Below are 115,343 nucleotides of genomic sequence, written 5' to 3'. Positions count from 1 at the left end.
ACAGTTGTTCATGAAGAACTGGGTGATCTATTGCAAGCAGCCTTTTTACGGTCCGGCACAAGTAGTGGAATATCTGGGCAGATATACTCATAAAGTGGCCATCAGCAATCATAGGTTGACCGATGTGGGCAAAGACGGAGTCAGCTTCTCTGCCAAGGACTACAGGAAAGGAGGCAAAAAGCACATCGTGCCTTTAAAATCGGCAGAATTTAATAGAAGATTTGCCATGCATATATTGCCCAAAGGATTTACTAGTATAAGGCATTTTGGTATTCTTTCAGGCGGATGCAAAAAGGAATACAAAGTCATCGTAGATTCACAAATCGGTAAACTTAAGCTGCTCATCCTCGAGTTTAAAGGCACATGCTTGGGCATCTGACCTACATGTAAAAAAAGAAAGATACAGACGGTGGCCGTCTTTGACAAAAGAGGCCCCCCAAGCCACTGGCACAAAAAATAACATGAATACTAAAAACTCAAACGGCTGTGAACGTGGTGGGAAAACTATGCTCTAAAATCAGTTTTTTCATGTCTGCTAAAATCAAAATGATCTAGTTTGAGATCTGGAAAAATCCGATTTGATTATACTGCCAGCTTAGAAGTGGCCGCTTTTGAGCATTGAAACTCACCCCCAATGCTTCAATTTACCCATAAGGGGCTTGCAGTTCTTGCCAGCCTCTGATTCGCTCAACCTAGCATTCATGTTGGGTCGTACCGACCACACGAATGCTTAGTTGTTTTACCCACGTTTATTATTTCTTTACTATTTTAAACCTTTTCCACTTATTTTGATGATCCTTCAATGCAAGAATGTATATGCTCGGGTTTAGGTTTTTCACATCAATTTTACTACTTGTTCCTGCAGGAATTATCTTGTGAAATAATGTCTTTCCAGAAAAATCTCTTACAAAGACTGATAGTTCTTGATCCGCTTCATTGTTTTGGATATGTAAATAATCTTGTACTGGATTGGGAAATATCTTAATAATTTCGTTGTTAACATTACTATTAGAAGTAATAATTCCGTCAGAAAAGATGTATTGAGAACGTGATAAATCCGTAATTGCATGTAATCTAAATGACACTGGAGCTTGATTTAAAGTTGGTTCTTCAATGATAAACTGATCTGCACTAATATCTACAGAGTCTATTATAATGAAATCTTCAGAATTATCGCTTCTACTAATAACTGTATATTTCGCTATTTCTGAATTATTAGTCCAGGTTAAATTTATTATATTAGGTTGATAGGATATTTCTATCTGTAGATTAGAGGGTGCGTTAATTTTCTCAAAAATGAGAGTGTCAGAATAATTACTTCTCCCTATTTCGCTAAAAGCATGAAGTCTAAATTTATAAGTGCCCTCAGTTAAGAGGCTATTGTTTATTAAAGTTGTTGTTTCATTGCTACCAATAGAATCTAAGGAAATAAAGTTATTTGAAGAGTCTTTCAATAGTTCAATTGTATAACTCTCTTCAAATGAGGATTTATCATCCCAAGAGAATACGATATTGTCCCCCTGTTTTTCATATTTAAGTCCCTCAGGACGATTTAAAATTATTTTCTCCACAATTATTTCCTGTGATCTAGATGAATCTTTTAACGCTTCAAGTTTGAAGGTGTAAATTTTTTCAGATTCTATTCCTTCAGTAATAATGTACTGGTTTATATAACTATCTAATGAATCAAGGATCTCAAAATCACTACCATTACTACTTTGACTCACAATGGTGCTTTCAGCTATCTCGGAATTGTTCATCCAAGAAAGATTAAATGAATTAGGATTAAAAGAAATAGCTGCTTGGAGATTTGAGGGAGATTTAATGAATGGAATTGCTAGCGTGTCAGAAAGATTACTTCTACCGTATTGATTGAATGCATGTATTCTGAAATTGTAGAGTCCTTCATTTAATGAGCTTTTTATTTGGTAATTAGTGGAGTTAGCAGCTATAGAATCAAATGAAATGAAGTTTTTACTGGAATCAATACTTTGTTGAATAACATAACCGTGTTCAAATGAGGATTTATCTTCCCAACTAAATGTTGAATCTTGACTGGAATAGTTAAATTTGATTGGACGGTCTAGTAAAATTACTTCATTTACAATACCTACCGACTCTTCGATATCATTTTTGGCAGTTAATTTATAATTATAAGAGCTCTCTGGTGATACAACAGAATCAATATGAAATGTAGCATTAGCGTTAAGGGTTTTAAATAATTCCAAGTTACTAGAATTAGTAGACTTATATAATTGATAGGAATTTTCAATATTAGAATTATCTATCCACTCAATCTCTACTCTTAAGGGCTCATTTAATACTTTTAGCGTGGGAAATGTTCCTTTAATAAAATAGAAAGATTGCTCTGTAGAAAAGTTGGAGCCAATAAATGCTCCATCAATACTTTGAACTCCCCAATAAATATTTCCTTCACTATTTAATTCTAATTTTCTAGATCGGTCAATTGTGTTACCTGTCTTGAATATTTTCCTAAAACCGCTATTTATACTGGCAGTTGGTGAAATTAAATTCTGACTTAAAGAATTATCACTAACGTATAGGCTGTAATCTAAAGTTTCGTTATTGCTTTGGTTGTCACTTCCAGCATTCCATGAAAATAATGCTGAGGTAACTGAGCGTTCATATTCAAAATTAGTAGGAGGAAGAGGTTTTGTATTATTTGTGTATATGTTATTACCTCTCGAATTTTCATAAATAATGGGTTTCGTAAACCGATTGAGAGATACTAAGTCTTTATCTCCATCATTATTAAGATCAGCAAAAATTGTAAAGTCAAGGTATTGCTGTTCTATCCCTATATTTTCTACCTCAATAAAATCAGAACCTGTATTCTGAAAAAGCTTAGTTACTGCAATTGGATTTGTGGATCCACCACCTCTACCACTTATAAAGATATCTTGGTCTCCATCATTGTCATAATCTACCAATGATATTCCTGCGGGGAAGTTTTCTGTAACATTTGGGAAATTATAATCGGCAGCTAATGTACTATTTATAAATACCCCTTCATTATTTAGGTAGATACTCATCCTATACCCATCATTTCCACCACCTGTAGATATAATATCTAAATCCCCATCATTGTTTATGTCTATCCATTTAGATGTTCCATTGAATACTTTATAGAAATCACCTCCAAGTTTGGAAAATGTTTCGTTACCATTATTAATTAGTACATCAGTCACGTTTTCAGTTGAAAAATCCTCCGCAAAACCAGCAATTAGAAGGTCATAATAACCGTCATTATTAAAATCAGCCCAGTCCATGCTTGCCTGCCCTGTAGGTGTAATTCCGTGATTTGCTAAATTAGTGAAGGTATTATCACCGTTATTCTTATATAAGCGAGTGTAAATTTCTCCTGAAAGATCAGTATCTTCACCCGTAATTAAAAAGTCAAGAAAACCATCGTTATTAAAATCTATACAAGATAAACTTGGATTAGAAACATTGTAATCGTTTGTATAGAAAGCTGTATCAACGGCTGTTTCGCTTATATTTAATATACAGATAAAATTCTCAAATGTATCCCACTCAAAACCGCTGGCAAGAATATCTAACTTATCATCATTATTAAAATCTCCCCAAATCGCTTGAACTCTTACATTTTCAAGTAAAGTATGACTTAATTGAAAGGTTCCATTTATATTTTTATAGATAGATAGATTTTCAATTCCCGAATCTTCATGAGCTACTAATAGGTCAAGGTCGTTATCATTGTCATAATCACCAAGATCTATATAATTTGCATTTGGAATGTTGAAATTTATATCTTCATTAAATTCTTGGGCTTTGAGTATTGTTGAAGTACATATTAGAAAAAATAGAACTAGAAATTTACAATGGGTGATCTTTATCATGGTCAAAGTAGAGTAAGTAATTATTTGATATTCAGTAAATACGAAGTTAGTTTTTAAAACTAATAATTAATCATGTCTTTGAGTCTTATGCTTTATTTTCAAATTCAGTATATAGGAGGAGAAGGTTGACGATAAATAACCTTTTTCTATTATATGCTGAACCATATTGTGGGTAACGCTTAACTAAAATGAGTATGCGCCCAAGTTGCTAGAAGCACCAAAGCTAGCAGCTTGCAATGTCCATTCAAAGTACTCAGTACGCATATTCATTTCAATGTTTGTTAGAGATTGTTTAGTCATGCTATTCTTTTAAAATAGTCATTGTTCCAACTTTGGATTCACTTGAAATCTTAAGTAAATAGAGACCAATACTAAACTTGCGTAGGTCAATTTCTTTTTTTCTGTTAGTTAAAATTTTGTCAGCAAATAGCAAGATTCCGTTTATATCATAAATTGCTAGATCGTAAGCAATAGAAGTTTCATTGGGTTGGATAATTACATAATCTGTTGTGGGATTAGGATATACCGCAAAATTGTCTTGTATAAAATCTTTATCTAGTCCAAGTACTTGCATTACTTCAACCATTAAATCAAAAGGCTCACTGGAATCCGTCCCATCATTGACGGTAATTGGCACATTAATTACTCCAACAAATCCATTGTCAGGAGTAATTACATTATTGGATTGCGTATAGTTGTCACCTTCGCCAATTTCCAAAGAAAAATCAGTTGGGAATTTATTATCTGGATCTTGAACGATAAGGTCATTAATATCAATAGTCAAATTTGTTTCTTCTGGAGTACTATATGTAACATTTGAACCTGTAATCACTGGTGGATCATTCACAGGAGTTACTTCAATAGCTATTTCTGCTATTTCACTATCATCTGTTCCATCGTTAACCAAAACGGGAACAGAAAGCATCCCATTAAAATCTAATTCGGGAGTAATTTCATTGTTTGTAAATGTATAGTTGGCACCTTCTAAAACCGTCAATGTAAAGTCAGAAGGAAACTCATTATCCGGATCATCTATTTCTAAATCCTGTATTTCAATGAGTAAACTCGTTTCTTCGGGAGTGGCTAAGGACGAAGAAGTGCCACTTATAACTGGAGGAAAATTGATGTGAAATAATTCTTCATCCACAAAAGACGATCCTTCGAATGCATTATCAATAGATTGGACACTCCAAAAATAATCTCCAGGGTCTAGTTCATAATTGAAGTTAAATGAATTGCTACTTCCTGAGTTTCCTCTCTTTACAAGCTTTCTTTTCCCATCGCTTAGCGAAGAAGGATTTACTAATGTATCTGATTCGCTACGAACAAAGAGAGCATAAGTTAAAGCATCTTGAGGTGTGCTGTTATCGGATGCTAAATCCCATGATAATACAACTGCATCATTTTCAATTTGAGAAGTTAATCCACTTGGGGGTATAGGTTTGATATTAGCATTGCTTGCCTGAATTTCATTGGAATTTTCATTTACATAAATACCAGAATATATAGTGAAATCATTTCTTTGACCACTGATAAAAATATCTAAATCTCCATCAGAATCATAGTCAGCAAAGGCTGCTGCACTTTGCCCGGCCTCATCAAATGATGATTCAAGGTCAAATCCGCTTCCATTGTTAGAATAGAGTTGTGCAATTTTATCAGTTGCTGAGACAGTATTTCCTGTTATAAAGATATCCAAATCACCGTCATTATCAGAATCTCCCCACAAAACTGTTCCTTCGATTACATTTGGAAGCGAGCCTTCAAAAACTATATCAAATGATGATCCATTATTTTGGTAAATTGCTGTGAACGAAGTATTTGAATTTGTAAAACCAGCTACGAGAAAATCCAGATCTCCATCATTATCGTAATCACCAAAATCCAGTGAGCTCTCGGATAAGCCTTTAAATGAGTCTTCAAATACTAATGAAAATGTTGTTCCTGTGTTTTCATATAGCTCTGAAACCTTAGGTCCAGTACTAGTAAATCCGGATAGCATTACGTCCAGATCTCCATCTCCGTCAAAATCTACCCAAGAAGCAATTCCAAATGAAACACCAGTTAGGCTAGTCTCTACTTCGGTGAATGTTCCATTTTCATTATTATAAATCTTAGTCACTGATCCGCTTTCACCGTCTTGACCCGAGATCAAAAGGTCAAGATCTCCATCTGCATCATAATCCCCCCATTCAACTGATCCTCTATCAATACCATGTAATGAAACAGCTCCATTTAGAATCAATTCTCCTTCGATATTGTCATATAGTCTAGTGAGAAGTCCGTCTGTACCGGAACCAGCTAAAAGCAAATCTAGGTCACCATCATTATCATAATCACCCCAGTCTGAGGCTCCTTCAAATATGTTTGGCAAATCAGTGTTTAGAAGCTCAAAAGTCGAACCAGTGTTTATAAACAACCGTGTTGTAGCAGTGGCATCAATATCGTTTCCGGTTTGAATGAAATCTAGGTTGCCATCGTTGTTAATATCCCCCCAAGAAATACTTCCACTTCGTAATCCGTTTTGAAATGTTTCTTCAAGTGTAAATGATTGGCTAAAAGCGTTTATAGTCACTGTTAAAATCAGGCTTGCAAATAAAAGTCTCCTCATGTTTTGGCTATATGTGTACAAAAAATAATCTCTAACGTTAAGCATATGGCTTGGTGGTGGTTTTCGAAGTGCTTCTCTCCGTAACCACAGCAATGTTACTTAAATGAACTATTTTTTCTTTTATTGATTCCCCCGCCATAAGCTATTTTATCAATACTTACACTTCCAGCAAACAACATGGAAATTAGGTTTTGGATGTATCTGAACTGATATGATAAATATAACAAAAATATTTTAGACTCCCAGAGCTCAAAAAGCTAATGAAAAGTAAGCCCTCAGCATATTTCTTGCTTCTAGAACCTAATACCAAATTCTTTCCAAATGTCCTGTTTTCAATTAAGAATGACCCCTAGCAAGTTTAATTCATGAATTAGAACTCCGCCTTTTTGGTATCCTCTTTGCCAACAAGGGCTAGGTGGCTTTAAAGGTATTAAAGGGAATTCGGGTTCTTGGTGCCAAACAGAGATCCCTTGGAGAGCTTGCAAAAATGCTTTAAAAGTATTCTTCAAAATGCTGTTCTATATACTCTCTTCCATTTCAATAAGTAAGAGAGATATCGTCAAAATATACTTCTCCGCTTGTATCAGATGAGAATACTAAAAAGACTAGTAGACTTTTCGTGCTAGCATCTACCTTATCCAGTTTAATACTGTATTCTGTCCAATCGAAAACTCCAGTAATATCTTCCGTGGATTCTGTGGTTACAAACTGCTCCATATTTCCACTGGCATCATCACCTCTTAATACAACTGCAACTCCTTCACCACTCAAGTTCCCTTTTATTCTTACACTGAGTGTAACGCTCTTACCAGTTGGTAGATCATCATAAATGGCCTGAACCCAATAGGCAAATTCACTTGCATCAGCAGTTTGTGTTGATATACTTATTGATTTGTTTCCAGAAAATGATTAATCTTCTGTCCAAATGAAATTAAAATTGTCTGGATTGCCGGTATTTGACGTCCAACCATCTGGAGAAGTTGAGCCCTTCTCAAGATTACCATTTACAATTAATTGCCCTGACTCAATTTCATCTTCACTACAACCTACCATTGAAAAAATTACAAAGGCCAGACAGGTAAGAAACAAAGGATTCATTTTTTGTGAGTTCATAAGCTCGAATTTAAAGGTGAATTTAGTCATCGAATGTAGGTTGATAGAGACAATGATATGTTAAAGTTGATATTTTTAGCTTTTTATAACACTAAACTATGGGTTTTAACGGTTAATAAAAATCAAACTATTTCATTCTTGACTGCTATGGTTATATTTCTTTGCAGAAAAACAACAAAACACGTGCCAAAGCATACTAATTCACATACTTTCCTGGTTTCCTTATCAATGCTAACGGTATTACTAAGTACCCCTTCTACTTCACGATATCCAAGCTTACAACTTTTGTAGTTCTTCTTTCTTAGTAGAGAGGAGAGCTACATCATCTCCTTTGTAAAGCTGATGCTGTCTCCCTAATCAAGCCCCATGCTCTTTCTAAGTGACCTTTAGTCAATTCAGCATGCCCACCTACCAATCTTAGTGAATACTTCCCATTTAGTTTAGTATGGGTGATAAATATTTTACCAGTGGCATTAACATTTTTCAACAACTGCTCATTGAACTGATTTAATCCCTCCTCGCTCATTTTCCCATTATTAAATCGGAAGCATAAAAGATTAACTGGAACTGGAGCCAACATTTCAAAATTATCCGTTTGTTTAATTTCGCTTTCTAATTCCTGTGCCCATTTAATATGATGGTCAATTATTGACCTTAATTTTTCAGCTCCAAATTCTCTTAAAACAAACCATAACTTCAATGCTCTAAACCTTCGGCCTAGTTGGATGTGCCAATCCCTATAATTATTAACCTCCTCATCCGCATCTGTTTTCAAGTATTCTGGAGTGATACTATAGGTTTGTTTGAGTAAATCAGGTTCTTTTACATAATATAAGCTGCAATCAAAATTAACAAACATCCATTTATGCGGATTAAAAACCATGCTATCTGCTAGTTCAAGCCCTTTACTCATCCATCGATGTTGAGGGCAAATCAATGCTGCACCGGAATAGGCGGCATCTACATGAAACCATATATGATATTTCTTCGCGATTTCCCCAATCTTCTCTAATGGATCCACAGCGGTAGTCCCGGTAGTGCCTAAAGCACCCAATACAAATAATGGTTCGTAGCCAGAATCAATATCATTCTGAATTTTCTCCTCTAGCTTTTCAGGAATCATAGCAAAATGCTCATCCACGGGAATTTTGACTAAATTTTTATAACCAAAACCCGCGATTTTCACATTTTTATCTATGGAGCTATGCGCCTGTTCCGAAGCATAAACTCTATATTTTGGCATTCTGAAAAAGCCTTTTTCATTGATTTGAAAATTACTGGCTTTTTCCCGTGCTGTGATTAATGCATTGAAAGTTCCGGTAGAGGCTGTATCCTGAATAGAACCTGTCCAGTCTTTGGATAAACCCAACAGATCACGCATCCATTCCATCATACGGTCTTCCAGTTCGGTTGCGGCAGGAGAAGTGAGCCATACCATGCCCTGAGTACCCAAAACAGACATAATCATTTCACCCAGGATTGATGGCTTGCTTTTAGAGGCTGGGAAATAAGCAAGAAAATTGGGGCTTTCCCAGTGCGTAATCCCGGGCATGATTTTGTCCTCAAAATCTTTAAAAATTGCTGTAAAGTCTTCAGGATTTTCAGGAAACAGGAGGGGTAGTTTCGCTTTTATATCACCGGGCTTTGAATTTGATAAAACAGGGTAATCCTCTACATTTTGCAGGTAATCTGCCATCCAATCCACCATGGAATGTGCATGCTTTCTAAATTCTTCTATATCCATTAAATACTTGCTTAAACCTTATTTTCAAATATACGGGTAAATTAATTATGCAATAAGTCTCAAGGGTATATAAATAAAAAAGTCTCTCCAATTTTAACATCAGAGAGACTTTTGATAAGAAGTGATAATTTAATATTATTTCTTCTTTTTGTATTTTTGGTTGAACTTCTCCACACGGCCTGCAGTATCCAAGAAAATTTTCTTTCCTGTATAAAAAGGGTGAGAAGCTGAACTAACTTCGATTTTAACTACCGGATATTCTTTCCCATCGTCCATTTTGATGGTTTCTTCAGAGGACATTGTTGACCTCGTTAAGAATTTCACGTCTGCTTGAGTATCCCAGAAAACAACATCTTTGTATTCTGGATGAGTATCTTTTTTCATAACTAGTAAATTAAATTATTGATTTCCAACCAATTCTTTTAAAAGGAATGCAAAAATAAGGGAAGGATTTGTTCTTTCCAAACCTCTTCCTGTTTATCCGTGATATATTTTTGGTTAACTTGCAGGCGCTAATTTGTTCACTATGAGATTCCTATTTGTTTTTTGTTTTTCTTTATCTGTTTTCAATGCTTTCTCTCAAGCCGTCAATGCTCCGTTAAATCGTGACTATTATCACCTAATAGAAAGACTGGAAGTAAGAAACGGAACATTTTCAGAAAGCTTCCATGCTTCCATGAAGCCTTTTAACAGAAAAGAAATTGCCCAATTTTTAGATGGCTTAAATACCAATAATTTAAACCGGAAAGATAAGTTCAACTACAATTATTTGAAAAATGACAGTTGGGAATGGGTCGATAGTGCAGACTATAAAAATGAAAAAGGCCTTCTTGGATATATTTACAAGACAAAACCCGATTTTTTAAATGTGCATGAAAATGAATTTGATTTACATGTCAACCCTGTTCTTGGTCTTTCTTTGGGCCAAGAAAGCCTAAGCGATAATAGACTTTTTACCAACACCAGAGGGCTAGAAGTTAGGGGTTTAATTAATAATAAGTTAGGCTTTTACACTTTTGTAGGTGAAAATCAAGTGGTTTTTCCCACTTATGTTAATGACTACATTAGCGATTTTAGCGCGGTTCCGAACGAGGGTTTTTGGAAACCCTATGGTGATAATAATGAAGGGGTCGATTTTTTCACAGCACGTGGCTATATTTCCTTTCAAGCAACCAAAAACATTAACTTACAATTTGGTCATGACCGCTTTTTTATAGGCAATGGGGAGCGTTCACTTATTTTAAGTGATTTTTCCCCAAGCTATTTATTCTTAAAAGCTGAAACCAACATTTGGAAATTGAATTACACCAATCTCTTCGGACTACAAACAGCAGATGTTGTGCTGCGAGGCAATCAATTATCGGGTACTCAAAACAAGTATCCCCGAAAGTTTATGTCGCTTCATCATTTAAGTTATAACATTACCGACAATATCAATATTGGTATCTTCGAGGCTATCATGTCTGGAGACTCCTCGGTTGCACAAAATCCAATTGATCCCATGTATTTTAATCCTATCATCTTCTATCGTGCCTTAGAACAGCAAGATGGTAGTTCGGGAAATGCCTTAGTTGGTATGGATTTCAGAGCTTTATTCTTGAAGCGATTTAGCCTTTATGGACAGTTAGTATTAGATGAGTTCTTGATCGAAAATTTGAGACAAGGGGGCTGGTGGGCCAATAAATGGGCGGTTCAAACCGGGATGAAGTATTTCAACGCTTTCGAAATCCCTAATTTGGACTTACAAGCTGAATATAATGTAGCTCGCCCTTTTATGTATGCTCATGATTCCAATTTCACAAATTATGCAAACTATAAACAATCTTTAGCCCATCCTTTAGGAGCCAATTTCGAAGAATGGGTAGCAACATTACGCTATCAAATTACCCCAAGAATACATTTCCAGGCCAAAGCAGTTCTGGCAGAATTTGGCACGGACACAACGGAAAACAACCATTTCGGAGGAGATATTTTTAAGGCCAATAATGCTCGATACAGCCATATCAATCCTGATACCGGACGCAGATGGCAGTTTGGGCATACTATAGGACAAGGGGAAAGCAATAATTTAAAGTTTATTAAAATGACATTAAGTGTAATGCCGTATCATAATCTATTTCTTGATTTGAATTACAGTATAAGAAATCAGCAAAGTGAGTTTGGCAATAATAGCAGTGAGAATAGATTTTATGGAATAGATTTACGATGGAATATCCCCAAGCGTGAAAATCTGTTTTAAAGCGTCAAAGCCCGTAAAAACATAAGGTTCTATTTTACTTAATAATTCCAACTTTCCAACCCTTTTGCGTTTTTGGTTGTCTTTGATTTAGAAGGTTTTGGTTGAAATTGAAATCTTTCTGTGGATGGCTGGTTACCGTTCATAGTTTTATGGTTGTAGGCGAAAAGGGTAGCATTGCTGCCCTTTTCTATTTTACAACAATTATACTATTCTTTATGATACCAAACATTGCTTTTTGGTCTATTGGCTCTTTCTTCTTTGCTACTTCTTTTAAAAATCCCTTTATCAAAATATACTTTATAGGAGAAAGAGGGTAGGAAAGGGAAAAAGCTTCTTTGATATAATTTTAAAGGCTCATCTGAATAGTCCAATTGTCCCAAACTAAAATCCGTATTCCCATCAACATGGTAATAATTAAAATATGGGTTTTGACGACTATAAGCATTGTAAATTGAGAAAGTCCAAGTAGCTCTGTTGCCTCTTTTAGTTAATTTATGATAGTTAAAGCCTAAATCTAAACGGTGGAAATCCCGCATTCTGCCGGAATTTCTTTCTCCATAAATTAAGGTCTCTCTTTCAATCTCCGGATTAAATGGGTCCGGAGAATTACGAAGCCCAACCGCCGGAGTAAAAGGAAGACCTGTTTGATAAGTCCAATTAGCAGAAAAATCCCATTTATCATTCATTTTTGTACTCAGGTTTACATTGAATATATGAGGTCTGTCATATTCAAAAACATAAGCATTGCCATTATTAATTTCAGGAAACTGATATTCTGTTTTAGATAAAGTATAAGAAGCAAAACCTGTCCATCTTCCTTTTGACTTTTTTAGCATCGTTTCCCAACCCATGCTTTCACCTTTTCCTCCACTTGTGATTTTGTTTTTCCAATTGGAATCACCTAATACGGCTGCTACTCCTTCTTTGTAAGTAGTCAGCTTATTCAACTCTTTATAGTAAATAGCGCTCTCCATTTGCCAATTACTTTGCTGGAAATTTGCTTTATAGCCTAAAGAATATTGAGTAGATCTGGAAGCTGGTGCCTCTTCATCGGCTGGAATCCAAATCTCATTTGCGCCAATGTCTCCGGTTGTGTAAAGCAAATGTGCGTATTGGTTTGCAGCGGTAAATCGAGCTAATAACCATTGGTTAGAGCTAATGCCAACTGCTAACTGCCCTCGCTGGACAAAATCAAAATCTGAATACCTATCATTTTGATAATAGTTGAATCTTCCTCCAACTTTTAATGAACTATTTTCCCAGAAATCTATGTGTTCGTCAAAATAAAGTGCCCCTTCTAAAACGGGAATTATTTGATTTTCTGTAAGTATATTCTGTGCATTAGTATTGTTGGGTTGATGGGTTTTATAAGAAACTTGTGCGCCAAAATGCGTGGTTAAGGAATTACTATTAAAATATTTCCAGTCTGATTGCAAGCGGTTATCCATCAAAGAAGACTGGAAGCGATTATCAAAAGTCGGTTCTTTATTATCTTCATCTTCAAAATAAAAACTGTTGTTTTTGAGTCGATAACGAACTACTGACAAGCTGTTTTCGCCTACTAATCGTGCATTGGGTTTATATTTCCATTGCAATGCACCCAACCAATTCCCCCAAACAGTTTGTAGCCGACTTTTACCTACTGTATTGGGAATAGTGGAAGCAGATTCAGCCCATAAATTTAAATAGTCATCGCCTTGATAAAAATTAGCTGATAAGGTATGCTTATCATTTAAATTATAAGTGAATTTTCCATTGAAATCATGAAAGCCATAGGCAAAAGTAAAATCATTGCCCTCAGAAAGTGTTGTTCCTAATGCCATCAATCCGTCAATCATTGTTTTTCTTGCACTCAGCATATAAGTTGCTTTTTTATTGAGCGCTGGTCCTTCCACCATTAAGCTTGTTGCCATAGGACCGATACTGAAATTCCCTTTAAATTCTTCAGCATTTCCTTCATATTGAGAAAGACTGATGATAGAAGATAATTTTCCTCCATATCGAGCAGGAAAACCATCTTTGTAAATTTCCATTGAATTAATCATGTCAGGATTGAAAACAGAATAGAAACCTCCTAAATGATTAACATAAATCAGCGGTATATTGTCGATCATGTATAAGTTTTCACCTGGACTTCCGCCACGAACAATCAACTGACTACTTCCTTCATTCTGGGCAGTAATTCCAGGAAATAATTGCACTGCTTTTAAGACATCTGGAGCTGCACCTATAGTGGGAATATTGGTAAAGTCCTTTGATTTAAGCTGGGTCATGGGCTGGAAAACATCTCTAACTCCCATTACTTTGACTTCTTTTAAATTCCCATCCATTTGAAGATCAACGAATATACTCTGGCTGTTTTCATTAACTTCAAGTACTGGGCTTTTGTAGCCTGCATAAGAAATTCTAAGAGAGTCATTAAGCTTTGCATTTAAGGCAAAATAGCCATTATGGTCGGTAATGACTCCTTTTTTTGTTTTGACATTGATAATATGCGCACCAATTAATTTCTCTTTGCCAGTTGCATCCCTCACATATCCTGAAACATTTACTTCTTGAGAGAAAGCATGCTCAAAACTGAATAACACAAATAAACTCAAGCAAAAGGTCGTAATCCTAATCATTGGTTGAAATAATTTTCGGTTCCGGAAGGATAGATAGTGTCTGTTTTTATATAAGAATAGCCTGCATTAATCCCATAAGCCCCATCAATATTATCAAAATTGGAAATAGCGGTTTGGTTTCCTGAACCTATAATGGGGTATCGACTATTTTCATATTGATAATTTTGCTTCATGAATTCATAATATGCTTCATTAAGTGTCCATAATTCAACCACTAAGGGGTAATTTTCTCCAACCCATACACCGTTTACATTAGTTTCACCAGCCTGATAATTCATAAAAACCTCTTGACTATTTCCGGTCATTAATTCATTAGTGAATAACGGAAACGGAACTCCTTCATTCAATAAAATGGGGTCTTCAATTTTGAAGATTTCAAATCTATTGTCGTCAATCTCTTCAATTTCAAAGTCATATTTTTTTTCCAAAAGTCGAATATTAACATAAAAATAGTTCTTTGCGGCATTATTAGGAACTTCTATCTTAATAGCTGGGTGAGTCACTCCTTCATCATCCACACCCGCCACATCAATATGTTCTATACTTAAAATGGGTTGAGGTGGGGGTATCATTTGATTGAAACTTGTTTTGAGTACTCCTGAAGCATCAAATAACTCAAAGTTATACTCTTTAGCTGTTTCAATCTGTTGATTTAATTTATAGGTGGCTGAGTTTTCATCATAACTCAACTCAAAAGTTTCATTTTCAACCATCAGTTGAATCAATGCATCTTCAACTGGCGGATTTCCCTCACCATTTACGGAAGTGGTTTTGGTTATTTCTACTTCTATGCTGTCCCCTGCAATCATGATATTATTAATGACCCAGTGATCATTAAATTCCGCGAAATCATCTTCCAATAATTTGGTGCAGCTTGAAATTCCAATTATTAAAATCAGAAAGACACTTAATAATATATTTCTCATAATTTAAAACTTTATACTTAAGCCATATCTAAAATTAGCGGGAGATCTGTAATTATATTCCACATAAACACCCCAGTGTTTATAAAGATGGTAAGCTAAGCCAGCTCCAATGTCATACTCAAAAAAGTTTTCTCTTTGGCGTAATGCATCATTAGGAACCGGAGAATATCTACCGCCTAACTTTGCATTGATATATAAATCTAACCGAAAACGATGTCCCTCAGAGAGCAAAATTTGTAAAGGGTGGATATTGGTTTGAAAACCATAATGAAATGCTCTATTTTCTAGGCCTGCGGTATATGGTTCATTATTGAAAGGGTTGATTCTTGTGACAAGGTAATAATCTGAGTGGGTAGATAAATAAGAGCCTACTTCAAGAAATTTAGTAATTCCTCTATTATATTCTATTTGAAAATAATGTATTTTTTGAAATCCTACATAGTTAAAATAACTATGTGAAGCTTTAATATTAGTTCTTCCTTCCAATCCATTTTGAGCCAAGGAATTGTTAACGCAAAGGGCAAGAAAGGCAATAACTATTAAGGTTGAATAGAGCTTTTGGTTCATTATATAAAATAAACCTCAAAGCTATATGATTTATTGTAGGAAATTGTAGGAAATAGAAAAAAATCATATCGAAAATGGTCTTCCGACATGATTTTATATTTTTACCATTCCAGTGGAACTTCCATCAGCAACATTTCTGCATCTGCATTGGCTTTAATCGTTACTTCTTCCAAATTTATTAAGCCAATGCCGTCTCTCTTTTTTAGCTTTTCGTCCTCGATTTCTACTTCACCTTCTAATAAGAATAGAAAAAGGCCATTACCTTTTTTCTTCATCTCATATTTCTTCTCAAAGCCTTCCTCAAAATCAGCTAAATGAAACCAAGCGTCTTGCTGAATCCAAGTGTCTACCTCCTCTACATTAGGCGAAACAACCATTTGAAAATTATTTTTTCTTTCTTCCATCGGATAGCTTACTTGACCATATCTTGGCTCTACATTTTTCTTATTAGGAAACACCCAGATTTGTAAAAATTCAGTACCAATATCATTGTTAGGATTAAATTCTGAATGCGTCACTCCTGTTCCTGCTGACATCACCTGTACATCTCCCTGCTTAATAGTCGATTGGGTTCCCATACTGTCCTCATGCGCCAAATCTCCGTTTAAAGGAATAGAGATTATTTCCATATTATCATGTGGATGTTTTGGAAAACCTGTTCCACTCGTGATCTTATCATCGTTTAAAACTCTCAATGCGCCAAAATGAATTCGATCAGGATTGTAGTAAGATGCAAAACTAAAAGTATGATGAGTATCTAACCAGCCATGATTAGCATGGCCTCTTGATTCTGCTTTATATATTATTTTTTCCATAATTTTAAATTGTATGTATATACATGTAATTACGGGCTACACAAAAACTTGTGTCATTATTGATGAAAATAATTTTTTATTTATCATGAATTTTAGATTGGCAAATGCACTTATAATATAATCTTACTTTTCATGATTTTGAAACTATACCAATTATTTAAAAGAAGTCGTAATGAGCACCTTTGTGAAAGAAAATAAAATCACAATTACAATATATCGGAACTAACATCCTCAATATAAAAATGAAAGATCTCTTCAAGACTAAAAACAAGTGATCAATGGGTACTTTAGTAAATCGGCCAGTAAAAAGAGGGCTTCGAGAGCTTTAAATTTTTTGCATCGATACCAGTATAATTAACATCCAACATTAATAAAAAGAGACCAAATATCACTTTTTCAAAATCCACTTGCCAAAACAATATTATTTATTAAAATTATTTTATAAATTAATGACTTAGAAAAAAACCATAAACAATGAATATGTACTTAAAATCAATTGTAATTGTAGCCTTATTGGCTGTTGTAGCATGTAGCCCCGAAAAGAAAGATAAAGAAGAAAGTAATTCTGAAGCTTTTGAAAAAGCTCAAGAAGAAGTAAAAGAGAAAATCTCTGGTGTAGTAAAGGAAATGCCTGCACCTTCGGAGATTCCATTTTTATTAATGGAGACAGGAGCAAGCCTTGATGAGAGTCTGATCCATAATGTCAAAAATGTAAGTAACTATAGCAGTAACAATAATGAGGCTGCTGTAAACTTAGGCGTTTACTCCACTGATATAGCCTATTTGAGTGCATATGAAAAATCACAAAAAGCACTAAACTATATCACTGAAATTAGACCTTTAGCAGATCAATTATCCTTATCGGGTTCATTCGATCCTAAAACGGTAGAAAGATTTGAAAGCAATTTATCCAATACAGACTCATTGGCCATGATAGTAAATGAGGCCATTAATAATGCTGATGATCACTTAAGAAAAACAGATCGACCAAAAGTTGCTGCACTATTGCTAGCCGGCTCTTTTATTGAAGGTTTATACATTGCTACGGCATTAGTTGAAAATTATCCTAAAGATTTACCTGACAATGCACGAAAATTAATTTTAATCCCATTAGTTGATGTCATCATTAAGCAGGAAGAACCACTAATTGATTTGATCGAGCTATTGGAAAGTGTTGAGCAGGACGAATATATTAAAACACTTGTTGCTGATCTAAAAGTATTGAAAGAAGAATACAAAAAACTAAATGTACAGCAATTGATGGATGAGGGGAAAGGTTCTGAATTGTTGGAAGATGAAACTTTAGACAACATAACAAATCAAATGGGTAAAATCAGAGATGATGTAACCGGATGAAATTAAAATAGACATAAATACTAAAGAGGGTACGAGAGCATGTTGAATTGCAGTCTCTGCCCTTTTTTTCTGCAAAAAAACCAAGTCAATCCCCACTGTATTTCAAACTAAGCCATGAGTGAAAATTTATTAAGAGCCTTATTGGAATTATTCGCAATAGTTGCAAAAAAAGGTACTGTAACAGAAGATGAACGGAATAACGTAAGAAGTTTCTTATCAGAAAATCTATCTGAAGAATCCGCAGAACGTCATCTGAAAATGTTTGATGAATTTACTGAGGCTTCATTCAGTGACAGTAACGAAAAAATTGATAAAATATGCCATAAAATAAATGAGGAATTCACTTATCCTCAAAAAATCATTCTCGCTTTGCAACTCATAGAACTTATTTTAGCAGATGGGGAAATAGCCGAAGAAGAGACTCAGATTTTAGACCGGGTAGCCGAAAAAACTAAACTCCCACTTGAAATCATTGCCTATATTCAATCTTTTGCGCTGGCAAAAAACATCGAGGATTTTGAATCCGACAAATTCCTAATTGTTGCAGAAGATGATGCTAAAGTGCCGGAATCGACTTATTATATACAGGAAAATCACTTAGATGGCTTCCTATCAGTTTTAAAATTATCTGGTACAGAAATGTATTTTGTGAAGTACATTGGCAATGCTCAATTGAACATGAACGGCATTCCGCTTAGAAAAAATACCATCACCCTGTTTCCTTCAGGAAGCACTATTAAGGGTGAAAAATCTCAAACCGTGTTTTATAGCGATGTTGCAAGTCATTATAAAACTGACGATAACACTCCCAATATTTCTTTCTTAGCTGAAGATATCAGCTTTACTTTTCCAAATGGCCATATTGGCTTAAATAAGGTAAATATCGCTGAAGAAACGGGAAGATTAGTAGGCCTAATGGGTGCCTCAGGTTCAGGAAAATCCACTTTGCTCAATGTTTTAAATGGAAACGAAAGGCCTTCCAAAGGAAAAGTAGAAATCAATGGCATAAATATTCATGATAACCCTATTGCAATCAAGGGAACCATTGGTTATGTTCCCCAAGATGATTTACTGATTGAGGAACTAACTGTTTATGCAAATCTTTTTTATGCGGCTAAGCTATGTTTTGATGACAAAACATCCGGAGAAATAGAAGACTTGGTTTCGAGAACTTTAGCTTCCTTAGGATTATCAGAAACAAAACATCTAAAAGTGGGCTCTCCACTTGACAAAACCATAAGTGGCGGACAAAGAAAAAGATTAAATATTGGTTTGGAACTTCTAAGAGAGCCATCAGTACTTTTTGTAGATGAACCTACTTCAGGCCTCTCTTCAAGAGATTCAGAAAACATTATGGACCTTCTCAAAGAGTTGAGCTTAAAGGGAAAAATGGTTTTTGTGGTTATACATCAACCATCATCGGATATATTTAGGATGTTTGATAAATTAGTGATTCTGGATGTCGGGGGCTTCCAAATTTATTATGGAAATCCAGTGGAAGCGGTACTGTATTTCAAAAATCAAATTGATACGATAGATAAAGATCAAGCCGCTTGCATTGAGTGTGGAAATGTAAATCCCGAGCAAATCTTCAATATAATTGAAACCAAAGTGGTGAATGAATATGGAAAAGCCACGGATGAAAGAAAAATAAGCCCTAAAAAATGGTTTAGCTTATTTGAAAAGCAATTATTAATTCCCAAAATGAAGGATCCTGATCCTTTACCCAAACCTGAATTACAAATTCCTAGTTGGCTTAAACAAATAAGTCTTTTTTTTAAAAGAGACTTTAAGTCAAAGCTTGCCAACCGTCAGTACCTACTAATCAATTTATTGGAAGCTCCCATTCTAGCTATATTGCTTGCATATATTATTCGCTTCTACCCAGAAAATGAAAAGAATCAGTATCTTTTTGTCGACAATCTTAATATTCCAGCCTTCTTCTTCATGAGTATTATTGTTGCACTTTTTATGGGGCTTACTGTGAGTGCCGAGGAAATCATTAAAGACAGGAAAATATTGAAAAGAGAGTCCTTTCTGCATTTGAGCAGGAGCAGTTATCTCTTTTCTAAAATTGGAATTCTATTTTTATTTTCAGCCGTTCAAACTTTTACTTATGTCATAATAGGCGATTTAATTCTTGAGATTGACGGCATGAGCCTTACGTATTGGGCGATCTTATTTTCAACAGCCTGCTTTGCTAATATGCTAGGGCTAAATATTTCTTCAGCTTTTAATTCCGCCATCACCATTTATATTCTAATTCCCATTTTATTAATTCCTCAATTGATTTTAAGTGGGGTTGTAGTAAAATTTGACAACCTGAACCCACAAATTACAACTCCTGATAAAGTTCCATTGGTTGGTGAATTAATGGCTTCCAGATGGGCTTTTGAAGCCTCCATGGTTGCTCAATTCAAATCCAATGAGTATGCAGCGCCATTTTTTGAGCTTGACCAACAAATGGCTCAATCGGAATATAAAACAGTATATTACATCCCAAGATTAAAATCTAAACTAAACTTCCTGAGTCAGAATTTAGATGATAACAACTCACAAGAATTTAGTGAAGCAATTGAAATCTTAAAAAGGGAAATCGGTTTGGAACTGGAAATTGTAGGAAAGGACAAGTTTGATGCCTATCATAAATTGTCAGTGGACAAATTTGACAAATGGACAGCTGAAAAAACTCAGGGCTTTTTAAATACCTTAAGTAGGTTTTATAATAATTTCTTCAATGAGGCCAATGCTAAAAAAGAAAAAGCAATCTATATGCTCACTTCCAATCCCGAACGAAAAGCTCGTTTCGAATACCTTCGAGATAATTACTACAATAAGACGGTTGCCAACTTAGTTAAAAATACTAATGACCCTGATAGGATAATTGAATATGATGGTAAATTAATTCAAAAAATCTATCCGGTTTACATGGAACCTCAGCCAGATCATGCTTTGGATTTCAGAACGCAATTCTACGCTGGCGAAAAATATTTTGCAGGATATATTTTTAATACGCTGCAATTTAATTTGGCAATTATATGGCTGATGAGCATTATACTTTACTTAACACTTTATTATGATGTCCTAAGAAAAATAGTCACTTTTAAGAAGCTCTTTTAAACAAATACTTTGATTATAGATTGAAACTGTAAGAATTTTTCAAATATCTTGAAGCAATTTTAAATAGGTCAAAACGAATTTCTAATATTGACAGAATAAATACTCATGAAAAATATCATATTCATTTCCGCATTAATACTCTGTTTTGCTTGTCAGTCAAAGGAAAAATCCGATGAACAAAATGAGAATCAGCAACCAGAAACTCGGGAAGTCCCTGTTTTCAAGCCTGAAAATTCTGACGCTAAAGCTGTTGAGCTAGCCGATAAAGTTCTAAAAACTCATGGGGGGCAAGAAAATTGGGATAACACCCGCTACATTGCTTGGAATTTCTTAGGCGCTAGAGATTTAATATGGGATAAATATACCGGAAATGTAAGAATAGATTTTCCAGGACAACAATCTACTTATCTAATCAATATTAATGAAGATACTGGTCGCGTAAAAATTGGTGACAGAGAGCTCATCAAAAGTGATTCTTTGGAGAAGTATATAGAAAGAGGAAAGCAGATCTGGGTCAATGATTCCTATTGGTTGGTTTTTCCATTCAAGTTTAAGGACCCAGGCGTTCAATTAAAATATCATGGTAAGGACAGCACCTTAAGTGGGAAAGATGCCGAAGTCATTAGCTTAACTTTTGAAGACGTTGGTTTTACTCCTCAAAACAAATATAAAGCCTATATCGATCCACAGAGCCATTTAATTCTACAGTGGGATTTTTATAGGAACGCTGCTGATAGTGCTGCAAGTTTTAGCAATGAGTGGACAGGCTATCAAAATTATGGGGAAATTCAATTGTCTTCAGGTAGGGGAGAAAGGACTTTAGGAAATATTAGGGTTGCTCAAGAATGGGACGATGAGGTTTTTGAGGAATTTTAATTTATAAGTTTTGACAAATTAAAAAACCCACAATAGCAGTCCATTGTGGGTTTTTAGTTATAATTCTATAAGCTAATTATCCTTTCAAAATAGCTCTGCTTATTACTAGTTTTTGAATTTCAGATGTTCCTTCCCCAATAGTACAAAGCTTAGAATCTCTATAGTATTTTTCTACTGGGTAATCTTTAGTGTAACCATAACCACCAAAAATTTGAACTGCCTCAACTGAGTTTCTTACCGCTACTTCTGAAGCGTAATATTTAGCCATCGCAGATTCTTTATTAACGCTTTTCCCTTTATTTTTCAAATCTGCCGCTTGGAAGGTCAATAATTTCGCGCCTTCTAATTCCGTTGCCATGTCTGCTAATTTGAATGCTATTCCTTGAAAGCTTGAAATCGGCTGATTAAATTGATGTCTTTCTTTGCTATAAGCCAAAGCCGCTTCATAGGCGCCTTCTGCTATTCCTAAGGAAAGTGCAGCAATGGAAATTCTTCCTCCGTCCAGTACTTTCATCGCTTGAATAAAGCCCTGTCCAACTTCTCCTAAGATATTATCTTTATGTACACGGCAATCTTCAAAAATCATTTCTGCTGTTTCCGAAAGTCGCATTCCTAATTTATTCTCTTTTCTACCACCTTTAAATCCTTCCGAGCCTCTTTCTACAACAAAAGCAGTCATACCGTGTGAATCTCCCGTTTTCCCTGTTCTCACGATTACCACGGCAACATCACCGGAAATACCATGGGTTATCCAGTTTTTAGCACCATTGATTACCCAATAATCTCCGTCTTGCACAGCAGTAGTTTTCATATTCCCGGCATCAGAACCGGTGTTCGGCTCTGTTAAGCCCCAAGCACCAATCCACTCGGCAGTAGCCAGTTTTGGCAACCACCGCTTCTTCTGCTCATCATTCGCAAACTGCATGATATGACCTGTACAAAGAGAATTATGTGCCGCCATAGAAAGTCCTATTGAAGGGTCTACTTTAGCTAATTCCATAATGGCTGTTACGTATTCTTCATAACCAAAACCTGCGCCACCGTATTCTTGAGGAACGAGAACACCCATTAAGCCTAGGCCTCCTAATTTTTTCATCACATCAACAGGGAAATGTTGTTCTTCATCCCATTGGTCACGATGCGGGGTAATTTCTTTAGCTCCAAAATCACGCACCATTTGCGCAATCATTTCCTGGTTTTCATTCAATCCAAAATCCATAAATATTGTGTTAGTCGTTTCCTGAAATAAGTGCAAATATAGCTTAAAATAGCTTAACTACCCAACTAACATTCGTTAGGGGGAAAAGGTTGGGTTTAATGGCAAATTATGTGGATAAAGGAAAACTAGAATTAATAAATAAGCCTCCATCTGAAGGCCCATCTCCAACCCAATTCGTAATTTTTGATTCCTGCTAATTTCAAAATATCCTTCCAATCCTTTTTTGAAAATGCTCTCCACACTGAAAGACAAGCATCATTTTGCACCATAGTCGATTTGCTAAAAAAATGGGTAATCCATTTAATGGAATAATAGGCGAAAGAGTGGCGATGCAAATCATTGATAATCACTTTCTCTGATTGTGCTTGAAACTGTATTAAGAGATTGACCAATTCTTTTTGAGGAAAATGGTGAAGAAAAAGTGTACAGCAAATCACATCAAACTTTCTGTTTTTAAAGTCTTCTAAAAAAATGTTTTCCGCATGAAATGCGATTTCAGGATAGCCTTCGCAATGCTTTTGGGCATAAGCAACCACATTAGGATTGGCATCAAACCCATGCAGTCGAATTTTAATATTCTGAGTTCGGCACCATTTGGCTATTTTCAATAATATCTCTCCGCTTCCACAACCTAAATCCGCTATTTGCCATTCTCTATCGGGATGTTTTCTGAGCGTCTCTTTTACAGCACTTAAGGTAATAGCATTTCCGCCCAGCCAATGATTGATAATATCCAATTCTTTAAGCGCCCGATAAAGGGCAGGGCTATCATCGGATAAGTCATCCATGATTTCTTCTTCTTCCGACCGATAGGATAAATCAACTTTTGTCATTTTTCTACACGCTCCAATAGCATACTTTCCATCGTTAGGCCTGGTCCAAAGGCAAAGCTTAACACTTTATCTCTAGGTTGAATTTTATTCCACATTTCCTGCAAAACAAAGAGTACTGTCGGAGAAGACATATTGCCAAACTCCTTCAAAACCTTATAAGCAGATTCATTAATTTCCTTGGGTAGCTCTAGGCCTTTTTCCACTGCTTCCAAAATCCTCTTTCCACCTGGATGAATAGCAAACTGATTAATATCCTTTAGCGTTAGTTGCAATTTTTCCATCAATTCCACACCTAATCTAGCAATATTTTGGGCAATTACCTCCGGGACATAACTGCTTAATTTCATTTCAAAACCTAAGTTTCCAATATTCCAAGCCATCTCTTGTTCTGAATCGCCTTCCACAACGCTTTTAAAAGCTTTCATTTGCAATGCTTGCTCGGTTTTTTCATTACTGACTACCACTGCTGAAGCCCCATCTCCAAAAAGTGTATTGGCTAATAAATTGTCTTCTGAAAAATCAGATTGAAAATGAATGGTGCACAACTCCACACAAACGATCAAAACTTTAGCATTCTGTTCTGAGCGACAGATGTGATGGGCGGTCTTGAGGGCATTAAACGCAGCAAAACAGCCCATGAACTGTATAGACGTTCGTTCAATACCTGAATTCAATCCTGATTTCTTAATCAATTGGATATCCAAACCCGGAGCAAACATGCCGGTGCAACTGACTGTTACTAAATGTGTGAAATCTTTGGGATCATATTGCTGAAAAATGCTTTCAAGACTTTTTTGAGCTAACGGCAACGCATGCTGCTCAAATAATTTCATACGATCAGCTGTGCTCGGCAGTAATTTTCCATTATTCAATTGCGGATAAAATTTCCAATCTCTATCATCTGCAAATTGATAGTCAGAAATAACTGTATGTCTCTTTTCAATACCTGACATTCTAAAAATGGCCCGTAACTTACGGCTGTTTTCCTCATTCAAATGCATAGCTTTTTGCATAAAGCCGGCTATATCATTTTGGGAAATACTAATCTGCGGATTGGCAGGAGAAATCAGGTTAATGTATGGCATATATTATTCTTGAATGACTATATTAAGCAAAAATTTTCGATTTTGTTTATGAAATAGTCATAAACAAAAACATGTCAACATAATTTGAAAAACAGAAACAAGATTTCATGTTCCTGTGGATTGATAAACATTAACAACTCCAAGGCTTCTCTCGAATTTTTGAGAAAGGCTGGCTATTAAAAAACATTTAAGTACGTATGAAAAAAGCTATTCATATCCTTCAGCATCTAAGGATTCCTTTTTCCTTCTTTCTATTGCCTGTTTACATTTTTGCTTTAGGAATAAGTCCAAATTTAGGAGAAGATAGAATTATTCTAACTTTTGTGATTTTGCATTTTTTCATTTACCCCGCCAGTAATGCCTACAATTCTTATTTCGACAAAGACGAAGATAGTATAGGCTTAATGAAAAAGCCTCCTCCTGTTTCTATTGGCTTATATTATACAAGTTTGATTTTCGATTTTATAGGAATTGCCTTGGCTTGGCTCATCAGCATGGAATTTGCGTTATTGGTTTTTGTCTATGGTTTGGCTTCAAAGGCATACAGTCACCCCGGAATCCGTCTAAAGAAGTATCCTTGGGTAGGATGGTTAGTGGCTGGTTTTTTTCAAGGCGTTTTTACTTTTTATATGTCATATGTCGGTATCAATGATTTTGGATGGGAAATTGCCTTGAAATGGAAAGTGATATTACCTGGCTTATTAACTTCTGCTTTTTTATGGGGCTCCTATCCCATGACTCAAATTTACCAACATAAAGAAGATGGGAAGAGGGGCGACAATACGCTTTCCATAGTATTGGGCATTAAAGGAACCTTTCTGTTTACCTTGGTTACTTTTCTTCTAGCTACTCTGGGATTTGAATATTACTTTTTGAATTACCATAATGAAAAAATGGGTATTGCCTTTTTGCTTTTTATGGCGCCTACAGTCATCTATTTTCTAATCTGGTTTGCTTTGGTTCATAGAAATGAAAAATATGCAAATTTTGGTTGGACTATGGGTTTAAATTTAATTTCTGCTCTTTGCTTGAATGCTTTCTTTGTATATTTCTTTTTGCAGATAAGTCATATAGGGCAGTTGAATTTGTGATTTGAAAAATTATAAACTCAAATAAAATGAATATTAAGTACCTTAATTCGAAAACACCACAACCCCTAATTGTAAATTAAGCCCTATAAAAGCTCCGATTTCGCCTTGAGTGAACTCAAGACCAGGTTCAAATGCTAAATCAATATTAAATTTTTTAAAGAATATCCTTTGTATTCCATATGCTAACTGTACATCCAACACTGCCGGCCCTTGTGGAAATGCTTGTGCATTAGTTAGAAAAAAAGAGGTATGATAAAAGCTGGCCGAAAGTCCTAAGTAATTTGCCGCATTAAAATTTACATTTTTACCTTTTATAGCTCTCATTCCCAGATTATGATACAATCGAGGTTGCATTTTTATTTGGGGTGTTAAAAGATAATAATTATCCACTCCGTAGAAAGTTCGAGAGAATGAACCTCCTCCAAAAGCACCAAGCAGACTTATGCTGTTATATAAAGAAATATTCTGATTTAATTTCTTCTCATATGATAGGCCTACAAGTGACGGCAACCCGGTTTCAATTTTTATCAAATGATCAGAAACGCTTACTTGCTCTCCTTTGTTTAATGAATTTGGCTTATCCTGTGATTTTGATTGAGTAAAGGTAAAAACTAAAATAGCGATAATGCCTAATGCTTTCTTCATTTTTAAATAGAGTTAATAGTTTAAGTATAAGTTCATCCTGTGAACTTTAAAATTAAGAAATTAGTACATAAAAATAAATCGACTATGAAAATTTCTAAACCTATGGTGCTAAATCCGTATAACTTAACATACCAAAAATCTAAAAACATTATTATATGAACATATTAGTAATAGGTGCCAACGGAAAAATTGGCCAGAAAATAGTTAATAAAATTCATAGCAACTCACCTCACGATGCCATAGCCATGGTAAGAAAAGAATCTCAAAGAGAGCAATTTGAGAAAAAAGGAATCAAGACGGTTTTAGGTGACTTGGAGGAAGACTTCAGTCATGCCTATGAAGGAAATAATGCCATTGTTTTCACGGCAGGAAGTGGTGGACACACTGGGGATGATAAAACAAAAGCGATTGATCAGCAAGGTGCTATTAAAGCAATTGATTTAGCTGTACAGCATAAATTTGATCGCTTTATGATGGTAAGTGCTTTTGGTGCCGATTTTAGTCCATCAGAATGGCCAGAAAACATGGGAGCCTATTACCATGCAAAGTCAGCAGCTGATGACTATTTACAACAGACCGGTTTGAATTACACAATTCTTAAACCAGGCATGTTAACTGATGACGAACCCAAAGGCAAAGTAGATTATGGTGAAAGAACGGACGAAAGAAGAGGCTCAATACCAAGATGGGATGTTGCAGATGTAGTGGTTAAGTCCCTAGAAGCTGAAAAAACCTACAGAAAATCCTTAGAATTACTTTCTGGAACGTACCGTATTGAGGAAGCAATCGAAAAAATGTAATCTTTGATTATGACTTTTCCAAAGTATCAAGCTTTGGAAAAGTTTTTACTTTCTATTCAATAGCTCTTCATAAATCAAACTATGTATAGCTCCCTTTAACTCAATACCTCATGTAAAACTCGAAGAGATTTAATTTCCTTGAACGAATGACTGTGAATTTGATAGAACTGAATCAACACATTTAGTAATTGTTGTCTTTGTTCTGCTGTAATTTTTAAATCATAAGTTAGGTCATTATCTAAAAGTTCTTCCAGTTTGAGCATTTCATCTGGTCGTAATTTAATTTGATGATATTGAGAAAGTTCATCCATTATCTCCACAGCTCCAGAAGGTTTGAACCCCAAATATGAAGACAGCTGCGCTAAAAACTGTAAGTGAAAATTCACATAGCTTTCCTCTTTCTGGTCAAAATATGTGAAACTATCATGTATAAATCCAAACATCATCGGGTTTTCATCTTCCTCTCCTCGCAAAATATGATTCAGAAATTCCGCCAAGAATAAACCGATTGAGGATTTTATAATTTCATAAGGAATTGTCCGGTAGGGTGGGTTCACTTTTATTTCCGACATACGGTTAATGCTACTATTTGATTTTTTGTAAACCACTAAGTCCAATAATGTCAAAGGCTGGAAAATCGCCATTTTATGTTTGGCTTTAGCTTTTCGTACCCCATTTTCGATATACGATTGAATCCCAAATTTTTCGGTGTAGATCTGGATGATCAAGGAGCTCTCCCCGTATTTTACATGCCCTAATACTATGCCTTTGGTTTTGTGAAGCATGGCTTAAGGCGTTACCGCAAATTTGGTTTGAAAAGTTTCAGTTCCATCTGCATTAATAGAAAAAACTAAATAGACTCCACTTTTGGCTCTGAATCCACTATAATTGTCTAAATCCCATGAGAAGGTACCTCCGTTTGCTTTCCCTTTATGAATGAGGTTTCCAGCAATATCCGTAATCATAACTTCATTGTTGTAGGCCAATCCACGAATGCTGACTGTACTATTAACTGATAGCCGGACGGGATTTGGGAAAACCTCCACATTAGAATGGTTGGCTCCTGCTCGAGTTGCATCTGTTCTGTAAGAAAGAAATTGATTGGAAGAGGTAATGAATAGCTCACCATTTAGAGGGTTGACTACCATTTGCTGTATATTGGTATTTATAATGGGGCTGTTCGACCTCCTGAGGTGAACAATATTTCGCTCAATATTTTCGTCAAAAAGCCACAAGCCATCTCGTGTACTCATCCATTTCCTGTTGCCACCATCGACTACCACATGATTAACAGGAATTCCATCAAAAAGGAAAAAGCCTTCAAAAATAGGCTGAGATGCATCCACATTGTCACCGTCCAGCACTCCTTGAAAACGATTGAAAAATGCAACACCACTTTCAGTGGCAATCCACAGCTGTCCATTTAAATCCATTGCTAAGTCCTTAATTCGGTTATTGGGTAAATTCCCATTTCCCAAAACAGTAGTAAGTCTTCTTTCTAGTCCACTTTCGGGATTGAAAACAAACACACCAGAAGTGGTCGCGATGTAATGGTCGCCATTGGGCACGATTAAATAATCACTTACTGTTGTACTAGCTGGTAAATTAATTTCTACCAAGTTCTCTGTTTCGGGATTGAAAACTGCATAAAGATTATTTTCGGTCTTCACTAAAGCCCAATAGCTAGCTTGAGGGCTTTCGGCTAGACTAACCCAGTCTGAAATTAAAGAAATATCAATGTCAAGTGCTACAATATCTTCAGTGTCCCAGCTAAAAAGTCCATCTTCTTTACTGAGGAAAATTCCATTTCCAGAAAGCAAATCCAGTGCAACGTCTTGAAAAAAAGCTAAATGATTACCACCAACATCCTTTTTGATATAAGTCCAACTCCCATTTTCAAAATAGGAAAACCCAGGGGTAGTTTCTGCTAAATGAACTGTATATTGTTCTAATTGATGAAGACTTTGAGTTCTGCCTTTGGGCCCTTGAGGAATTAGACGTTCTTGAGCACCATCTTGAAAGCGAATTAAGCCTAAAACTTCATCTGCCAAGAAGAATTGATTTTCAACAAATACAAAATCATGAATCTGCACAGCTTCATTTACACTAAAATCTAATACAAAAGTGTTTTCCCTCCATCGAAAAAGCTCGGATCCCGATGATAAATATAGGCTTTCATTAATAGAGTTTAGTTTCTCAATTGGACTTCCCAATCCGAAAACTGACTGCCAGCTTCCATTCTGTCGTTGGTAAATACTATCGTTCGTCCCTAATGCAAACAAATCCTCTTGATAAAAAGCGGTGCTTTGGATAGCTACTTCTCCGTTTAAATACTCTCTTTCCCAGTTTTGAAAATCTTTTAAATTGAGATTACTCCGTAAATCTCCAATCAAGAATCCATTTTCAGTACTTAGATAAAGCTTTTCTCCATCGCTACTAATTCCATTAATAACAGTAGTTTCTCCATTTTCCCCTAAATCTAAAAAAGCATCAATTAATTCGTTTTCCTCAGCATTATATAACACCACTCCGAAATCTGTAGCTAAATAAACAATTTCCTCTACTTGTACAGCTCCATTGATTCTTTTACTGCCCCTAAGTTCTGACTCAAAAAGTTCATTGAAAGTTGTGATGGAAAGCTCCTTATCCAATACATCCATCAAACCATCGTCATAGGCTATGAGTAAAACATCGTCAATTTTCTTCAGCATGCTAATGTTAAGGCTACTTAATCCATCAGTGGCGCTTAAGGTATTGAGACTTCCATCTTCTTGATCGAAATAAAATATACCGTTCGTGCTAGCACAGAAAACTTTCCCATCGAAAATCGACACATTTTTTCCTGTAGAATAATCTGCATGATTTCTCCAGCTACCCATGGGTATGTCTTGTGCCACGGGACAGAAACCAAATAATAAAAAAAATGAAAATGAAAGTGCTTTCAGCATAGCTCTTTAGGTGCAGTGAATATTGTTTTCAAATATAATAACTGAAAATTAAGATGTTGTGGTATTTTGATTAGTAGTTATTTAAAAACCTAACTAATGAACTAGGAGCCATGGAAACACTTCCGGCATCTAGGCTCATATTTATCTTTTTCCCCCAGCATGACTTTCTGTTTTTCATCACTCAGGCGATAAGAATAAGAGGCTATTCCTCCGCATTTTACGCAAATAGCGTGGACTTTTGTGACATATTCTGCGGTAGCCATTAATTCGGGTATCGATCCAAAAGCTTTACCGCTAAAATCCATATCTAAACCTGCAATGATTACCCGTTTACCCTGATTTGCGAGAGCATTAACTACATTTACTATCTCCGAGTCAAAAAATTGGGCTTCATCAATTCCTACTACTTCTGAATTACCGGAAAATAATAAGATGTCTTCTGCGAAATCCACGGGAGTAGATCGGATTGCAGTTTTGTTATGAGAAACAACTTCTGTTTCATCGTAACGCTTGTCGATTTTCGGTTTGAAAATCTCCACTCTCTGCTTGGCGATTAGCGCCCGATTTAATCTACGTATTAACTCCTCAGTTTTTCCGCTGAACATAGAACCACAAATCAGTTCTATCCATCCTTTGCCTTTTCCTCCTTCTTCTCTCCCTATATGTGGCTCTACAAACATTTCTCAATAATACATTTATATGCTTAAAACCTGTCAGGTTTCTCCTTTTTTCGAAGTATAAACTTATTTACTATATTTCTACACTTGATTACATGAAACCTGACAAGTTTGATTAACCAAATCTTTCAATCTGAATATTCCATGTGAGGAAACTTATTTCGCTCTGCCACTTTTATCTTAATATCACCCACTACAACTGCTTGGCATGCTAATCTTTCATTATTCTTTAATCTATTCTGGTTTCGAAATCTTTCCTCTGCGGACGTCAACTGGCCCAAATTTTCCATTCCTTGCTCCACTATCATTTTGCAAGTGGTGCACCTACCTTTTTTTCCACAGGCATGCATCCAATCAATAAAGTTTTCGTGTATAATCTCTAATGCTCTTTTTTCTGTGCTATTAGTGATTATCTTGCGTTCATAAAGGTTAGAAATCTCAATTTCAGGCATAAGAATAAATTGCAAAAAAAGTAAAATAAATAATGGAGAGCAAATTAAATCATCAGGCAATTGATGCTTATAGCAAAGCATTAGCAAAACAACTTTGTCAAACTTTCTTCAGCAATTCATCTCATATTAGCGGAAAAGAGATTTTAGAACTGAGCCCCAACAAGCAGATCAATTTAATGGTGCTCAAAAATCTTTTCAAAAAATGGAAAAAAGAGAATGCAAAGTTGCAAAGTCCTTACTTCGATTACCATAGCGATGAGGTAAAAAAAGCCATGAAGGACTTCATGAATACGCTCTCCCGTCATATCTATGTTAAAAAAGAACATTTCGAACCCTTATTAAAGGAGTCCATCAAAGATAGTGTTTTACTAGCTTTTTCCCCCTATGATTTTTATTCTAAGGAAATTAACCAGAGAGATGATAGTCGATTACGCCTATCGGATCTGAAAGATTTAAAAAAGTATATTAAGTTCAACGATTTTCTTTTAGATGGCTTAATTGAGAATTTCGAATCGCATAAAGAGCAGGTAGTTTTCAATGATACTGCATTTGAAATGTTTAATGAAGTCTGCAGCAATGCTGATGAACAACCTGCTGATATTCAACCCCTTTTGTCTGAGTTTTCCAAAACTTTGCCGCTTTCAATTGCCGATGTTTACTTAGAGGAAGAAAAAGAACATCCTGGTATGCTAAATGAAAAACTGCAAAGCAAGGAGAAGCAAAGCCTGGCAGATACGCTCGCGAAAAGCGGTAGAAAAAGCATGATGAAAATGCTGACTCTCAATCAGCGGTTTATGTTTGTGAACGAATTGTTTGATGGCAAGCAAAATCTGTTCCTCTCTGCTGTAGAGCAAATTGACAATATGGAAAACCATAAAGAAGCATCATCCCATATTAAAAAATCATTCGCTGATAAATATAATTGGGATATGGAAACTGAGGAAGTGCAAGAGTTTATGGAACTAGTGGAAAAGCGATTTGGAAGGTAATAAGTCTGGTGCATTCTTTTAAACTTCATTTTTTTTCAAAACATTCTGTGTTACTTTTGCATTATATTTAATAAATCTAAATAAAATGAAGCGCGCGATTTACCTATTCATGTCAACATTTGTCTTCTTTTCTTGCAGTTCACAGGAACAGGTCACAAACAAAGAGGTCGTAGAAAACTATAGCAACATTGTCTACGCGAATTATCAGGATGTACATACGCATGCAATTGCACTAAGAAAAGTAATCATAAGTTTCCTTGAAAACCCAACCGAATCAGGGTTTGCAAAAAGCAAAGAAGCATGGATTTTAGCGAGAAAAAGTTATGGCCAATCCGAAGCCTTCCGTTTTTATGGTGGACCGATAGATGGAGAAAACGGTCCGGAAGGACAAATAAATGCATGGCCATTAGATGAAGCATATATAGACTACGTTGCTGCTGAAAATACCAATGTTAATATCATCAATAGCCCAGAAAAATTTCCCGAGATAACGACAGCATTCATTGCCTCTATGAACGAAAAAGGGAGTGAAACTAATGTTAGCTCTGGTTACCATGCAATTGAATTCTTACTCTGGGGCCAGGATCTAAGTGATGGCCCAGGGGCCGGTCAACGGACGTATCTAGATTATATAGAAGGAGAGAAAGGAAGTGCAAAAAATGCTGATAGGAGAAAAAAATATCTGCTTGAAACAGTGAATTTACTGATCAAAGACTTGAATTCAGTCATGGCAGCATGGGAGCCAAACCAACAAAATTACCGTGCTAAATTTGTAGCAAACCCAGATCAATCTATAGAAAAAATTGTATCTGGTCTTGGCAAACTAAGTAAAGGAGAATTAGCAGGAGAACGAATGTTTGTGGCTTACGACTTACGATCCAAAGAAGATGAGCATTCTTGTTTTAGTGATAATACCCATAATGATATTGTGGCTAATGCTAAAGGCATTGAAAACGTCTTCTTAGGAAAATATCAGTCTTTTACAGTGGAAAATAATATATCAGGCCCGAGCATATTTGATGTGTTAAAACAAAAAGACCAAGTATTGGCAGATGAATTGAAAAAAACGATTGCCACAGGAATAGCTGAAAGTAAAAAGATTGAAGCTCCATTCGATCAGCAAATAAAAGAGGAGAGCGGGAGGGCGCAAATTGCCAAGACCATAGGCTTATTTCGAAAGCAAGGAGATCTGTTAGCCGCAACTGCTAGCAAATTTGGATTCCAGTTTGACCCTGAAGCAATATAAACCCGAGCTGTAGATGAGTTACAATGCATACTTTCTAGCGCTTCTTATAGCCGCGATTATTTTGAATGCTTGCGGCAGTAAAAGCACCTATCAAGCAGTAAGCGAAACAGCAATGTATCCGGGTGGACGAGCAACAACCGATGATTTCTCTGTAAATGCTTTCGGTCATGCCGCACCCAATATTTCAAGTGATCAGCAAATGCAGTTCGTGACCGGCAATGCATTTTTCAAAAGAAACTGGGTAACAGCTCCATCCTCAACGACTGACCTAGATGGACTAGGAGCCCTTTTCAATGCCAAATCATGTTCAAGCTGTCATTTTTTGGATGGCAAGGGAGAACCTGGCTTTGAGAAAGGCCAATCGTCCGCTCTACTTTTTAGATTAAGTGTACCAACTGAGGGCGGAAAAACAAAACCAGAACCTAATTACGGCAATCAATTTAACCACCTTGCTATTTTAGGAGAGAAAGAAGAGGGTCAAGTAGAAATCAACTATGAAGAAATTATAGGGGCTTATCCTGATGGAGAAAGATACTCTCTACGAAAACCTTTGTATACATTCACCCAGTTGAATTATGGATCCATGCAGCAGGATGTATTGGTTTCTCCACGAGTAGCGCCACATATTATCGGATTAGGTTTATTGGAAGCCATTGCTGCAGATGACATACTTGCGCTAGCAGATCCGCAGGATCATAACAGTGACGGGGTTTCTGGGCGGCCTAATTATGTTAAAAATGTGTTGACGGACAGCCTCCAGTTAGGCAGATTTGGCTGGAAAGCTAATGAACCAAATGTAAGACAGCAGGTTGCTGCAGCTTTCCAGGGAGATATGGGGTTAAGTAGTTCTCTATTTCCAGCAGAAAATGAAACCTCGAATCAAGGAAAACTGATTCAGGCTGAGAACGGTGGTAATCCTGAGGTATCCGATGATATTTTAGATCGCGTGACGCTATATTCACAGGTTTTGGCAGTTCCGAAGAGGAGAGAACCGAACAGCGAAAAAGTAATGCAAGGAGCTCAGCTATTTTCCGAAATTGGCTGCAGTAGTTGCCATAACCCCTCATTTACAACTGCTCAGCATAATGATATCCCTGAATTTAGTAAACAGAAGATTTACCCATATACGGATTTATTGGTACACGATATGGGAGAAGAACTAGCAGATCATAGGCCAGATGGTGATGCAAGTGGAGTTGAATGGAGGACAGCTCCTCTGTGGGGTATTGGATTAGTAAAAACTGTTAACGGACATACTACTTTACTCCACGATGGCAGAGCAAGAAATGTAGAAGAAGCCATTCTTTGGCACGGAGGGGAAGCTGAAAAAACGAAAACTGAGTTTAAAAATTTATCGAAAATTGAAAGGGAAAATTTAATCTCTTTTGTTAATTCCTTATAAGATGAAAAATATAATCGTTATTTATTTCGGGCTAACAGTGCTACTCTTTGGTTGCAGTGACACTAAGGAAAAAACAGATTTCGACAAAGGTCCAATGCTTAAAAATATTGCCTTTAACTTGGCAATCCCCGCCTACGAAAAAAGTCTTGCCAGCTTTGAAAACCTGCAACATGAATTAGTTGCTTCCAGAAATAAAACTGATACTGCTCGTATCAATATCTTGCGAAATTCTTGGAAAACAGCTGCAATAAATTGGGCTAAAACCGCGCCCTATCGTTTTGGACCAGTAGATGAGTTGCTAATTAAAAACAGCTTTTACTACTTTCCGGTGGATACCACAAAACTGTCAAAGCAAGTATCCAACTTTGATGGAAACCGAGACCATATCCAATCGCTAGGAAGTAATAGCCAAGGATTAGGGGCTTTAGAATTTCTACTTTTTACAGAAGATTCAGTTGATCAGAAAACTAAAATCGCCTTTATGGAAATGCTCTGTAATCGCTTAGTGGAATTGAATCAGCAGGTACTAAAAAAATGGAGAGATCAATATGCAAAAGAATTTGCCCAAAACACAGGAAGCGAATTAATGTCGAGTATAACCAAGCTTGCTAATCAGTGGATTGAAGTAGTAGATTATATAAAGGGAGATGAAATTGGAAGACCCGCAGGAAAAACTGTGGGTATTGAAAGGAACATCTTTAATCTTCAAGCTCCATATAGCAAAATCTCCTCAGAATTAATCGAGTCAAAGTTGGAAGCATTACAAGAATCATTTAATGGGGGAACCAAAGAAGGTGTTGATGATTATCTAAATTCTTTGAGTATCAAGATGTCAGATAATATACAATTAGACGTAAAGATCAACCAACAGATTAATAGCCTAAAAGCTAATCTAGAAGGAGAAAAAAAACCATTATCAGAACTCATACTTGAAGAATCAAAAAAAGTTGATCTGTTATATCTTGAATCTCTTAATCTAAGTATCATACTCAAAACAGATTTGATGAGTCAACTAGGATTGGTGACCACTTTTAGTGATTCCGATGGAGATTAATTAACGGGTCAATACCTGCATCCTGTGGGCATCTAGCTTAATCAATACGAATAGCAAAATAGTAAAAGACCAAAGTGAAGAGCCTCCATAGCTAAAAAATGGAAGTGGAATACCCGCGACAGGAAAAAGTCCTATGGTCATGCCTATATTAATTCCAAAGTGAAAAAAGAATATCCCCGCTACTGCATAGCCATAAATTCTTGCAAAATTTGATTTCTGCCTTTCTGCAATAAAAACGACTCTGATCATTAGCACCAAAAAAAGTACTATCAAAACAAAACTTCCCGCCCAGCCATGTTCTTCACCAATAGTGCAGAAAATAAAATCTGTACTTTGCTCCGGGACGAAGTCGAACTTAGTTTGGGTTCCTTCGAGAAAACCTTTCCCAAATGTACCACCAGAGCCAATGGCTATTTTTGATTGGGTAACATTCCAGCCATAGCCTAAAGGATCTGCATCAGGGTTAACCAAAGCCTTTAATCTATTTTGTTGATGGGGTTTGAGCACATCTGAAATAACATAATCAACACTTTGTATTACGCCAATAACAATGATAGCCATCAAAATTGTCACTCCAATATTCTTTAATCGCTTATTATTGATGACAACAATAATAGTAGCTAAAACTATGACCCCAATAGTTAAATACAATTGATCAACAAGCAAGGTCAAAATGAAAATGATAGCAACCGACAGCCCGGTGATCACATAAAAAGAAGGAAGTCCCTCTCTATAGTAAACAATAATAAAGCTAATAAACACCATTGCAGTTCCTGCATCACCTTGCAGTACAATTAAACTCATGGGCACCAAGACCAACAATGAGGATTTAATCTGTTCATTGAATTTGTCGAGGCGTACATTCTTAGCGCTAAAATACTTGGCCACTGCCAAAGCGGTAGCAAATTTCGTGAATTCAGAGGGTTGGAGTCGAACGGGGCCAAAAACAAACCAGGATTGATTTCCAGCTATTTCCTTTCCGAAAAATAAAACTAGTACCAGAAGCACCAAAAAACCCGCATATATATAATAAGCGAAACTATCAAAGAATTTATAATCCAGAATCATTATCGCTATAATAATCACAAGCGATCCGGCAATCCATGCTAGTTGTTTTCCTGAATTTAGATCAAAACTGAAAATATTTTGGCTCTGTTCTGCATCATAAACTACTGCATAAATATTTAGCCATCCTAAGATAACCAATATGAAAAACACCGCTATCAGCAACCAATCGACCCTATTCCATAAACTATCCTGCCTTCTCATAAATTATTTAAATATGCTTTGGTCATCACGTAATTTTCCACCCAAGCTCTATTAGAAGCGACTTCACCTTTAATGTATTTTTCAATAAGTAAACCTGTTATTGCTGCAGCAACTCCTCCGCCCCAACCTGCATTTTCAACATAAACCGAAATGGCAATTTTTGGATTCTCTTTGGGTGCAAAAGCCATAAAAGCGGAGTGGTCAAAGCTATTCTTATTTTGTACAGTACCTGTCTTTCCTGCAATTTGTATGTCTTTTACCCTAGCTACTCTAGCGGTTCCATCCACAATTTCGCCCATCGCATCTACGACCGTTTTAAAATGAACAGAATCAATACCAGTATTCTGCCTGTCATATTGAATGTTGTAGTAAGAATCTGAGGTTTCAATACCTTTTACCATATGTGGTTGGATGTAATACCCTCTATTAGCTAAAATGGAAGCTAGATTGGCTACTTGTAAAGGAGTTGTCAACAATTCTCCTTCTCCAATACTTAAAGAGAAAATAGTATAGAAATTCCAATGATCTTTCTGATAATATCGGTCATAGTAGGTAGGGCCTGGAACCATACCGGGACTTTCGTTTGGAATATCGATGCCTAATCTTCTACCAAATCCCAAGTCACTTAAATAGTTGTTCCAAGTAGTTAGCCCCACTCTCGCATCCTTGTTCATCCCCTCTACCTTTCCCTGTTGGATGATCTTTCTAAAAGTATGATAAAAGTAAGGATTACAGGAATACTTGATAGCACCATGTAAATCTTCATTGGTATGAGACCCGTGACAATTGATAGTCCCTCTGTTACATACCGTTCTTGTAGATGGTGTAATCACTCCCTCTTGTAAAGCAATTAAGGATTGTACTAATTTAAATACCGAACCCGGTCGATACTGAGCCATAATTGGCCTGTTGAAAAGCGGTTTTAGCGTATCTTTATTTAGCTCTCCAAAGTTCTTACTATAGTTTCTTCCCGCTAACATGTTGGGGTCATAAGAAGGGCTATTTACAAACGCCAAAATTTCACCTGTTGACGGTTCAATAGCCACTATACTCCCCACTTTATCGTCCATCAAATACTCTGCATATTTCTGAAGATCCAAATCGATAGTGGATACTAAATTATTTCCCGGAACGGAAAGTGTATCAAATTTCCCATCATTAAAAGACCCTTTTTCAATTCCTCTTACATTTACTAATTTATATTTTACCCCTCTTTTTCCTCTCAATTCTTCCTCATATGCGGCCTCAATACCAGAAATTCCTATAAAATCCCCTTGTTTGTAATAGTTAGTAGTATCTCTTTCTAACTGTCTTTTGCTTACTTCACCGATATATCCCAGTCCATTAGCTAGGATAGGCTCCGGATATTTTCTAACCGTTCGCGCCACAGGATAAAACCCTTGATATTCAACCAAACGAGTTTGAATCTTGGCAAATTCCTCATTACTTAATTGCGGATAAAAAAGAGATTGTTTTATGTACGAATATTCTTTTGCTTTTTGGATTTTCGACTGAAACTCTTCTCTTGTAATGTTCAACAGATCGCAAAAAGTAGTGGTGTCTTGAACCTCCACCTCTTTTGGGACAACCATTATATCATAGACAGGCGTGTTGTGCACAATAATTTGCCTATTTCTATCTAAGATCAATCCTCTATAAGGATATTGCACCACCTTGTTGATCACATTGTTTTCAGCCGCCATTTTGTAACGACTATCCATCACTTGAATGGAGAATAACTTCAATAAGAATATTAATCCAACTACTATGATTAAAATTTGAATGATGTATTTCCTATTCTCTATCATGAAAACCTTCCTTTTGAATAAAAAAGATATTGTAGGATTACTAACACCAATGCAGTTAATAAAGTGCTCAATAACACCTTCGAAATCACATAAAAAAACATGTGAAAGCCACCTGCTTCAATAAAAAAGACCACTGCTAAATGCAAAAACATTAAAGGTAATGCATAAGCCAAAAACCATGACAGACTTAAGTCTTTAATGGCGGGACTATCTACATTTTCATATCCTCCTCTCGGGGTAATCGCATTTAACCAAATTGGCCTTAAAAAGGCAATTAGAGTCATGGCTGCCATATGGGTTCCCAGACTGTTGTAAAAGACATCTATAATAAACCCTGTGAAAAAGCCAATTAGTAAAATGTAATTTCTGGATATTCCTAACGGTAGTAATAGCAAGAATCCAACATATACAAAACAGAATGCGCGATTATACAACACAAAATTTTGTGCAAACAATATTTGAGATGCTACGAACAGCACCCAGATCAAAATTTGTTTTACATTATTGCTACTGTTCATATTCTGATTGTAATTCTTGTTCCAACGAATCTTTCTCTTGCATCAATTTATTTCCAATTACATACACGTAATCCAAACTGAAGAAATCCGCAGATAGCGACACTTCAATATCATAAAAAGTTGATTCTTCATCTATTTCAACATTTTTGACCTTTCCTAATTTAACTCCTTGTGGAAAAATGGAATCATAGCCAGAGCTTACCACTTGCATCCCTTCTTGTACTTTAATGTGTCGCGGAACATATTCTAATGAGATTTCAGTAGGGTCTTCACCGGACCATTTTGCCGTACATAGAGTCTCTGTATCATCAATTAGCACAGATATTAGCAAACTGCTATGTAAAGCAGAATAAGCAGTAGAAAAATTAGTTGATACACTTTTAATTTTTCCGACTAGACCTTGAGGATTAATCACACCCATTCCTTCCTCCACGCCTTCTTCACTTCCAATGTTTAGGGTAAAATAGTTTCTAAAACGATGGACAGAATTATTAACAACTTTTCCTGTTACAAATTTATATTGCCCTGAAAGCTCAAATGGTATATTTACTTCTGCAGTATCTAGAAAAATACTATCCCCCGCTAGCCGGTTACGCAATAGTTCATTTTCTTGAACTAGGTTTTTATTCACTTTCGCTAGCTGAAAATAATCTTGTACCGCTTGTTTATTTTCATAAACATTTCCTGCTATGGCACTTGAACTATTGAAATATGACGCGCTTATATAATCATTATGATTAACGACAAGCCAGCCACTGATGACTTCCAATAATAAAAAGATAAAGAAAGCCCTATATTGATAAATAAATTGAAATAGCCTACGCATTTACCTTTTGGATTACAGGCAAAAAAATAAATTGCTTTAAAAAGGAAAAAGGAATGCCTTTCGTAGGATTCCCTTTTCCAAAAATATTTTGTATCAAATAATTCATTTAACTCATTAAAACGGCTTTGTAATGATTCAAATTTTTCAAAGCCAAACCAGTACCACGAACTACCGCTCTCAATGGATCATCAGCAACATGAATCGGTAACTTCGTTTTAAGTGCTAATCTTTTATCGAGCCCTCTTAATAAAGCACCTCCTCCAGTTAAATGAATTCCATTATCATAAATATCTGCCGACAACTCGGGCGGGGAAATCTCCAGCGCTTTAAGCACCGCCTCCTCTATTTTTGATACCGATTTATCAATTGCAAAAGCAATTTCTGAATAAGAAACTTTAATAACTTTCGGAATACCCGTCATCAAGTCTCGCCCTCTGATTTCATAATCTTCAGGTCCGTCATCTAGTTCTGTTAAAGCAGCTCCTACTTCTATTTTAATTTTCTCAGCAGAACGCTCCCCAATCAAAAGATTGTGTTGCCTTCTCATATAATCCAAAATGTCTTTTGTGAATGTATCACCTGCTACTCGAATGGATTGATCACATACAATTCCGGAAAGTGCTATAACGGCAATCTCGGTTGTTCCACCTCCAATATCAACAACCATTGATCCCACCGGCTGTTCTATATCTACACCAATCCCGATGCTAGCAGCAATAGGTTCGTGAATCATATAAACCTCTTTAGCGCCTGCATGCTCAGCTGAATCTCGAACGGCTCTTTTTTCCACCTCTGTAATACCGGAAGGAATACAAATCACCATTCTGTGAGAAGATGGCATGAAACTCCTTTTCCCTCCATCAATCATTTTTATCATCCCACGAATCATATGCTCCGCAGCATGGAAGTCAGCAATTACCCCATCTTTTAAAGGCCGAATGGTCTTTATATTTTCGTGAGTTTTTTCATGCATTTGCATGGCTTGGCGCCCTATGGCCAACACTTTGTTAGTAGCTTTATCAATGGCAATGATGGAAGGCTCGTCCACCACTATTTTGTCTTTATGAATAATTAAGGTATTGGCTGTACCTAAATCTATGGCTATGTCACTTGAAAAGAAATCAAATATCCCCATGGATGTTTTTGTATAATATATTTAAAAATTAACGCTTTGGAAATTTACAAATTACTTTGATAAATTAAGCAGTTCAACGAAAATATTTCGGGATTTATCTAAAGATTAATATCCTAATGTTTGAAATGTCTAATTCCTGTAGTGACCATTCTCATCCCATGCGTATCACAGTAGTCAATGCTGTCTTGATCTTTGATAGATCCACCGGGTTGGATAACAGCTGTGATACCGGCCTGATCTGCAATTTCTACACAATCAGGAAACGGGAAAAACGCATCAGAAGCCATAACCGCTCCATTTAAATCAAAGCCAAAAATCTTAGCCTTTTCAATTGCTTGCTTTAAGGCATCTACTCGTGAAGTTTGACCAACTCCACTTGCCAGCAATTGGCCATTATTTGCTAATACAATAGTATTCGATTTGGTATGCTTACAAATTTTTGAGGCAAATAGTAGTGCTTTTTCTTCTTCGGCAGTTGGTGCTGCTTTAGTCACTACTTTCAAATCTGATCGGCTATCAGTCTGCAAATCTCTGTCCTGTTCAATTACTCCATTTAGTAAACTTTTAAACTGCTTTTTGGTGGCCAGATTCGTTTTCTTTTTCAATAATATTCTGTTCTTTTTCCCTTTAAGTACTTCCAAAGCTTCTGCAGTAAAATCAGGTGCAATTAGAATTTCAAAAAACAGCGAATGCATTTCTTCGGCAGCTTCTTTATCTACAACTTCATTCGTAATCAAAACACCGCCAAAGGCCGAAAGTGTGTCAGCAGCAAATGCTTTTTGATAAGCTTCTTTTACTGTATTTCCCAAAGCCATTCCGCAGGCATTAGTATGTTTTAATATGGCAAAAGCAGTTTCGTTTTCAAATTCTTCAATCAATGAAACTGCCGCGTCTACATCCACAAGATTATTATACGATAGTTCCTTTCCATTCAATTGATCAAAAAGTTCCTCTAAATCTCCAAAAAAAACTCCCTTTTGATGAGGGTTTTCACCATAACGTAAAGTCTTGTTTTCGGATATGCTCTGCTTAAAACCTGCAATAGCATCATCTCCATTAAAATAATTGAAAATGGCAGTATCATAGTGAGAAGACACATTAAATGCATGCGAGGCAAAGGATTTTCTGTCCTGTAAATCAGTGCTACCGTCTTTCTCTGCCAAGACGTTTTCCAAGTCTGCATACTGATTTTGAGAGGCTACAATCACAACATCCTTGAAGTTTTTAGCGGCTGCTCTAATCAAGGAAATCCCACCTATATCAATCTTTTCAATTATGTCTTGCTCGCTAGCACCTGAAGCAACCGTTTGCTCAAAAGGGTATAAATCAACAATTACTAAATCTATTTCAGGAATATCATACTCTTGCAGTTGCGCTTTATCTGATTCTAATTCTCGTCTACTGAGTATTCCTCCAAAAACTTTAGGGTGCAGTGTCTTGACTCTTCCCCCCAAAATTGAAGGGTAGCTAGTTAAATCTTCCACCGCGGTAACCTCAGCACCTTGGTCTTCAATAAACTTTTGTGTACCTCCTGTGCTGTAGATTTTAACCCCTTTATCTTTTAATATTTGAATGATCGGCTCTAGATTGTCTTTATGAAAAACTGAAATGAGTGCAGATTGGATTTTTTTTACTGACATTTTGCTGAAAATTAGTTTTGTTGCAAAACTAATTGATTTAAGCCGAAAAATTTATAAAATAATGCATTAACCTGAGTTGGTTACGTTTATAATATACTGAGTGCTTATATATTGCGGCTTTTAGATAAAACTTCCTTGAAGGGAGGATCGAACCGTAGAATTAGTAGCCTATTTTGAAATAACTTTGTCCGTTAAAGAATAAATATTTTTTAAGAATATCTTCATTTTACTAATCTTTCAGCCTTATAATGTGTTACTGACAAAAGCAATCTAAAATTTAACTCTTAATTTATAAAGCAATTTGAATGTCATTCTTTAATCAAATCGTAAATAAAATATTTCCTAAAGAGAAAAAAAATGTGATCCTCTCAAATGAGGTTTTAAAAAGAAGCCAACAGGAGTTTAATTCATATGAAGATTGGCTTTCCTCAGATGTCAGCAATGAAATATTGGATAAGATATTCAGGGCATACCACTTAAAAAAAACAGACATTAAAAATCCAATCCCGGTTGCCCTATTCCAAAGTGAGAAAGCCAATGGCTTTGCAATCGCCAATTGCAGCAGCTTATTAGATTCAGATTATAAAATGCTATTAGAACATTTTAAAAAACAGGTTTTATCACTTGGTTATAGGCAATCAGGTTCCAATAGAAAAGTGACAGCCGAGCAGGATAGAGTTTTAACTAAAGAAATGTACTATTTAAAACCACCCATTCAAATGGAGCCCCCCATTGACCAAAGATTTGGAAATATTAGTTTGGAATTGATCCTTCACGATGAAAAACCTCACTTTTTAAAAATAATGGCGAGTGTTTATTCGGACAGATTGTATTCTGAACCAGAAAACTTTTCTGATCTGGTTGAGAAGCTTTTTAGCAAGGAATAATAACCTCTTTAGTGCTTTTCCAAAAACTCCTCAATAACTTTAGGAAAATGCTGATGTTCTAATTGCTGAACTTTGGCAGACAATTGCTTTGCGCCCATCTGTGGAGATATACTGCATTTAGCTTGAAAAATTATTTCTCCCTCATCATAGTTTTCATTGACCAAGTGAATGGTAATGCCACTTTCTTCCTCTTTATTTAGGATTACAGCTTCATGCACAAAATGACCATACATTCCTTTACCTCCATATTTTGGTAAAAGTGCCGGATGAATGTTAATAATTCTATCTGGGTATTCCGCTATTATTTCTGGAGCAATTTTTAATAGAAATCCTGCAAGGACAATAAAATCAACCTTATTTGTTTTCAAATACCGAAGAATATATTCAGGATTTTCAAAGTCCGTTTTTGAAAAATATCTTGAAGGAACATTCGCTTTTTCAGCTCTTTCGATGGCTCCAGCATTTTCATTGTTTGTAATGACACAAGACACATTAATAATCTTATGATTTTTAAAATACTGAATAATTTTTTCTGCATTGCTTCCAGAACCAGAAGCCAAAACAGCTATGTTTTTAGGATCGGTCATGATTTAACCAATTCCTTCCTTCTCAAAATAGTTTCCACAAATTTCTTTTCATTTTCTGTTTTGAATACTTTAAAAGGGAGATAAACAAATTGCGCTTTGGATAACACAAGAGTAAATGCATTTTTCCCTACTTTGGCTGATTTAATTTGATCCCATTTGATGGGCATACCTTGTTTGGTATTTAATTTAATGAGAATTTGTTGGGAGCTGATTTCATAAGAAAGCCTTTCAAATAATATTTTGTATTGATCTAATTGCGTTACCCCGGCAAACTGAATTAACCAAAAAAGGAAATATAACAATAAGGCTATGAATGATCCTATAAACCACCAGATATTGGGAATCCATGCGTAACCAGAACATATGGCAAGGGCAATTAAAAACACCCACCATTGTTCCTTCACAATATTTTTCAAGCCTGTTTTAATGTATGTGCCGTTATCCAGCTTATATTTTTTTGTTTTAACTAGCATTGCTGCAATTCTATTTTCTTAAATAAATTTTAACCTCCCGTTGATTGGGTCTGCAAATATATCTCATTTTTATGGTTTCAGGAAACTGCTTTCAAACTGATGTCTAAACTTTTATAAGAATGCGTTAAAGCACCTACTGAAATGAAGTTTACACCAGTCTCGGCAATAGGGACTATAGTATCCTCTGTTATTCCTCCTGAAGCCTCCGTTTCACATTGATTACCAATTATTTGGACGGCTTCTTTCATCATTTCTACGGACATATTATCTAACATGATAACGTCCACGCCTCCAACGGAAAGCGCCTCTTTTACCTCTTTAATATTCCTGGTCTCTACTTCAATTCTCAAATCAAGGCCTTTGTACTTTAAGTACTGTCTTGTTGAGTTTACTGAAGCTGTTATTCCTCCAGCAAAATCATTGTGGTTGTCCTTGAGCATTACCATATCAAAAAGGCCGAAGCGATGGTTTTGCCCTCCGCCTATTTTTACCGCCCATTTTTCTGCAATCCTAAAATTTGGGGTAGTTTTCCGGGTATCAAGAAGCTTTGTGGAAGTGTGAGCAATTAACTGATTTAAATTATGAGTATAAGTAGCAATCCCGCTCATTCTTTGCAGACAGTTTAAAACTAGTCGCTCTGCAGTCAAAATGGAAGAGGCTTCACCACTAACTTTCATCCCAATATCCCCCTTTTTTACACGCTCTCCATCCTTTTTGAAAATGTCCAGTGTTAAATCTGGATCAACAGCCTTAAAAATGTGTCTTGCCATTTCAACTCCTGCTAGAACACCATCATCTTTAATAATGAGCTGAGCAGTATTTTGGGTTCCTTTGGGAATAGATGCTAATGATGAATGGTCTCCTTCACGGATATCTTCCTCTAAAGCGCTTTTTATAAATTGGTTAATATTCTCTTCGGTTAAATATTGATAGGCCAAGATTCTTGTGTTTAGTTATTAAGGCAAAGGTAAGGTCATCAAGTTATTAATAACATAATGACTAGCTTTAATTTTAAATGTAAGCTTAAAAAAGCTACCCCTTTCAAAGTAGCTTTGTGGAGCATATCGGTGGTCGCCCGTCCCGAAGAAAGCCAGGAAACCGATGACCTTCCCGTTGCACGGCATCGGGACGCCCCGGCCAGCTGATGAACCAATGCCTCTGCTCTATTTTGTAATTAGATCTTCAAAATATTTCCTGCTCTTCTTTTTTTAATCTCAAATTCACGCTCGACCGCTGAACCCCTGCTTTCATAACACTCCGTATAAACCAATTCCCATTGCTTACATCTTGCCGTATATTTTCCTCCTCTTCCTGAATTATGCTCATCGAATCTTCTATCCAGATTATCCGAATGTCCTACATAATACCTATCACACTTTTCTGAATAAAGGATATAGACAAAATATTTCATGACAATTTTAGGGTTGGTTGAAAAAAGAAAAGCTACTTCTATCGAAGTAGCTTTGTGGAGCATATCGGAGTCGAACCGATGACCTCTACGCTGCCAGCGTAGCGCTCTAGCCAGCTGAGCTAATGCCCCATTCTGTAAAAAGTGGCTCAACGGTAGTGAGCTACCATTTAAGGCTTGCAAAGCTAGACAAAAAATCCATTTCTAAAAATACCTACGCGCTTTCCTGAATTTCTTTTTATAGTAATCAGTATAAATATTAGCTTCCACAACACCTACACTTGAAGAAGCATGTATAAATCGCACATCATCTTTAGCCCGAACTTCTGTTATTAATCCGGCATGAGTAATTTTTCTCCTTCTTTTGCCCATTGCAAAAAAGACCACATCGCCCTCTTCAAGTTGTCTGAATTTCACTTTCTTCCCAACCTTAGCTTGGTCTCTTGAAACTCTTGGAATATTAACATCTCCTGCCTTAAAACTAACATATAATAAACCGGAGCAATCCATTCCTGACCTATTTACTCCTCCCCATTTGTAGGGTGTTCCCGTGTACGAACGGGCGGTTTGGATTATAATATCCAATCGCCTCTCTCTAACTTTTCTTTTCTTGCTTGCCGCACATCCTGATAGGAAAACTACAATCAATAATAATAAAATCAGCTGGTTGGAATATATTTTCCTAAATTTGTGTTGAAGCATAATTCAAGATCAGAAATCAATTAATTCATGGATACGGTTACAAATCAAAGCATTTTTGAGGAATTGGTCAGCATTGTAGGTGCAAAAAATGCCTTTTTGCAAGATGAGGACAAATACAAATATTCTCACGATCATACTGAGGACTATTCTTTCATGCCGGATGTGGTATTAAAACCTTCAACTGCTAAAGAAATCAGTGCCATTATGAAAAAATGTAATGAGCATTTGATCCCTGTAACTCCCAGAGGAGGTGGTACGGGGCTCAGTGGGGGCGCCCTCCCGACCAAAAAAGGGGTGGTTATCAGCATGGAAAAGTTCAATAAAATATTATCCATTGATGAATTAAATTTACAAGCTACGGTTGAGCCCGGAGTTATAACGGAAGTTTTTCAAAATGCTGTTAAAGAAAAAGGATTATTTTATCCTCCTGACCCATCTAGTAAAGGCACTTGCTTTTTAGGTGGGAATTTGGCTGAAAATGCAGGAGGACCCAAAGCTGTGAAATATGGCGTAACCCGAGACTATGTTTTAAATATGGAGGTCGTTTTACCTAATGGGGAGATCATTTGGACAGCCGCTAATGTATTGAAAAATAGTACTGGATATAACCTAACTCAATTAATGTGTGGAAGTGAAGGCACATTAGGAATCATTACTAAAATAGTTTTCAAATTACGTCCTTATCCAAAAAAGGATGTCACTTTATTAGCTCCATTTACCAGTAATGAAGAGGCCTGCAGAGCTATTGCGGCTATTTTCAAAGCTGGTGTGGCTCCTTCTGGAATGGAGTTTATGGAAAGAGATGCCATTGTGAAAACTCAAGCTTACATTCAAAACGAAATGGGTGAAACGGTGAGTGTTGATTTGCCCGAGCATGTAAAAGCTCACTTACTAATTGAGCTAGACGGGAATGACGAGGAAGTTATGATGAATGAAGCCGAAGTCATATTAAACGTATTGGAAGAATTTGATACTGGAGGAGAAGTGCTGTTTGCCGATACTCAAGCCCAAAAGGATGAACTGTGGAAATTAAGAAGAAATGTAAGCCCTGCGGTAAATGCTTATTCACTCACAAAAGCGGAGGATGTAGTAGTCCCCAGAGGAAATCTACCTGCCTTGATTGTTTTTATAAAAAATGTAGGTGAAAAATATGGCTTCAATTCAGTTTGCTATGGTCATGCCGGAGACGGAAACCTACACATCAATATTATGAAAGAAAACTTGAGCGATAACTACTGGAATAACGAAGTAAACGAAGGGATTGGTGAAATCTTTGAAGAAGTAGTTCGCTTAGGAGGCACTCTTTCTGGTGAACATGGAATTGGTATCGCCAAAAGACCATATATGCAAATGGCAATGGGCGATGTGAAATTAGATTTGATGCGAGGTATTAAAAATGTATTTGACCCAAATAATATTTTAAACCCAGAAAAAATATTTTAAGATTTTTTAAACAAGATGAGCATTTATCCGTTTTGCGATAGTATTACTTTTAATATTGCGTGTAAAAAAACAAGTGGTGGATAATTTACTTTCTTCTATTAAAATCGAACTTAACCCTCATTTATTCCAAAAAGATCCTGATTCATCAGAATTAGGGAGAAAAATCCTTTCCCAGTCTTTAGAAATGATAGATGATATGGGATTGGAGAGTTTTACTTTCGGCAAGCTGGCCAAAGCATTATGCACCACGGAAAGCTCTATCTATCGCTATTTCGAAAGCAAGCACAAACTTTTATTGTATTTCTATAATTGGTATTGGAGCTGGATTGACCTCCAACTCGCTTTTCAAACAAATAACCTCACAAGTCCGGATTCAAAATTAAGAAGGGCAGTAGAAGTTATTTGTAAACCTGATGAGGAAGATAAAAGCATTAGCGCTCTTAATTTTCAGCAATTGATCAACATTGTAATATCAGAATCTTCAAAGGCATATTTAACCAAGGAAGTGGATAAAGAAAACCAATTTGGACTCTTTCTAACTTTTAAAAAGGTTTCTAAGAGATTGGCAGACATAATGATTGAAATAAATCCAGACTTTAGCTATGCCAATACGCTTGCATCTACCAGTATTGTTGGAATTTTACATCAGCAGTATTTTGCATTACATATGCCCTCTCTATCTGACATACAGTATGACAGAGACGAACTTTCATATGTTTTTTATCAGATTATTCTTAAAAACTTGAAGAATTAAAAATGGCAGACAACTTTAAAGTACACCCATTTAAAAGGTTTCTAAACCTATTGCAGCCTGAAAAGAGCCTGGTTTTTACCATCTACATTTATGCTATTTTCGCAGGTTTAATTAGTCTTTCACTTCCCCTAGGAATTCAGGCCATTATAAACCTAATTATGGGTGGCCAGGTCAGCACTTCATGGATAATTTTGGTCTTTTTAGTGATCTTAGGGATCATTATTAATGGCATATTGCAAGTTCGGCAATTGACGATAAATGAAGTTCTGCAGCAGAAAATATTTACCCGGGCATCCTTTGAATTTGCCTATAGGATTCCAAGATTCAAAATTGATGAAGTCCGTCAAGAATATTTGCCGGAGTTAATCAACCGCTTTTTCGACACTATGTCTGTGCAAAAAGGTTTAGCAAAAATCCTAATTGATTTTTCAACGGCTTTCTTCCAGATTATATTTGGGTTAGCATTAATTTCGTTTTATCACCCTTTCTTCATTATATTTTCCTTTTTCTTAATCATTCTTATATTCTTAATCGTGCGTTTGACTGGACCTAAAGGTCTTAAAACGAGTTTAAAAGAATCAAATTACAAATACCAAACAGCACATTGGCTTGAGGAATTGGCCAGAAATGTAGAAAGTTTCAAAATGGCGGGTGACTCTTCTCTTCCTTTAGAGAAAAACAATTCTAATACCCAAAATTATGTGAATGCACGAAGGTCTCATTTCAACGTTATCATCAATCAATTCTCATTAATGATTGGTTTCAAAGCCGTTGTAGCTGCGGGGCTTTTATTGATTGGAGGTATCTTAGTGATTGAGCAACAGATGAACATTGGACAATTTGTTGCTGCAGAGATTATAGTAATCTTAATAATTAATTCCGTTGAAAAGATCATCTTTACTATAGAATCCGTTTACGATGTTTTAACAGCAGTGGAAAAATTAGCGGTGGTCACTGATAAACCATTAGAGGAGTTTATTTCTGGGGTTCAACCTCTAAACAACGCAGAGGGAATGCATATCAAGTTGCGAGACATAAAATTGCAAGAGCACGATTCTGAGCATATTTTCTTAAATAAAGTTAATCTTGATATTAATTCCGGAGAAAAAATAGGGATTTCAGGCACCGCCAATGCTGGGAAGTCCATTTTAATCCAGTTAATCTCTGGTTGGTACGGCAATTACAAAGGCAATATCATGTTTAATGGGACTGCTTTAAGGGACCTCAATATTTCGGAAGTAAGAAGACATATTGGGGACTGTATGAATTCGGGAGGAATTTTTCTTGGCACCATAGAAGAAAATATTAGTATTGGCTCTCCGCTAAGTAGCCTTCAAGAAATTCAGAAAGCCGCAGAAATCACTGGTTTAGACAAGTATATGGAAACTGAGCCGGAAGGCTATCAGAAGATGGTTTTCCCTGGAGACCGAACTTTCCCAAAACAAATAAAGCAACAAATTCTGTGGACTAGAGGCATTTTAGGACAGAAAACATTAATTCTTTGGGAAGACGTCTTCGGAATGATGTCTCAAGAGGAAAAGCATAAGTTCACAGATTTTCTCTGCACTAAAGACAATCCAAGAACTGTGCTTATGATCAGCAATGATATCAGAGTGTTGGAAAAATGCGATCGAGTGATCGGGATGGACAAAGGCGAGATCGTTCACGATATAGCTGGTCAAGAGGTCAAAAATCATAAATGGTTTGAAAAAATAGTTTTAAATAAAGATGCTTAATATAAGTCCATATTCCATAAAAGATAAAGTAGATACCAAAAGGTACTCTACCTTTAGCATGTTCAAAGAAATACGTGCGGATAAAATATTGAAGCGCTTGCTCCTTATTTTCTTCTTACTTGTTTTAGGTGTCGCTTTCCTGCCCTGGACTCAAAACATTCGAGGAAACGGACAAGTAACGGCTCTTTCTCCGATGCACCGTCCTCAAGATTTGAATTCAATGATTGATGGGAGAATTGAAGAGTGGTATGTACAAGAAGGTGATTACGTAGCTAAAGGAGATACTATCATATTCATCCGAGAAATAAAAGATGAGTATTTTGATCCTCAACTACTCGAAAGAACTCAAGAACAGATTTCTGCTAAAAGGCAAGCGCTAGGGTTTTATCAAGAAAAAATAGAGGCACTTCAAAGCCAAATTAAGGCCATAGAAGAAAATAGAGGACTGAAACTTAGTCAGGCAAAAAACTATTTGCGTCAAGCAGAATTAAAAATCCAAGCCGACAGCATTGATTATGAAGCTGCTCAAACAAATTTGAGTATTGCTGATAAGCAATTGGGTCGTCAAAGAGAGCTCTATGATGAAGGTTTGAAATCTTTAACTGACTTGGAAATGAGGACGAATAAATACCAGGAATCCTTAGCCAAAAAGATCAGTATGGAAAGTAAGTTACTGAGCAGTAGAAACCAATATCTCAATGCCAAAATTGAATTGAATTCGGTCTATAACGAGTATACTGATAAATTACAGAAAGCACGCTCAGATTTATTTAGTACCAGATCAACCTTGCAAGATGCCCAGGCAGAAGTAGTTAAAATGGAAAACCAATTGACCAATTATCAAGTTCGATTTGGTTTTTATTATGTAACTGCACCTCAAGATGGATATATTACAAGAGCAGTCAGCACAGGTATAGGAGAGAACATTAAAGCGGGTGAATCTTTAGTCTCTATAATGCCTGCCAACATTGACTATGCTGTAGAAATGTACATCATGCCGAGAGACCTACCTCTCTTTAATGTGGGTAATGAGGTCAGATTGATATTTGACGGCTGGCCTTCAATCGTATTTTCTGGTTGGCCTATAATTACCTATGGTACATTTGGTGGAGAAGTTGTAGCTATTGATCGGTTCATCAGCCCTAATGGGAAATACAGAATCTTGATTGCTCAAGATCCTGATGAACCAGAATGGCCAGACGCGCTTAGAGTTGGTGGTGGTACAAACGGATTAGCCTTGTTAGATATCGTACCTGTTTGGTATGAAATATGGAGGCAGATTAATGGATTTCCGCCAAATTTCTATACGCCTGAAAATACCGGCACCTCCAGTGAAAAAAACAAACTTGACGGAAAAGCTAAGAAATGATGTTTAGTGTAAAACATATTTTAATCACATTCCTTTGCCTGATCACAATTCTGCATTCAGCGCAAGCGCAGGAAACGCTTAATCAAGAAAAACTAAGTGAACAAGATTTCTTACAGCTGGTAATGCAAAATCATCCTTTAATTCAACAGGCCGAAAACCTAAAACAAATGGGAGACTTTGCGGTAATGGCGGCCAGAGGAAATTTTGACCCGGAACTTTTCTCCAAGAACAAACAAAAATACTACGACCAAAAGAATTACTATCAATATAGTGAATCTGGAATTAGCTTAGCGACTAGAACAGGTATTACCTTCCAGGGAGGATATGATTATACGGCTGGAGAATTTCTAAGCAACGAATCTACTCTGCCAAATGCTGGATTGTGGTATGCGGGCGTAAGCGTTCCTGTTTTGCAGGGTCTCTTTATTGATGATAGAAGAGCAGCCTTGCAAAAAGCCTTTGTAGATAGAAGGGCATTTGAAAATGAAGCGCAGCTTCTCTTGATAGACATTTTGTTAGAAGCAAGTAATTATTATTGGCACTTCGCCAAATTTCAATATCAAAAAAACGTAATTGAAGAAGCTATTGAATTAGCGCAAGATAATTTTGAGAATTATAAAATATCTTTTGAGCAAGGAGACAAACCAGCGGTAGATACTTTAGAAGCCTCAATCCAATTGCAAAACCTCACAATTCAAAACCAGCAATTGGAAGTAGATTTAGCCAATGCAAAATTAAATCTGTTTACATTTCTTTGGGGCAACAATCAACCCATTGTGGAAACAGATATAAAAGCTTCGGATATTAACAGTATTTCCCAAAATAAAATCGACAGTCTAAGAGCTAGTCTGCCCATATTCATACAGGAGCATCCAGCTATTAGAGAAAGTGAATATAAAATTCAAAATCTACAAATTGACAATAGACTAAAACGGGAAAAACTAAAACCAAAACTAAATCTAGAATACAACCTATTACAAGATCCAGCGGGTGATATTAGTGAAATCCAAAATCTGGACAATTACAATTGGGGTTTAAGTTTCAGCATGCCTTTACTTTTAAGACAGCCAAGAGGCGAACTGCGCATGAATGAAATCAAATTGGAAAACACTAATTTCGAGCTTCAGCAAAAGCAATTATCTATTCGTAATAAAGCGAGACAATATGAAAATACTTTCGAAAATATTGCTCAACAGCTTGAAACCTATCAAAATGTGGTTTCTCAATATGAAGGATTACTAGAAGCAGAACTACGGAAGTTCGAAATTGGGGAAAGCAGTATTTTCCTCATCAACTATAGACAAATGAGTTTAGTCAATGCGCGCATGAAATACATAGAGCTTCAAGCTAAATACAGATTGTATTATCGCCAATGGTTGCACAGCTTAGGAGCAAAGCCTGAGCTATGGGTTTCCAATTGATCAGTAAAAATAACAGTATAATTAATCGGTTATTAAACGTTTAATTCAACGGAATATCTTTTTCTTGTAGCTTAAAGGAGCCTCTACCAGGCTTCTATTGAATTACTAATTCCTTAGCTTGATGAAAATCAGAATGCATATAAAATACCCTTAGGTACTTCAAAAGGTTCTTAGCCGACATAAATACGTGGTCTCAAAAAAATGAAGCAATTGAATTCTAAACTTAAACATATTGGTTTGGCTGACATATGGATCTATACATTGTCGGTATATAATCAAAATAATCTTTGCCCAAGTAGAATTAATAATTTAAACATTGAAGCATTTCTAATTCCGTTCATCCAAGGCACTCCAATTTGAGCCTTTACTCCATTTATTACTCCTGCAAGTGCAATATTTTTTTTCTTATCATTGCAAACTATCTGCCTTGGAGAAAAGCATCTTCGTCCTTCGGATCCAATCTCTACTTATTTACATTATTTGGTCTAATCCGAATGTCTTGACTATTATTAAGAATTTCAAATCTCTCATTTGACATCAAATCCAATTGGAAAACATGTTTGCCGTAATTCATTGCATTTTTTTCTAATTTACTGAGAAAGTAGTGAGAAAAGTCTGCATTTGAAAAATTCCTTAGCTCATCATTATTGATCCTTATATTATCTATCCATATACCATACTTCTCAGGGTCTTTCCACTCCTCAAACTGACTGATAGTCGGAGTATTTTTTTCATATCTTCTCTTACTAAATTTTACTATTTGCATTTCCTGCCGTTTTGACGACATTTTTAAGTAAATATCATGTAATCTTTTCTTTTCTTCTTCTGTGAAACTTATATTAAGTGAAGAATTCCCGTTTTCAGTTTTTATTATATATTTTTTGATGATTTGGTCAAAAGCGACTTGCAAGTCCGGATCGCTATCAGTTCCTTGTTTTGATACCGTCTTATTTTCAGTGGAAACTGTTTTTTGAGCAATAGAATTGTTGCTGAATAACAGGATAGCCAAAGCTAAGATAGGTATTATTAATATTTGCTTTATTAAAATTCGCGGTTTTGAATAGTTCTTGGTCATCATAATTAATCTTTTTTTGGTTTTTAAATAGTTAAATGAGCTCGATAATGGATTATTCATTTTTGGATTATTAGCCAACACTATATGTTCTAATATCAATTCAGCATACTGAGCTGTATTATTAGCCTTATTTAAAACTTCCCTGTCGGCTAGAAATTCATGATTCAGACCAATCGCATTTCTATAAAAATATAAAAAAGGGTTACACCAAAAGAAAGCTATTATTAACTCTATAAGGAGGATGTCTAGCGTATGCTTTTGTTTGATATGTGCTCGCTCATGTTCAAATATTTCATTTTTTATCCCTTGACCATGATCTTTCTGATTTACAAAAATGTAATTCCAATAACTATAAGGAGCTTGTTCTCCACTAACTACTATAAGCTTAATGTCTTTTAGAGATTTCGCTTTAGCGCCTACAATCTTGTTGATCATAACACAGTTTAGTATCAAAAAGCGTGATATGAGCACTATTGAAACAATCAAATAAAGTGAAAATAGCGCTTTAACTATTGATTGATATTTCTCAGAAGTTGAAGTGGTCATAATTCCTTCATTACCAACGTATTCAATGTTTGTGCTTACCGTTCCTTCTGCTTTTTGCAACAAATTGATTTGGCTTTCTAAATTTATAGTAGGTATGGACATTGAAGCCACTAAACTGAAAAGTAAGTATAGCCTGTTAAATTTGTGCATCCTCTCGTTTTGAAGGAGCATCATATAGACTGAAATAAACAATCCAGAGCACAAAGTAAATTGAATCAGATAATTAATCATCTTTCTTTTGTTTCATTTCTAAATCAATGATATTCCTTAATTTTTCCAGCTCTTCATAGCTCATTTTTCTGGTACTTGTAAAAAATGAGGCAAACTTGAGAGCAGAATCATCAAAATAATTTTTAACCATATTGCCTAGGCGATTTGAGAAATAATCTGCCTTACTAATCAATGCATAATATTGTCTGGAATTTCCAAATAAATTATATCCCACAAAGCCTTTTTGTTGCATTCGCTTCAACAAAGTAGCGATTGTTGACTTCGCAGGTTTTGGATCAGGATGATGATCAATTAAATCCTTCATGAACACTTTTTCATGCATCCATATTAAGTCCATTAATTTCTCCTCTGTTTCTGACAGCTTCATGTTCTATGTTTTAGTACCTTGTTCTACAAACATAGAACATATTTTGTAGAAAGCAAAGTTTTTTAGCTTTTTTGTGCCAATTAGTGAGCTAACCAGTCCAATTATGGCATTCGGTTGTCCTATTAACTACCTGCAACTTGTTAACTCCACAGCAGTCACTTTTAAAAATATTTTCATGTTCAATATTCCGTTTTAATCATTATCTTCTATCGAATAATTATTAACTATCTTCGCAGCATGTGCGGCATAACAGGAGTATTTGCATTTAATGAAATTGGCAGGTTCAACCTTCCCAATATTTCCATAGCTACGGAAACCTTAGAACATCGTGGGCCAGATTTTCAGAAAGTCTTTGTTGGGGATTTTGTGGCTTTAGGCCATAGGCGATTATCTATTATTGATCTAAATCCCAATGCTAACCAACCCATGTCTGCTCATGATGGCCGCTACCAATTGGTTTTTAATGGTGAAATTTATAATTACAAAAGCCTTAGACAAGATTTGATTTCTAAGGGAGTAGAATTTGAAACAGAGTCTGATACTGAAGTACTTTTGCAATTGCTGATTCATGAAGGGAAAGATGCGTTAAACCAATTGCACGGATTCTTCGCTTTTGCTTTTTATGATCAGCAAAAAGAAGAAATGTTGGTTGCTCGTGATCGATATGGCATTAAACCATTCTACTACTTTGAAGATGAAGACCGCTTTATATTTAGCAGTGAAGTCAAAGCTATTCTGAAATTTGGAATCGACAGAAATATTGACACGAACTCGCTCTATACTTATCTGCAATTGAATTATTTACCTGCCCCTATGAGTATGGTGAAAGGGGTTAAAAAATTAATGCCTGGGCAATACGCGCTTATCAAAAAGAAGTCAGTGGAAATCAATTCTTATTATGAATTGAAAACTACATTCGAGCACCAATTTCAAGGCACTTACGAAGAGGCTCAAATTCAACTTAAGGCTTTGATGGAAAAGTCGGTGGAAAGAAGATTGGTGGCGGATGTTCCATTAGGCACTTTTTTGAGTGGCGGAGTTGATTCATCTATCATTTCAGCCATTGCCTCTAAAAGAGTAGAGGGCTTGCATACATTTTCCATTGGCTATAAAGGGCATTCATTTTTTGATGAAACCGAATATGCCAATGCCGTAGCCCAACATATAGGGTCCAAGCATCAAGTTTTTTCTTTAAGCTTAGATGATTTATATGGCTATTTACCCAAAATGCTTAAAAGCTTCTCCGAGCCTTTTGCCGATAGTTCTGCCTTGCCCGTTTATGCTTTAAGTCAACTGACCAAAGAAAATCTGACTGTTGCTCTTTCAGGAGATGGGGCAGATGAACTCTTTGCAGGCTACAATAAGCATGCTGCACTGTATAAACTTTGGCATCCGGGCGCAAAGGAAAAATTGGTTAGTACAATGTCTCCAGCTTGGAATGTACTACCCAAGTCACGAAATAACCCCGTAGGAAATTTAGTTCGGCAATTGAAGAAATTTGCGGACGCTTCAAAACTGGATATACAATCACAATATTGGATATTGGCTAGTTTACAATCAGTTCGAAAAACAACAGACTTACTATCCAATTCAGTACTAGAAGATATTGACTTTGAAGCTTTTGATCTTTGGAAGGATACTTTGCTTTCAACACTAACCTCTAAGTCGATTAACCAATCTTTACAGTTAGACCAAGAATTGGTGTTGCAAGGCGATATGCTACAGAAAGTAGATTTGATGAGCATGCAACACGCTTTGGAAGTTCGTGTTCCTTTTCTTGATCATGAGTTAGTAGCTTTTGCCAATAGCCTACCCGAAACTTTCAAAACTAATGGCAAAAGAAAGAAAATGATTTTACAAGATACTTTCCGTGATATATTGCCGGAAAAGATTTACAATCGCCCAAAACATGGCTTTGAGGTGCCACTTTTGGATTGGCTACGAAAAGATTTAAAATCAGAGATCAACGAAAAATGGCTCAGTAAAGAATTAATTGAGTCACAAGAAGTATTTGATTGGGACGGTATTCAAGCTTTAAAGAAAAAACTCTTTTCGAGCAATCCTGAAGATAGTCACGCACATGTTTGGGCGCTGATTGTTTTTCAAGAATGGTGGGATGGGTATATGAATTAATTTCTATCACTAGCTCGAGGAATGACTTTTCGCTAAAGCGAAAAATCTTTTTTGTTCTTTGTTTCTTTTGTGGTCCGCAAAGGTTAAGATTTCTTAATGAGTAAATGCAATAGTACATCATGATCCCAACTAGTCTTCCCTCTTATTTAATATTCCGCCATTTTCGTTTAACTTTGTTTTTTTAGAGAAAACTGATTATAAATTCAATGTCTGAAAAGATAAGAGCATTTAAAGCACAGATATCATCTGCAACGGCCAAAACTCAGGAAGAGCTGGAGGCTTATAGATTAAAATTCATTAGTCGTAAAAGCGTTTTAGGGGATCTATTCGCTGACATGAAAAATATTGCTCCTGAAGACCGAAAAGCTTACGGTCAGGAAGTGAATGAAGTAAAACAACTGGCCGAAGAAAAGTTTAAAGAACTGATTGCTGGATTGGAAAGCAACGATTCAGGAACTAGGTCTTCTGCCCCAATTGATTTGACTTTGCCACCCAATGTTAATTTGGGTACTGTTCACCCATTGACTTATGTACACAATCGAATAGTAGAGATTTTTCAAAAAATCGGCTTTAATGTAGCAGATGGTCCAGAAATAGAGGACGATTTCCATAATTTCACAGCCTTAAACTTTCCTGAGAATCACCCAGCTCGTGAAATGCAGGATACTTTCTTTATTGAAAGCAATCCGGATATTGCATTAAGGACTCACACTTCATCTGTTCAAATCAGGGTGATGGAAAATCAAAAACCACCTTTCAGAACCTTAGCGCCAGGTCGTGTTTATAGAAACGAGGCCATCTCTGCTCGTGCACATTGCTTTTTCCATCAGGTGGAAGGATTCTTCGTAGACAAAAATGTGGGTTTGGTGGATTTAAAGCAAACCCTATATTATTTCGCCAAAGAGCTGTTCGGGCAAGACACTAAAGTAAGATTCCGTCCATCCTATTTCCCTTTTACGGAACCAAGTGCAGAAATGGATATTTCTTGTAATATCTGTAAGGGAAAAGGCTGCAATATTTGTAAATATTCTGGCTGGGTGGAAATTCTCGGTTCTGGAATGATAGACCCTAATGTGTTGGAAAATTGCGGAATTGATTCTGAAGAATATACTGGCTTCGCTTTCGGGATGGGAATTGAAAGAATTGCCATGTTGAAATTTCAAGTAAATGATTTAAGGCTTTACTCCGAAAATGACGTTCGCTTTTTAAATCAGTTTAAGCATTTGAGTTAAGCTTCAGACCTTTTCTGGAAAAAAGACCATTCTAGTTCTAAATATCAAAGCATTATGAAATTAAACGAAATCAAATCAATTGGCATAGTAGGGGCAGGAACCATGGGTTCCGGAATTGCACAAATGAGTGCTATGGCCGGCTATAAAACCACAATATTTGATATTCAAGAAACTGCGTTAGAAAAAGCAAAAACTGCCGTTACTAAAAACCTCGATAAGGGGATTGAAAAAGGTAAGGTCTCAGAAGATCAAAAAGATGCTTGCTTAGCGAACATCAGTTTTATTTCTGATTTAGAACAGCTGAAAGCTGATGTCATTATTGAAGCCATTGTAGAAAAACTGCCGGTAAAAATTGACCTTTTCAGTAAATTGGAAAAGATCAATTTAGAAAGTACTATTTTAGCCACAAATACTTCTTCCATTCCCATTACGCAAATTGGCGCTGGCTTGCAAAATCCTGAAAGATTAGTTGGGATGCATTTTTTCAATCCTGCTCACATAATGAAATTAGTGGAAATCATTTCTGGAGCCTCAACACATCCAGAAATTGCTGCAACTACTAAAGCCCTAGCTGAAAAAATGGGCAAAAAGGCCGTGATGGCAAAAGATTCGCCCGGTTTCATCGTTAATCGAGTAGCGCGCAATTTTTATGTGGAATCATTGAAGATAGCGGAAGAAAATGTGGCTGATTTTGAACAAATAGACAGATTAGTGGAAAGTTCGGGATTTAAAATGGGTCCTTTTCGGTTAATGGATTTGATTGGTGTAGATACTAATTTTTCAGTGACCAAATCTATGTTTGAGTCTTTTTATTACGACAGTAAATTCAGACCAAGCAGAATACAACAACAAAAAGTGGATGCCGGCCATCACGGAAGAAAAAGCGGCAAAGGATTTTATGATTACAATTAAGAGATTTTCATTTGTTCTATTATTACCTTTTTTACTGTTTTTAAGCTGTGGAGAAGAGAATCCTGAAGTATTTGTAGATGAACTTCCTTTACCAGATCCTTTTCAATTATCCCTCAATCTGGATTTAGTCAGCTATCAAAGTCTGCAGTTTGAGAAAAATGTGATTTTACCCGATGTTGGCCTAAACGGAGTGATTGTAGTCAAAAGAGCAGAAAATGACTATGCTGCTTTTGAAAGAACATGTCCTTACGAACCAGAAAAAGATTGCTCAATAGTGTCCATGAATGCTGGTCAACAATATCTGGAATGCGAATGCGGAAATTCATTCTATAATTTAAGTGGGTATCCTACCAATAGCCCTTCTCCCAGAAAATTGAGAGAATATTATACTAGTTTATCTGGACGGAATTTATATATTGATAATACTATTGTTAGAAGTGAGAACAGGTAAAAACTTTTGTTTCCTAACATGTATAAGCCTATTCTAGAAAGTACGTACTACTTCCATTTTGGGGAGAGCCTCTTGGCTCCTTTTTTTAACTCAATCTATAATTCCAAAATCAATTCTTTCCATTAATTTTAAGCTATGGAAAAAATGAACTGGCTAAAATTACTAAACCCAAATCGCTTAGAACAAAGCACCAATACCAATCAATCTTCTGCACGCTCATTTTTCGAGCAGGATTATGATAGAATTATTTTTTCTCATCCCTTCCGGAGATTGCAGGATAAAACCCAGGTGGTTCCGTTACCCGAGGAAGATTTTGTTCATACTCGGCTGACGCACAGCTTGGAAGTAAGTAGTGTGGGCCGTTCATTGGGCAAAAAAGTAGGCGAATCAATAGTCGAAAAATACGCTGAATTGCAAGAGTCCGGCTTTTCATCTTTTGATTTCGGAGCGATAGTTGCAGCCGCTTCTTTAGCTCACGACATAGGAAACCCACCATTCGGTCATTCAGGGGAAGATGCCATCTCCGCTTTCTTCAAAAATACTCAACTTGGAAAATGGATACAATCACAAGTGTCTGTTGAAGAGTGGGAAGATTTAACGCATTTTGAAGGCAATGCTCAAGGGTTCCGCTTATTCCACAGGCCCGATAATAGGGGGATAAAATTGACTTATAGCACTTTAGCCGCCTTTAGTAAATATCCTAGAACTGCCCATTTGTTTGAAAAAGATAACAGTAGAAAAAGTCAGAAGAAATATGGCTTTTTTCAAACGGAAAAGCACTATTTCGAAGAATTAGCGAATGAATTAGGATTGATTCGCCTTTCAAATGAAATGAGTTGGGTTCGCCATCCTCTAACCTTTTTAGTAGAAGCCGCTGATGACATTTGCTATCATGTTATTGATTTGGAAGACGGCTGCCGTTTGGGTTGGGTTTCGTATGAGCAAGCACGTGATTTGTTAGCTAATGTGCTAGGTGAATCCTACTTGCCTGAAAAACTTGAAAAAACAAAGGGCAAAAACGAGAAGATTGCTTACTTAAGAGCGCTATGCATAAACAAACTTATTAATGAATGTGCTGAAGTATTCATAGCAAATGAAGAAGACATTTTGACTGGAAAATTCGACTCCTCATTGATGAGCCAGGTGCCTTCTAAAAGAGTTTTACGTGATATTATCGAAGTCTCGGTTCAGAAAATTTATCGTTCCCATTTAGTTTTACAGACAGAAGTTGTTGGGCATCGTGTTTTGGAGGGCTTGTTAGAAGAATTTTTGGGAGCGGCCATTGCACAAAAAGGAATAGAAGAATCTAGCAAGAAAGATCTAACTGTTTTTAGATTATTGCCCGAAACCTATCAGGAATTAATTACCGATACAGCCAGTCTTTATGAAATCAGTCTAATTTGCATTGATTACATCAGTGGAATGACGGATCGATATGCAATAAATCTTTATAGGAAATTAAAAGGAATCAGTTTGCCAGGAATGAAGTAAGTTGCTAACTTACTTTTCCAAGGTGTAAAATAAATCTAAGCTTTCCGCAGCATTTTCATTTACAAAATAATCCGCCACTGTGATTGATTTCACAAGGGCGTTTTCTGCCTGATCGAGCTTATTTCTATTGAGTCTGTTCAAAAACTCATAAGGAAACCTTAGTAATGGCGCTGGTAATCGATATTGCAAATTCAAAATGTCGAATCGGGTAATCTTCTGGACTGATTGTCTGTTCTTCTCATGATAATCCATTACCTTATCATTTCCTGCAATGCCGTTAGCTTCCACTTTTGAAAAAATCGTTTGGCAGAGTGATACTAACTCATGAGCAAAGTATTCGCGAACATGCCAGGGATTTCTGGTCAAAGTCATTTTCTTATTGGGTGTTGAAATGATCGCTTTTCCCCCAGGCTTTAATACTCTGTAGATTTCTTTCAAGAAGCTTTCATCATCTTTTATATGCTCAATTACCTGAAATGAAACCACAGTATCAAAGGAATTATCCTTAATTCCTGTCAAAGGCGGAATATGCATGGATTTGAAATCAGCCTGAGGATATTTTTCCTGCAATTCGTCTGTTAAGCTTTTATACTTATCAATGCCGGTATAATGATCAGCTGAATTCACCAGAATCTCCAAACCTCTTCCTGTCCCACATCCTATTTCTAATAACCTGCCTTCAACCTGCGGCTGAGCATAAACATAGGCAGACAAAAGTCGCTGATGAATAGGGTTATCGGATGCAATAGAGTCGGAGGTTATCTCCGTTGTTGAAACGTTGGCCATGATTTATTGCTTAGCTGACTTTTAAAGCTTTTTTGATACTCTCAAAAAATGTTGGTTGTTGCTTTTCCTCTTGATGCTCCGGAAATATTGTGTCATGAAAAGCAATATCTTCTTTCTCCTTCTTGGTATAAAAAGTCGCAGAAAACATTTTTCTTTCTTCTTTATCAGGACAGTCTAAGGGCTTGGTATACCCATAGTAGGAAGTGTCTTTCACTTCAAAAATTACTGCCCGGTTAAATCTACATGAAACCGCTTTTTTACATTTGGAAACACAATCGTTCCACATTTCCAATGCCCCGTTCCATTCGGGTTTCCACCTAGGAGTTAAGTAAAGCTGAAGATTAAGCCTTCTTTGTACATCTTTTTCTGGATGAATGTTAAAATCTACATGTACATCTTCAAAAGAACCTTTCTTTCCTTTTTGAATTCCCACTCCAAAACCGTCATTAGTGATAAAAGCATTTTTGATTCCAGTTACCTTTTCGATAAGTTCCAAAAATTTAGGCTGGGCAATTTCTTCCTTCAAGAGATTAAATAATCGAGGATATTCCTCAAATTTATCTCCCTCAAGCTTATTTTCATGCTTATCCTTTTTAGGCTTATTGAAAAGATCATCTTCTGGAAAGAAGTTATGAAGTTTTTCAGCTACCTCTGTTGACAAAAAGTCATCTAGGATAAGGTGGTGGAATGGTTTGGAAGATTCAAACTCTTCCCTGTACTGGTCGATTTGTTCTTGACTAAAATGCTTACTTTGAATAAGTTCCATAAAGGAATTTAGAATTTCGTGGCGCAAATATACACTTCAAATGTAGTTTGCTAACATAAAAAGTAAAATATTTCACTGTTAATTTTTCAGTTTTCCTTACATATTTCGACTAACGAGCCCAAATGTAAGTGCAATCAAATGAGTAAACCCTTTTTTACTTTAAAAAGTGCCAAAATCTCATATTATTATTTCAGTCATTTTCGTCTGAAAGTAGGAAATAGCATTGGAGTTTTACTTTTATAGTCTTCGTATTTTTTACCAAAATGTGCTATCAATCTCCTTTCCTCATAATGAATACCAATGAAGAGGTAAAAGGAGATGCAAATAGCATGTAACAAATTAGTATAAGTTGGGCTAAAAACTACAAAACCTACGATTCCTAAAATCAATGCGGTGTAAAGTGGATGGCGCATTCTACCATAAATACCGTGAGTGATTAGCTTTTGATTTGTTTCAGATTTAATTCCTAAGAATTCTGAAAAGCTAATCGGCTTAAAGGCCAACTTCGCTAATAAAAACCCAAACGTGGCAATAATCAAACCAATTGCCTTACTACTTTGGTCCTTTGGAAATAAAAATTCCGGTTGAATTGTGCTCCCTAATAAAAAAATAAATAGTACAGCAAAAACTGAAATTACATTATACAGCCTGCGATAAGAACGTGGCCTTAAATTCACCTTCTCCTTAACTAGAGAAGACGCCAAAACTGAATGGGCAATTCCAAAAATTAACCATGCAATTACTACCTGTAAATATTCCCAATATTGAATCATAGGTCCAAATTATCCAGTTACCCAGTTTACTTTGTCATTCATTGGGTTTCTTTTTCCTTCTGGCCAAAAGCCTTCTTTAGGCATGCCAACATATAAAAAGCCCATTAACTTGTCTTCTTCTTCTAATCCTAATGCGTTTTTTGCTTCTTTCATATAAGTGATTCCTCCTGAACCCCAATAACAACCTACACCATATGCACTAGCTGTTAATTGCATATTTTGTACAGCAGAAGCAACAGCAGAAATTTCTTCTTCAACTGGAATGCTTTGTTTTTCATCTCTTTTCATACCAATGGCTATTACATGCGATGCCATCAATGGTTTATTTCTAAGGGTCTCCATTTTAGCCTGATCAAAGCTCCCTTTTGCTTTAGATACTTGTTGATAAATATCAGATTGAAATTTACCTAACTGGTCCAAGCCTTTATCAGTAAAAACTATAAACCTCCATGGTTCCGTATGTTTATGGTTAGGTGCCCAATTCGCGTTTTCTAACATTTGCTCAATAATAAGATCATTCACTTTTTCACCGGAATATTGTGCTGGATAAATAGATCTTCTGGACCTTATTAATTCGTTAAATTCTTCTATATTAATAATTTTCTTCATTATCTTTTTTGCAAATTTAACCTAGATTTGGAAAAAGGGTTACAGCTATGTATTTTTATTGATATTCATTTTTTGTTATGACAAAAATAATTTCATTTATTTCACGAAAGGGCGGTACGGGAAAAACCACTAGCGCTATTCATTTTGCCACTATGTTACACAGTTTGGGACATTCTTTGGCAATGTTGGAGACAGACACCAATTACACGCTCAATACCTTGAGAAAAATGGAACTTTACAAAACAGGAGCAAAAGAATCTGCTGTTTTTCCAATTATCGCTTCTGAGGACCACAAGGCCTTGGAAGATATAAAAGAACTACAGAATCGAAAGCTGGATTTTATAATAATAGATAGTGCCGGGAAAACTACAGATGAGCACATTAAAAAACTAAGTTTAAGTAGTGACTTAGTGATTGTCCCGACAAGTTTGACACCTAATGATTTGTTAGTAACTTATCAAACTGTGGAAGACATTAAATATGCTCTAAAAGAAAATGAAAAATTAAAAATATTGGTATTGCCCAACAGAGTTCACTCAGCCACAAAAATTGATACCGTTAAGGACGCTCTTTCGGAATTAGATGCTGAAATTTTGGAAGTAAAAGTTCCGGCAAAGAATATTTTTGCTAATTTCAGTACCATTTTAGCAGAAAAAGAGTTTTTACCTATCACAAAAGCGATACTTTCACATCTTTAATAATAATGACTATGGCTAAGAAAAAAGATACATTGAAAGACCTAAATGAATTTATGAAAAACCAGGCTCCCGGTTCTGGCGATGAGAGCAAAGATTATTTATCTAAAAAACCGACTCAATTGGCCGAGGTGGAAGCTTTAAAATCTGAAATCAAAAAACTGGACAATTTGCCCGAAGGAGCATTACACGAGGATGAGGTTGCTAAATTCATTTTGAAAGCTGCCAAAATTCATGGTTTATCATCTAGACAAGTGCTATACAAGGTTTGTGAAAAAGTATTGGCGCAACAAGATGAAAAAGAAGGGTCGGACATATTATTAGAAAACCTGATTGTATATCTACAACATCAGGATTTAATATTAGAAAAACTTAGATAATCAGAAATTCTTATTTCCCTTAGCATTTGTTCCTTACTATGGAATGAAAACCACTCAAAACAAGGCGCACAATCTTAACTAATCTATCACGCTATATAAAATCATGCACAGTTTCGATTAGCGAATTATTGAATTAGACCAAATTAGATTATAATTCTTTTAATTGAAAATCACGTTTGTTTTTGCCATGTAATAAGCTCTACAACTTACATAAAATTAGACTTTTCTAATCCTATTCACGTCCTTTTTCTATAGGTAATAGAACAAAAGCAATTCAATATCTGTTTTATTTCACGTTAGAATTGTTTAAATTGAATAAAACTCATATTCAAAAATTAGCAATAAACTTAACAGATATGAAGAATCTAATATTAATTATCTCGGCATTTTTTTTAAGTTATACTGCAAACTCACAATTATCAGGGGACAGCTGGAAACAAACTAAGTCCAAAGGGACTGGCGAAGTCACGGTTACTTACAACTATTCTGGCAAATTCATCTTCCAAAATAATGGTGAATTAGATGGCTTATGCATTAAAATTTGGAATGAATTCGTGGAATATGTTGAAAGCACACATAAAGTAAACTTAGATGTGAATGTTCATCAACCTCAAGATGCTGTTGATTTCTCCGAATTCTACCAAAGTGTTGAAAACGGAAGCGGGGGAGTCTTTGGACTGGCCGATGTCACGATTACACAGTCCCGTAAGAAGGAAGTGCAATTCAGCCCCTCTTTCTTTTCTAACGTATCTATATTGCTGACTAATAAATCCGTTCCAGATCTAAAGAGCTTTAGTAATATTTCCAGTGAATTTTCTGGCAAAACCCTAATTGTTCAAAAAGGTACTACCCATGAAAAAAGAGCTCATGAATTAAAAGCTGGATCATTCCCTCAATTAAAAATTGAATCTGTTAATTCCTTTAAGGAATGTTATGAAAGAGTAAATCAAAATAGTAATTATTTTACTTATCTGGATTTTTCCTCTTACTTAACCGCAATTGAAGAAGTCAGTAATATCAAGAGGCACGTTGCGGGAGATAAGACAGGAGAGGAGTTTGGTTTCATTATGCCGATAAATAGCGACTGGGAGCCTATATTAGCAGAATTCTTTAATAAAGATGGTGGGTTTACAAGTAGCACGGAGTATAAAAAAATAGTAGCTGAATCGCTCGGTACTCACGTAGTGGCAATGCTGAATTCAATTAATCAAGAGTAAACTAACTTCTGGTAGCGGCAATAGTAGCAATGGAAATTTCAGCACCCGCTCTTATTAATGGTTGACTACTCGCTTGAAGTGTTGCCCCAGTGGTAACTACATCATCAACCAGTAAGATATTCTTGTCACGCAAACTCCTGTTCGGGTTAAGAAGTTGAAAGCTTGATTCAACATTATCAAACCTTTCCAATCGGTCCTTTTTGGTTTGACTTTTTTTATTGACTGCCTTTACAATAAGGGGCTCAAACGGGATGTTTAAAGCTAAACTCATCCCCTCTGCAATAAGATCGCTTTGATTATACCCTCTTTTTCTTTGTTTTTTGTAGTGAATGGGCACTGTGGTTATTAAATCCCATTCTCCAAAAAAGTATTGAGATAATTCTTTCCCATAATATTCTCCCAACAAAAGGCCTATCGCCTCGTTTCCTTCATACTTAAGTTGATGTAGAAGTTCTTGAATTGCGGTATCTTTTTGAAACCAAGTGTAACTCATAACATAATGTAGATTAGGAATTTCAAAAAATCGTCTATGAAGTTGATTTGGCTGATCACGATGCAAATTCGTTCTGTTCAGGTTTGAAAGACAATGACTACAAACCAGATTCTCGGACTTCGATAAAGTTAAATTGCAGAGGGTGCAATAATTAGGGAAAAATAATGACAAAAAATCTGATACAATTAAGGTAAAGTTTTGGTTTCCTAAGTTCACAACGGCTAACTTTGCGGGTTAAATAATTTTTTAATCTGATAGTAGAATTAATTTATGAAATCAACATTAAAAACACAAGTTTGAATTTAATGCTGTGGGAAGTTAGTTTTTTATCAAATGTTAGTCTTCAATAGTTACGGGCCGGCTTATAAGCAACAGAAGTAATAATATATATGAATAAAGTAGAAGAATTCAACGAATATCGCGCAAAAATGAACGATAAAATCGTGGGGAGCAATAACAAAATCCTTAAGCGTATATTCAACCTTGACACAAATGCTTTTGCAGAAGGTAGTGTAGACAAAAAAACTAAAGAAATGATTGGATTATCTTCTTCGATGGTTTTGCGTTGTGATGACTGCGTGCGCTATCACTTAGGAAAATGCTTTGAATTAGGTGTTACGGAAGATCAAGTTTTTGAAGTTTTTTCAATCGCTAATTTAATTGGCGGAACTATCGTGATTCCTCATTTGAGAAGAGCGGTAGAATATTGGGAATATTTGAAAGAAACCGCTGATGATTAAAAAAGACCTTGATCTTGAAAGAAAGTGGCAAGCACTACGATTGTCTTTGAAAGATGCTGTTGGAAGAAAACCAAAAGACATGAATGCCATCCTCTTTTTAGTTGGGGTTCAAGAGTTGGGAAAAGGTCCTCATAATTTCAGTAAGGAGGAAAAACAAGACTTAATGCATATTGCCATTTGTAAAGTATTAAGTCTTTCTGGCTTTTATGAATTGGAAGGAGTAGATAACAACGGATGGCCACATTGGAAGTTAATCAAAAATCTTCCACATTTTGACTTATTAGAACAGGAAAAATTGCTTAAAATGCATGTAATTGAGTACTTTGAACAAGAAATCGGATTAGAATTTTAACTTGAAAAGTTTTTAATGAATATCATCTCTTATAATGTGAATGGAATTAGGGCTGCAGAAAGAAAAGGATTGAGCGAATGGCTCCAAGTAGAACAGCCCGATGTTTTTTGTATACAAGAATTAAAAGCTAATCAAGATCAAATCGATGTTTCCGTTTTCGAAAACCTAGGCTACCATATATATTGGCATTCAGCAGAAAAAAAGGGTTATAGCGGTGTAGGTATTTTTACAAAGGTAAAACCGAAAAACGTGGAAATTGGTTGCGGGATGCCCGAATACGATAGAGAAGGTAGAGTGATTCGTGCAGATTTTGAAGGGTTTTCTGTTATCTGCACCTATATGCCTAGTGGCTCAAGTGGGGACACTCGCCAAGATTTTAAAATGAAATGGTTGTCCGATTTCAGAAACTACATTCAAGAGCTAAAAAAGGACTATCCCAATCTATTAATTTGTGGTGACTACAATATATGCCATCAAGCTATAGACATTCATGATCCGGTACGAAATAAAAACAGCTCCGGATTTTTACCTGAGGAAAGAGAATGGATGACCGAATTCTTGAGCGATGGCTTTATCGATACATTTAGATATTTAAACAAAGAAGCTGATCAATACAGTTGGTGGAGTTATCGGGCTGCAGCAAGAGAAAGAAATAAGGGTTGGAGAATTGATTATCATATGCTCTCTGACAATTTACAGGATAGAATAAAGTCAGTAGACATTTTGCAAGACGTAAAACACTCTGATCACTGCCCGATCAAAATTGAATTGGATGTATCATGAAATTGATAATATATTGGAAATCATTGTCATAAAATTACCGTTAATACTGAAGTGACTCAAAACAGCAACATAGCGGATATATTACTAAAGCTAAAGGCCTATAAACGCAAATACTATTTGAATAAAATAGTAAAGGGCCTGATAATCAGTATTGCTATTTTTCTTGTTGCGCTCTTGATAAGCAGTTGGTTGGAATATAGTTTCCAGATGAGCCGATTGGCAAGAACTATTATTTTTAGTCTCTCTTTTGTACTCATAGCTTTCTTTTCTGTCCGTTACCTTTTAATTCCAATCTATCATCTCCTACGAAATGGAGAACACTTGAGTGATACTGATGCTGCCAGGCAAATAGGAAAATATTTTCCCGAGATAAGCGATAAACTACTGAACATCATACAGTTAAGCAGCTTATCTTCTTCTGATAACAGTCTAATTTCAGCAAGTATAGAACAGAAGTCCGGCAAAATTGCTTTACTGAATTTCAAGGAAAGCATCAATATAAAAAGCTCCAACTCTGCTTACCTTCCTTATCTAATAATACCAACTATTATTATTGGATTAATTCTCATGTTTTCTCCTAATATGATTACAGAAGGAAGCTACCGCGTATTAAAATTTAATGAAGAATTTATAGTAGAAGCACCATTTTCTTTTATCCTAGAAAATGATGATTTACGAAGTTTTAAAGGAGATAATTATACTTTAAAAGCTAAATTACAAGGGAATGAACTACCACAGAATCTTTTCATAAACAAAGATGGTATAAAGAAAAAATTTGAAAGGCTTTCAAACAATGAGTACTTATATACCATCAAGAATGTCCAGAAAAGTTTAAATTTTAAGTTGGAAGCAGCGGGGTTCAATTCCAAAGATTACAAACTAACTGTGTACGAAAAACCTAGAATTCAGGAAATGAATATCACCCTGAACTATCCAGATTATATCGGGACCAAAACAGAAAGAATTAATAATTCAGGAAATCTAATCATCCCCGAGGGAACGGAAGCACAATGGCTAATAAAAAGCAAATCCAGTGATCAAATTTATTATACTACTAAAAAAGACAGTTCCCAGTTCAATAAAATTAGAAGTAATGCTTTTAATCTATCGAAAAAATTGATAAAAAATTCTAGCTATCAATTGAACTTAATCAACATAGAAGCAGCCTATAGCCAGAAAATCAACTACTCAATTGAAGTAATCAAAGATAAATATCCAGAAATCAACCTAAGTCCCATTAACGATAGCACCTACTTCAATCAAGTAGCTTTGGCAGGTGAAATAAGCGATGATTACGGATTTTCACAGTTGAGAATCATCTATCAAAAGTTTAAAGATGGTGAACTGCTTGACAAAGGCCTTATCCCGTTAGCCTTTGACAGAAAAATACTAAATCAAAAATACTTTAAGGTCTGGGAAATTGATTCTTTATTAACAGAGAAAGAGATGAGAATTGAATATTTCGTTGAAGTTGCAGATAATGACGGAGTAAATGGTGCAAAATTCTCAAAAAGTGCAACCTATCAATTTCAATTACCAGATGCAGATAAGATTGAGGAAGAAATTAAAAAAACGCGTCAAGAAACTGAAAATCAGATAGATAAAAACATCGATGCTGCCAAACGTACAAATCTTAAACTTGAGGAATTAGAAGAAATTCTTAAAACAAAACGAACATTAGATTGGCAAGATAAAAAGTTAATAGAAGAAATCTTTCAAGACCGAGAAAACCGAAGAAAAGAATTAGAGAAAATTAAGAACGAATTAGAAAAGAATCAAGCCAAAAGAGACCGATTTAATAAGCAAGATGAACAACTGCGTGAGAAATCCGAACAGCTTGAAAACTTAATGGAAGAGATGCTTCAAGATGAAAATGAAGAACTCATGGAAAAAATCAAATCACTTCTAGAAGAGCAAAATCAATCGGATGATTTTAGGGAATCGGTTGAAGACCTTAAGAAGCAACAGAAAAACAAGCTTAAGGAAATGGAAAGATTGATGGAACTCTTCAAAAGAATGGAAATTCAATATGATATGAAGGAAGTAGGGGAGAAGTTTAAAGATTTAGAAGAAGAACAAAAGGCATTATCAGAAGAGAATAAACCACAAGAAAGCAAGATTGATAATGAAAATCAAGAAAGGAAGTTTCAAACAGAACAAAAGCAGGCAGAAGCATTAAATAAACAAAAAGAATTAAATGAAGAGTTTGAAGATTTACAAGAAGAGTTAAGAGATATTGAACAGCGCAATCAGTCACTAAAGCAACCTAATGCACTGCAAGACACTAAAGAGCAAGAAAGTGAAATAGACCTAAGCCAACAGAACAGCCAACAAAAGATCCAAGAAAACGATAAAAATGGGGCTAGTGAACAACAGAAAAAGGCCTCAGAGGAAATGAAGAAGATGTCTGAAATGCTGTCTTCAATGCAGATGGGTATGGAAATGGAGATGTTGCAAGAAAACATCGATGATTTAAAAAATATTGTTGATAATCTTTTGAAGCTTTCATTTCGACAAGAAACCCTTATGAATGACTTTAAAGCAGTTAACCCTAGCGACCCGAGGTTCATTACATTATCAGAGAAGCAACTGGCTATGCAAGATGATGCTAAAATCGTAGAGGACAGCCTTTCTAGTTTAGCAGAAAGAGTTTTTCAACTAAAAAACTTTATATATAAAGAGCTTGACCAAATGAATGAGTCTATGGAGGCAAGCGTTAAAGCTTTAAGAGAAAGGGAAAATAGCAGAGCGATTGGTGAACAGCAATTTGCCATGACTGCTATGAACAATCTCGCCTTAATGCTGGACGATGTATTAGAACAAATGCAAATGCAGATGCAATCTGCGATGGGAATGGGCCAAGAATCGCAAGGCAATCAGCAAAGCCCTAGTTTATCACAAATGCAAGAATCCTTGAATCAAAAAACACAAGAATTGAGCAAGGGTCAAAAAAGCGGAAGGCAGTTTTCAGAACAATTAGGCCAATTAGCCGGAGAACAAGCTAAAATCAGGAAAATGATGGAAGCGCTTGAAAAAAAACTGAGCGGCCAAGAAGGTAAGGAAGACGGTGGCAATAGCGGTAGCATTTCCGAAGAGATGGAGAAAATCGAGGAAGACTTAGTAAATAAACGATTAAATCGACAACTTTTAGAAAGGCAACAAAAAATAGTTACCCGACTTCTAGAATCAGAGAAAGCTAAGGACGAACAAGAGGAAAAGGACGAACGCAAAGGAGAGACTGCAACAGAGTATGAAAGGGAAAGAATTCCCAACGCATTTGAAGATTACATTAAAGAAAAGCAAAGAGAAATTGAGCAGCTAAGAAACGTGCCACCTAATTTCACTCCATATTACAAGAATGAAATAAATAAATATTATAACCGATTAAAATCTAAAGAAAACCTAATACAATGAGCGACATCAGTATAAGTATTCCATCTCTCAGCGAAAACATCAGAATAGTTGAGAGCTTTATTGACAATGCAAAAGAGAAATTTGACCTAGATGATGACATTTATGGCAACATCATGATTGCTGTTACGGAATCCGTCAATAATGCTATTATTCATGGAAACCAAGGCAATAAGGACAAAAACGTATTTCTATCATTAACTATGGAAGAGAACACCATCGTATTTAATGTTTCAGATGAAGGTAAAGGCTTTGACTATAACGCACTTCCTGATCCGACTGCGCCAGAAAACATTGACAAACCAGGCGGTAGAGGAATATTCTTAATGAAAGCACTAAGCGATGAATTAAGTTTTGAAGAAGAAGGCAAGAAAGTAAAACTAAGCTTCTACATCAATTAATGACAAATATTTACTTCTTTAAGGAAGATTACAATATAGATTTAAGAACATTACAAAAGCATAAAAAATGGCTTAATAATGTCGCTAAATCCTATGAGCACAAGATTTCTGAGCTTAATTATATCTTTTGTTCCGATGAATATTTACTTAAAATCAATCTGGAATATCTAAACCACGATACTTATACTGACATTATTACATTTGATCTAAATGATTATTCAGAAGAACAAAACACTGTAGAAGCAGATATATTCATCAGTATGGAGCGAATAAAAGCAAATAGTGCGAGTTTCAAAACAAAGGAAGAAATTGAATTGGCCAGAGTAATGGCACATGGTCTATTGCATATTATAGGATTTAAGGACAAAACCGAGGAGCAGAAAAAAGAAATGAGAATTGCAGAAAACAAAGCAATTGAATTATTATCAGTCAAAAGATGTTCCACGTGGAACATTTGACACAATAAAGAATAACTACTGTTCCACGTGGAACAGTTCAGAATTAATAAAATCAAAATCAGGTGTTCCACGTGGAACACAGAATATAATCTAGTTATGTTTCAAGATTACGACTTAATAGTAGTAGGAGGTGGGCACGCAGGCTGCGAAGCTGCAGCCGCAGCGGCAAATATGGGTTCAAAAGTCCTGTTAGCCACAATGAATATGAATACGATTGCACAAATGTCTTGCAATCCAGCAGTTGGTGGTGTGGCTAAAGGACAAATAGTTAGGGAAATTGATGCTTTAGGCGGCTATTCGGGTATCATAGCAGACAAATCTATGATCCAGTTCAGAATGCTTAATAAATCCAAAGGCCCAGCAATGTGGAGTCCAAGAACACAAAATGATCGAATGCGTTTTGCGGAAGAATGGCGATTGCAGTTGGAAAAAATCCCCACACTTGATTTCTGGCAAGAAATGGTTGCTGGAATAATAGTGGAAAACAATAAGGTTGTAGGTATTGAAACCAGCATGGGTCTAAAAATAAAAGCAGAAGCAGTAGTACTAACTAATGGAACCTTCCTAAATGGTTTAATTCATATTGGAGAAAAGCAATTCGGTGGTGGTAGATCAGCAGAAAGAGCATCTAAAGGAATAACTGAACAATTAGAAGAACTAGGTTTTGAGTCGGGACGAATGAAGACAGGGACCCCTCCAAGAGTAGATGGCAGAACAATTGATTACAGTATAATAGAAGAACAAAAAGGAGACGAATTCCCAGAAAAATTCTCATTTTCTAATCAAACGCAAAGGCTAACAAACCAAAGAAGCTGCCACATAACCTATACAAACCCACTGGTTCACGAAATCCTCGAAAAAGGCTTTGAACGATCTCCAATGTTTAATGGAAGAATTCAAGGCTTAGGACCTAGATACTGCCCTTCTATTGAGGATAAAATCAACCGTTTTGCAGAAAGAAATAGACACCAAATTTTTGTGGAGCCCGAAGGCTGGGATACAGTAGAAGTCTATGTAAATGGATTCTCAACTTCCTTGCCAGAAGATATCCAATACAAGGCAATTAGAGAAATTGAAGGCTTTAAGGATGTTAAAATGTTTCGACCTGGATACGCTATAGAATATGACTTCTTTCCTCCAACACAACTGAAAACTACCTTAGAAACCAAATTAGTAGACAATCTATATTTTGCTGGACAAATTAATGGAACTACTGGATACGAAGAAGCAGCTTGTCAAGGCTTGATGGCTGGTATTAATGCCCATCTAAAAATAAATGAGAAGGAGCCCTTTATCTTATCTAGATCGGAAGCATATATAGGCGTACTGATAGATGACTTAATAAATAAAGGTACAGAAGAACCTTATAGAATGTTCACATCCAGGGCTGAACATAGGATCTTATTAAGACAGGATAATGCAGATACCCGCTTGACTCCCTTGGGACACAAAATTGGATTAGCATCTGATGAACGACTAAAACAGGTAGAAGAAAAACAAGACCATATTGACTCCTTTATTAACAATCTAAAAACTCATAAGGTCAAACCTAATATTGTTAATGACAGATTAGGTGAGATCAACTCTGCTCCTATAAAAGAAAAAACTAATGCATACAGTATTCTTAAAAGACCAGAAATTAGCTTCAAGGAACTTCAGCATATTGAAGATGATTTGAATCAAATGATAAACGGCTTCACCCAAGATGTGATTGAAGCGTCAGAAATTCATATAAAGTATGAAAGCTATATTGAAAAGGAAAATCAAATGATTGAGAAAATGAAAAATCTTGAAGATTTAAAAATCAAAGATTCTTTAGATTTTAATCAGATTCCAGCTTTGTCGGCTGAAGCCAAAGAAAAGCTAAGGAAAGTCAGACCACAGACCTTAGGACAAGCCTCAAGAATAAGCGGTGTTACTCCTGCAGATATTTCAATACTAATGGTTTACTTAGGACGATAGATATGTACGAAAAGCTTGACGAATGCCCAGTTTGTGGCGCTTCTAATTTACGAAACCATAAAGTAATTAAAGATCATTCTGTTAGTAAGGAAAGCTTTAATATAATGATATGCGAGAATTGTAATTTTCAATTTACAAATCCAAGACCAAGTGAAAACGATATAGGAAAATACTATCAATCTGAGGATTATATCTCTCATTCGGATAAAGCAAATTCACCGATTAACCTTCTGTATAAATTGGCCAGAAAATATGCATTAGCCTCTAAAAGAAAGTTAATTAATTCAATAGCAAAACAGAAAAAAGGTAGAATATTAGATTATGGCTGTGGTACGGGTTATTTTCTAGAAACCATGAAAGCTAATGGATGGAAAACCTATGGAATTGAACCTAATGATATTGCACGGACTATTGCTAATAAAAAAACGGCAGTCCATAACAATATCCAAAATCTGAACCTTAAAAATAGAAAGTTTGACGTTATCACCTTATGGCATGTTTTGGAACATATCCATGACATAAACAATACAATTAAAACGCTTAAAACAATTCTTAAAGAGAAAGGTAAGATTGTTGTTGCAGTACCAAATATTGAAAGTTACGAGAATTCAGTCTTTGACGAAGAATGGGCAGCTTATGACGTACCAAGACACTTGTACCACTTCAGCCAGGAAACAATGAAGACCTTGATGTTGAAACACGGCCTCAAGGTGAAAAAAGTCTATCCCATGAAACTGGATGCATACTACATAAGTTTACTTAGCAATAAATATAAATATAATAAAAATAAGTTCATCAATTCTATTATAACTGGCTATAAATCAAATACTTACGCAACAAATCATAACAATAATTTCTCAAGTCTTATTTACGTTATCAAAAAATGATTAAAAAAGTAGCATCCCTTTTAACACTAATTATCGTTTACGCATGCGCAACAGTACAAGGACCCACAGGCGGTGATAAAGACGAGGTACCTCCCAAGTTGTATCAATCAAATCCTGCAAATCAGTCAATTAAATTTAAGGGCCAAGAAATAAAACTGTTTTTTAGTGAGTGGATGAAGCTTGAACAACTTGATAAAGAACTAATTATAACTCCTAGAGAAGATATCAAATATGAAGCAAGCTTAAAAAAACAAGAACTCACTATAGAATTAGAGGAACCACTGCAAGACTCTACCACTTACACCTTCAATTTCAGAAAGGCATTAAAAGATATCACTGAGGGTAACCTATGGCAAAATCCTGTAATCGCCTTTAGTACTGGACCTTACCTTGATTCTTTGCAAATATCCGGGACTGTTACCAAACTTAAAGACAATACAGTAAAAGAAGGCTACATTGTTGGTTTATACACCACTGCTTATGATACTGCTAACTTGAGACAGGGCAAACCGGTATATTTTACCACAACAGATAAGAATGGACAGTATCAAATGAAGAATCTCAGAAACGGTAAATATAGATTATATACTTTTCAAGATAACAACGATGATTTACTAAATAATTCTCAAAATGAAGCCTTTGGTTTTCACACTGAAATCATCGACTTATATGACAGCATAGGAACAATTGATGTTAATACTTACAAAAGAAATGAAGATACTTTACGGTTAAAAAAGTACAGTCCGGTTGGCAAAGACTTCATCATTCAATACAATAAAGGCTTGGTCAATTACCAACTAACTAATCCGAGCGATAGTAATCAATATATTTACACCAATAACATAGAAAATTCAAAATATCTAAAAGTATACAAAGAAAACTTTCCACAGCTCAATTTTGATACGGATTCTACATTGTTAATGGTCAAGGCGACTGACTCTATCGGTTCACAGATAACAGATTCTGTATATTTCAGGCTGAGAGAAAGTAGGTTGACAAATGATACTATAAAGATCATTGATAAACCTAAAGCTGAACTAATCTCTGGAAAACAAGAATTTCTACTAACTCTTTCAAAACCAGTAAATCAGATCATCTATGATTCTATACAATTAAGAATCGATAGCATTCCTATATATACCTTCAGTCCAGAAGACATCGAACAAAACTTCAGTAAAAAACAGATTAAAATAACAACAACAATCGTACAAAGTACAATTGATAATATCATTGATAGTCTATCTGTCAAACATCAAAAATTATTGGCAACTGATTCCCTAAAGGATGATTCACCAGATACAACCATCGTATCAGACACTAACACAAAAAAAGAAGCCATGTCAAGAGATCTCTCAAGAAGAACATCTAATATAGGCGAAAGGCAAGTCAATACTTCTCCAAGCACCTCTGGAAAATTACAACTTTACTTCGGAAAATCAGCCTTCAGGGGTATTGAGAACGATTCCAGTCAGCAAACCGAAGTTTCACTATCTTTCAAGAAAATCGAAGACCATGGGACTATTACAGGAAAAATTATTAATCCTGGTTTTCCCTTTGTTGTCCAATTACTCAATGATAAATATGAAGTCATTGACACCTTAGTTAATCAACATGACTATAAATTCAATTATGTTAAACCTGGAAAATACAGATTAAGGCTTCTGAAAGACATCAATAACAACCAAGTTTGGGATGCAGGTAATGTTTACACATTAGAGAAACCAGAAGAATATATTTTTTTTAATGAAGAAATAACTGTAAAAGCAAACTGGGAAATAATAGACAAAGACTTTGATTTAAGTGTGGATAAGCAAGTGGATAGTAGTGTAAAAAATTAGGGTTTATACACATAACTTAACAAGCATAAATAAGATAGAGGATAAAGTGAATAAGTTAAGATGATAAGTATGAAAAACTGAAACATATCTACAACTTAATCCACAGATTTATTTCACACAGTAGAATACAATTTTTTATTAACATAAATCCAGTTTAATGTTAAGTATTTAATTTTCAAATAAATAGAAGTGGATATCTTCAAATCTTATCTACATATTCTATACAAAGAAGAAAAGATTTAATTAAATTAAGTATTTATCAACATATCAACACGATTAACAATAGATAATAGTTTATATATAATTAAATAATATAATATTACGTGTGTGGAAAAACACATCAGGTTAAAACTTGAAGAAATATGAAATATTGGATCTTCTCATTTTTTTTATTGACTAGCATAATAAGTTATGGACAATCAAACCAAAAGATCGGTTTGGCTAATGCATATTATCAAGAAGGTGAATATGACAAAGCAATTTCAATATATCGAGAGCTGGCAAAAGCACCGCAAAATCTATCTTTTATTCATACTAACTATATTGAGATATTATATGCAAAACAATACAATGATGAAGCCGAAAAGTATTTGAAATCTATTAACAAGATTTTTCCGGCAAATATTAATTATCAAGTTGATTTTGTGGATTTCTACATTACTATAAATGATAGCTCAAAAGCTGAAAAAATTTACCAGCAAATTGAATCGAGAGTCTTAGATAACCTTGGAAACTTAAGATCAGCAGCTCAATATTTTATTAACAAGCAACACAGAGAATATGCCGAACGGCTTTATTTGTCAGCTCGTGAAATAATGCGAGATCCAAATGCATTTGCGATTCAGCTGGCTACATTGTATAGATATACCAACCAAAAAGATAAAATGGTTACTGAGTATTTAAAGTATGCCAATGAAAGGCCAGGGAATTTACGATACGTGAAAAATATGCTGCAACTCTCACTTACAGAGAAAGATGAACTTCATGATTTTGTAGAAAAAATAATGGAGGAGTTACAAAGCAGTAAAGAAAAGGATATGTATTCCGATCTTCTTATTTGGGCAAATTTACAATTAGAAAATTTTTATGGTGCATTTATGCAGGCCAGAGCTATTGATAAAAGAAATCAATTGGAAGGAGAGAATAGTTTGGAAATAGGCGAACTGGCATATCAAAATGAGGATTACGATATAGCTGAAATGATTTTTTCTTATGTGGTGGATAATTTCCCAAATTCTATGAACTACATAAGAGCAAAGCAATTAAAAATTAAAACACAAGAAATAAGAATAAAGAATCACTTTCCCATTGATACAGCCTCAATTCGAAACCTGGTTGTTTCATACAAAAACCTTGTAAATGAGATTGGCCTTTCTCATTATACATTGGAAGCCTACAGACAACAAGCTTTGCTACATGCTTTTTACTTGAATGAACATGATAAGGCAATTAATATGCTTCAAAATGTTATAGATTTCCCAAATGCAGAAAAAGATATTGTAGCCATCGCTAAACTGAATTTGGGTGATATTTATATTATTAAAGAACAGCCATGGGAATCTGTCCTTTTATACTATCAAGTGGAAAAAAGCCATAAAAATGAAAATTTGGGCGAAAATGCAAAATTGAAAAACGCCAAACTATCTTTTTATAAAGGTGAATTTGAATTGGCACAGGAACATTTAGATATTTTAAAAAATGCCACCCGAAGAGAAATCGCTAATGATGCAATGGACCTAAGTATTCTAATAAAAAACAATACTATTTTGGATAGTACGCAAAAGGCGCTTCGCGCCTATGCAGATGTCGATTTATTGCTTTATCAAAATAAGTATTTAAAGGCACAAAGAGCTCTGGATAGTTTAATAGAAGAATATGAAGAACATCCGATTCTTGATGAGTTGCTTTGGCTAAAAGCCAAAAGGGATAAGGAAATAGGGAACTATGCCGATGCGATAAGTTTGTTGGAGAGAATTGCTACAGATATGCCATATGATATATTAACAGATGATGCACTATTCGAAATGGGACTGATTTATGAAGAACTTATTCAAGACCAAAATAAAGCCAAGGAATATTATCAACAATTATTAACAGAGTATCCCGGTAGTATTTTTGTAGCAGAAGCTAGAAAAAGATTCCGCCTGTTACGGGGAGACTTTGTGAATTAAATGAGATCTTTCAATTTTTAAAATAAAGATTGTATCAGCGGATAAATGAATTCTAATTTCCTACCTTTGAATTCTTAATCTTTCATACCCAAAGTTCCTTGTCGTTATTACGTTAATAGGAACAAAAAATCCTATATATGCGATTCGAAGAACTGAATATTATTGCGCCAATTTTGAAAGCGCTTAAAGAAGAAAATTACACTGAGCCTACCTCTATTCAAGAACAAGCTATTCCGCTATTACTTGAGAAAAATGATATCATGGCCAGTGCTCAAACTGGAACCGGAAAAACTGCAGCTTTTGCTATACCCATTTTGCAACATCTGGAAAAAGATCAAGTAAATGCGAAAAAAATTAAGGCATTAGTCCTAACTCCAACTAGAGAATTAGCTATTCAAATCGGTGAAAGTTTTACCAGCTATGGAAAGTATACATCCATAAAAAACACAGTAATTTTTGGTGGAGTAAATCAGAATAAGCAAACCAATGCCATAAAGAACGGTGTGCAGGTTTTAATTGCAACTCCAGGACGATTATTGGATTTAATGAATCAAGGCTTTATTAATTTAAGAGATATTCAGTATTTCGTTTTAGATGAAGCAGATCGCATGTTGGATATGGGTTTTATTCACGATATCAGAAAAGTGATTGCCGCTTTACCACAAAGGAGACAATCTTTATTTTTCTCGGCCACTATGCCCGATGTGATTGTGGAACTTTCGAGAAAAATTTTGAATAACCCTAAAAAGATAGCGGTGACCCCAGTTTCTTCCACGGCTGAAACGATTCAACAATATCTTTATTATACCAATAAATCAGATAAAAAGGATTTACTACTTCACATTTTAAAAGACCCAAAAATGGATCAGGTTTTACTATTTGATAGAACGAAACATGGTGCAGATAGAATTGTAAGGGACCTAAAAAAGAAGAATATTTCAGCAGCTGCCATTCACGGAGACAAAGCGCAAAACCAAAGACAAAAGGCCTTAAATCAATTTAAAGATAAAGAAATACGTGTGTTGGTTGCCACTGATATTGCAGCCCGTGGAATTGATATCGACAAATTGCAATATGTGATTAACTATGATATCCCCAATATTGCCGAGACATATGTCCATCGAATTGGCCGATCCGGAAGGGCCGGGGAGGCAGGAGTTTCTATTTCCTTATGTGAACCAGAAGAAAATGACTACCTGAAAGATATTGAAAAACTCATCAATCAGAAAATACCTGTAGTGAAGAATAATCCGTTTCCACAAACAGATAAACCGATGACCACCGCAGAGAAAAAAGAGTTCGAAAAGGAAAAGCAAAGAAGGAAGCAAGAGTTTTTCGCAAATCGTAAAAAGAAAGGCACTAAGGGAGGGAGGAGATAAATATCTAATTAACCCATTTCTGTTTATAATAATCATTTCTGATTTTGTAATTTTAATTTTCACCTAAAATCCCAAAATGATGCGATCATTCCTTTTTACTGTACTTGCCCTTTGCTCTTCAATTTCAATGGCTCAAGATTTGGTTTCTCCTTTCGAAAAATCCAATGGAACCGAAACAGCTACTTATCAAGAAGGAATAGCTTTCTATAAAGCACTTGCGCAAAAGTTCCCACAAATAGATATGCGAGAAATGAGCAAAACAGATAGCGGAGAGCCCTTGCATTTGGTAATTTTTAATAAATCTGAAAAATTTCCATTTAGTGAGCTACAGGATTCAGAAAAGCCTATTTTATTAATTAATAATGGAATTCACCCAGGAGAATCAGATGGAATTGATGCTTCAATTATGATGTTGAGAAATTGGGCACAAAATTTAAGTCAGCATTCATTTTTGGATAGCGTGATCGTAGCAGTGATTCCGTTCTATAATGTTGGTGGAGCATTAAATAGAAATAGCACAACTCGAACGAATCAAAATGGTCCGAAGTCCTATGGTTTTCGAGGAAATGCTCAGAATTACGATTTGAACAGGGACTTTATCAAAATGGATTCTAAAAATGCATTTGCCTTTGCAGAAATTTTCCATCAGCTTGACCCTGATGTTTTTATTGACACACATGTTACCAATGGTTCCGATCATCAGCATGTAGTGACGGTTCTAACTACTCAAAAGGATAAACTTGGTGGCGAGCTGGGTAAATATTTGGAAGAGGAATTCGAACCCATGATTTTCAAAATGATGGAAGACAAAGACAGAAATCCTATTGAATATGTAAATGTGCATGGTACGACACCAGAAAATGGTTGGAGTCAATTTTGGGATGCACCACGTTATTCAACAGGATATACTACATTATTTCAGACTTTTGGTTTTATGACTGAAGACCATATGTGGAAAGACTATAAAACTAGAGTTGAAAATATATACGATTTTTTAAGTATTGCTTCGAAACTTACTGCTAAAGAAGGAGCTAAAATTCAAAAATTAAAAGCACATGATCGAGATCAAATTCAGCAAGCAGATTCTCTACCCATTATGTGGAAAAACGATAAGGATCAATTTAAAATGATTACTTTGAATGGATATAAAACAAGCTATCCTGAAAGTGACTTGACAGGAAACCCACTATTAAAATATAACAGGGATGATACCTTTGAAAAAGAGGTTCCTTTTTACAACTATTATAAAGCAGAGAAGTCTGTAAAGGTTCCAAATTATTATGTAATTCCGCAAGCTTGGTTTGAAGTGATCAATAGGTTAAAAGCCAATGGAGTGAAGATGGATGCTTTGAAAAAGGATACGGTTTTATCGGTAGAGATCTATCATATTGAAGATTATAAAACGGTATCCAATCCATATGAAGGGCACTATGTGCATTACAATACAAAAGTGAAATCGTCAAATCAAAAAGTAGCACTAAGAAAAGGTGATTATTTGATTGATACTCGTCAAAAAGCAAGAAGATATTTAGTAGAAATTCTAGAGCCAGAGGCACAGGATTCTTTTTTCAACTGGAATTTTTTCGATAGCATTTTACAGCAAAAGGAAGGATTTTCTGGCTATGTATTCGAACAGAAGGCTGAAAATATATTATCGGATATGCCTGAAGAAGAGCAAAACGAATTTTCCAATAAGCAGGAGAATGACTCCTCTTTTGCATCCAGTAATTATGCTCAATTAGATTGGATTTTCAAACGATCAGAGCATTACGAAAAATCTCATAAAAGATACCCTGTATACAGGTTAATGGCAGAATGAAAAATATCTGGCAAAATCCTTTCTTTAAAGTCGGGCTCTCTACTCTGGCGGGAATGTTAACAGGATACTTTTTACATAATATTTCATTGTTCACCGGAATTGGGTTTGCGCTGGGTTTAGGCTATTTTTACATTAGTAAATCAAATGGCTAGTAGCAAGAGAACGTATATTGAATCCATTTCAATATTGGGCTTGAATGCTGGAGCATCTCAACAAGAGATAAAAGAATCATATCGAAATTTAGCTAAGCAATATCATCCTGATATTTATAAAATAGATGGTGGGGCAAAATTTAAGGAAATAAACTCTGCTTATCGATTTCTAAAAAGGTATCCTGATCCTCCAACGCAAGACGAAAATGAGTCTGTTCATTCTAATTCACAAAAAGATTATGAAAGGAGAAAGAGAGCGTATCATCAAAGGCAAAAATCTAAAAAAGCGAAAGCGCAAAAAGATGAGATGTTTAAGTGGTTGTTTGTAAGGTTGAAGCTTTTCGTTTTTATAATTCTAGTTTTTAATATACTTCTCTTGATTGATTTCTGCCTACCTAAAGTATCTGAACCAGTAAAAATCGATGAAATAGAAACGGTAAAAGCTTTTTCGCGATATGGATCAGGGACAACGAAACCAAATACTGATTACATTTATAGAGCGGAATTAAATAATGGGATGACTTTTAGGTTTGGAAAGGAAGAAATAGCAAAGATAGAAATTGATGATACACTTGTCTTAAAAAGAAGTATGATATTTAAGCAAGGAGACTTCTTAACAAATAATAAAAAAACCGTCACAATCTACAGTGAATATAGCGTTTTCAGAGTTTTTGGATTTTTGATACCCACAACAATTTTGATACTACTAGCTTATTTATACTACGTTAAAAATAATGAATATAGGTTAACAATATTTTTAATTGCAGCATTGATATTCTTGATTCAATTTGTTTTGCTTTTATAATAATATTTTTATCACAATATTTATACTTTTATAAAGTAAGAAACTGTGATTTGCGTTTAGGATTGGATGCATTTATGGTTTTTGGTTATTTAATGCAGATTAGCATAACCTTTTTTTAAAGGGAAATATTATGTCTAGAAGATTGCAAAAAAGAGTAAATGGAGGACTAGCCATTTATTTCGGTATTGGCAGCTTAATCACCACAGTAATATGCTTGGTAGCATTATTGGTTATGGCATACAAAACATCATTTCAAGGAGCTGAAAACACATGGGGAGTTTTTGCAATGGTGATATTTCTTATGGCTCTTTCTGGTACTTTGGCTTATGTACTTTTAAGGGTAGGTTATGAGGAAATTGAAAGCTAAGTATTATTTACGGGTCGGTCACTTAAATAATAATGCGCAGCATCTGACAGTTTATGATTGATTTTCTTTACAGGAATCATTGACAGTCGGAGTTAAAATACATTCCGTTTTTTGCTTATTCTTTTCTGGGAAAAGCCTTCTAAGAAAATCGCAGAACATCAATCTTGTCGTTAAGTAAATATTGAATCAGGCTCTAATGAAAGATGAGCTAACAGATTAACTTCTGTTTAGTGCTAAATCCCTTTTAATTTGTGTATAATCTAAAAAGTATATTAATCTAACACTCAAGTTTTGCTGGTGCATGGTAGATAGTACGTTTCTGAAATTATCTGAAAAATTCATATCCACACTTTGGTTTACTTCTTGAACGGCATCCTTCCATACGACATTTACAAAACTGCCAGGGGCAATTTGCCAGGAATAAACAGCGTCAATATTGAAGACATTAAAGTTTGTGTCATGCTTTTCGTAATTATCAGAAGTCAAATCTTTCCCTGAATAGGCGATAGGCTCAATGTCTCCTTGGGCATTTAAGTTAAAGTAATTAAAGTAATCTACTTTATTCCAATAATGTCGTAATCGGAAATTGAACCCCATTTTATTGTTGATAGTATAGTTGATTCCCAAAACATTGGACATCACATCAATATCCCTTTCTCCAAAGATAACTTGCGATACAGTTCCTTCATCATTTGTGAAATGCTCAGCAAACCCGATAGAACTAAACTGTTTGTTGAAATTAAAACCGTAATCAACAGAAAACTGATCATTTAATCGATATCGAGGAGAAATGTTCACCCAATAGTCAAACTGATCTCTATCTGGAGCATTCCAAACACCGACAGAAATATTACTCATAAGCGCCTTTCTACTGTCAGATGAATACCGGAAGTTGGTACTATAATTCCAGGTCCTGAAATATTTGGCACCCTGTACCCGAGGCTCAAAATAATCAAATGATTTAGCGGGACGGTAATTCAAATTCACAGAAAAAGTCTGAAAATCCTTTGTCTGGGCCCACCATTGATTCCAAAGAGAGAAATTTTGATATAACTTGGGCTCATATAGTTCACTGTAATCAGCTCCGGCCCATATTCTATATTGATTAAAAAGTGGAGTGGGTTGAAATTGATTATAGCCGATTGAAGCAAAATGAGATATCTCGTTGGGGTTTCGTAAAAATCCCATATCATTAGGATTGTAGCTATCACTTTCAACATTTCTCCCGACTTCAAACTGATATTTACCACTTATTTTTGCAAAGGATGCATTGTACTTATAACCATCTTCTACAAATCCTTCGGGATTTTGTATGTTATTGTAGGCTCCAAAACCTTCAATTTGGTAAGTGTTGCTTTTATCTCTTAGTCTAAAATCTGAACCGATTACATTAGCATTATGACCTCCATCAAAACGCTGAACGTTTGTGTTAATCAAACTGATGTTGCTATTGTTTTTCAAGCTTTGATCGACTACCATAACATTGAAATTCGTAAGGTCATCAACTTGCTCCAATCTTTTGCCTTTGCTCTCTTTATCGTAGACTTCAGCAAATGTTCTATTGGTGACCGCATTGAAAAAGCCAATTCCTAATCCACTTTTTGTTCTGCCAGTAATTTTTGAAGCATTTAACAATGGTGCTTCGGAAGGTCTATTGATAAGGGAATCCGAATCTTGCAGATCTACGGAACCGAATGACTGTCCAACTCTACGAGAATAGAACAAGCCCCCTTTATTAAACAGCTCAGTACCTTCTGTAAAAAAGGCTCTGTTTTCCGCATATTGAACTTCAAAAGGACCGAGGTTGTAAACTAGATTATCAGAAACAGTTTGGCCAAAATCTGGGATCAAAGTCATATCTAAGGTAAAACTTTCGGTTAAACCATATTTTAAATCCATACCGCCTGTAATGTCCATACCGCTTTCAGCACCTCTTTTATTGTAATAGGCAGTGATGTATGGAGAAACCGATAATCTTAATGGAGGTTTTATTCCCTTCAAACCTTTTAAAACGCCTGATTGATTCACTAATCCATCAACAGAATTGTCCACATAATTCCAATAGGAAGTTTCGTTCTTGCTTTGGATTTTACGCATGAAATTAACATTCCAGTCTTGATTTTGATTTTTTGGAAAACGAATAGCAGAATATGGAATTTCCATTTCAACTTGCCAACCGTCTTGCGTTAGTTTTGCTTCGCTTTTCCAAACAGCATCCCAATTGTAATCACTTCGACCTCTATTGATAAATATATCAGTTTGAACACCAGCTGCGCTAACTTTTAGGTAAAATGCGTTTTGTCCGTTCTGGTATGTATCTAAAATGACACCAAATTGATCGGCATTTCTATTGTCATCATCTCTAATTCCCAGTTCTTGTCTGATTGGCTCACCACTAGTATCTACCATTCTGGCAGAAATGTAAATTCCGAAATCAGTATAAGCGGTTTTGATATAAGTTTTTTGATCTGATTTAGCTCCATTTTCTGGCACAAATGTGATGAAATTGGCTTCAGTTTCTGTGATATCTTGCCAAAAAGCATCCTCTAAATCACCATCAATGGAGGGTGTAAGTTTTTCCACAAATTGGGTCTCCATTTCCCGGAAAGCTTTTTTTTCTTTTTCTTTTGCTGAAATAGTTACACTTGAGAAAACTAGAAAAATGAAGATAACAGATAATTTTTTATACATCCTGTATGGCTACTTTATAGAATTATTAACCTGACACCCAATGTTAACACATTTTTGAAGAACAGGATGCCGGAATTACATCAATCCAAATTTAAATAGATAGACGGTATGTTACGCTGTGCAATAACTGAAAAGCATACAGGCCTAATGAATCTCAGTATTAGACAAAGTATAGGATTAAATAAACAAAAAATTAATGAATCATTTCGTTTTCAATGAAGACAGACGGTTGATTCAAGAAAACGAGTTCAATTTTTTTGTCCGCCTGCATTCTTCTATAGTTTAATACTTCTTCAATTAAGTTTTTGGACTGCCTTCCATTATAAATAGTCCAATAAACAATAATGAATAATTCAGTATCTTCACTGATCTTTTCACTGAAAGGCTTGCCTGATAAGTCTTTAAAATAGGGAGAAACATTTGACAACCTTAGTTCTCTCTGATATTTCTTAACCGATTTATCTTTAGGAGGATATTGATCAAACGTACCTTCATAATTCCATTTCCAATTATTATCTACTCTTTTTGTTGTGCAGTTTAGTTGATATGACAATAGACTATCAGATTGATCAAAAACCATTAATTGATGCCATTGGTATAAATCATGGGTGAGTCTTTTATTGTCACTTTCGTAACTATATATCTCATCACTATAATTTTTAGTATCCATTATGTAAAGTGACTCTTGTGGAATACCCCATTCTGATGCATAAGCTTTGATGGTTTCTAGGTTTCTCACTTCATCTGGAAGATATCCATATTTTTCTTCGGCATCGATTTTTCGTTGCTGAGCAGATTTACAGGAAGTAAGAAATAGAATGGTAAGGATGAGAAATGATAAGGTTGAGCTCTTCATTTTTATGGTTCTTTGAATTTATTTATAATTGAAAATTATGATGCAGAGAAAACTGCAATTGAGTTTTGCTAAAACCAAAGTTCAGGGTCTGCTCCATAATTCCTAATTGCACTCTTGTATTGTCTTTCCAAACATAGCCCAACCCCCCATAAAGTCTGTTTCTATCAAAATATTCAATGTTTTCCATTTTTTCTCCATTGATAAATACCTCATTATAAATAGGAATGTAAAACCCACCGGGAGCAAATTTTTTAGAGGTCAGCGGTATATTGATAAATAAAGCATAACGAAACCTGGTTCTGAAATCTTGTCCTTCTACAAAGCGTTGTTCATATCGAAAACGGTGATTCAGTGATGCTAAAGAAACATTTTGCTTCAACAAGGCCTCTTGATATATTCTGTTTTCAGCCACTGGGTTATTCGGTTCACCTACAGCTTGAGTGGTAATATTTCCATAACCAAAAGTGAAAGTGGCTGAACCATCCTTCAGATGATAGCGGACGCCAGTTCTCAATAGTAATTGCTCTAAATCACCAATGAAATTATGATTTCTGTATTGAGCTTCTGCATGAATTCCAAACTGGCTATCTTCAAATTCAAAGCCTCCGAAATACATATACCATGCTCCTAAATCAGGATCATCTTGAGCGAAAACTGTTGAAAAAGAAGACATAAAAAGCACTACAGTGACAATTCTAAAAATCATACTATTCAATTTGAAAAGTTAAAGTACTTGCAAAAATATAAGTAGGGCAGCTATTTGCAAGTGTTTTTCAACGAACGGAGTTGACATTAGTTTTAACGCGATACAATGATTTCGATGCTGTAATAAATAAATACTCAAAATTTTCACCTCCAAAACACACATTGGCCGTCCATTTTTCAGGGATGTCAATGTGTTGAAGAAAATGACCATCTCTATCATAAATATCGATCCCCTCGCCTGTCAGATATAAATTACCGTTAGCGTCTAAAGTCATGCCATCAGAGCCTTTTTCAATAAAAAGCGTTTTACTTTCCAGTTCGCCTTCAATATTGATTTTGTAGCGATAGGTTTTATTGGCTCCAATATCAGCCACAAACAATAAATTTTCTTTGGAATTTCCGACCACTCCATTGGCTTGCATTAAGGTGGAATCCAATAAAATAGGATTTCCATTTTTCAATAGAAAAATGGATTGCGGTCCAACCGTATCATGTTCGTTTACCCAATAGGGTCTTTGGTAAATTGGATCCGTAAAATATAGGTTTCCATTTTGATGCACCCAAACATCATTGGGGCCATTGAAATTGACTTCACCGGAAGGGTTTAAAACTATTTCCTTTTCACCATCCAAAGAATATTTCCACAGTTGATTTTTTCCATCGGCACAAGCCCAAAGGTTTTGTTTATCATCAATATACAAACCATTGGATCTCCCGGAACGATCAGAAAATATGCTCAAGTTTCCAGCGATGTCATATTTATAAATCCGATTATTCGGTTGGTCGGTAAAATAAAGATTTCCAACTTTATCTGATGTCGGGCCCTCGGTAAAACTAAAGCCATCAGATACTTTCTTGATTTCTGCATCATCAGAAATGGTTTTTTTTGATTGCTGATTACAAGAAATAGTTAAAAACACGAAAATTAATAAGAGTGGAATTTTCATATAATCCATCATTTTGTAACAATTTGCGTAATTTAATACTTTTAAAAGAAAGCAATAAGAATTCAATACAATAAGCAGATGAAAATATATTTCAATTCAATGATTACTATATTTATTTTAGTGCTCACAGCATGTGGACCCAACAATAAAAAGTCAGAAAAGAAATCTGAAACTCTTGAACAAAAAGCGGAAGTTCAAAAAGAGATCCAAAAGAATAATATCATTTTCTTTGGAAATAGTTTGACAGCAGGATATGGAGTAGAGGCTGAAGAAGCTTTTCCAGGTTTAATCCAGAAAAGGTTGGATTCTTTGGATTATGACTATAATATTATCAATGCTGGAGTAAGTGGGGAAACCACTGCCAGTGGCCTATCCCGTGTGGAGTGGGTTGTAAAACGTCAGCCAGTCGAAATATTCGTTTTGGAATTAGGTGGAAATGATGGCTTAAGAGGAATTAAACCTGAGGAAACGAATAAAAACCTTCGTGCGATAATTGATAAAGTAAGAGCAATTCACCCTGAAATAAAGGTTTTGCTGGCTGGCATGATGGTTCCACCCAATATGGGACAAGCCTATGCAGAAGAGTTTCAAAAGGTATTTCCTAAAATAGCTGAAGATAAAGAGGTGAACCTTATTCCTTTTCTATTGAAAGATGTAGGTGGAGAAGCAGATTTAAACCAGCCAGATGGAATTCACCCAACACCTGAAGGCCATAAAATTGTAGCCAAAACGATTTGGAAGTATTTGGAGCCTTTGATTTAAGTCATTATCAAAGCCATCAAAACGGAGACAACCATTAAGAAAACGAGCATAACAATAATGCTTATAAGCCGAGACTTTCTTTTTCTTTTGGATCGGAAGTTTTGAATTTCATTGAAGTCAAAATTACCACGACTCCTTTTTACTCCCATCTTCTGTGAAGAATAAGGGTTGCTATTCATTGATTTTCGCTTATTTCTTAAAGCACGGTTTTGCTTAAATGAGTCACTAGCCTGCCTACTAAATCCAATTCCACCAGTCATTGTCTTTTATTTTAAAAGGTCTCTATTTACTAATATAGGGATTCTTAAGAATAATAGCCGGCTTAAAGCTTCTTAAAAATGTTAATTAAAAACATTAAAGACCGCAATTCTGAATTAATTGCTACGTTCTAATGCCCGATAGAATGAAATTTCTTATTTTCGCCTCTACTATAAAAAATCAATTATTTATGATGTCATACCAAAAGATTAACAACATCAGTGGTTGGATTATTTTCTTAATCGCTTCTGCCGTTTATATCTTCACTTTAGAGCCGGTTGCCAGCTTTTGGGACTGTGCAGAATTTATAGCCAGTGCTTATAAATTACAAGTTCCGCATCCTGCTGGTGCCCCAATGTTTCTTTTGATTGGGAGAATGTTCTCCATGTTTGCAAGCAGTGATGTGGAATCAGTTGGTTTTGCGGTAAACTTGGTATCTGCTTTAAGTAGTGGGTTTACCATTCTTTTTATGTACTGGTCCATAAATATATTATCCCATAAAATAATGAAGATAAAAGTGGGCGAGGCCAACACTGGGCAAATGATCAAAATTTTTGCTGCAGGTGCTATTGGAAGTTTAGCGTTTACTTTTTCGGATTCTTTTTGGTGGTCTGCTGTAGAAGCAGAAGTTTATGCCATGTCTTCATTCTTAATTGCCTTAGTTTTTTGGGCCATGTTGAAATGGGATTTAATTGAAGATGAGTCTGCAGAAAATAGATGGCTAATTTTAATTGCCTATATCATTGGAATCTCCATCGGGGTTCACTTATTGAACATAGTCGCGCTTCCTGCTTTAGGTTTGATTTACTATTTCAAAAAGTATAAAAATGTAACCTTCAAGGGAATCTTTTTTGCACTACTTATCAGTAGCGCTATCCTGATCGTGATTTGGCAGTTTATTATTTTAGGTGTACCTAACTTAATTGGTAAGTTTGAGATTTTCTTTATTAATTCTATCGGACTACCTTTTGGTTCTGGAGCTTTAATTTTTGCGTTACTTTTAATTGGCGGACTTTCTTATGGTATATACTATGCTATAAAAAACGAGAAAGTTACCCTTCATACCTTCTTATTGGCGTTTACATTTATTTTGATTGGCTATTCGTCTTACTTTATAGTATTAATCAGATCGAACTACAATCCTCCAATTGATCAAAATAATCCCGAAAATGTAATGACCTTATTGTCTTATTTAAATAGAGATCAATATGGGTCAAGACCTTTAGTTCATGGACAATATTTTGATGCAGAGGTTGTTTCGCAAGACCGAGGTGATGCCGTCTATAGCAAAGGAGAGGAAGAATATGAAGTAACGGATTACAAAATCACGACACAACATGACCCTAGTAGGACGACTATTTTTCCTAGAATGTACAGTGGAGCACCGGGCCATGCAGAGGAATACAGAAGGTGGACGGGCTTACGTCAAAATGAAAAACCAAATTTTGCAGATAACATAAAATTTTTATTCCGCTACCAGCTTGGACATATGTATTTCCGTTATTTAATGTGGAATTTTGCTGGCAGAGAAAGTGACATTGAAGGGGCGGGTTGGAAAACCATGTTTCAGGATACTAGCGAAATGCCTGATATCATGAAAGAAAACAAGGCGCGTAATAATTTCTATATGCTGCCTTTCATTTTAGGTTTAATTGGAATTTTCTTTCAGTATAGAAAAGATATAAAAGGATTCAGTGTAGTAGGGCTTTTCTTTTTCTTAACGGGAATTGCACTAATTCTTTATCTGAATTCACCGGCTACCGAACCTAGAGAAAGAGATTATATTTATGCCGGTTCGTATTATGCTTTTGCTTTTTGGATAGGCTTTGGAGTATTGGCAGTTGCATCTTTATTGGAAAGAGCCATCAAAAACCCTAAAGTTGCGGGCGCAGTAGCCGGAGTTGTTTGTTTGATCGTTCCTGGCATTATGGCTTCTGAAGGTTGGGATGACCATGACAGATCAGACCGGTATTTTTCAGTTGATGCAGCTAGGAATTATTTAGCTTCCTGTGAGCCAAATGCAATTTTGTTTACTGGCGGTGATAATGATACTTTCCCCCTTTGGTTTGTTCAAGAAGTAGAAGGTTTCAGGACCGATGTCCGGGTTATTGTATTAAGCTACTTCAATACAGACTGGTACATTAATCAAATGCGTCAGAATGCTTATGATTCTGAGCCTTTGCCAATAACACTTAGTGAGGAGCAAGTGGCACAAGGAGGCAAGAATGATTTCTTACCTTATATGGCAAATGCAGGAATTAAAGGAGCTATTCCAATTGACCGATATCTAAGTTTAATCCGAAGCAACAATAAAAGTTTAGAGGTGCCAACATCTGTGGGAAGCTATAATATGTTGCCGTCTAAGCAATTGAGCTTAAAGGTGGACTCTGCTCATGTCAGAAGTTTAGGAATAATCCCAGATGATAAGGCAAATATGATGGTGGATAGAATGGTGTGGAATGTGAAAGGTAATGGGTTGGAGAAAAAGGACCTTATGATTTTGGATATCATGAATGAAAATAATTGGGAAAGACCAATTTACTTCAATACTACCTCCTTGAATGGCATCAAAATGGATCTTCGTAAATACGTGGTACAAGAAGGACTGACTTATAGGTTATTGCCGATAGAAAGAGATGATGTGCAATCCGAATTTGTGAATACTGAGGTGATGTACAATAATTTGATGAACGATTTCCATTTCACAAATACAACAGATCCTGATGTTTATTACAATGAAAATTACAGAAACTTCTTTTTAAATCATCGGTCTGTTTATACGGCTTTGGCTAAATCATTGGTGGCTGAAGGCGATGAAAAAAGAGCGCTTGAAGTAGTTGATTTTATTATTAAAAAGGTTCCAAATGAGGTTGTACCTTTTGATATGACCGCCTTAGATTATATTCAAGTTTACTTGGCTACTGGGAATGAAGAAAAAGCCAATGAAATAATCAATATTTTATGGGAGCAAAACTTTGAACAGTTCCAGTATCTTGTGAACAATGAATTAATATATATGGGCCGAGAAAGACAAATTAGCTTTGCCATTTTAAGTCAGATAGTTCAAATTATGAGACAATATGGAATGAATGAACAAGCTATAGAATATCAAGATCAATTAAGGGTACTTTACGAGAGGATGTAAGGCTTTATGAAGACGGATAAAAATAGCTCACAAATATTTGTGGGCTATTTTTTTGACTTATTTATTTTATAAAAAGCAGATTATTAGCTTTTCCCAAATTAGATTAAGAATATTGCGATTCAATTTCTAGACTATGGCAGGATTTCAAAAAAGACCTAAACTAAACGATAAAGATTATATTTTCGGCACCCGTGCTATCCTTGAGGCTATTCATGCTGGTAAGGAGATGGATAATATTTATATTGATAAAGAAGTCCGAAATGAATTGGTAGGTGAGCTGATGGATTTGTGCAAAGAACAAAAAGTACCTTTCACAAAAGTGCCAATTGAAAAGTTGAATCGTATCACGATGAAAAACCATCAAGGTGTAATAGCCATGGTTTCTGCAGTGAGCTACGCCTCTTTAGACAATGTCATTAACGAAGCATATGCAAAAGGGAAAGACCCATTGATTTTGATTTTGGATAGAGTGACAGATGTACGGAATTTTGGAGCGATTGCTCGATCAGCGGAATGTGCGGGAGTAGATGCCATAGTAATTCCATTTAAAGGAAGTGCGCAAATCAATTCTGATGCGGTAAAGACTTCAGCAGGGGCTTTGCATTATATCCCGATTTGTAGGGAAAACAGTTTGAAAAACACCGTGGAGTACTTGCAAAAAAGTGGACTACAGGTAGTTGCATGCACCGAAAAAGGGACTGATTTAATTTATGATACACCAATGAATCAGCCTTTAGCTATTGTTCTTGGTTCAGAAGAGGATGGGATCAGCAATGATTTAATAAGAACCGCTGATTTTCTGGCTAAAATCCCTATGAGCGGTAAAATAGCCTCCCTTAATGTTTCTGTTTCTTGTGCCATCGCAGTATTTGAAGCAGTCAGACAAAGGAGTGCAATTAATGATTAATAATTGATTAATAATTGATGAATAAAGTCAATTATTAAATTTTTATTTAATTGAATAATGATCAAGCTTTAATAGAGAATAATGATTCTATCTGAAGCCCAATATATCTAACCATCAATTATTAATTTGTAATTTCTAAATAATCTAGTTGTCTTTCATCTTGATTTTTATAGTGGGCTTATCTAACTTGTCCTTATTTCCAGTTTCGGTTTGCGACTTGGGCTCTGGTAATTGAAGTTGTTCGTCCAATATCTCTTCTGTAATCATACGGTTATTGATTTGGCTGGCATAGCTTCTTCCTTTTTTCTCACCATAATCTACAAATGACTTTCCAGCCCATTCATGAGCTAAAAACAAATCTCCCAATATCTCATATCCGATCGCAATATTATATGCCATTCTTCCACTTGCTTTGGTATCAGAGGATTTTTTTAAACCTGCCTTCCATGTTTCTATAGCCGACTCCCATTGATTAACGCTGGCTTGTCTAGCCCCTTTGCTTAGATAGGAATTCTTTTTAGGTTTTGTATAATAGCTTCTGGATATTCTAACGGGCATAGGAGCAATTTTACTAGCATAGGTATTGCCAACGGATTGAGCTAAGTATTTAGTGGCTTGCGACTTACTAACTAATTGAGCTAATGCCTCTTTCAAGCTAGTAGCAGAAGCCTCCCAAGTTTTATTTTGAGTATATATATCTTGATCTATTACGGTTCTGTTTTTTGCATCATACAATCGAACACCAATTCTAGTATTTCCAACCCCCTCAGCAAAAAATTCTGTATATTCTTCTTCTACTTTTTTGCCATCAGCATCTTCCACAGTTCTGGTGTTTTTCCTTTTGCCGTTGGTAATGATAAAGTTGCTGTCAAAGATTTCAATAGCCAATAAGGCATCAGTATTATATTTTCTAGTCAACTGATCAACTTGCCTCCAATCCAATGGATCAGGAAATGAGCCTAAAATATTTTGACCTCTTAGTTTTTCGGATGCCAAGACCACATCAAAACGAGGGGAAACCCTTAAACTATTCTGTAAACTAGAGAACATAGCCATTACTCCATCTTGATCCTCATTTATTCCTTCACCCGTAATAATTCCCTCAATTACACCTATGGCATCTCGTTCATAAGCAGTTCGGTCCACTAAGGTAATCGATTGGATTTCATTGGGTATATTAATATCAGCGGGCCTTAAGGTGTTAATGGAAACTGACTTCATGCAAGATGAAAACCCAATCGCTACTAAAATCATGAAAATGGAATACTTCCTCATAAAAATTGATTTTATTTCAACAAATCTCCGTTGAACAGAATAAATTTAATCAAATCCCTATAAATTAGCTTTATGTCTGTCAAAAATTTCTTTGCTCCCGAAGAGGTACCTATTCAAAGAGTGCAGTTTGCCGGATTAATATTTGATATCTTGCGATTAGATAAAATACATCGTGGTGCCTCTGGTAATAAATTTTTTAAACTCAAGTATAATTTTTTAGAAGCGGAGCTAAAAGGCTTCAAAAACATATTAACATTTGGTGGTGCTTTTTCAAATCATGTTGTAGCAACTGCTATATCTGCTAAAGCTTGTGGTTTTGAATCGATCGGTGTAATTCGAGGTGAGGAGGTAAGCAATCCCACCTTAAATCTTGCCAAAAAATATGGAATGGAACTCCACTTTATCAACCGAGAGGAATATAGAAACAAAGACAATCCGGATTTCACCAGCATGTTAAAGACTCGGTTTAATGAGCCGTACATAATTCCAGAAGGTGGTACAAATGATAAAGCGATTGTAGGCACAGCAGAAATACATGATTTTATTCCGAAGCATTATAATTTAATAAGTGCCTGTTTTGGTACAGGTGGGACCTTGGCGGGTTTAATACAGGGAAAATCAGAGCATCAAAAAGTATTAGGCATTTCAGTGCTAAAAGGGGATTGGGTCAAGGAGGAACTGAGCAATTTAACAAATAATAATAGACATGATTGGGAGTTGATGACTCAATATCACTTTGGGGGCTATGCCAAATGGAAGCCAGAATTAGTTGATTTTATTACTGAGTTTTATGAGAAAACGGCTGTACCCCTTGATCCAATTTATACGGGCAAAATGATGTACGGATTAATGATGGAGTGGAAGAAAGATAATATTTCTTCTGATGACCATATTTTAGCTGTCCACTCAGGAGGACTGCAGGGAATTGCGGGTTTTAATGAACGCTTTGGTTTTGATTTGGTGGATAAATAGAACTTTTAATATAAAGATTTTGAATTGAGACTCAATGGCTTACATTTGTAGTTTGAAAAACTGTACATATGAAAAAATCTTTACTATTATCCTACGCAATTCTGCTTATTTATTCATTGTGTTTCACTGTTAACGCTCAGGTTCAAGAATGGCAAAGTATCCAAAATTTTCCTGATTCACGTTCAGGAGCCATAAGCTTCGTGATAGGAGATACTGCTTATGTCGGAACGGGCTATAACGGAACAAGTCATTTAAATTCATTTTATAAGTATAATGCTGATGATGGCAACTGGAAAACTATCAATGATTTTCCGGGAGTTGCTAGGGAGAATGCAGTTGCCTTTGTAGCTGATGGCAAGGCATATGTAGGAACGGGTACCGATGGGGCTACTCAATTAAAAGATTTCTATGAATATGATCCATCAACTGGAAATTGGTCACCTATTTCAGATCTACCTGGAGAAATTAGAAATGAAGCTTCAAGCTTCAGCATTGATAATAAAGGATATGTTGGTTTAGGCGGAAATGGTACCGGATCGCTGAATGATTTTTATGAGTTTGATCCTGCTACTGAAAGTTGGACTACTATTGCATCATTACCCACTGAGGAAGCAAGAAGTAGAGCAGTAGGTTTTACTGCAAACGGCAAGGGCTATATAGCTTCAGGATCAGGAAGCATGCAATTTACAGGAATGTATTCTTATGATCCTGCAAGTGATAGCTGGACAGAAGAAATTTTTGCAGACTCAAAATTAAGCAGTTTACAACAAAACACAGCTTATACGGATGAGGATGGCTTGGTGCATATTTTAAAATCAGGATTTACAAAAGAGCAAGTAATTATTGATCTAACGGACAATTCTTTAACAATAGGGGCTTCATCTTTTGAAGATGAGATAAACCGTGGAGTAGTGTTTTATTTAGATGGTAAGGCTTATGCTGGAATAGGGTTAGTTTATGATCAATTTGGAAATGGGGTTGAGAAAAATGATTTTAGAAGGTTGGTGACTATTGAGCCGCCTGAGGCGCTAATTAATTTGCGAAAAGCTAATACCTCTCCGACCACAATTAGATGGGACTACAATTATGATGATGAAGATGGTTTTATAATATACCTGTCAGAAGGAGACAATAATAACTATGAGGTTGAAGATTCTATTTCTGCCTACACTACCAGCTCGTTATTTTATACATTTGATACTTTGAAGCAAGGAGTTAGGCAATATGTTAAAGTTGCTACTTATAACAAAGGGGGTGTTACAGAATCTGAGGAATTAAGCTTTTATTCAATATATAATACAGGAAAGCTAAACACACCAGAATTGATAAATGTAATTGAGAGAAAAGATGATTCATTAAGTTTTAGAATGAATTATTTTGTCTTAAATCATGATGTTACATCAGAAGCTATTATAGAAATAAGTTATGATGGATTAAATTATCAAGCATTTGATAGTGGTAGGGTTTATAGCTCCGATACAAGTATAATTCAGCACTATAAGCCCAAATTTTTAGAAGATAAAGAAATATTCTATTTTAGAACTAAAACCATAGCAGACAACAGAGAGGATTCGGATTATTCTAACGTTGTGGAATTTAATACAGAAGAGTTGAAGCCGATGGCTCCTTTTATTTCTTACAGTAGAGAGAAATATGGTGGGGATCGTTTTCGATATGTATTAAAGTTTAATTTTTATAATCATGTTGATAGTATTAAACTTATAACTAATAAAAATGATAGTATTAAAAATTCTGAATATTTAGAAGGATATCAATTGAAATATGAAACTAGTAAACAAATTTATTTATATCCAAAAGAATCCATGGAAGTATATGCGGTAAATAAAAATATATTTGGAATAGATACGTCCAATCATCTTATGTTAAAAGCACCAATTTTAAGTCCCAAATTTGGCAATTATCTGTTAACCAGTACTAAAGCCATCGAATTTGATTTCTTATCAGTTATCAAAGATTTTAAAGGCTATAATATTATAGAAAGGGCAAAATCAGAAGGAGATTTTGAAATAATTGACACTGTTAAGCTTAATGGAAATAATTACAAAATAAATTATATTGATTCTAATGTAGAGCCTAACGCTACATATACATATAGAATGAGGAATTATGATGGTGAATCTTTATCCTTATATAGTGAACCGATGTCAGTAACTAGTCAAAAAACTGCTTCTTGGGACTCATTTAGAGAAAAGTCACTTGGAGCCCTTACTGACTCTCTGGAACATTATGAAATAACTAATATTGATTATAATGATAGTAAGCTATTTTTTGTTTCTACTTACACAAAAAAAGCCTTTTATTTTGATTTAGATGAAGATGAACTTGTAAGCCTTCCAGATATACCGCTAGAAAGTAAAATGACTGCTTTTTCAGAAGTAACATTTTTAAATAATAAAGCATATTATTTTACCCCTAAAAAAGAAGATGGAACTGTAGTAAAATCTGTTTTCATATACGACAAAGCAGATTCCGTTTGGACGGAAGATACTTATACTAATCTTGAACAAGTAAATTATGCAACCCACATTAATGATAGTTCTTTACTATTAATGGTAAAAAACATGTCCTTTTCAGGACTGGAAGAGGCAGTACAGTTGAATATTGATTCAAAAAAATTAAACCCTTTAGGAAAAGGTTTTGGTAATCGAGTTACGTATATCCGAAACCTTAACGACTCATTGCTAGTTTTCAATAAAGCAAACAATGTTTATTCAATCGACAGTAATATTGAAAACGTATCTAAACTGGATTTGAGTACTCAAAATGTTTTATATAAAAATTCAATTACTAAAATCAATAGTGAATTCATCCAGCTATATAATGGAAGAATTTACGATCTTGATTTTTATAATCCCCCTTATTTATATGAAAAAGAAGTGGCCAGAGTAAATGATGATTATGAACCTACTAGCCTAGTTTTTTCATATCAAGATACGTTGGTTTACATGCAGCAATATAGCCAAGAAGGAAGATGGATAAACAATTTTAATTATAAGAATGAGGGCGGACTCAATCCTTTGGTCGGTTTTAATGTGGATAGTGTCGGCTATGAAACATTTGAAGTGAGTTGGGCAGACTCTCCCGATGAGGAAGCATATGTCGCAGAATGTTATGAAATAAATATTTCTAGTAAAACTAAAAATTATATAAGTTTAGATACAATAGCTCAAAACTCTACTAAATTTAAGTTTAATGGTCTGAGACCTTACAATCGTTATGTTTTTAGAATCTTCCCCATTAGCGGAGATCTTGAAGGTGATGCTGGCGGTATTTATACCAGGACTAGAGATGTAATCATTAATCCACCTAAAAACGTTAAGTTAAATCAAACGTCAAAAGATTCAATTGAAGTAAGCTGGGTATTAAGTGAACCAATTAATAATGTTAATTCTTTGGAAATTATTGATTATCTTTTAAGTAGTGATGAAGGGGAAGCATTAAGTCGTTCCGAAATAAATAGCACAGGGGAAAAACAAATATATTTGATTCCAGTAGAATCAGAAAATTCAAGGCAATTTGTTGTAATAAGAACTTTTAATAATTGGAAATATAGTGATCAAAATTATAGCGACACTATACTAACCCGTTTAAATAACCCTTATATTACTGAAGTAGCCTATTTTGAAAAAGAAGGCAAGTATCAAGTGGTAATAAATGATAACTCAGAATTTGAAACGCAATTCAAGCTCTTTAGAAAAACTAAAGAAAAGGAGGAGTTTGAATTACTAGAAATTATAGATGGAAATCAAGTGACCGAATTTACTTTTGATGACTTTATAAAAGACCCAAGTATTTCTTACGAATATTATGTGCAAAGTTATATAGTGGAAAATGATTCCATTATAAATTCGTCTTATCCGTCTGATACAGTCTCTACAGAAAATGCAGTACTATCCAATACACCATTACAATCAGATGAACTTACTATTTTCCCCAATCCGGTAAGCGAACATATTTTTATTAGCAGTGATTTAAATATTCAACTTCAGCAGATAGAAGTTTTATCTATAGATGGAAGATTAATCAGAAGTTATAAGAGTACTGAAATAATTGATGTATCTAAATTAGAGAAAGGAGTTTACTTGCTAAAGATTAAAGCCAAATCTGGGGAAATTGTGAAACGCTTTATAAAAGAGTAATTGGAGAATCAATATTTAAATAATAAACAAAAAGAGCTCACTATTATGAGCTCTTTTTGTTTCTAAGCATCCAGCCACTTAATGGCTTCATCCTTGTCATTAAAATTTTTCTTGGGCATTCCACTTTCATTCGAAACACCGTCCAATTGCATACTTGCTACATTTTCACCATGCAGTTCTGCTACTTTTTTGACACCAGCTTTTACTATTTTTTCCTGCGCTTTGGAATGAACATCTCTCACATCTCCAGGATGGATAGTCATATCAGTAGCATCCGTTAATAATGTAAAGCCTTTTGATAATTTATTAATAGCCTCATTCCAATCCTGTAGGTAACCAGGAATGTCTTCTTTGTTTCTCCAAAAGCCATTGATTTTTAAGAAAGCCCTGTTTTTTGTGATATCTACTTTTAAAGAATATTGCTCGTTTTCTGCAATCGTTATCATATAAAAAATTTTGTTTCACACTAGTATCCGATAAAATCGTAATTTTGTTTTGTGTTATGGCTCGTTTTCGATAATCATCAGATTTAACCGGATAAGTAATTGTATTATATTAACTTCTTTTTGATTTGCTTTGGGACGCTCTTTTTTTTCGGCTATATCAGGCCTTGGTGGGTGCTTTGGTGGAATGACGCACCAAACCGATTAAAGGTGCTTAAGTATTACGGTGCTCCCTTACTAATTGTCTTAATTTTGAAGTTTATTTTTAGTTAAACATGCCAATTATGAATGATGAGAGATGAATTGTGGATGGAGGGTTTTCTGTTTTATGGTTAAAATTGAGCTTTTAATTATTCTCAAAAGTTCATTGGCATTTTCAAAAATGCTTAGAAATTCTTCTCCATAATTATATTCGGTCTCTTTTAGTAATTCAAGCCAATAAACCGTTTCATCACATTCTTTTTGTGCTATTGCTAATTTATGAATGAAGTCTTTTTTACTTTCTGTATTTTGAGCTTCACGAATTAATGCTCCTACAGCGGTTCCACTTCTTAATGGCTGCTTACTTAATACATCCTCTTGTTTTCTTTTAGCCAAATATTGAAAAAGCTTTACAATCCTGACAGCAAAGGAGAAGGATTTGACAAGAAGGATATTCTCTTTTATTATTCATAACTTATCACAAACCAACAACCCCTTCCCCTCATCCTTCAAAGTGGTAGCAAATATATAACTATCCCCTCCATCTTTTAAACCAAGCTTTTTCTTGAGCTGAGCAATGGGCATAGGAAAATTGCGTGTGCTCAAATTGGCTTTCAAATCTGGTAGAACTTTTTTCAATTCTTTTTTTTGTACCGGAATTGAATGTAGAATTTTAAAGACTCTGCCCGGAAAATCTTCAACCAGAATATCAGAAGTGAAAAGCTGTGTGTTCGGGTGTAATTTTGAAATTTCATACCGGGCTGCCAATTGTCTAAAAAGGCCTGCTTTCATAATGGCAGGAGATGGTTCGTACAAGTATTGTTCGGGTAATTCGAAACTAATCTTGTTCTCAGTTTCCTTCAATTTATCTCCAGTAAATGCGAATATGGGTTGTCCTACAGCGGATATTTGTACAGCATGAATTTTCGGGTACTCAATAGACTCTTTACTCAATAGATAAAGGAGCTCTTTTACCTCATTTTGCCATTCTATGATGTAAACTTCTTTTACTTTATTCCCCAATTCTGCAGTAGCCCTGCTGATATCTTGCATTGGAGCCGCTTTCACTAGTATATTTTCTGATTTCTCAAAAAGCAAAGGCAAAAGCTCTACTAAGTTTGGACTGCAGTCTTCCCATAAAAAAACTTTCTGGTTACGATCTCCTCTTCTGGCGGGATCCAGATAAATCCAATCAAGATGGTGTGAAATGGAGGAGAGAAATTCCTCTGAACTTGTATTGTGAATAGAAATGTTAGTCCCTAATTCATGAAAATTATAATCAGCTAACTCACATAAGTTTTGCTGCTGTTCAACGTAATGCCTTTCTGCAAATTTTTGGGATAGATAGTAGGTGTCAATTCCAAACCCACCCGTTAAATCCGCAAAACTACTTCCTGATACTAAGTGGCTTTTAAATTTTGCGGTAGCCTCAGAGCTGCATTGCTCTAAAGACAGCTTGGGTGGGAACCAGACTTTTTTAGCATACCATTCCGGTAATTTAGCTTTAGCTTTTTGGCGTGAAGCGATCTGGGAGGCTAATGCTTTTAAAGGTAAATTAGAAAATTGCTGTTGCTTTAAAACCAATTGAGCAGGGTCATCCTGCTCATGGTCTTTTATAAACTTCCAATATTCTGCTTTATCGCTCAATTCCATAAGGATGAACTAAGCTGTGCTCAATCATATATTCTGCAATTTGTACAGCATTTGTTGCCGCACCTTTTCGTAAGTTATCTGCTACTATCCACATATTCAAGGTATTTGCAGCCGATTCGTCCCTTCTGATTCTACCTACAAAAACTTGATCTTTTCCATGTGCATTCAATGGCAATGGATAAATATTGTTTTTTGGGTCATCCTGTAAAACTACCCCTGGTGTATTGGCTAAAATTTCTTTTATTTCAGCAACATCAAAATCTCTTTCAAATGTAACATTGACTGATTCAGAATGACCGCCCATCACTGGCAAACGAACGCAAGTCGCAGAAAGCCCTATGGAATTATCACCAAAGATTTTCTTGGTTTCGTTGACCATTTTCATTTCCTCTTTGGTGTAATCATTTTCCAAAAACACATCGATATGAGGCAATGCATTCATATCTATAGGATGTGGATAAACCTTTTCTCCTTCTCTTCCAGCCCTTTCATCCATCAACTGGTCTACTGCTGCTTTCCCAGTTCCTGTAACAGATTGATAGGTGGAAACCACAATGCGTTGCATTTTATATTTTTTATGCAAAGGAGCTAATGCCATGACCATCTGAATAGTAGAACAATTCGGATTGGCAATTATTCGGTGGTCAATTTTCAATTCATGACCATTGATTTCGGGTACGATCAATTTTATGCGGTCATTCATTCTGAAAGCAGAGCTGTTGTCAATGACTACTGTTCCGATTTCCTCAAATTTGGGAGCCCATTCCAGAGAAGTGCCTCCGCCTGCAGAAAACAAAGCTAAATCAGGTTTGGCTTTCACGGCTTCTTCCAAGGTGATAACGGTATATTCTTTACCCTTAAAGCTCATCTTCTTACCTGCAGATCGCGCAGAAGCAACTAAAAGTAATTCATCAAATTGGACGTTTCTTTCATCCAAAACCTTTAACATTTCACCACCTACCAATCCAGTGGCACCTACAACAGCTATTTTCATTTTCACAAATATTTATACTTTTGTAATTTGCAGTGTTGAATTCTGCGTATTTCTTTAAGGGCAAAAATAACATATTTGAAATAGAACCAAACCAAAACCTAATGATAAAAAACGTATTGAGCCTTAGTATTTTACTTTGCTGTTCTTATTCCCCTTTGCATGCCCAAATCATTCAAGATGACTTTTCGGATGGTAATTTCACTAATAACCCAGAATGGATCGGAAAAGAGAATGATTTTATCGTGAACGATGCTTTTCAATTACAGCTGAATTTTCAAGATGAAGTATTACAACCCGCCTATATTGCTACATTATCAGAAAATGGAAATTTGGATGATAAAGAATGGCGATTTGATGTGAATCTAGATTTCAGTCCTTCAAACTCTAATAAGGTTGAAATATATTTAGCCAGTACTACACCCGATTTGCGAGATTTTGAAAATGAGGAAAGCATTCAAGAGGGATACTATCTGGAGATCGGAGAAAATGGAAGCAATGATGGTATAAGTCTCTTTTACAGAAATGGAAGTGATGAACAAGTAATTGCCCGAGGAGGAGATCGCGATTTTGCTGCTGCTTTTGATATTCGAATTAGGGTAAGAAGAGATGCTGATGCTAATTGGGAAATTGCCGTTGACCGGAACAAAGGCGAAAATTTCACCACCATTGCCACGGGTACAGAAGCCAGTTTTAATGAAACAGGATATACAGGTTTCATTTGTTATTTCACCTCCAGCCGAAGTAATAGCTTTTATTTTGATAATGTCTATTTGGGAGATTACATTTTTGATACTATTCCTCCGCAGATCTTGGAATATGAAATTTTAAATAATCAGGAAATTCAAGTGTTGTTTTCCGAGGAGATTACGGAATCTTCAGCCACTGACACTAGCCATTATTTTTTAAGTCCAGGAGAAATCCCGCCTTCAACAATTAAGCATAGTGAAGATACCGTTTGGCTAACTTTTGAAGATGCACTCGAAAGCGGATTGGATTACAGTTTGGGCATTGAAAATCTTAGTGATTTAGAAGGAAATCTATCCGATAGCGATACTGTTGAGTTTTTCTATTTTGAAGTGGAAGAGGCGGAAGTTGGCGATGTGATCATTAGTGAGTTTTTTCCAGACCCCACACCCGTTTTGGGCTTACCCGATGAAGAATTTGTGGAAATCTATAACCGCTCTGATAAATTCATCGATTTGGCAGACTGGCAAATTTCAGACAATACTTCCTCTTCTGGACTATTACCATCTTTTATTTTGTATCCTGGAGAATATCTGATCTTAGCCCCTTCATCAGCCGAAGAGAGCTATGCGGAATTTGGAGAAGTCATAATCCCATCTTCATGGAGAGCTTTGAATAATGGTAGTGATAGCGTGATTATTTCCAATGCTCAGGGCATTAAAATTGATGGATTAGGTTATGATTTAAGTTGGTATCAAGATGAAGAAAAATCAGAAGGAGGCTATACCATAGAAATCATAAATCCTGATTTGATTTGCTTTGACGAAAACAATTGGCGAGCATCTGAAGCTACTGAGGGAGGAACACCAGGAAAGGAAAATAGCATTTCAGATTCTGGATTTTCAGGTCATCCGCCTGAAATCAACTCTTTTAAAGCTACCCAAAATAACCAACTGGCAATTGTATTTGATAAAAGGATGGATTCAAATTTCGTACTCGATGCTGTATATACTCTCACACCTGCGATAGAAATTTCTGGAATTGGCTTTGAAGGAGACTTGGAAAACACTATTAAACTGAATTTAGCCGATGAATTACAAAATGAAGTTACCTATGAAGTCAATATTGATGAAGTAGCAGATTGCAATGGAAATATTTCACAAAATCTCTCTTCAAGTTTTTTATATGATATTATCCCGCCACAACTGGATTCTGTATTATTTCTTTCTGATTCCGTTTTGCTTTTAACCCTTGATGAACCATTGGATACGCTAAGTGTAGAAAATATAGAAAACTATGATTTATCTCCTCAAATAAATTTAGAAGAAGCTCGACTATGGAGCGAAAACCAAGTGGTTTTGATATGGAAGAATGATTGGATAACGGGATTCCCATATACTTTGACTTTAAATGGTATTACAGATTTATCAGAGAACCCAATTTTGGATTTCGAAAAAGAAATTATTTTAACAAGTCCTGCCAAGCCGGGATTTAATGAGTTGATCATCACGGAAATTATGGCCAATCCTAATGGAGATCAAGAATTGCCTAATAGGCAATATGTGGAAATTTACAATCCGACTGATGAATTACTGTCGCTTGTGGATGTAAAATATATGGATGAGCGGGATACGGTTGCATTGGACTTGAATTATATTGAAGCTGGAGAATATTTGCTTTTAGCTCCTAGCTCTGCTGAGGAGGACTTGAGACCTTATGCTAGGGTGATTGGTTTAAGCCCTTGGCCCAATCTGAATAATAGAGGAGATGATCTACAGTTAATAACCGATGAGACCATTGTCAATCAAGCTTTTTATAGTGATCAGTGGTATAAAGAAAATTTTAAATATGATGAGGGAGGTTGGTCGTTGGAAATGATTGATGTCCGAAGTCCGTGCTTGGGCATTTCGAATTGGAGAGCATCTATAGCCGATGCACAGGGGACACCAGGAATGGAAAATTCGGTGACAGAAGAAAATATAGACCAATCTGGTCCTGAGCTGGAAAAAGCTTTTGCTCCTAATCCAAAAACAGTAATCGCCTATTTTAATGAGGTAATTGACATAACCCAAATTCGAAGAAATCAATTTCGTATCAGCCCTTCCATTCAAATTGAAAGCGCAGAAATGCTTGATTTGAGTTCAGTAAAACTAAAATTAACAGAAGAATTAAAAGTAAAAGTTCGCTACAGTTTAAATACTAATAATTTAACGGATTGTGTCGGAAATATTATCAATTCTAATGCTAATCAAGTGAATTTTGCTTTAGCAGAACCACCTCAACAAGGAGATCTGGTATTGAATGAGGTGCTTTATGATCAAAAATCAGGAGGAGCAGATTTTATAGAATTGCTTAATATTTCTGATAAATATATTAATCTCAGTGGTTGGACAGTAGAAGGTAATAGCGATGAAAATGTGATTTATGAAAACGAAAATGTTATCGTAGCACCCGGTCAATATCTGGCCTTAACACCTGATAAAACAAGTATCATTGAAGATTATCCTACATCCCATCATGAGGAAAACATTGTAGAAGCCAATTTGCCTACATTGACTAATGCTGAAGGAAAAGTAAGAATCGTTTCAGCTAATCAGGAATTAGAGGAATATTTAGAATATTCAGATGACTTGCATTTGCCTTTTTTACGCACAGTGGATGGAGTTTCATTAGAAAGAATCCATCCTGAAGCGCCAATCAATGAAGCAGATTCATGGAGCTCCGCTGCTTCGGCTGTGGGTTATGCCACTCCTGGTAAAGTAAATTCCCAATTAACAAATGAAAATACCGGCTTTGGAAATATAGAAGCCAATCCGAAAACTTTTGCGCATAATCAGCCCGGTAGAAATTTCACCTTAATTAATTATCGATTAGATGATGCAGGAACAAAGGCCACAGTAAAGATATTTGATATGAAAGGCACTATGGTGAATACTCTAGCCAATAATGAAACCCTCAGCAATACGGGCTTTTTTCGCTGGGATGGAGTAGATTTTAATGGCAGAAAAGTAAGAACTGGTTATTATATTATTTATTTTGAACTTTTTACAGCGGAGGGAAATAAGAGAGTGGTGAAGGAACGGGTGGCTGTGGGGTTTTAGACCCCTCTGTCCTTCGGACATCTCCCCTGAAACAGGGGAGAAGCTGGTTTGTGCTAAATATTAGCAATATGCTAAATTGAATCCTTTACCTAGTATACTAAATTAAGGATTCAGGGAAAGGAATAAAATGCAACAATTTGCTCGAAGCAGTTCCCCTCCTTAGGAAAAGGAGGGGTGTCCGTAGGACGGGGTGGTTGTATGAAAAACCTTGTTGTGTCGGTTATTTAAAAATATAAATTATTTACTTAATTGGCATAGTTAATCCACCACCTCACTCTCAATAGAAAACCTCACCTCATCTTTCATGGCCATTTTTTGTCGACCATAAATTTTGTAAGAGTCTAAAACACTATAATCTTCAGATTTTTTGAAGTTGATTTCAAAATTTCTTTCGGAAACATAAAGCGCATTATTTTCATGATAGCGAGCTTCCAGTTTTTTTACGGAGCTATCATTATCGAAATACACATACAAGTACTCTATTCCTAAAGAAGGTTTTTCAGTGGTATATCGCCAGATTTTCCCATCGCTTGTTTGTTCTTCAGTGGCTTCATAGGCATCAAATAAGGTAGGCTTATTAATGTCCGCTAATTTGAAGACTTCCAACTCATTTTTCCAACCTAGTGAATCGAATTTCATAGTGTCAGTCTCATGTTTTCCATCTACCTCTATGGACTTTTCAACTTTTGGTTGTAGTTCAGTCAGTAATTGGGACTGCTTGTCAATTAGGTTCTCTACATCATAGTACTCATTGATGGGCTTTTCCCTGACGGCTGTTTCGCAAGCAAAGAAGGACACTACTATTACTGAAAAAAGAATACTGTTGAGCTTTCTCATATTTTATAAATGAAAATTGAAAGGGATTTGTTATATCAAACCCCTTCTGAAATTATTAACTAATCAGGATATCCCCTGTCATTTCTTTTGGAATGTTAACCCCCATAATTTTTAAAATGGTAGGCGCTAAATCTCCTAATTTACCATCTTTCATGGAGCCGTTAAATTCATCATCAACTAAAATGCAAGGCACAAGATTAGTGGTATGAGCCGTGTTTGGGCTTCCGTCATCGTTGACCATATAATCTGAATTTCCGTGATCTGCTATGATGATCGTAGCATATCCATTTTCTTTAGCCACTTCTGTCACTGCTTTTGCACAACTATCCACTGTTTCACAAGCCTTAACTGCTGCTTCAAATACTCCGGTATGTCCCACCATATCAGGATTTGCAAAATTCAAGCAAACAAAATCAGTCTCTCCTTTTTTCAATTCGGGAATAATTTTGTCTCGAATATCGTAGGCGCTCATTTCGGGTTGCAAATCATAAGTAGCCACTTTCGGAGATGGACACATTAAGCGTTTTTCACCATCAAATTCAGTCTCTCGACCACCAGAAAAGAAAAAGGTAACGTGTGGATACTTTTCGGTTTCGGCAATTCTAATCTGCTTTTTACCATTTTTTTCCAGCACCTCACCTAAAGTGTTGGTCAAATTATCCTTTTCAAAAAGCACTTTTACCCCTTTAAATGTATCATCATATTTGGTCATGGTAATATAATGCAGATCTAAAGGATGCATGTTTTGCTCATGGAATGCTTTTTGAGTTAAAGCTTGGGTTATCTCTCTACCTCTATCAGTTCTGAAATTAAAAGAGATGACTACATCCCCCTCTTGAATTTTTGCAATTGGCTCTCCGTTTTCTGTATTGATAATAGGTTTGATGAACTCATCCGTTACGTCTTCGTCATAGGAAGCTTGTATTGCATTTGAAATGGACTCAGTTTGCTTTCCTTCGCCATGAACCATCGCATCATAAGCTAATTTTACTCTTTCCCATCTATTGTCACGATCCATAGCATAGTAACGGCCTGTAACAGAGGCTATCTTTGCACCAGTTTCTTTTGCATGCTTCTCTACATCTTCCAGATAAGCTTTGCCTCCATTGGGGTCAGTATCTCGCCCATCAGAAAAAGCATGTACAAATAAATCTTTTACGCCTTCTTCATGTGCTAAAGTCATTAAGCCTTTCAAGTGCCCTATGTGAGAATGAACCCCACCATCAGAAACTAAACCAATGAAATGTACTTTTTTATTATTTTGCTTGGCATAGCTCATCGCTTCTGACCAAACGGGATTTTCTTTAATAGACTTTTCTTCTATTGCTTTATTGATTTTCACTAAATCTTGATAGACGATTCGGCCGGCACCAATATTCATATGTCCTACTTCTGAATTTCCCATCTGTCCTTCGGGCAAGCCCACTGCCAGACCAGAGGCATCAAGTTTACTGTTTTTATATTTTCCATAGAGGCTATCCACGAAAGGGGTGTTAGCTTTGTCTATTGCAGAAACTTCTTTGTTGGTGGCTATGCCCCAGCCATCCAATATCATTAAGATTACTTTATTGTTCATGTTGAAAGTATTTCCTTTAGAAAAATGTATTTACTCATTCTTTACGATGTAAAGATAGCAATTGTTGAAAAACTCACTAAGCCGTTTCCACTTCTTCCCCAGCCATATCAAATATTATCGATTTGGCCTGTTCTATATTTTCTATATTCTCAATTTTAAGTATTGGTCTACCTTTATAGTCTTTCATCTTACATTTTTTAGAATGCATTTGCACGAAAGTTAGAATCCTACCGAAAACATCTGATTTAAAATATTTTTCATTATCAGCCGGAACGAAATAAGCTTTTAAGCTGCCATTCTTAATTAACAATTTCTCAAAACCAAGGCTTTCAGCTTTCCAGCGGATGCGTACAGTTTCTATCAAATCGTAAACAGGCTCAGGTATTGGTCCAAAACGGTCTTGCAAGGATTTTTCAAAAACACCCAGCTCTTCTTCGTTTTTGATATTGTCCAGTTGTGAATATAGGCTTAATCTTTCCGTGATATTGCCCACATAATCCTCCGGAATCAGGATTTCCAAGTCAGTTTCAATGGTGCAATCCTGTGCAATGATTTTGGCTTTTTTAGCTAGCTCGTCCTTAAATAAATCAGCAAAATGACTCTCTTTCAATTCTGCCACGGCATCATCCAAAATTTTGTGGTACATATCAAAACCTAAATCGGTGATAAAACCGCTTTGTTCTGCTCCCAACATATTCCCGGCTCCACGAATATCCAAATCACGCATGGCGACTTTGAAGCCATCGCCCAAATCGGAAAATTCTTCTAAAGTGGTCAATCTCTTTCGTGAATCTGAACTTAACCCTATGGTTGGAGGCGTCAACAAATAGCAAAAAGCTTTTTTGTTGGAGCGCCCAACACGTCCGCGCATTTGGTGCAAATCGGACATGCCAAACATATGCGCATGATTAATGATAATGGTATTGGCATTAGGTATATCCAAACCGGATTCGATGATATTTGTGGAAACCAGTACATCAAACTCTCCTTCGATGAAACGCATCATGGCTTTTTCCAACTTTGCCCCGTCCATTTGTCCGTGAGCAACTCCAATTCTAGCATCAGGCACTAATTTGAGAATGATATTCCCAACTTGTTCTATATCACCAATTCGGTTATGTACAAAAAACACTTGTCCACCTCTTTGCAGTTCAAATGCAATGGCATCTCGCAAAACTTCTTCATTGAAAGTATGTAGCTCCGTAGTGACGGGTTGGCGATTGGGTGGTGGGGTTTGGATTACACTTAAATCTCTTGCTCCCATTAAACTAAAGTGCAATGTCCTTGGTATAGGCGTGGCGGTAAGTGTCAAAACATCTACGTTGACACGGAATTCCTTTAGTTTATCCTTTACAGAGACACCAAATTTTTGCTCCTCATCGATAACTAATAATCCTAAGTCTTTAAACTTCACATCTTTATTTACAATTCTATGTGTTCCTATTAAGATATCAACTTTTCCTTCTTCTGTTCTTTTGAGAATCTCTTTAATTTGCTTGGTGGACTTGAATCGATTGATGTATTCCACCGTAACCGGCATTTTTTCTAACCGCTCAGAAAAAGTTCTGAAATGTTGCATGGCTAAAATCGTAGTGGGTACCAAAACCGCCACTTGTTTATTATTATCCACTGCTTTAAAAGCTGCTCGGATGGCTACTTCAGTCTTACCAAATCCCACATCACCACAAACTAGTCGATCCATTGGGTGCTCTAATTCCATATCAGCCTTTACGTCCGCAGTAGATTTGGCCTGGTCTGGAGTATCTTCATAAATGAAAGAGGATTCTAATTCTGCCTGTAAGAAACTATCTCGATCACATCCAAAACCTGGGGCAGATTTTCTTTTCGCATATAGCTCAATTAAATCCTTGGCAATATCCTTTACTTGTCTCTTAGCTTTCTTCTTTTTATTTTCCCATTCAGGTGAACCTAATTTGCTTATGCTCGGGGTGCTCCCTTCTTTTCCACTGTATTTTGAAATTTTGTGGAGGGCATGAATGCTGACATAAAGCAAATCATTATCACGATATATTAAACGGATGACTTCCTGCTTCTTACCATTATTGTCCACCTTATCCATCCCGGCAAAACGCCCCACACCATAATCAATATGCGTTACAAAATCTCCCGGCTGAAGGTTTTTCAACTCCCGAATGGTGATGGCTTTGGATTTGCTTTGCTTGTCTTTGGTTTTATATCGGTGGAAACGCTCGAAAATCTGATGATCCGTATAGCAGGCTAGTTTTAATTGTTCATCAATAAATCCTGCCCTTAAAGTGTGGGGCAAAGACTGAAACTTGATGAAGGGATCTATTTCTTCAAAGATATTTTTCAGTCGCTCGGTTTGAGTTAAAGATTCCGAAGAAATAATATTGATTAATCCTGCTTCTTGATTGCTTGAAAGATTGTCTGCTATGAAATCAAAATTTTTATTGAATGAAGGTTGTGGTTTCGCTTGATACTCAAATTCCTGATTTGCCTTCAAATAAAAACGATTGCCAAATTCTACTTTCAGATATTTTTCCAGCCCTGTTTTGAAACTGTCAGGCGTTTCAAACAACATATGAGGTTCTAAAACGACTTTCGTTTGCTGTGTGCTTTCCAATATTTCTTTGAAAGACTTGGAAGCTTTATCGTAATATTGCGCTAGCACATCTTGCGTTTGCTTAAAATCCTTGAACCAAATTTTTGTATTTTTAGGAATGTATTCCAGTAAAGATTCTCTGCTTTCTTCCAATAGCTTTGTTTGCACATTGGGGATAATGCTGATTTGCTTTACTGTGTCTGTAGAAAGTTGGGAAGCAACGTCAAATGTTCGAATGCTATCAATTTCATTTCCAAACAATTCTATCCTGTAAGGTTCATCACTGGCATAGGAAAATATATCTATTATTCCCCCACGAATGGCGTATTGCCCGGGTTCGTATACAAAATCCGTAGGTTCAAAATCGTAAGTCTGTAATAGTTCTGCTATGAATTCCACATCCAGACTTTCACCTACTTTAGCGGTGAAGGTATTTGACTTTAAGGATTTTTTATTGATTACTTTTTCAGAAAGTGCCTCAGGATAGGTCACAATAATTTCTCCTGTGGACGATTTGTTATTGATCCGGTTTAAAATTTCAGCCCTCATCAGCACATTCGCATTTTCTATGTCATCAAACTGATAAGGTCTTTTATAGGACGTGGGAAAAAGTAGTGGTTC

Annotated in this window: 92 protein-coding genes, 1 tRNA gene and 1 pseudogene (2 of these 94 only partly in view); 45 read left to right on the top strand and 49 right to left on the bottom strand. The window is 35.7% G+C overall.

Going from position 1 to position 115,343, the window contains the following annotated elements:
- Positions 1–379, top strand: a pseudogene (locus tag AAC601_RS07460) (transposase) (it extends 644 nt beyond the left edge of the window).
- A gap of 373 nt (positions 380–752) precedes the next feature.
- On the opposite strand, the gene AAC601_RS07455 reads toward AAC601_RS07460, so the two are convergent.
- From AAC601_RS07455 to AAC601_RS07430, 6 genes are all read right to left on the bottom strand, one after another.
- Positions 753–3,881, bottom strand: coding sequence for an FG-GAP-like repeat-containing protein (locus tag AAC601_RS07455; protein ID WP_303271347.1), 3,129 nt, complete (start codon positions 3,879–3,881; stop codon positions 753–755).
- 301 nt (positions 3,882–4,182) lie between these two features.
- Positions 4,183–6,492 (bottom strand): FG-GAP-like repeat-containing protein, encoded by a 2,310-nt coding sequence (locus AAC601_RS07450; protein ID WP_303271346.1) that lies wholly within the window; start codon positions 6,490–6,492, stop codon positions 4,183–4,185.
- 537 nt (positions 6,493–7,029) lie between these two features.
- Entirely contained in the window at positions 7,030–7,263 is a 234-nt protein-coding gene (locus AAC601_RS07445; protein ID WP_340152921.1) for a hypothetical protein, read from the bottom strand.
- 138 nt (positions 7,264–7,401) lie between these two features.
- Entirely contained in the window at positions 7,402–7,605 is a 204-nt protein-coding gene (locus AAC601_RS07440; protein WP_340152920.1) for a hypothetical protein, read from the bottom strand.
- A 322-nt stretch (positions 7,606–7,927) separates the two neighbouring features.
- Entirely contained in the window at positions 7,928–9,349 is a 1,422-nt protein-coding gene (locus AAC601_RS07435; RefSeq protein WP_303271344.1) for a pyridoxal-dependent decarboxylase, read from the bottom strand.
- Between the two features lie 135 nt (positions 9,350–9,484).
- On the bottom strand, positions 9,485–9,733 hold the full coding sequence (locus AAC601_RS07430; protein ID WP_303271343.1) for a type B 50S ribosomal protein L31: 249 nt from the start codon (positions 9,731–9,733) through the stop codon (positions 9,485–9,487).
- Positions 9,734–9,875: 142 nt separating this feature from the next.
- Between AAC601_RS07430 and AAC601_RS07425 the strand changes: the two genes are divergently transcribed.
- The gene (locus AAC601_RS07425) at positions 9,876–11,588 is read left to right on the top strand and encodes a capsule assembly Wzi family protein (protein WP_303271342.1); all 1,713 of its coding nucleotides are present in this window, start codon (positions 9,876–9,878) and stop codon (positions 11,586–11,588) included.
- A gap of 206 nt (positions 11,589–11,794) precedes the next feature.
- On the opposite strand, the gene AAC601_RS07420 is transcribed toward AAC601_RS07425, so the two are convergent.
- The 4 genes from AAC601_RS07420 to AAC601_RS07405 all read right to left on the bottom strand — a co-directional run bounded on the left by AAC601_RS07420 (position 11,795) and on the right by AAC601_RS07405 (position 16,520).
- Complete coding sequence (locus AAC601_RS07420; protein ID WP_303271341.1) at positions 11,795–14,212, bottom strand: carboxypeptidase-like regulatory domain-containing protein; 2,418 nt, start codon at positions 14,210–14,212, stop codon at positions 11,795–11,797.
- Positions 14,209–15,138: a DUF4249 family protein gene (locus AAC601_RS07415; RefSeq protein WP_303271340.1), complete on the bottom strand. Its 930-nt coding sequence runs from the start codon at positions 15,136–15,138 to the stop codon at positions 14,209–14,211. The genes AAC601_RS07420 and AAC601_RS07415 overlap by 4 nt, the downstream gene beginning before the upstream one ends.
- A 3-nt stretch (positions 15,139–15,141) precedes the next feature.
- Positions 15,142–15,705, bottom strand: coding sequence for a hypothetical protein (locus AAC601_RS07410; RefSeq protein WP_303271339.1), 564 nt, complete (start codon positions 15,703–15,705; stop codon positions 15,142–15,144).
- Between the two features lie 101 nt (positions 15,706–15,806).
- Entirely contained in the window at positions 15,807–16,520 is a 714-nt protein-coding gene (locus AAC601_RS07405; protein ID WP_303271338.1) for a pirin family protein, read from the bottom strand.
- A gap of 480 nt (positions 16,521–17,000) precedes the next feature.
- On the opposite strand from AAC601_RS07405, the gene AAC601_RS07400 reads away from it, so the two are divergent.
- The 3 genes from AAC601_RS07400 to AAC601_RS07390 all read left to right on the top strand — a co-directional run bounded on the left by AAC601_RS07400 (position 17,001) and on the right by AAC601_RS07390 (position 21,872).
- Positions 17,001–17,876 (top strand): hypothetical protein, encoded by an 876-nt coding sequence (locus AAC601_RS07400; protein ID WP_340152919.1) that lies wholly within the window; start codon positions 17,001–17,003, stop codon positions 17,874–17,876.
- A 114-nt stretch (positions 17,877–17,990) separates the two neighbouring features.
- Positions 17,991–20,996 (top strand): ATP-binding cassette domain-containing protein, encoded by a 3,006-nt coding sequence (locus tag AAC601_RS07395; RefSeq protein ID WP_340152918.1) that lies wholly within the window; start codon positions 17,991–17,993, stop codon positions 20,994–20,996.
- 105 nt (positions 20,997–21,101) lie between these two features.
- The gene (locus AAC601_RS07390) at positions 21,102–21,872 is read left to right on the top strand and encodes a hypothetical protein (protein ID WP_340152917.1); all 771 of its coding nucleotides are present in this window, start codon (positions 21,102–21,104) and stop codon (positions 21,870–21,872) included.
- A gap of 76 nt (positions 21,873–21,948) precedes the next feature.
- Here the strand turns inward: AAC601_RS07390 and AAC601_RS07385 are convergent, their stop codons facing one another.
- The 3 genes from AAC601_RS07385 to AAC601_RS07375 form a co-directional block, all read right to left on the bottom strand.
- A complete protein-coding gene (locus AAC601_RS07385; protein WP_340152916.1) occupies positions 21,949–23,091 on the bottom strand; it encodes an acyl-CoA dehydrogenase family protein in 1,143 nt (380 codons plus the stop codon).
- 131 nt (positions 23,092–23,222) lie between these two features.
- Positions 23,223–23,924, bottom strand: a complete 702-nt coding sequence (locus AAC601_RS07380; protein ID WP_340152915.1) for a methyltransferase domain-containing protein — start codon at positions 23,922–23,924, stop codon at positions 23,223–23,225.
- Positions 23,921–25,009 carry a type III polyketide synthase gene (locus AAC601_RS07375; RefSeq protein WP_340152914.1) on the bottom strand — a complete coding sequence of 363 codons (1,089 nt, stop codon included), beginning with the start codon at positions 25,007–25,009 and terminating at the stop codon, positions 23,921–23,923. Before AAC601_RS07375 ends, AAC601_RS07380 begins: the two co-directional genes overlap by 4 nt.
- 197 nt (positions 25,010–25,206) lie before the next feature.
- Between AAC601_RS07375 and AAC601_RS07370 the strand changes: the two genes are divergently transcribed.
- A complete protein-coding gene (locus tag AAC601_RS07370) occupies positions 25,207–26,100 on the top strand; it encodes a UbiA family prenyltransferase (RefSeq protein WP_303271331.1) in 894 nt (297 codons plus the stop codon).
- Between the two features lie 42 nt (positions 26,101–26,142).
- Here AAC601_RS07370 and AAC601_RS07365 read toward each other — a convergent pair whose 3' ends face one another.
- Positions 26,143–26,745 carry a hypothetical protein gene (locus AAC601_RS07365; RefSeq protein ID WP_340152913.1) on the bottom strand — a complete coding sequence of 201 codons (603 nt, stop codon included), beginning with the start codon at positions 26,743–26,745 and terminating at the stop codon, positions 26,143–26,145.
- A 155-nt stretch (positions 26,746–26,900) separates the two neighbouring features.
- Between AAC601_RS07365 and AAC601_RS07360 the strand changes: the two genes are divergently transcribed.
- Entirely contained in the window at positions 26,901–27,545 is a 645-nt protein-coding gene (locus tag AAC601_RS07360) for an SDR family oxidoreductase (protein ID WP_340152912.1), read from the top strand.
- Between the two features lie 95 nt (positions 27,546–27,640).
- On the opposite strand, the gene recO is transcribed toward AAC601_RS07360, so the two are convergent.
- From recO to AAC601_RS07340, 4 genes are all read right to left on the bottom strand, one after another.
- Positions 27,641–28,330 (bottom strand): DNA repair protein RecO, encoded by a 690-nt coding sequence (gene recO / locus AAC601_RS07355; RefSeq protein ID WP_340152911.1) that lies wholly within the window; start codon positions 28,328–28,330, stop codon positions 27,641–27,643.
- A 3-nt stretch (positions 28,331–28,333) separates the two neighbouring features.
- Positions 28,334–30,493 carry a hypothetical protein gene (locus AAC601_RS07350; protein WP_340152910.1) on the bottom strand — a complete coding sequence of 720 codons (2,160 nt, stop codon included), beginning with the start codon at positions 30,491–30,493 and terminating at the stop codon, positions 28,334–28,336.
- Between the two features lie 101 nt (positions 30,494–30,594).
- Positions 30,595–31,173: a thymidine kinase gene (locus AAC601_RS07345; RefSeq protein ID WP_303271326.1), complete on the bottom strand. Its 579-nt coding sequence runs from the start codon at positions 31,171–31,173 to the stop codon at positions 30,595–30,597.
- Positions 31,174–31,298: 125 nt separating this feature from the next.
- Entirely contained in the window at positions 31,299–31,622 is a 324-nt protein-coding gene (locus tag AAC601_RS07340) for a 2Fe-2S iron-sulfur cluster-binding protein (protein WP_303271325.1), read from the bottom strand.
- A 32-nt stretch (positions 31,623–31,654) separates the two neighbouring features.
- Between AAC601_RS07340 and AAC601_RS07335 the strand changes: the two genes are divergently transcribed.
- From AAC601_RS07335 to AAC601_RS07320, 4 genes are all read left to right on the top strand, one after another.
- A complete protein-coding gene (locus AAC601_RS07335; protein ID WP_340152909.1) occupies positions 31,655–32,611 on the top strand; it encodes a hypothetical protein in 957 nt (318 codons plus the stop codon).
- Positions 32,612–32,696: 85 nt separating this feature from the next.
- On the top strand, positions 32,697–33,857 hold the full coding sequence (locus AAC601_RS07330) for an imelysin family protein (protein WP_340152908.1): 1,161 nt from the start codon (positions 32,697–32,699) through the stop codon (positions 33,855–33,857).
- A 13-nt stretch (positions 33,858–33,870) separates the two neighbouring features.
- Positions 33,871–35,259, top strand: coding sequence for a di-heme oxidoredictase family protein (locus AAC601_RS07325; RefSeq protein ID WP_340152907.1), 1,389 nt, complete (start codon positions 33,871–33,873; stop codon positions 35,257–35,259).
- A 1-nt stretch (position 35,260) separates the two neighbouring features.
- A complete protein-coding gene (locus AAC601_RS07320) occupies positions 35,261–36,313 on the top strand; it encodes an imelysin family protein (protein ID WP_340152906.1) in 1,053 nt (350 codons plus the stop codon).
- Here the strand turns inward: AAC601_RS07320 and rodA are convergent, their stop codons facing one another.
- The 6 genes from rodA to purH form a co-directional block, all read right to left on the bottom strand.
- Positions 36,314–37,582, bottom strand: coding sequence for a rod shape-determining protein RodA (gene rodA / locus AAC601_RS07315; RefSeq protein WP_340152905.1), 1,269 nt, complete (start codon positions 37,580–37,582; stop codon positions 36,314–36,316).
- On the bottom strand, positions 37,579–39,390 hold the full coding sequence (gene mrdA / locus AAC601_RS07310; protein WP_303271318.1) for a penicillin-binding protein 2: 1,812 nt from the start codon (positions 39,388–39,390) through the stop codon (positions 37,579–37,581). The genes rodA and mrdA overlap by 4 nt, the downstream gene beginning before the upstream one ends.
- On the bottom strand, positions 39,387–39,908 hold the full coding sequence (locus tag AAC601_RS07305; RefSeq protein ID WP_303271317.1) for a Rod shape-determining protein MreD: 522 nt from the start codon (positions 39,906–39,908) through the stop codon (positions 39,387–39,389). The genes mrdA and AAC601_RS07305 overlap by 4 nt, the downstream gene beginning before the upstream one ends.
- On the bottom strand, positions 39,898–40,734 hold the full coding sequence (mreC, locus tag AAC601_RS07300) for a rod shape-determining protein MreC (protein ID WP_340152904.1): 837 nt from the start codon (positions 40,732–40,734) through the stop codon (positions 39,898–39,900). Before mreC ends, AAC601_RS07305 begins: the two co-directional genes overlap by 11 nt.
- A 106-nt stretch (positions 40,735–40,840) precedes the next feature.
- Positions 40,841–41,869, bottom strand: a complete 1,029-nt coding sequence (locus AAC601_RS07295) for a rod shape-determining protein (RefSeq protein WP_303271315.1) — start codon at positions 41,867–41,869, stop codon at positions 40,841–40,843.
- A gap of 113 nt (positions 41,870–41,982) precedes the next feature.
- Positions 41,983–43,509 (bottom strand): bifunctional phosphoribosylaminoimidazolecarboxamide formyltransferase/IMP cyclohydrolase, encoded by a 1,527-nt coding sequence (gene purH / locus AAC601_RS07290; protein WP_340152903.1) that lies wholly within the window; start codon positions 43,507–43,509, stop codon positions 41,983–41,985.
- A gap of 305 nt (positions 43,510–43,814) precedes the next feature.
- Between purH and AAC601_RS07285 the strand changes: the two genes are divergently transcribed.
- A complete protein-coding gene (locus AAC601_RS07285; RefSeq protein ID WP_340152902.1) occupies positions 43,815–44,396 on the top strand; it encodes a hypothetical protein in 582 nt (193 codons plus the stop codon).
- Between the two features lie 8 nt (positions 44,397–44,404).
- Here AAC601_RS07285 and purN read toward each other — a convergent pair whose 3' ends face one another.
- The 6 genes from purN to AAC601_RS07255 form a co-directional block, all read right to left on the bottom strand.
- Positions 44,405–44,983: a phosphoribosylglycinamide formyltransferase gene (gene purN / locus AAC601_RS07280; protein ID WP_303271312.1), complete on the bottom strand. Its 579-nt coding sequence runs from the start codon at positions 44,981–44,983 to the stop codon at positions 44,405–44,407.
- A complete protein-coding gene (locus AAC601_RS07275) occupies positions 44,980–45,456 on the bottom strand; it encodes a YcxB family protein (RefSeq protein WP_303271311.1) in 477 nt (158 codons plus the stop codon). The genes purN and AAC601_RS07275 overlap by 4 nt, the downstream gene beginning before the upstream one ends.
- 77 nt (positions 45,457–45,533) lie before the next feature.
- On the bottom strand, positions 45,534–46,394 hold the full coding sequence (nadC, locus tag AAC601_RS07270) for a carboxylating nicotinate-nucleotide diphosphorylase (protein ID WP_340152901.1): 861 nt from the start codon (positions 46,392–46,394) through the stop codon (positions 45,534–45,536).
- Positions 46,395–46,630: 236 nt separating this feature from the next.
- Complete coding sequence (locus AAC601_RS07265; protein WP_303271309.1) at positions 46,631–46,867, bottom strand: GIY-YIG nuclease family protein; 237 nt, start codon at positions 46,865–46,867, stop codon at positions 46,631–46,633.
- Positions 46,868–46,922: 55 nt separating this feature from the next.
- Positions 46,923–46,996 (bottom strand) — tRNA-Ala (locus AAC601_RS07260).
- A gap of 72 nt (positions 46,997–47,068) precedes the next feature.
- Positions 47,069–47,566 (bottom strand): C40 family peptidase, encoded by a 498-nt coding sequence (locus AAC601_RS07255; protein WP_303271308.1) that lies wholly within the window; start codon positions 47,564–47,566, stop codon positions 47,069–47,071.
- A 27-nt stretch (positions 47,567–47,593) separates the two neighbouring features.
- Here AAC601_RS07255 and AAC601_RS07250 point away from each other — a divergent pair, with 27 nt between their 5' ends.
- The 5 genes from AAC601_RS07250 (at position 47,594) to AAC601_RS07230 (ending at position 54,289) form a co-directional block, all read left to right on the top strand.
- Positions 47,594–49,009: an FAD-linked oxidase C-terminal domain-containing protein gene (locus AAC601_RS07250; protein WP_340152900.1), complete on the top strand. Its 1,416-nt coding sequence runs from the start codon at positions 47,594–47,596 to the stop codon at positions 49,007–49,009.
- A 76-nt stretch (positions 49,010–49,085) separates the two neighbouring features.
- Positions 49,086–49,763: a TetR/AcrR family transcriptional regulator gene (locus AAC601_RS07245; RefSeq protein ID WP_340152899.1), complete on the top strand. Its 678-nt coding sequence runs from the start codon at positions 49,086–49,088 to the stop codon at positions 49,761–49,763.
- Positions 49,764–49,765: 2 nt separating this feature from the next.
- A complete protein-coding gene (locus tag AAC601_RS07240; protein ID WP_303271305.1) occupies positions 49,766–51,499 on the top strand; it encodes an ATP-binding cassette domain-containing protein in 1,734 nt (577 codons plus the stop codon).
- Positions 51,492–52,868 carry an HlyD family efflux transporter periplasmic adaptor subunit gene (locus AAC601_RS07235; RefSeq protein ID WP_303271304.1) on the top strand — a complete coding sequence of 459 codons (1,377 nt, stop codon included), beginning with the start codon at positions 51,492–51,494 and terminating at the stop codon, positions 52,866–52,868. Before AAC601_RS07240 ends, AAC601_RS07235 begins: the two co-directional genes overlap by 8 nt.
- Positions 52,865–54,289, top strand: a complete 1,425-nt coding sequence (locus AAC601_RS07230; protein ID WP_340152898.1) for a TolC family protein — start codon at positions 52,865–52,867, stop codon at positions 54,287–54,289. The genes AAC601_RS07235 and AAC601_RS07230 overlap by 4 nt, the downstream gene beginning before the upstream one ends.
- Before the next feature lie 463 nt (positions 54,290–54,752).
- Here AAC601_RS07230 and AAC601_RS07225 read toward each other — a convergent pair whose 3' ends face one another.
- A complete protein-coding gene (locus AAC601_RS07225; RefSeq protein ID WP_340152897.1) occupies positions 54,753–56,060 on the bottom strand; it encodes a M56 family metallopeptidase in 1,308 nt (435 codons plus the stop codon).
- Positions 56,061–56,133: 73 nt separating this feature from the next.
- Positions 56,134–56,508, bottom strand: a complete 375-nt coding sequence (locus AAC601_RS07220; RefSeq protein ID WP_303271301.1) for a BlaI/MecI/CopY family transcriptional regulator — start codon at positions 56,506–56,508, stop codon at positions 56,134–56,136.
- A gap of 237 nt (positions 56,509–56,745) precedes the next feature.
- Here AAC601_RS07220 and asnB point away from each other — a divergent pair, with 237 nt between their 5' ends.
- The 5 genes from asnB (at position 56,746) to AAC601_RS07195 (ending at position 62,727) form a co-directional block, all read left to right on the top strand.
- Positions 56,746–58,641 carry an asparagine synthase (glutamine-hydrolyzing) gene (gene asnB, locus AAC601_RS07215; RefSeq protein WP_340152896.1) on the top strand — a complete coding sequence of 632 codons (1,896 nt, stop codon included), beginning with the start codon at positions 56,746–56,748 and terminating at the stop codon, positions 58,639–58,641.
- A gap of 206 nt (positions 58,642–58,847) precedes the next feature.
- Positions 58,848–59,873, top strand: a complete 1,026-nt coding sequence (gene pheS, locus AAC601_RS07210) for a phenylalanine--tRNA ligase subunit alpha (protein WP_340152895.1) — start codon at positions 58,848–58,850, stop codon at positions 59,871–59,873.
- A gap of 54 nt (positions 59,874–59,927) precedes the next feature.
- Positions 59,928–60,785, top strand: coding sequence for a 3-hydroxyacyl-CoA dehydrogenase NAD-binding domain-containing protein (locus tag AAC601_RS07205; RefSeq protein ID WP_340152894.1), 858 nt, complete (start codon positions 59,928–59,930; stop codon positions 60,783–60,785).
- Complete coding sequence (locus AAC601_RS07200) at positions 60,733–61,236, top strand: hypothetical protein (RefSeq protein WP_340152893.1); 504 nt, start codon at positions 60,733–60,735, stop codon at positions 61,234–61,236. Before AAC601_RS07205 ends, AAC601_RS07200 begins: the two co-directional genes overlap by 53 nt.
- A 144-nt stretch (positions 61,237–61,380) precedes the next feature.
- Positions 61,381–62,727, top strand: a complete 1,347-nt coding sequence (locus AAC601_RS07195; protein WP_340152892.1) for a deoxyguanosinetriphosphate triphosphohydrolase — start codon at positions 61,381–61,383, stop codon at positions 62,725–62,727.
- Between the two features lie 9 nt (positions 62,728–62,736).
- On the opposite strand, the gene AAC601_RS07190 is transcribed toward AAC601_RS07195, so the two are convergent.
- From AAC601_RS07190 to AAC601_RS07175, 4 genes are all read right to left on the bottom strand, one after another.
- Complete coding sequence (locus AAC601_RS07190) at positions 62,737–63,513, bottom strand: class I SAM-dependent methyltransferase (protein ID WP_340152891.1); 777 nt, start codon at positions 63,511–63,513, stop codon at positions 62,737–62,739.
- Positions 63,514–63,523: 10 nt separating this feature from the next.
- A complete protein-coding gene (locus AAC601_RS07185) occupies positions 63,524–64,279 on the bottom strand; it encodes a 2OG-Fe(II) oxygenase (RefSeq protein ID WP_303271294.1) in 756 nt (251 codons plus the stop codon).
- A gap of 194 nt (positions 64,280–64,473) precedes the next feature.
- Positions 64,474–65,052 (bottom strand): isoprenylcysteine carboxylmethyltransferase family protein, encoded by a 579-nt coding sequence (locus tag AAC601_RS07180; protein ID WP_303271293.1) that lies wholly within the window; start codon positions 65,050–65,052, stop codon positions 64,474–64,476.
- 9 nt (positions 65,053–65,061) lie between these two features.
- Positions 65,062–65,661: a nitroreductase gene (locus tag AAC601_RS07175; RefSeq protein WP_340152890.1), complete on the bottom strand. Its 600-nt coding sequence runs from the start codon at positions 65,659–65,661 to the stop codon at positions 65,062–65,064.
- 77 nt (positions 65,662–65,738) lie between these two features.
- Here AAC601_RS07175 and AAC601_RS07170 point away from each other — a divergent pair, with 77 nt between their 5' ends.
- The 3 genes from AAC601_RS07170 to AAC601_RS07160 all read left to right on the top strand — a co-directional run bounded on the left by AAC601_RS07170 (position 65,739) and on the right by AAC601_RS07160 (position 67,953).
- Positions 65,739–66,359 (top strand): ParA family protein, encoded by a 621-nt coding sequence (locus AAC601_RS07170; RefSeq protein WP_303271291.1) that lies wholly within the window; start codon positions 65,739–65,741, stop codon positions 66,357–66,359.
- A gap of 11 nt (positions 66,360–66,370) precedes the next feature.
- Positions 66,371–66,736 carry a hypothetical protein gene (locus tag AAC601_RS07165; protein ID WP_340152889.1) on the top strand — a complete coding sequence of 122 codons (366 nt, stop codon included), beginning with the start codon at positions 66,371–66,373 and terminating at the stop codon, positions 66,734–66,736.
- A gap of 356 nt (positions 66,737–67,092) precedes the next feature.
- Positions 67,093–67,953, top strand: coding sequence for an ABC transporter substrate-binding protein (locus AAC601_RS07160; protein ID WP_303271289.1), 861 nt, complete (start codon positions 67,093–67,095; stop codon positions 67,951–67,953).
- 1 nt (position 67,954) lies between these two features.
- On the opposite strand, the gene AAC601_RS07155 is transcribed toward AAC601_RS07160, so the two are convergent.
- A complete protein-coding gene (locus AAC601_RS07155; RefSeq protein ID WP_340152888.1) occupies positions 67,955–68,446 on the bottom strand; it encodes a phosphoribosyltransferase family protein in 492 nt (163 codons plus the stop codon).
- A gap of 389 nt (positions 68,447–68,835) precedes the next feature.
- Between AAC601_RS07155 and AAC601_RS07150 the strand changes: the two genes are divergently transcribed.
- The 14 genes from AAC601_RS07150 (at position 68,836) to AAC601_RS07085 (ending at position 85,971) form a co-directional block, all read left to right on the top strand.
- Complete coding sequence (locus AAC601_RS07150; RefSeq protein WP_303271287.1) at positions 68,836–69,186, top strand: carboxymuconolactone decarboxylase family protein; 351 nt, start codon at positions 68,836–68,838, stop codon at positions 69,184–69,186.
- Positions 69,179–69,538, top strand: a complete 360-nt coding sequence (locus AAC601_RS07145) for a hypothetical protein (protein ID WP_303271286.1) — start codon at positions 69,179–69,181, stop codon at positions 69,536–69,538. Before AAC601_RS07150 ends, AAC601_RS07145 begins: the two co-directional genes overlap by 8 nt.
- A 15-nt stretch (positions 69,539–69,553) precedes the next feature.
- Positions 69,554–70,321 carry an exodeoxyribonuclease III gene (gene xth / locus AAC601_RS07140; RefSeq protein WP_340152887.1) on the top strand — a complete coding sequence of 256 codons (768 nt, stop codon included), beginning with the start codon at positions 69,554–69,556 and terminating at the stop codon, positions 70,319–70,321.
- A gap of 117 nt (positions 70,322–70,438) precedes the next feature.
- A complete protein-coding gene (locus AAC601_RS07135; RefSeq protein WP_340152886.1) occupies positions 70,439–73,735 on the top strand; it encodes a hypothetical protein in 3,297 nt (1,098 codons plus the stop codon).
- Positions 73,732–74,133, top strand: coding sequence for an ATP-binding protein (locus AAC601_RS07130; RefSeq protein WP_340152885.1), 402 nt, complete (start codon positions 73,732–73,734; stop codon positions 74,131–74,133). The genes AAC601_RS07135 and AAC601_RS07130 overlap by 4 nt, the downstream gene beginning before the upstream one ends.
- On the top strand, positions 74,133–74,591 hold the full coding sequence (gene ybeY / locus AAC601_RS07125) for an rRNA maturation RNase YbeY (protein ID WP_340152884.1): 459 nt from the start codon (positions 74,133–74,135) through the stop codon (positions 74,589–74,591). Before AAC601_RS07130 ends, ybeY begins: the two co-directional genes overlap by 1 nt.
- A gap of 96 nt (positions 74,592–74,687) precedes the next feature.
- A complete protein-coding gene (gene mnmG / locus AAC601_RS07120; protein WP_340152883.1) occupies positions 74,688–76,553 on the top strand; it encodes a tRNA uridine-5-carboxymethylaminomethyl(34) synthesis enzyme MnmG in 1,866 nt (621 codons plus the stop codon).
- A gap of 2 nt (positions 76,554–76,555) precedes the next feature.
- Entirely contained in the window at positions 76,556–77,440 is an 885-nt protein-coding gene (locus AAC601_RS07115; RefSeq protein WP_340152882.1) for a class I SAM-dependent methyltransferase, read from the top strand.
- On the top strand, positions 77,437–79,278 hold the full coding sequence (locus AAC601_RS07110) for an Ig-like domain-containing domain (protein ID WP_340152881.1): 1,842 nt from the start codon (positions 77,437–77,439) through the stop codon (positions 79,276–79,278). The genes AAC601_RS07115 and AAC601_RS07110 overlap by 4 nt, the downstream gene beginning before the upstream one ends.
- A 362-nt stretch (positions 79,279–79,640) precedes the next feature.
- Positions 79,641–81,449 carry a tetratricopeptide repeat protein gene (locus tag AAC601_RS07105; protein WP_303271277.1) on the top strand — a complete coding sequence of 603 codons (1,809 nt, stop codon included), beginning with the start codon at positions 79,641–79,643 and terminating at the stop codon, positions 81,447–81,449.
- A gap of 137 nt (positions 81,450–81,586) precedes the next feature.
- A complete protein-coding gene (locus AAC601_RS07100) occupies positions 81,587–82,828 on the top strand; it encodes a DEAD/DEAH box helicase (RefSeq protein WP_303271276.1) in 1,242 nt (413 codons plus the stop codon).
- A gap of 76 nt (positions 82,829–82,904) precedes the next feature.
- Positions 82,905–84,647 carry a M14 family metallopeptidase gene (locus tag AAC601_RS07095; RefSeq protein WP_303271275.1) on the top strand — a complete coding sequence of 581 codons (1,743 nt, stop codon included), beginning with the start codon at positions 82,905–82,907 and terminating at the stop codon, positions 84,645–84,647.
- 144 nt (positions 84,648–84,791) lie between these two features.
- Positions 84,792–85,604 (top strand): DnaJ domain-containing protein, encoded by an 813-nt coding sequence (locus AAC601_RS07090; RefSeq protein WP_303271274.1) that lies wholly within the window; start codon positions 84,792–84,794, stop codon positions 85,602–85,604.
- A 130-nt stretch (positions 85,605–85,734) separates the two neighbouring features.
- Positions 85,735–85,971 carry a hypothetical protein gene (locus AAC601_RS07085; RefSeq protein ID WP_340152880.1) on the top strand — a complete coding sequence of 79 codons (237 nt, stop codon included), beginning with the start codon at positions 85,735–85,737 and terminating at the stop codon, positions 85,969–85,971.
- A gap of 216 nt (positions 85,972–86,187) precedes the next feature.
- Here the strand turns inward: AAC601_RS07085 and AAC601_RS07080 are convergent, their stop codons facing one another.
- The 4 genes from AAC601_RS07080 to AAC601_RS07065 form a co-directional block, all read right to left on the bottom strand.
- On the bottom strand, positions 86,188–88,662 hold the full coding sequence (locus tag AAC601_RS07080) for a DUF5916 domain-containing protein (protein ID WP_340152879.1): 2,475 nt from the start codon (positions 88,660–88,662) through the stop codon (positions 86,188–86,190).
- A 193-nt stretch (positions 88,663–88,855) separates the two neighbouring features.
- A complete protein-coding gene (locus AAC601_RS07075; protein ID WP_303271271.1) occupies positions 88,856–89,518 on the bottom strand; it encodes a hypothetical protein in 663 nt (220 codons plus the stop codon).
- Between the two features lie 22 nt (positions 89,519–89,540).
- The gene (locus tag AAC601_RS07070) at positions 89,541–90,224 is read right to left on the bottom strand and encodes a DUF2490 domain-containing protein (protein WP_303271270.1); all 684 of its coding nucleotides are present in this window, start codon (positions 90,222–90,224) and stop codon (positions 89,541–89,543) included.
- A 67-nt stretch (positions 90,225–90,291) separates the two neighbouring features.
- Entirely contained in the window at positions 90,292–91,170 is an 879-nt protein-coding gene (locus tag AAC601_RS07065; protein ID WP_340152878.1) for an SMP-30/gluconolactonase/LRE family protein, read from the bottom strand.
- A gap of 99 nt (positions 91,171–91,269) precedes the next feature.
- On the opposite strand from AAC601_RS07065, the gene AAC601_RS07060 reads away from it, so the two are divergent.
- The 3 genes from AAC601_RS07060 to rlmB all read left to right on the top strand — a co-directional run bounded on the left by AAC601_RS07060 (position 91,270) and on the right by rlmB (position 96,242).
- A complete protein-coding gene (locus AAC601_RS07060) occupies positions 91,270–91,932 on the top strand; it encodes an arylesterase (RefSeq protein ID WP_340152877.1) in 663 nt (220 codons plus the stop codon).
- Positions 91,933–92,380: 448 nt separating this feature from the next.
- Entirely contained in the window at positions 92,381–95,335 is a 2,955-nt protein-coding gene (locus AAC601_RS07055; RefSeq protein WP_340152876.1) for a DUF2723 domain-containing protein, read from the top strand.
- 133 nt (positions 95,336–95,468) lie between these two features.
- Positions 95,469–96,242: a 23S rRNA (guanosine(2251)-2'-O)-methyltransferase RlmB gene (gene rlmB, locus AAC601_RS07050; RefSeq protein ID WP_340152875.1), complete on the top strand. Its 774-nt coding sequence runs from the start codon at positions 95,469–95,471 to the stop codon at positions 96,240–96,242.
- A 144-nt stretch (positions 96,243–96,386) separates the two neighbouring features.
- Here the strand turns inward: rlmB and AAC601_RS07045 are convergent, their stop codons facing one another.
- Positions 96,387–97,517 (bottom strand): DUF6340 family protein, encoded by a 1,131-nt coding sequence (locus AAC601_RS07045; RefSeq protein WP_340152874.1) that lies wholly within the window; start codon positions 97,515–97,517, stop codon positions 96,387–96,389.
- A 72-nt stretch (positions 97,518–97,589) separates the two neighbouring features.
- Here AAC601_RS07045 and AAC601_RS07040 point away from each other — a divergent pair, with 72 nt between their 5' ends.
- Both AAC601_RS07040 and AAC601_RS07035 read left to right on the top strand, forming a co-directional pair.
- Positions 97,590–98,489 (top strand): pyridoxal-phosphate dependent enzyme, encoded by a 900-nt coding sequence (locus AAC601_RS07040; protein ID WP_340152873.1) that lies wholly within the window; start codon positions 97,590–97,592, stop codon positions 98,487–98,489.
- A 68-nt stretch (positions 98,490–98,557) separates the two neighbouring features.
- A complete protein-coding gene (locus tag AAC601_RS07035) occupies positions 98,558–102,649 on the top strand; it encodes a kelch repeat-containing protein (RefSeq protein WP_340152872.1) in 4,092 nt (1,363 codons plus the stop codon).
- A gap of 62 nt (positions 102,650–102,711) precedes the next feature.
- Here the strand turns inward: AAC601_RS07035 and AAC601_RS07030 are convergent, their stop codons facing one another.
- From AAC601_RS07030 to AAC601_RS07015, 4 genes are all read right to left on the bottom strand, one after another.
- The gene (locus tag AAC601_RS07030; protein ID WP_340152871.1) at positions 102,712–103,095 is read right to left on the bottom strand and encodes a hypothetical protein; all 384 of its coding nucleotides are present in this window, start codon (positions 103,093–103,095) and stop codon (positions 102,712–102,714) included.
- A gap of 279 nt (positions 103,096–103,374) precedes the next feature.
- The gene (locus AAC601_RS07025; protein ID WP_340152951.1) at positions 103,375–103,746 is read right to left on the bottom strand and encodes a four helix bundle protein; all 372 of its coding nucleotides are present in this window, start codon (positions 103,744–103,746) and stop codon (positions 103,375–103,377) included.
- A 15-nt stretch (positions 103,747–103,761) separates the two neighbouring features.
- Positions 103,762–104,946: a hypothetical protein gene (locus AAC601_RS07020; protein WP_340152870.1), complete on the bottom strand. Its 1,185-nt coding sequence runs from the start codon at positions 104,944–104,946 to the stop codon at positions 103,762–103,764.
- Positions 104,930–105,940 (bottom strand): aspartate-semialdehyde dehydrogenase, encoded by a 1,011-nt coding sequence (locus tag AAC601_RS07015; protein ID WP_340152869.1) that lies wholly within the window; start codon positions 105,938–105,940, stop codon positions 104,930–104,932. Before AAC601_RS07015 ends, AAC601_RS07020 begins: the two co-directional genes overlap by 17 nt.
- 101 nt (positions 105,941–106,041) lie before the next feature.
- Between AAC601_RS07015 and AAC601_RS07010 the strand changes: the two genes are divergently transcribed.
- Entirely contained in the window at positions 106,042–109,725 is a 3,684-nt protein-coding gene (locus tag AAC601_RS07010) for a lamin tail domain-containing protein (RefSeq protein ID WP_340152868.1), read from the top strand.
- Positions 109,726–109,983: 258 nt separating this feature from the next.
- Here AAC601_RS07010 and AAC601_RS07005 read toward each other — a convergent pair whose 3' ends face one another.
- From AAC601_RS07005 to mfd, 3 genes are all read right to left on the bottom strand, one after another.
- Positions 109,984–110,562, bottom strand: coding sequence for a hypothetical protein (locus tag AAC601_RS07005; RefSeq protein ID WP_303271259.1), 579 nt, complete (start codon positions 110,560–110,562; stop codon positions 109,984–109,986).
- A gap of 55 nt (positions 110,563–110,617) precedes the next feature.
- On the bottom strand, positions 110,618–112,138 hold the full coding sequence (gene gpmI / locus AAC601_RS07000; RefSeq protein WP_340152867.1) for a 2,3-bisphosphoglycerate-independent phosphoglycerate mutase: 1,521 nt from the start codon (positions 112,136–112,138) through the stop codon (positions 110,618–110,620).
- Between the two features lie 76 nt (positions 112,139–112,214).
- Positions 112,215–115,343, bottom strand: partial view of a transcription-repair coupling factor gene (mfd, locus tag AAC601_RS06995; protein ID WP_340152866.1) — the 3' portion only. 240 nt of this gene lie beyond the right edge of the window; only the last 3,129 of its 3,369 coding nucleotides appear in the window; the start codon falls outside the window, past its right edge; the stop codon is at positions 112,215–112,217.

The sequence above is a fragment of the uncultured Marivirga sp. genome, from assembly GCF_963974845.1.
GTDB classification, from domain to species: domain Bacteria; phylum Bacteroidota; class Bacteroidia; order Cytophagales; family Cyclobacteriaceae; genus Marivirga; species Marivirga harenae.
Note: the sequence above shows the minus strand (reverse complement) of the source record. Positions and strands in the feature narration are given on the sequence as shown.

What these genes read in the sequence shown, in the direction of transcription:
- AAC601_RS07040 (WP_340152873.1), top strand. Translation starts at nt 97,590, where the DNA reads ATGTCTGTCAAAAATTTCTTTGCTCCCGAAGAGGTACCTATTCAAAGA.
- AAC601_RS07085 (WP_340152880.1), top strand. Translation starts at nt 85,735, where the DNA reads ATGTCTAGAAGATTGCAAAAAAGAGTAAATGGAGGACTAGCCATTTAT.
- AAC601_RS07225 (WP_340152897.1), bottom strand. Translation starts at nt 56,060, where the DNA reads ATGCACAAATTTAACAGGCTATACTTACTTTTCAGTTTAGTGGCTTCA.
- AAC601_RS07325 (WP_340152907.1), top strand. Translation starts at nt 33,871, where the DNA reads ATGAGTTACAATGCATACTTTCTAGCGCTTCTTATAGCCGCGATTATT.
- AAC601_RS07195 (WP_340152892.1), top strand. Translation starts at nt 61,381, where the DNA reads ATGAACTGGCTAAAATTACTAAACCCAAATCGCTTAGAACAAAGCACC.
- AAC601_RS07130 (WP_340152885.1), top strand. Translation starts at nt 73,732, where the DNA reads ATGAGCGACATCAGTATAAGTATTCCATCTCTCAGCGAAAACATCAGA.
- AAC601_RS07285 (WP_340152902.1), top strand. Translation starts at nt 43,815, where the DNA reads ATGTCATTCTTTAATCAAATCGTAAATAAAATATTTCCTAAAGAGAAA.
- AAC601_RS07155 (WP_340152888.1), bottom strand. Translation starts at nt 68,446, where the DNA reads ATGAGTTACACTTGGTTTCAAAAAGATACCGCAATTCAAGAACTTCTA.
- AAC601_RS07150 (WP_303271287.1), top strand. Translation starts at nt 68,836, where the DNA reads ATGAATAAAGTAGAAGAATTCAACGAATATCGCGCAAAAATGAACGAT.
- AAC601_RS07065 (WP_340152878.1), bottom strand. Translation starts at nt 91,170, where the DNA reads ATGAAAATTCCACTCTTATTAATTTTCGTGTTTTTAACTATTTCTTGT.
- AAC601_RS07160 (WP_303271289.1), top strand. Translation starts at nt 67,093, where the DNA reads ATGAAGAATCTAATATTAATTATCTCGGCATTTTTTTTAAGTTATACT.
- AAC601_RS07415 (WP_303271340.1), bottom strand. Translation starts at nt 15,138, where the DNA reads ATGAGAAATATATTATTAAGTGTCTTTCTGATTTTAATAATTGGAATT.
- AAC601_RS07180 (WP_303271293.1), bottom strand. Translation starts at nt 65,052, where the DNA reads ATGATTCAATATTGGGAATATTTACAGGTAGTAATTGCATGGTTAATT.
- AAC601_RS07060 (WP_340152877.1), top strand. Translation starts at nt 91,270, where the DNA reads ATGATTACTATATTTATTTTAGTGCTCACAGCATGTGGACCCAACAAT.
- AAC601_RS07055 (WP_340152876.1), top strand. Translation starts at nt 92,381, where the DNA reads ATGATGTCATACCAAAAGATTAACAACATCAGTGGTTGGATTATTTTC.
- AAC601_RS07220 (WP_303271301.1), bottom strand. Translation starts at nt 56,508, where the DNA reads ATGAAGCTGTCAGAAACAGAGGAGAAATTAATGGACTTAATATGGATG.
- AAC601_RS07395 (WP_340152918.1), top strand. Translation starts at nt 17,991, where the DNA reads ATGAGTGAAAATTTATTAAGAGCCTTATTGGAATTATTCGCAATAGTT.
- recO (WP_340152911.1), bottom strand. Translation starts at nt 28,330, where the DNA reads ATGCTTCACAAAACCAAAGGCATAGTATTAGGGCATGTAAAATACGGG.
- pheS (WP_340152895.1), top strand. Translation starts at nt 58,848, where the DNA reads ATGTCTGAAAAGATAAGAGCATTTAAAGCACAGATATCATCTGCAACG.
- AAC601_RS07330 (WP_340152908.1), top strand. Translation starts at nt 32,697, where the DNA reads ATGAAGCGCGCGATTTACCTATTCATGTCAACATTTGTCTTCTTTTCT.
- AAC601_RS07095 (WP_303271275.1), top strand. Translation starts at nt 82,905, where the DNA reads ATGATGCGATCATTCCTTTTTACTGTACTTGCCCTTTGCTCTTCAATT.
- AAC601_RS07255 (WP_303271308.1), bottom strand. Translation starts at nt 47,566, where the DNA reads ATGCTTCAACACAAATTTAGGAAAATATATTCCAACCAGCTGATTTTA.
- AAC601_RS07335 (WP_340152909.1), top strand. Translation starts at nt 31,655, where the DNA reads ATGGAGAGCAAATTAAATCATCAGGCAATTGATGCTTATAGCAAAGCA.
- AAC601_RS07145 (WP_303271286.1), top strand. Translation starts at nt 69,179, where the DNA reads ATGATTAAAAAAGACCTTGATCTTGAAAGAAAGTGGCAAGCACTACGA.
- AAC601_RS07340 (WP_303271325.1), bottom strand. Translation starts at nt 31,622, where the DNA reads ATGCCTGAAATTGAGATTTCTAACCTTTATGAACGCAAGATAATCACT.
- AAC601_RS07295 (WP_303271315.1), bottom strand. Translation starts at nt 41,869, where the DNA reads ATGGGGATATTTGATTTCTTTTCAAGTGACATAGCCATAGATTTAGGT.
- AAC601_RS07425 (WP_303271342.1), top strand. Translation starts at nt 9,876, where the DNA reads ATGAGATTCCTATTTGTTTTTTGTTTTTCTTTATCTGTTTTCAATGCT.
- AAC601_RS07275 (WP_303271311.1), bottom strand. Translation starts at nt 45,456, where the DNA reads ATGCTAGTTAAAACAAAAAAATATAAGCTGGATAACGGCACATACATT.
- mrdA (WP_303271318.1), bottom strand. Translation starts at nt 39,390, where the DNA reads ATGATAGAGAATAGGAAATACATCATTCAAATTTTAATCATAGTAGTT.
- AAC601_RS07380 (WP_340152915.1), bottom strand. Translation starts at nt 23,924, where the DNA reads ATGACAAAAGTTGATTTATCCTATCGGTCGGAAGAAGAAGAAATCATG.
- AAC601_RS07100 (WP_303271276.1), top strand. Translation starts at nt 81,587, where the DNA reads ATGCGATTCGAAGAACTGAATATTATTGCGCCAATTTTGAAAGCGCTT.
- AAC601_RS07205 (WP_340152894.1), top strand. Translation starts at nt 59,928, where the DNA reads ATGAAATTAAACGAAATCAAATCAATTGGCATAGTAGGGGCAGGAACC.
- AAC601_RS07005 (WP_303271259.1), bottom strand. Translation starts at nt 110,562, where the DNA reads ATGAGAAAGCTCAACAGTATTCTTTTTTCAGTAATAGTAGTGTCCTTC.
- AAC601_RS07070 (WP_303271270.1), bottom strand. Translation starts at nt 90,224, where the DNA reads ATGATTTTTAGAATTGTCACTGTAGTGCTTTTTATGTCTTCTTTTTCA.
- AAC601_RS07230 (WP_340152898.1), top strand. Translation starts at nt 52,865, where the DNA reads ATGATGTTTAGTGTAAAACATATTTTAATCACATTCCTTTGCCTGATC.
- AAC601_RS07190 (WP_340152891.1), bottom strand. Translation starts at nt 63,513, where the DNA reads ATGGCCAACGTTTCAACAACGGAGATAACCTCCGACTCTATTGCATCC.
- AAC601_RS07045 (WP_340152874.1), bottom strand. Translation starts at nt 97,517, where the DNA reads ATGAGGAAGTATTCCATTTTCATGATTTTAGTAGCGATTGGGTTTTCA.
- AAC601_RS07165 (WP_340152889.1), top strand. Translation starts at nt 66,371, where the DNA reads ATGGCTAAGAAAAAAGATACATTGAAAGACCTAAATGAATTTATGAAA.
- AAC601_RS07090 (WP_303271274.1), top strand. Translation starts at nt 84,792, where the DNA reads ATGGCTAGTAGCAAGAGAACGTATATTGAATCCATTTCAATATTGGGC.
- rlmB (WP_340152875.1), top strand. Translation starts at nt 95,469, where the DNA reads ATGGCAGGATTTCAAAAAAGACCTAAACTAAACGATAAAGATTATATT.
- AAC601_RS07235 (WP_303271304.1), top strand. Translation starts at nt 51,492, where the DNA reads ATGCTTAATATAAGTCCATATTCCATAAAAGATAAAGTAGATACCAAA.
- purN (WP_303271312.1), bottom strand. Translation starts at nt 44,983, where the DNA reads ATGACCGATCCTAAAAACATAGCTGTTTTGGCTTCTGGTTCTGGAAGC.
- AAC601_RS07240 (WP_303271305.1), top strand. Translation starts at nt 49,766, where the DNA reads ATGGCAGACAACTTTAAAGTACACCCATTTAAAAGGTTTCTAAACCTA.
- AAC601_RS07375 (WP_340152914.1), bottom strand. Translation starts at nt 25,009, where the DNA reads ATGCCATACATTAACCTGATTTCTCCTGCCAATCCGCAGATTAGTATT.
- AAC601_RS07350 (WP_340152910.1), bottom strand. Translation starts at nt 30,493, where the DNA reads ATGCTGAAAGCACTTTCATTTTCATTTTTTTTATTATTTGGTTTCTGT.
- AAC601_RS07370 (WP_303271331.1), top strand. Translation starts at nt 25,207, where the DNA reads ATGAAAAAAGCTATTCATATCCTTCAGCATCTAAGGATTCCTTTTTCC.
- AAC601_RS07345 (WP_303271326.1), bottom strand. Translation starts at nt 31,173, where the DNA reads ATGTTTGTAGAGCCACATATAGGGAGAGAAGAAGGAGGAAAAGGCAAA.
- AAC601_RS07010 (WP_340152868.1), top strand. Translation starts at nt 106,042, where the DNA reads ATGATAAAAAACGTATTGAGCCTTAGTATTTTACTTTGCTGTTCTTAT.
- AAC601_RS07390 (WP_340152917.1), top strand. Translation starts at nt 21,102, where the DNA reads ATGAAAAATATCATATTCATTTCCGCATTAATACTCTGTTTTGCTTGT.
- AAC601_RS07420 (WP_303271341.1), bottom strand. Translation starts at nt 14,212, where the DNA reads ATGATTAGGATTACGACCTTTTGCTTGAGTTTATTTGTGTTATTCAGT.
- AAC601_RS07020 (WP_340152870.1), bottom strand. Translation starts at nt 104,946, where the DNA reads ATGGAATTGAGCGATAAAGCAGAATATTGGAAGTTTATAAAAGACCAT.
- AAC601_RS07250 (WP_340152900.1), top strand. Translation starts at nt 47,594, where the DNA reads ATGGATACGGTTACAAATCAAAGCATTTTTGAGGAATTGGTCAGCATT.
- AAC601_RS07365 (WP_340152913.1), bottom strand. Translation starts at nt 26,745, where the DNA reads ATGAAGAAAGCATTAGGCATTATCGCTATTTTAGTTTTTACCTTTACT.
- AAC601_RS07110 (WP_340152881.1), top strand. Translation starts at nt 77,437, where the DNA reads ATGATTAAAAAAGTAGCATCCCTTTTAACACTAATTATCGTTTACGCA.
- asnB (WP_340152896.1), top strand. Translation starts at nt 56,746, where the DNA reads ATGTGCGGCATAACAGGAGTATTTGCATTTAATGAAATTGGCAGGTTC.
- AAC601_RS07030 (WP_340152871.1), bottom strand. Translation starts at nt 103,095, where the DNA reads ATGATAACGATTGCAGAAAACGAGCAATATTCTTTAAAAGTAGATATC.
- xth (WP_340152887.1), top strand. Translation starts at nt 69,554, where the DNA reads ATGAATATCATCTCTTATAATGTGAATGGAATTAGGGCTGCAGAAAGA.
- AAC601_RS07320 (WP_340152906.1), top strand. Translation starts at nt 35,261, where the DNA reads ATGAAAAATATAATCGTTATTTATTTCGGGCTAACAGTGCTACTCTTT.
- gpmI (WP_340152867.1), bottom strand. Translation starts at nt 112,138, where the DNA reads ATGAACAATAAAGTAATCTTAATGATATTGGATGGCTGGGGCATAGCC.
- AAC601_RS07385 (WP_340152916.1), bottom strand. Translation starts at nt 23,091, where the DNA reads ATGGATTTTGGATTGAATGAAAACCAGGAAATGATTGCGCAAATGGTG.
- AAC601_RS07360 (WP_340152912.1), top strand. Translation starts at nt 26,901, where the DNA reads ATGAACATATTAGTAATAGGTGCCAACGGAAAAATTGGCCAGAAAATA.
- AAC601_RS07455 (WP_303271347.1), bottom strand. Translation starts at nt 3,881, where the DNA reads ATGATAAAGATCACCCATTGTAAATTTCTAGTTCTATTTTTTCTAATA.
- AAC601_RS07305 (WP_303271317.1), bottom strand. Translation starts at nt 39,908, where the DNA reads ATGAACAGTAGCAATAATGTAAAACAAATTTTGATCTGGGTGCTGTTC.
- ybeY (WP_340152884.1), top strand. Translation starts at nt 74,133, where the DNA reads ATGACAAATATTTACTTCTTTAAGGAAGATTACAATATAGATTTAAGA.
- AAC601_RS07185 (WP_303271294.1), bottom strand. Translation starts at nt 64,279, where the DNA reads ATGGAACTTATTCAAAGTAAGCATTTTAGTCAAGAACAAATCGACCAG.
- mreC (WP_340152904.1), bottom strand. Translation starts at nt 40,734, where the DNA reads ATGCGTAGGCTATTTCAATTTATTTATCAATATAGGGCTTTCTTTATC.
- AAC601_RS07035 (WP_340152872.1), top strand. Translation starts at nt 98,558, where the DNA reads ATGAAAAAATCTTTACTATTATCCTACGCAATTCTGCTTATTTATTCA.
- AAC601_RS07105 (WP_303271277.1), top strand. Translation starts at nt 79,641, where the DNA reads ATGAAATATTGGATCTTCTCATTTTTTTTATTGACTAGCATAATAAGT.
- AAC601_RS07015 (WP_340152869.1), bottom strand. Translation starts at nt 105,940, where the DNA reads ATGAAAATAGCTGTTGTAGGTGCCACTGGATTGGTAGGTGGTGAAATG.
- AAC601_RS07170 (WP_303271291.1), top strand. Translation starts at nt 65,739, where the DNA reads ATGACAAAAATAATTTCATTTATTTCACGAAAGGGCGGTACGGGAAAA.
- AAC601_RS07405 (WP_303271338.1), bottom strand. Translation starts at nt 16,520, where the DNA reads ATGGAAAAAATAATATATAAAGCAGAATCAAGAGGCCATGCTAATCAT.
- AAC601_RS07175 (WP_340152890.1), bottom strand. Translation starts at nt 65,661, where the DNA reads ATGAAGAAAATTATTAATATAGAAGAATTTAACGAATTAATAAGGTCC.
- AAC601_RS07430 (WP_303271343.1), bottom strand. Translation starts at nt 9,733, where the DNA reads ATGAAAAAAGATACTCATCCAGAATACAAAGATGTTGTTTTCTGGGAT.
- AAC601_RS07410 (WP_303271339.1), bottom strand. Translation starts at nt 15,705, where the DNA reads ATGAACCAAAAGCTCTATTCAACCTTAATAGTTATTGCCTTTCTTGCC.
- AAC601_RS07435 (WP_303271344.1), bottom strand. Translation starts at nt 9,349, where the DNA reads ATGGATATAGAAGAATTTAGAAAGCATGCACATTCCATGGTGGATTGG.
- AAC601_RS07265 (WP_303271309.1), bottom strand. Translation starts at nt 46,867, where the DNA reads ATGAAATATTTTGTCTATATCCTTTATTCAGAAAAGTGTGATAGGTAT.
- AAC601_RS07440 (WP_340152920.1), bottom strand. Translation starts at nt 7,605, where the DNA reads ATGAACTCACAAAAAATGAATCCTTTGTTTCTTACCTGTCTGGCCTTT.
- mnmG (WP_340152883.1), top strand. Translation starts at nt 74,688, where the DNA reads ATGTTTCAAGATTACGACTTAATAGTAGTAGGAGGTGGGCACGCAGGC.
- AAC601_RS07075 (WP_303271271.1), bottom strand. Translation starts at nt 89,518, where the DNA reads ATGAAGAGCTCAACCTTATCATTTCTCATCCTTACCATTCTATTTCTT.
- AAC601_RS07080 (WP_340152879.1), bottom strand. Translation starts at nt 88,662, where the DNA reads ATGTATAAAAAATTATCTGTTATCTTCATTTTTCTAGTTTTCTCAAGT.
- purH (WP_340152903.1), bottom strand. Translation starts at nt 43,509, where the DNA reads ATGTCAGTAAAAAAAATCCAATCTGCACTCATTTCAGTTTTTCATAAA.
- AAC601_RS07450 (WP_303271346.1), bottom strand. Translation starts at nt 6,492, where the DNA reads ATGAGGAGACTTTTATTTGCAAGCCTGATTTTAACAGTGACTATAAAC.
- AAC601_RS07400 (WP_340152919.1), top strand. Translation starts at nt 17,001, where the DNA reads ATGTACTTAAAATCAATTGTAATTGTAGCCTTATTGGCTGTTGTAGCA.
- rodA (WP_340152905.1), bottom strand. Translation starts at nt 37,582, where the DNA reads ATGAGAAGGCAGGATAGTTTATGGAATAGGGTCGATTGGTTGCTGATA.
- AAC601_RS07200 (WP_340152893.1), top strand. Translation starts at nt 60,733, where the DNA reads ATGCCGGCCATCACGGAAGAAAAAGCGGCAAAGGATTTTATGATTACA.
- AAC601_RS07115 (WP_340152882.1), top strand. Translation starts at nt 76,556, where the DNA reads ATGTACGAAAAGCTTGACGAATGCCCAGTTTGTGGCGCTTCTAATTTA.